At 63.7% G+C, this 115,343-nt stretch carries 95 protein-coding genes, 1 tRNA gene and 5 pseudogenes (2 of these 101 running past the window's edge); 40 read left to right on the top strand and 61 right to left on the bottom strand.

Annotated elements, in window-relative coordinates:
* The 3 genes and pseudogenes from ACYQML_RS04290 to ACYQML_RS04280 all read right to left on the bottom strand — a co-directional run.
* Positions 1-1,717, bottom strand: the 5' portion of a protein-coding gene (locus ACYQML_RS04290; RefSeq protein ID WP_461234832.1) for a GmrSD restriction endonuclease domain-containing protein. 200 nt of this gene lie to the left of the window's left edge; the window shows 1,717 of its 1,917 coding nt (coding positions 1-1,717); its start codon is at positions 1,715-1,717; its stop codon lies beyond the left edge, outside the window.
* A gap of 300 nt (positions 1,718-2,017) precedes the next feature.
* Positions 2,018-2,438 (bottom strand): annotated as a pseudogene (locus ACYQML_RS04285) (hypothetical protein).
* 5 nt (positions 2,439-2,443) lie between these two features.
* Positions 2,444-3,037 carry a recombinase family protein gene (locus tag ACYQML_RS04280; RefSeq protein WP_461235663.1) on the bottom strand — a complete coding sequence of 198 codons (594 nt, stop codon included), beginning with the start codon at positions 3,035-3,037 and terminating at the stop codon, positions 2,444-2,446.
* A gap of 472 nt (positions 3,038-3,509) precedes the next feature.
* Between ACYQML_RS04280 and ACYQML_RS04275 the strand changes: the two genes are divergently transcribed.
* On the top strand, positions 3,510-3,644 hold the full coding sequence (locus ACYQML_RS04275; protein ID WP_461234831.1) for a hypothetical protein: 135 nt from the start codon (positions 3,510-3,512) through the stop codon (positions 3,642-3,644).
* A gap of 214 nt (positions 3,645-3,858) precedes the next feature.
* Here ACYQML_RS04275 and ACYQML_RS04270 read toward each other — a convergent pair whose 3' ends face one another.
* A complete protein-coding gene (locus tag ACYQML_RS04270; protein ID WP_461234830.1) occupies positions 3,859-4,197 on the bottom strand; it encodes a helix-turn-helix domain-containing protein in 339 nt (112 codons plus the stop codon).
* A gap of 11 nt (positions 4,198-4,208) precedes the next feature.
* Positions 4,209-4,583 carry a type II toxin-antitoxin system RelE/ParE family toxin gene (locus tag ACYQML_RS04265; RefSeq protein ID WP_461234829.1) on the bottom strand — a complete coding sequence of 125 codons (375 nt, stop codon included), beginning with the start codon at positions 4,581-4,583 and terminating at the stop codon, positions 4,209-4,211.
* A gap of 168 nt (positions 4,584-4,751) precedes the next feature.
* Between ACYQML_RS04265 and ACYQML_RS04260 the strand changes: the two genes are divergently transcribed.
* Positions 4,752-4,976 (top strand): hypothetical protein, encoded by a 225-nt coding sequence (locus ACYQML_RS04260; protein ID WP_461234828.1) that lies wholly within the window; start codon positions 4,752-4,754, stop codon positions 4,974-4,976.
* Positions 4,977-5,219: 243 nt separating this feature from the next.
* On the opposite strand, the gene ACYQML_RS04255 is transcribed toward ACYQML_RS04260, so the two are convergent.
* Positions 5,220-6,176 carry a tyrosine-type recombinase/integrase gene (locus ACYQML_RS04255; protein WP_461234827.1) on the bottom strand — a complete coding sequence of 319 codons (957 nt, stop codon included), beginning with the start codon at positions 6,174-6,176 and terminating at the stop codon, positions 5,220-5,222.
* Between the two features lie 5 nt (positions 6,177-6,181).
* Positions 6,182-6,787, bottom strand: coding sequence for a hypothetical protein (locus ACYQML_RS04250; protein ID WP_461234826.1), 606 nt, complete (start codon positions 6,785-6,787; stop codon positions 6,182-6,184).
* A gap of 138 nt (positions 6,788-6,925) precedes the next feature.
* On the opposite strand from ACYQML_RS04250, the gene ACYQML_RS04245 reads away from it, so the two are divergent.
* Entirely contained in the window at positions 6,926-7,354 is a 429-nt protein-coding gene (locus ACYQML_RS04245) for a toxin-antitoxin system HicB family antitoxin (protein ID WP_461234825.1), read from the top strand.
* A 212-nt stretch (positions 7,355-7,566) separates the two neighbouring features.
* Here ACYQML_RS04245 and ACYQML_RS04240 read toward each other — a convergent pair whose 3' ends face one another.
* The 3 genes from ACYQML_RS04240 to ACYQML_RS04230 form a co-directional block, all read right to left on the bottom strand.
* On the bottom strand, positions 7,567-7,740 hold the full coding sequence (locus tag ACYQML_RS04240) for a hypothetical protein (RefSeq protein WP_461234824.1): 174 nt from the start codon (positions 7,738-7,740) through the stop codon (positions 7,567-7,569).
* Positions 7,741-7,803: 63 nt separating this feature from the next.
* The gene (locus tag ACYQML_RS04235) at positions 7,804-7,977 is read right to left on the bottom strand and encodes a hypothetical protein (protein ID WP_461234823.1); all 174 of its coding nucleotides are present in this window, start codon (positions 7,975-7,977) and stop codon (positions 7,804-7,806) included.
* Positions 7,978-8,031: 54 nt separating this feature from the next.
* On the bottom strand, positions 8,032-8,208 hold the full coding sequence (locus ACYQML_RS04230) for a hypothetical protein (RefSeq protein ID WP_461234822.1): 177 nt from the start codon (positions 8,206-8,208) through the stop codon (positions 8,032-8,034).
* Between the two features lie 317 nt (positions 8,209-8,525).
* Here ACYQML_RS04230 and ACYQML_RS04225 point away from each other — a divergent pair, with 317 nt between their 5' ends.
* The gene (locus tag ACYQML_RS04225) at positions 8,526-9,368 is read left to right on the top strand and encodes a helix-turn-helix domain-containing protein (RefSeq protein ID WP_461234821.1); all 843 of its coding nucleotides are present in this window, start codon (positions 8,526-8,528) and stop codon (positions 9,366-9,368) included.
* Position 9,369: 1 nt separating this feature from the next.
* On the opposite strand, the gene ACYQML_RS04220 is transcribed toward ACYQML_RS04225, so the two are convergent.
* Entirely contained in the window at positions 9,370-10,629 is a 1,260-nt protein-coding gene (locus ACYQML_RS04220) for a Y-family DNA polymerase (protein WP_461234820.1), read from the bottom strand.
* A 3-nt stretch (positions 10,630-10,632) separates the two neighbouring features.
* Positions 10,633-11,121, bottom strand: coding sequence for a LexA family protein (locus ACYQML_RS04215; protein ID WP_461234819.1), 489 nt, complete (start codon positions 11,119-11,121; stop codon positions 10,633-10,635).
* Positions 11,122-11,861: 740 nt separating this feature from the next.
* On the opposite strand from ACYQML_RS04215, the gene ACYQML_RS04210 reads away from it, so the two are divergent.
* A complete protein-coding gene (locus ACYQML_RS04210; protein WP_461234818.1) occupies positions 11,862-12,365 on the top strand; it encodes a hypothetical protein in 504 nt (167 codons plus the stop codon).
* 28 nt (positions 12,366-12,393) lie between these two features.
* On the opposite strand, the gene ACYQML_RS04205 is transcribed toward ACYQML_RS04210, so the two are convergent.
* From ACYQML_RS04205 to ACYQML_RS04185, 5 genes are all read right to left on the bottom strand, one after another.
* Positions 12,394-13,293: a 3'-5' exonuclease gene (locus tag ACYQML_RS04205; protein ID WP_461234817.1), complete on the bottom strand. Its 900-nt coding sequence runs from the start codon at positions 13,291-13,293 to the stop codon at positions 12,394-12,396.
* Positions 13,294-13,420: 127 nt separating this feature from the next.
* A complete protein-coding gene (locus tag ACYQML_RS04200) occupies positions 13,421-13,714 on the bottom strand; it encodes a type II toxin-antitoxin system RelE/ParE family toxin (RefSeq protein WP_461235662.1) in 294 nt (97 codons plus the stop codon).
* Positions 13,715-13,722: 8 nt separating this feature from the next.
* The gene (locus tag ACYQML_RS04195) at positions 13,723-14,013 is read right to left on the bottom strand and encodes a type II toxin-antitoxin system ParD family antitoxin (RefSeq protein WP_156652631.1); all 291 of its coding nucleotides are present in this window, start codon (positions 14,011-14,013) and stop codon (positions 13,723-13,725) included.
* Between the two features lie 327 nt (positions 14,014-14,340).
* A complete protein-coding gene (locus ACYQML_RS04190; protein WP_461234816.1) occupies positions 14,341-15,006 on the bottom strand; it encodes a hypothetical protein in 666 nt (221 codons plus the stop codon).
* 182 nt (positions 15,007-15,188) lie between these two features.
* On the bottom strand, positions 15,189-15,941 hold the full coding sequence (locus ACYQML_RS04185) for an IS6 family transposase (RefSeq protein ID WP_461235661.1): 753 nt from the start codon (positions 15,939-15,941) through the stop codon (positions 15,189-15,191).
* A 154-nt stretch (positions 15,942-16,095) separates the two neighbouring features.
* Here ACYQML_RS04185 and ACYQML_RS04180 point away from each other — a divergent pair.
* Positions 16,096-16,428: pseudogene (locus ACYQML_RS04180) on the top strand (transposase); the annotation flags it as partial.
* A 254-nt stretch (positions 16,429-16,682) separates the two neighbouring features.
* Here the strand turns inward: ACYQML_RS04180 and ACYQML_RS04175 are convergent.
* On the bottom strand, positions 16,683-17,711 hold the full coding sequence (locus ACYQML_RS04175) for an IS110 family RNA-guided transposase (RefSeq protein ID WP_461234815.1): 1,029 nt from the start codon (positions 17,709-17,711) through the stop codon (positions 16,683-16,685).
* Positions 17,712-17,790: 79 nt separating this feature from the next.
* On the opposite strand from ACYQML_RS04175, the pseudogene ACYQML_RS04170 reads away from it, so the two are divergent.
* Together ACYQML_RS04170 and ACYQML_RS04165 are read left to right on the top strand one after the other, a co-directional pair.
* Positions 17,791-18,258, top strand: a pseudogene (locus ACYQML_RS04170) (IS5 family transposase); the annotation flags it as partial.
* Positions 18,259-18,619: 361 nt separating this feature from the next.
* Positions 18,620-20,668: an AIM24 family protein gene (locus ACYQML_RS04165; protein WP_461234814.1), complete on the top strand. Its 2,049-nt coding sequence runs from the start codon at positions 18,620-18,622 to the stop codon at positions 20,666-20,668.
* Between the two features lie 104 nt (positions 20,669-20,772).
* On the opposite strand, the pseudogene ACYQML_RS04160 reads toward ACYQML_RS04165, so the two are convergent.
* Positions 20,773-21,192 (bottom strand): annotated as a pseudogene (locus ACYQML_RS04160) (IS701 family transposase); the annotation flags it as partial.
* A 563-nt stretch (positions 21,193-21,755) separates the two neighbouring features.
* Here ACYQML_RS04160 and ACYQML_RS04155 point away from each other — a divergent pair.
* Entirely contained in the window at positions 21,756-22,241 is a 486-nt protein-coding gene (locus tag ACYQML_RS04155; protein WP_461234813.1) for a hypothetical protein, read from the top strand.
* Between the two features lie 71 nt (positions 22,242-22,312).
* Here the strand turns inward: ACYQML_RS04155 and ACYQML_RS04150 are convergent, their stop codons facing one another.
* Together ACYQML_RS04150 and ACYQML_RS04145 are read right to left on the bottom strand one after the other, a co-directional pair.
* Positions 22,313-24,052, bottom strand: a complete 1,740-nt coding sequence (locus tag ACYQML_RS04150; protein ID WP_461235660.1) for a hypothetical protein — start codon at positions 24,050-24,052, stop codon at positions 22,313-22,315.
* 182 nt (positions 24,053-24,234) lie between these two features.
* The gene (locus ACYQML_RS04145; RefSeq protein ID WP_461235791.1) at positions 24,235-24,591 is read right to left on the bottom strand and encodes a hypothetical protein; all 357 of its coding nucleotides are present in this window, start codon (positions 24,589-24,591) and stop codon (positions 24,235-24,237) included.
* Here ACYQML_RS04145 and ACYQML_RS04140 point away from each other — a divergent pair.
* Positions 24,590-24,745: a hypothetical protein gene (locus ACYQML_RS04140; RefSeq protein ID WP_461235790.1), complete on the top strand. Its 156-nt coding sequence runs from the start codon at positions 24,590-24,592 to the stop codon at positions 24,743-24,745. The two genes, ACYQML_RS04145 and ACYQML_RS04140, sit on opposite strands and share 2 nt — an antisense overlap.
* Here ACYQML_RS04140 and ACYQML_RS04135 read toward each other — a convergent pair.
* Both ACYQML_RS04135 and ACYQML_RS04130 read right to left on the bottom strand, forming a co-directional pair.
* Positions 24,707-24,934: pseudogene (locus tag ACYQML_RS04135) on the bottom strand (relaxase/mobilization nuclease domain-containing protein); the annotation flags it as partial. The gene ACYQML_RS04140 and the pseudogene ACYQML_RS04135 overlap by 39 nt on opposite strands.
* Positions 24,935-25,116: 182 nt before the next feature.
* Positions 25,117-25,428: a plasmid mobilization protein gene (locus ACYQML_RS04130; protein ID WP_461234812.1), complete on the bottom strand. Its 312-nt coding sequence runs from the start codon at positions 25,426-25,428 to the stop codon at positions 25,117-25,119.
* A gap of 611 nt (positions 25,429-26,039) precedes the next feature.
* Between ACYQML_RS04130 and ACYQML_RS04125 the strand changes: the two genes are divergently transcribed.
* The 3 genes from ACYQML_RS04125 to ACYQML_RS04115 all read left to right on the top strand — a co-directional run bounded on the left by ACYQML_RS04125 (position 26,040) and on the right by ACYQML_RS04115 (position 28,006).
* Positions 26,040-26,615 carry a hypothetical protein gene (locus tag ACYQML_RS04125; RefSeq protein WP_461234811.1) on the top strand — a complete coding sequence of 192 codons (576 nt, stop codon included), beginning with the start codon at positions 26,040-26,042 and terminating at the stop codon, positions 26,613-26,615.
* A gap of 106 nt (positions 26,616-26,721) precedes the next feature.
* A complete protein-coding gene (locus tag ACYQML_RS04120; protein WP_461234810.1) occupies positions 26,722-27,561 on the top strand; it encodes a nucleotide-binding protein in 840 nt (279 codons plus the stop codon).
* Positions 27,548-28,006 carry a hypothetical protein gene (locus tag ACYQML_RS04115; protein ID WP_461234809.1) on the top strand — a complete coding sequence of 153 codons (459 nt, stop codon included), beginning with the start codon at positions 27,548-27,550 and terminating at the stop codon, positions 28,004-28,006. Before ACYQML_RS04120 ends, ACYQML_RS04115 begins: the two co-directional genes overlap by 14 nt.
* A gap of 226 nt (positions 28,007-28,232) precedes the next feature.
* Here ACYQML_RS04115 and ACYQML_RS04110 read toward each other — a convergent pair whose 3' ends face one another.
* The 6 genes from ACYQML_RS04110 to ACYQML_RS04085 form a co-directional block, all read right to left on the bottom strand.
* Entirely contained in the window at positions 28,233-28,487 is a 255-nt protein-coding gene (locus ACYQML_RS04110; protein WP_461234808.1) for a hypothetical protein, read from the bottom strand.
* Positions 28,444-30,327 carry a UvrD-helicase domain-containing protein gene (locus tag ACYQML_RS04105; protein ID WP_461234807.1) on the bottom strand — a complete coding sequence of 628 codons (1,884 nt, stop codon included), beginning with the start codon at positions 30,325-30,327 and terminating at the stop codon, positions 28,444-28,446. The genes ACYQML_RS04110 and ACYQML_RS04105 overlap by 44 nt, the downstream gene beginning before the upstream one ends.
* A 3-nt stretch (positions 30,328-30,330) precedes the next feature.
* Positions 30,331-32,295: an ATP-dependent nuclease gene (locus tag ACYQML_RS04100; protein ID WP_461234806.1), complete on the bottom strand. Its 1,965-nt coding sequence runs from the start codon at positions 32,293-32,295 to the stop codon at positions 30,331-30,333.
* 866 nt (positions 32,296-33,161) lie between these two features.
* Positions 33,162-34,439, bottom strand: coding sequence for a hypothetical protein (locus tag ACYQML_RS04095; protein WP_461234805.1), 1,278 nt, complete (start codon positions 34,437-34,439; stop codon positions 33,162-33,164).
* A complete protein-coding gene (locus ACYQML_RS04090) occupies positions 34,436-34,786 on the bottom strand; it encodes a hypothetical protein (protein ID WP_461234804.1) in 351 nt (116 codons plus the stop codon). The genes ACYQML_RS04095 and ACYQML_RS04090 overlap by 4 nt, the downstream gene beginning before the upstream one ends.
* Complete coding sequence (locus ACYQML_RS04085) at positions 34,786-35,346, bottom strand: hypothetical protein (RefSeq protein ID WP_461234803.1); 561 nt, start codon at positions 35,344-35,346, stop codon at positions 34,786-34,788. The genes ACYQML_RS04090 and ACYQML_RS04085 overlap by 1 nt, the downstream gene beginning before the upstream one ends.
* A gap of 469 nt (positions 35,347-35,815) precedes the next feature.
* Here ACYQML_RS04085 and ACYQML_RS04080 point away from each other — a divergent pair.
* Both ACYQML_RS04080 and ACYQML_RS04075 read left to right on the top strand, forming a co-directional pair.
* Positions 35,816-36,918, top strand: a protein-coding gene (locus ACYQML_RS04080; RefSeq protein ID WP_461234802.1) for an IS3 family transposase whose coding sequence is annotated in 2 segments (ribosomal slippage) — positions 35,816-36,077 and positions 36,077-36,918 — 1,104 coding nt in all. Because the reading frame shifts where the segments join, the coding sequence is not laid out codon by codon here.
* Between the two features lie 148 nt (positions 36,919-37,066).
* The gene (locus ACYQML_RS04075; RefSeq protein WP_461234801.1) at positions 37,067-41,923 is read left to right on the top strand and encodes a protein NO VEIN domain-containing protein; all 4,857 of its coding nucleotides are present in this window, start codon (positions 37,067-37,069) and stop codon (positions 41,921-41,923) included.
* A 357-nt stretch (positions 41,924-42,280) separates the two neighbouring features.
* Here the strand turns inward: ACYQML_RS04075 and ACYQML_RS04070 are convergent, their stop codons facing one another.
* Positions 42,281-42,613, bottom strand: a complete 333-nt coding sequence (locus tag ACYQML_RS04070) for a hypothetical protein (RefSeq protein ID WP_461234800.1) — start codon at positions 42,611-42,613, stop codon at positions 42,281-42,283.
* Between the two features lie 1,018 nt (positions 42,614-43,631).
* Here ACYQML_RS04070 and ACYQML_RS04065 point away from each other — a divergent pair.
* From ACYQML_RS04065 to rmf, 4 genes are all read left to right on the top strand, one after another.
* Positions 43,632-43,880, top strand: coding sequence for a hypothetical protein (locus ACYQML_RS04065; RefSeq protein ID WP_419953149.1), 249 nt, complete (start codon positions 43,632-43,634; stop codon positions 43,878-43,880).
* 95 nt (positions 43,881-43,975) lie between these two features.
* Positions 43,976-44,263, top strand: a complete 288-nt coding sequence (locus ACYQML_RS04060; RefSeq protein WP_311276875.1) for a hypothetical protein — start codon at positions 43,976-43,978, stop codon at positions 44,261-44,263.
* Positions 44,264-44,339: 76 nt separating this feature from the next.
* Positions 44,340-44,675, top strand: a complete 336-nt coding sequence (locus ACYQML_RS04055; protein WP_311276876.1) for a hypothetical protein — start codon at positions 44,340-44,342, stop codon at positions 44,673-44,675.
* A 77-nt stretch (positions 44,676-44,752) separates the two neighbouring features.
* Positions 44,753-44,941, top strand: a complete 189-nt coding sequence (gene rmf, locus ACYQML_RS04050) for a ribosome modulation factor (protein ID WP_082470600.1) — start codon at positions 44,753-44,755, stop codon at positions 44,939-44,941.
* Between the two features lie 31 nt (positions 44,942-44,972).
* Here rmf and ACYQML_RS04045 read toward each other — a convergent pair whose 3' ends face one another.
* The gene (locus tag ACYQML_RS04045; RefSeq protein WP_311276877.1) at positions 44,973-45,224 is read right to left on the bottom strand and encodes a hypothetical protein; all 252 of its coding nucleotides are present in this window, start codon (positions 45,222-45,224) and stop codon (positions 44,973-44,975) included.
* A gap of 236 nt (positions 45,225-45,460) precedes the next feature.
* On the opposite strand from ACYQML_RS04045, the gene ACYQML_RS04040 reads away from it, so the two are divergent.
* From ACYQML_RS04040 to ACYQML_RS04025, 4 genes are all read left to right on the top strand, one after another.
* Complete coding sequence (locus ACYQML_RS04040; RefSeq protein WP_311276878.1) at positions 45,461-46,123, top strand: HAD family hydrolase; 663 nt, start codon at positions 45,461-45,463, stop codon at positions 46,121-46,123.
* Between the two features lie 140 nt (positions 46,124-46,263).
* Positions 46,264-46,716, top strand: a complete 453-nt coding sequence (locus tag ACYQML_RS04035) for a cupredoxin domain-containing protein (RefSeq protein WP_156467635.1) — start codon at positions 46,264-46,266, stop codon at positions 46,714-46,716.
* A gap of 231 nt (positions 46,717-46,947) precedes the next feature.
* Positions 46,948-48,762: a M10 family metallopeptidase gene (locus ACYQML_RS04030; protein ID WP_461234799.1), complete on the top strand. Its 1,815-nt coding sequence runs from the start codon at positions 46,948-46,950 to the stop codon at positions 48,760-48,762.
* 558 nt (positions 48,763-49,320) lie between these two features.
* Positions 49,321-51,234 carry a methyl-accepting chemotaxis protein gene (locus ACYQML_RS04025; RefSeq protein ID WP_461234798.1) on the top strand — a complete coding sequence of 638 codons (1,914 nt, stop codon included), beginning with the start codon at positions 49,321-49,323 and terminating at the stop codon, positions 51,232-51,234.
* A gap of 122 nt (positions 51,235-51,356) precedes the next feature.
* Here the strand turns inward: ACYQML_RS04025 and ACYQML_RS04020 are convergent, their stop codons facing one another.
* Positions 51,357-55,112, bottom strand: a complete 3,756-nt coding sequence (locus ACYQML_RS04020) for an AAA family ATPase (RefSeq protein ID WP_461234797.1) — start codon at positions 55,110-55,112, stop codon at positions 51,357-51,359.
* A gap of 846 nt (positions 55,113-55,958) precedes the next feature.
* Here ACYQML_RS04020 and ACYQML_RS04015 point away from each other — a divergent pair.
* The 3 genes from ACYQML_RS04015 to ACYQML_RS04005 all read left to right on the top strand — a co-directional run bounded on the left by ACYQML_RS04015 (position 55,959) and on the right by ACYQML_RS04005 (position 64,248).
* Complete coding sequence (locus tag ACYQML_RS04015; RefSeq protein ID WP_461234796.1) at positions 55,959-58,925, top strand: hypothetical protein; 2,967 nt, start codon at positions 55,959-55,961, stop codon at positions 58,923-58,925.
* Between the two features lie 775 nt (positions 58,926-59,700).
* Positions 59,701-63,231: a hybrid sensor histidine kinase/response regulator gene (locus tag ACYQML_RS04010; RefSeq protein WP_461234795.1), complete on the top strand. Its 3,531-nt coding sequence runs from the start codon at positions 59,701-59,703 to the stop codon at positions 63,229-63,231.
* Positions 63,232-63,459: 228 nt separating this feature from the next.
* A complete protein-coding gene (locus tag ACYQML_RS04005) occupies positions 63,460-64,248 on the top strand; it encodes a calcium-binding protein (protein ID WP_461234794.1) in 789 nt (262 codons plus the stop codon).
* A 72-nt stretch (positions 64,249-64,320) separates the two neighbouring features.
* On the opposite strand, the gene ACYQML_RS04000 is transcribed toward ACYQML_RS04005, so the two are convergent.
* From ACYQML_RS04000 to ACYQML_RS03990, 3 genes are all read right to left on the bottom strand, one after another.
* Positions 64,321-65,301 carry a catalase family peroxidase gene (locus ACYQML_RS04000; protein WP_461234793.1) on the bottom strand — a complete coding sequence of 327 codons (981 nt, stop codon included), beginning with the start codon at positions 65,299-65,301 and terminating at the stop codon, positions 64,321-64,323.
* 121 nt (positions 65,302-65,422) lie between these two features.
* Positions 65,423-66,649: an exonuclease SbcCD subunit D gene (locus ACYQML_RS03995; RefSeq protein WP_461234792.1), complete on the bottom strand. Its 1,227-nt coding sequence runs from the start codon at positions 66,647-66,649 to the stop codon at positions 65,423-65,425.
* Positions 66,650-66,758: 109 nt separating this feature from the next.
* The gene (locus ACYQML_RS03990) at positions 66,759-67,151 is read right to left on the bottom strand and encodes a hypothetical protein (RefSeq protein WP_461234791.1); all 393 of its coding nucleotides are present in this window, start codon (positions 67,149-67,151) and stop codon (positions 66,759-66,761) included.
* A gap of 297 nt (positions 67,152-67,448) precedes the next feature.
* Here ACYQML_RS03990 and ACYQML_RS03985 point away from each other — a divergent pair, with 297 nt between their 5' ends.
* Both ACYQML_RS03985 and ACYQML_RS03980 read left to right on the top strand, forming a co-directional pair.
* Complete coding sequence (locus tag ACYQML_RS03985; protein WP_056422644.1) at positions 67,449-68,384, top strand: L,D-transpeptidase; 936 nt, start codon at positions 67,449-67,451, stop codon at positions 68,382-68,384.
* 201 nt (positions 68,385-68,585) lie between these two features.
* Positions 68,586-69,122: a Dps family protein gene (locus ACYQML_RS03980; protein ID WP_056422641.1), complete on the top strand. Its 537-nt coding sequence runs from the start codon at positions 68,586-68,588 to the stop codon at positions 69,120-69,122.
* A gap of 102 nt (positions 69,123-69,224) precedes the next feature.
* Here the strand turns inward: ACYQML_RS03980 and ACYQML_RS03975 are convergent, their stop codons facing one another.
* The 8 genes from ACYQML_RS03975 to ACYQML_RS03940 form a co-directional block, all read right to left on the bottom strand.
* A complete protein-coding gene (locus tag ACYQML_RS03975) occupies positions 69,225-69,422 on the bottom strand; it encodes a hypothetical protein (RefSeq protein WP_056422637.1) in 198 nt (65 codons plus the stop codon).
* A 357-nt stretch (positions 69,423-69,779) separates the two neighbouring features.
* Complete coding sequence (locus tag ACYQML_RS03970; protein WP_280136526.1) at positions 69,780-70,142, bottom strand: DUF6481 family protein; 363 nt, start codon at positions 70,140-70,142, stop codon at positions 69,780-69,782.
* Between the two features lie 176 nt (positions 70,143-70,318).
* Positions 70,319-70,528: a cold-shock protein gene (locus ACYQML_RS03965; protein WP_056423281.1), complete on the bottom strand. Its 210-nt coding sequence runs from the start codon at positions 70,526-70,528 to the stop codon at positions 70,319-70,321.
* Between the two features lie 276 nt (positions 70,529-70,804).
* Positions 70,805-72,088, bottom strand: a complete 1,284-nt coding sequence (locus ACYQML_RS03960) for a cation:proton antiporter (protein ID WP_207411058.1) — start codon at positions 72,086-72,088, stop codon at positions 70,805-70,807.
* 123 nt (positions 72,089-72,211) lie between these two features.
* Positions 72,212-73,432, bottom strand: coding sequence for a Gfo/Idh/MocA family protein (locus ACYQML_RS03955; protein WP_461234790.1), 1,221 nt, complete (start codon positions 73,430-73,432; stop codon positions 72,212-72,214).
* Positions 73,433-73,633: 201 nt separating this feature from the next.
* Positions 73,634-74,809: an ABC transporter permease gene (locus tag ACYQML_RS03950; RefSeq protein WP_461234789.1), complete on the bottom strand. Its 1,176-nt coding sequence runs from the start codon at positions 74,807-74,809 to the stop codon at positions 73,634-73,636.
* Positions 74,810-74,834: 25 nt separating this feature from the next.
* Positions 74,835-75,320 (bottom strand): DUF4112 domain-containing protein, encoded by a 486-nt coding sequence (locus ACYQML_RS03945; RefSeq protein ID WP_461234788.1) that lies wholly within the window; start codon positions 75,318-75,320, stop codon positions 74,835-74,837.
* A 99-nt stretch (positions 75,321-75,419) separates the two neighbouring features.
* Entirely contained in the window at positions 75,420-76,586 is a 1,167-nt protein-coding gene (locus ACYQML_RS03940) for an aminotransferase (RefSeq protein ID WP_461234787.1), read from the bottom strand.
* 388 nt (positions 76,587-76,974) lie between these two features.
* Here ACYQML_RS03940 and ACYQML_RS03935 point away from each other — a divergent pair, with 388 nt between their 5' ends.
* The 6 genes from ACYQML_RS03935 (at position 76,975) to ACYQML_RS03910 (ending at position 87,621) form a co-directional block, all read left to right on the top strand.
* On the top strand, positions 76,975-77,115 hold the full coding sequence (locus tag ACYQML_RS03935) for a hypothetical protein (protein WP_200919012.1): 141 nt from the start codon (positions 76,975-76,977) through the stop codon (positions 77,113-77,115).
* A 272-nt stretch (positions 77,116-77,387) separates the two neighbouring features.
* Positions 77,388-78,794: an MdtA/MuxA family multidrug efflux RND transporter periplasmic adaptor subunit gene (locus ACYQML_RS03930; RefSeq protein ID WP_461234786.1), complete on the top strand. Its 1,407-nt coding sequence runs from the start codon at positions 77,388-77,390 to the stop codon at positions 78,792-78,794.
* A gap of 181 nt (positions 78,795-78,975) precedes the next feature.
* The gene (locus ACYQML_RS03925; protein ID WP_461234785.1) at positions 78,976-82,089 is read left to right on the top strand and encodes an MdtB/MuxB family multidrug efflux RND transporter permease subunit; all 3,114 of its coding nucleotides are present in this window, start codon (positions 78,976-78,978) and stop codon (positions 82,087-82,089) included.
* A gap of 140 nt (positions 82,090-82,229) precedes the next feature.
* Entirely contained in the window at positions 82,230-82,676 is a 447-nt protein-coding gene (locus ACYQML_RS03920; protein WP_461234784.1) for an endonuclease domain-containing protein, read from the top strand.
* Entirely contained in the window at positions 82,673-85,945 is a 3,273-nt protein-coding gene (locus ACYQML_RS03915; RefSeq protein WP_461234783.1) for an efflux RND transporter permease subunit, read from the top strand. Before ACYQML_RS03920 ends, ACYQML_RS03915 begins: the two co-directional genes overlap by 4 nt.
* A gap of 188 nt (positions 85,946-86,133) precedes the next feature.
* Positions 86,134-87,621, top strand: coding sequence for an efflux transporter outer membrane subunit (locus tag ACYQML_RS03910; protein WP_461234782.1), 1,488 nt, complete (start codon positions 86,134-86,136; stop codon positions 87,619-87,621).
* Positions 87,622-87,707: 86 nt separating this feature from the next.
* Here ACYQML_RS03910 and ACYQML_RS03905 read toward each other — a convergent pair whose 3' ends face one another.
* Entirely contained in the window at positions 87,708-89,204 is a 1,497-nt protein-coding gene (locus tag ACYQML_RS03905) for an endo alpha-1,4 polygalactosaminidase (RefSeq protein ID WP_461234781.1), read from the bottom strand.
* Between the two features lie 274 nt (positions 89,205-89,478).
* Between ACYQML_RS03905 and zwf the strand changes: the two genes are divergently transcribed.
* On the top strand, positions 89,479-91,002 hold the full coding sequence (gene zwf, locus ACYQML_RS03900; protein WP_461234780.1) for a glucose-6-phosphate dehydrogenase: 1,524 nt from the start codon (positions 89,479-89,481) through the stop codon (positions 91,000-91,002).
* A gap of 238 nt (positions 91,003-91,240) precedes the next feature.
* Here the strand turns inward: zwf and ACYQML_RS03895 are convergent, their stop codons facing one another.
* The 3 genes from ACYQML_RS03895 to ACYQML_RS03885 all read right to left on the bottom strand — a co-directional run bounded on the left by ACYQML_RS03895 (position 91,241) and on the right by ACYQML_RS03885 (position 94,545).
* The gene (locus ACYQML_RS03895) at positions 91,241-92,020 is read right to left on the bottom strand and encodes a restriction endonuclease (protein ID WP_461234779.1); all 780 of its coding nucleotides are present in this window, start codon (positions 92,018-92,020) and stop codon (positions 91,241-91,243) included.
* A gap of 804 nt (positions 92,021-92,824) precedes the next feature.
* The gene (locus ACYQML_RS03890; RefSeq protein ID WP_461221907.1) at positions 92,825-93,319 is read right to left on the bottom strand and encodes a Ros/MucR family transcriptional regulator; all 495 of its coding nucleotides are present in this window, start codon (positions 93,317-93,319) and stop codon (positions 92,825-92,827) included.
* Positions 93,320-93,882: 563 nt separating this feature from the next.
* Entirely contained in the window at positions 93,883-94,545 is a 663-nt protein-coding gene (locus ACYQML_RS03885; RefSeq protein WP_056422585.1) for a class II aldolase/adducin family protein, read from the bottom strand.
* Positions 94,546-94,644: 99 nt separating this feature from the next.
* On the opposite strand from ACYQML_RS03885, the gene ACYQML_RS03880 reads away from it, so the two are divergent.
* Positions 94,645-97,257, top strand: coding sequence for a bifunctional acetate--CoA ligase family protein/GNAT family N-acetyltransferase (locus ACYQML_RS03880; protein ID WP_461234778.1), 2,613 nt, complete (start codon positions 94,645-94,647; stop codon positions 97,255-97,257).
* Positions 97,258-97,273: 16 nt separating this feature from the next.
* Here the strand turns inward: ACYQML_RS03880 and ACYQML_RS03875 are convergent, their stop codons facing one another.
* From ACYQML_RS03875 to ACYQML_RS03860, 4 genes are all read right to left on the bottom strand, one after another.
* Positions 97,274-98,071 carry an ABC transporter permease gene (locus ACYQML_RS03875; protein WP_461234777.1) on the bottom strand — a complete coding sequence of 266 codons (798 nt, stop codon included), beginning with the start codon at positions 98,069-98,071 and terminating at the stop codon, positions 97,274-97,276.
* Positions 98,072-98,221: 150 nt separating this feature from the next.
* A complete protein-coding gene (locus ACYQML_RS03870) occupies positions 98,222-99,577 on the bottom strand; it encodes a hypothetical protein (protein WP_461234776.1) in 1,356 nt (451 codons plus the stop codon).
* 344 nt (positions 99,578-99,921) lie between these two features.
* Positions 99,922-100,278: a hypothetical protein gene (locus ACYQML_RS03865; protein WP_207411045.1), complete on the bottom strand. Its 357-nt coding sequence runs from the start codon at positions 100,276-100,278 to the stop codon at positions 99,922-99,924.
* 169 nt (positions 100,279-100,447) lie between these two features.
* A complete protein-coding gene (locus tag ACYQML_RS03860) occupies positions 100,448-100,933 on the bottom strand; it encodes an SRPBCC family protein (RefSeq protein WP_056422573.1) in 486 nt (161 codons plus the stop codon).
* 511 nt (positions 100,934-101,444) lie between these two features.
* Between ACYQML_RS03860 and ACYQML_RS03855 the strand changes: the two genes are divergently transcribed.
* The 3 genes from ACYQML_RS03855 (at position 101,445) to ACYQML_RS03845 (ending at position 104,005) form a co-directional block, all read left to right on the top strand.
* Complete coding sequence (locus ACYQML_RS03855) at positions 101,445-103,019, top strand: 2-isopropylmalate synthase (protein WP_461234775.1); 1,575 nt, start codon at positions 101,445-101,447, stop codon at positions 103,017-103,019.
* A gap of 103 nt (positions 103,020-103,122) precedes the next feature.
* A tRNA-Lys gene (locus ACYQML_RS03850) sits at positions 103,123-103,198 on the top strand.
* A gap of 240 nt (positions 103,199-103,438) precedes the next feature.
* Positions 103,439-104,005 carry a metallophosphoesterase gene (locus tag ACYQML_RS03845; protein ID WP_461235659.1) on the top strand — a complete coding sequence of 189 codons (567 nt, stop codon included), beginning with the start codon at positions 103,439-103,441 and terminating at the stop codon, positions 104,003-104,005.
* Between the two features lie 90 nt (positions 104,006-104,095).
* Here the strand turns inward: ACYQML_RS03845 and ACYQML_RS03840 are convergent, their stop codons facing one another.
* A complete protein-coding gene (locus tag ACYQML_RS03840; protein ID WP_461234774.1) occupies positions 104,096-104,440 on the bottom strand; it encodes a hypothetical protein in 345 nt (114 codons plus the stop codon).
* Positions 104,441-104,585: 145 nt separating this feature from the next.
* On the opposite strand from ACYQML_RS03840, the gene ACYQML_RS03835 reads away from it, so the two are divergent.
* The gene (locus tag ACYQML_RS03835) at positions 104,586-105,032 is read left to right on the top strand and encodes a hypothetical protein (RefSeq protein WP_246747809.1); all 447 of its coding nucleotides are present in this window, start codon (positions 104,586-104,588) and stop codon (positions 105,030-105,032) included.
* A gap of 550 nt (positions 105,033-105,582) precedes the next feature.
* Here ACYQML_RS03835 and ACYQML_RS03830 read toward each other — a convergent pair.
* From ACYQML_RS03830 to ACYQML_RS03790, 9 genes are all read right to left on the bottom strand, one after another.
* Positions 105,583-106,470, bottom strand: a complete 888-nt coding sequence (locus tag ACYQML_RS03830) for a CatB-related O-acetyltransferase (RefSeq protein WP_461234773.1) — start codon at positions 106,468-106,470, stop codon at positions 105,583-105,585.
* A gap of 794 nt (positions 106,471-107,264) precedes the next feature.
* Entirely contained in the window at positions 107,265-107,501 is a 237-nt protein-coding gene (locus ACYQML_RS03825) for a DUF2171 domain-containing protein (RefSeq protein WP_056422565.1), read from the bottom strand.
* Positions 107,502-107,513: 12 nt separating this feature from the next.
* Positions 107,514-108,068: a YciE/YciF ferroxidase family protein gene (locus tag ACYQML_RS03820; protein WP_461234772.1), complete on the bottom strand. Its 555-nt coding sequence runs from the start codon at positions 108,066-108,068 to the stop codon at positions 107,514-107,516.
* A gap of 213 nt (positions 108,069-108,281) precedes the next feature.
* Positions 108,282-109,184, bottom strand: a complete 903-nt coding sequence (locus ACYQML_RS03815; protein ID WP_461234771.1) for an NAD(P)H-hydrate dehydratase — start codon at positions 109,182-109,184, stop codon at positions 108,282-108,284.
* Positions 109,184-109,948 carry a histidine phosphatase family protein gene (locus ACYQML_RS03810; RefSeq protein WP_461234770.1) on the bottom strand — a complete coding sequence of 255 codons (765 nt, stop codon included), beginning with the start codon at positions 109,946-109,948 and terminating at the stop codon, positions 109,184-109,186. The genes ACYQML_RS03815 and ACYQML_RS03810 overlap by 1 nt, the downstream gene beginning before the upstream one ends.
* Before the next feature lie 289 nt (positions 109,949-110,237).
* On the bottom strand, positions 110,238-110,450 hold the full coding sequence (locus ACYQML_RS03805; protein WP_056422550.1) for a hypothetical protein: 213 nt from the start codon (positions 110,448-110,450) through the stop codon (positions 110,238-110,240).
* A gap of 454 nt (positions 110,451-110,904) precedes the next feature.
* Complete coding sequence (locus ACYQML_RS03800; RefSeq protein WP_461234769.1) at positions 110,905-113,259, bottom strand: calcium-binding protein; 2,355 nt, start codon at positions 113,257-113,259, stop codon at positions 110,905-110,907.
* 856 nt (positions 113,260-114,115) lie between these two features.
* Entirely contained in the window at positions 114,116-114,592 is a 477-nt protein-coding gene (locus ACYQML_RS03795) for a RidA family protein (RefSeq protein ID WP_056422544.1), read from the bottom strand.
* Positions 114,593-114,608: 16 nt separating this feature from the next.
* On the bottom strand, positions 114,609-115,343 hold the 3' portion of the coding sequence (locus ACYQML_RS03790; protein ID WP_461234768.1) for an NAD(P)/FAD-dependent oxidoreductase. The gene runs 336 nt beyond the window's last position; 735 of the gene's 1,071 nt are visible here — the last part of the coding sequence; its start codon lies off the right edge, out of view — the gene reads right to left on this strand; it ends in the stop codon at positions 114,609-114,611.

Below are 115,343 nucleotides of genomic sequence, written 5' to 3'. Positions count from 1 at the left end.
GATGGGAGCACAGATGACCGTCGAGCGTTGCGTCCTCGATCGATGGGGCTGTGCTGCTGCCCTTCTCAAGTTTGGCCAAATACTCGGATGGCGCCGCACCGCCGATGATTCGGTTGGTGCGGTCCGACAGCGGCGTCTTGTTGATGATCGAGTCGTAGACGGTCGGACTGATGCCGTTGCCCTTGCACCAGGCCTGCGGAAAGACGTGGTGGATGTCGACATTCTCGCCGAAGAACACGGTGTGATCGAATTTCTGGCCGGAGCGAAAATCCTTGGCGCCTTTCTGCATCAGGAGCGCGTTCACGCCCTTGTAGGCGGCTGAGAGGCGCATCCGCATGGTCTTCAGGCGGTCGGCGCGGAAGATCGTCTCGCGGACCGTCGATGGCGCCTTGCCACCCCTCAGCCAATCCGGCACCTCGACGAAGTCGCGGGCGATCCGGGACTCGACAGTCGAGCCGTACAGCTCGCCGAAGACGCCGTTCCAGTACCACTGGAACAGCTTTGCCCGGTTGGCCTCGTGCTCCCAGGCGTCGCCGATATCTGCGAGGATCGTCGCCAGCGGCACGATCTGCGACTGATAGGGCAGGTCGAAGATGCGGTAGATGTTCAGCATGTGCAGGAACTTGGCCGCCCGGACGAAGCCGGCTTCCACCTGCGTCTCGTAGCGGATGTAGGCCTCCAGAGGCAGATCGAGCAGGGCCTGGCGATTGCCGGAGACCGCGGGCAGCTCCTTGCCTTCCTTGCCGGCTTCGACCGCCGCCCGACGTCTGTCGCGCGTGTAGAAGAGCGACACGGCCTGCAGGAAATCGGTGTTCGATACCCCGGCCAGGATGCCTTTTTCGGTGTCTGCCAAACGCAGTGTATCTACCAGGCGGCGGTGCCGCCCCTTGGTCTTCTCGTCGCCGTACCAGTCCTTGCGCAGCTCATGGCCGGAGGCCGCGTACATGGCTGTCACCAGCTCGAAGGCATCGAGTGCCTTGCCGCCGGTGTTCACTTTCTCGAAGACGACGCAGACCGCCTCCTTCGAGGTCGAGCGATCGAGGGCGATTACCGGCACGCGGTAGTGTTTGAAGTTCTCGAGCACTTCCTTCTTGAAGGTGCGGAAGGCGGCTCTGACGGCCTTGTGCTCGTCACCGGCCCAATACTCATCGAAGCCGTCCTGCCAGCTGTCCCAGTCGAACACCTGGCATACCGGGTACATCAGATGGGCGTATTCCTGCTCCGCCGAGGAGAGATCCAGCTCGCCCGCGCGACCGAAATCGCCGCGCTCAATCCGGTTCTCGGGCATGCCGACGATGGCTTCCTCGCGGTCCGTGCCAGCGTTGAGCGCCTTGCGGATGTCGATGTAGAACCAGCGTTTGACCCGCTTTTTCTTGGGGGTGACGGTCTCCACCACTTTGCCGCGCAGCGTCACCTGGTAGAGCGATGTCATGCGCTGCTGGCCGTCGAGCAGGAGCGATTGCGGAACGACGTCACGCGCTTCCGTTGGAGCGCCCTCGACAGGGCGCGGCTTGAAGTTCACCGGCCCGCCCGTGTCGAGCGACATCAAGGCGCCGATCGGAAACGCTCGGGAGATCGAGGCGATCACGCTCTTGATACGGTCTTCGTCCCACACCCAGCTACGCTGAAAATCCGGGAGCTGGATGACGCCCCGGTGGCAGTCGTCGAGGACCTTCAGTAGGTCCACCGGATTGGTTTGAAACGTCGATCCCGGCATGTCGTCTCCACACTTGATTGAAACGAGTTTTCCCCAGCGGCACCTCACACTCAAGCAAAAAGGCTGGAGGCCGGTTTCGTGTGGGCCGACGTGCGCCCCCTCGGCGACTGGCTGTCGCCGAGGGCCGAACCACCATACGGCTGTCGCTTCTAACCATATTTGCCAGAGGGTTGGGGAGCGGCGGCTTTCGAGAAGCGGAGACAGCGGTCCTGGCGGCCGGGTTGGGTCGGAAGCGGGCCCAGCGGCTATGTCCGCTCCGATGCATCTGCTGCCCAGAAGCGGACCGGCTGAAAACCACCACTAATACGGACCGCGAAACAGATCGCCAGAGGCCTTGCGCCTGAAAAGGGTTCGCCACCGGCCGTCGATGCTCTGGGCGGTCATGGTTCATATGGCAGCGCTGACAGAAAGCGGCGAGGTTCCTGTCCGTGTTGTTGCCAGTGTCGTGGTCCCGATGCGCGGTCGCGAGCACCACCCTGGTCGGGCGCAGGCGTCCAAGGTCCTCGAAGCTCGGCAGGCTCTGGAGAGTGTGCCCTCTCCCGTCACGCCAACAGCCGGTCGAGGCATCCCACCAGCGTCCGTCGCCCAAAAGGTAGATCGTCTGCCCATGCGGTCGTCCGCATCCCTCACAGGCGCCTCCTGCCCGTCGGAAGCGGATCACGGCGGAGAGTTGCGGCCAGTCGATCGGGTAATAGAAGCGGTGCTCACGCCGGATTGGCATTGGGGTCAGACCCTTCTGCCTATGGGGGCGGCCTGGCTACGTGCCCGAGCCTGAGGGAAGTAGCTGTAGAAGGTGTCCCGACTGACCCCGAGCCGCTTGGCGATGGCAGCGATCGAGATCGTGCCGGACTGGAGTAGAGCGCGGCCAACTTCGAGATCGGCATCGGTGAGCTTCTTCGGTCTGCCACCCTTTCGGCCGCGAGCCAGTGCCGCTTTCAACCCTTCCATCGTCCGTTCGCGGTTGAGATCGAGGAAGTACTCGGCCATGGCCCCGTGCATCTGCAGGGCGAAGCGACCGTGAGCCGTGTCGCTATCGAATTGCTCGGTGAGGCTGCGGAAGTGGATCTCTTTTGTGCGGAGGCTGTCGATCGTCCGCATCATCTCGACAAGCGAGCGACCGAGCCGATCGAGCTTCCACACCACCAGCACGTCGGTGGGCCGCAGGTAGGCGAGAGCGGCCTCGAACTCGGGACGCTTCGTGCCAGCTTTCCCAGACTTTTTCTCCTCGAACAGCCTTTCACAACCAGCGTTTGTCAGCGCGTCGCGCTGCAGATCCAGGTTTTGGTCAATGGTAGAGACACGGGCATATCCGACAAGCATGTCGGGATAGTGATTCAAGAGCGTTTATCTGGCAATAGAAAACCAGTCATATTTTCCCGACAGAAACGGAGCCTTTCTAGGCCGCGTAGCGAACATCTCCCGATCATGTCGGGAAAACGGTCGTTTTCTAATCGCTGAATAATGTTGTGCTTCCTTACCTTTGATGTTGCCGCTCCTCTTGCGTTGACGCGCGCGTCCTACGATAAAGGAGGTCGGTTCGCCCGCAGCCCCCTAACCGGCAGCCTCAGCGAAACGCCCCTGAAATAGTGGGGAAAGGCCGACCGCAGGCCTAAGCAGATTATATTTGCAAGCGGAACCCTGAAGCTGGGGGGTGTCGGTCCGGCAACATCGATTTCTGAGGGGCAGTTGACAAACCTGCCCCTAGGCGAGGTGGTTTAGGGACCTCGCTAGCAGAGATCGCCACGGCGTAGCAACGCCGGGCGATCTTGCACGCCCGGCAGGGAGATTATCCATGACCGGAACCACTTTCCTTGATATTGGCATTTTCAGCTTCCACGCTCACGCTATGGGCGATGTCTCCATTTACTGCCTGACAGCAATCACACTGGCCTATCTGATGCTGCGTGATCTGCGACGGAATTTCTAAGTCTCTGTCCTAGCGACAGACGTCTCTCACAACCCTAATTTTGCATATGATGCAGCCCGCCCAGTCCACTGCGACGGGCTGCATCATCGGGGCTGCAGTAAACGCCTCGGCCAGCCAGCCACGGGTGCGTTAGGAGGCCTTGCGCTGTTCCGTTTCTACGCATGAAGAAAGGGCCGCCCAATCGGTGCGGCCCTCTCATTTGTGGATCATCGCCTTAAGCGATGGCTGGGGTGAACGTGATCCGGCCGCCCTCTCCTGCCTTGGCATGAGGTCGGACGATGATCTCGATGTCCTGGTCAAACGCAGTCAGCATCCGCATCAGAAGTTCCACTGAGTGGCCACGCAGGCTGCCCCGGAGCAGCTTGGAGAGGTCAGCTTGTCCAATGCCAGCGATCTGCGCCGCCTTGGTCTGAGTAAGTCTGCGGTCAGCAATGAGCCGTCGCAGCGCAGCAGTCAGATTAGCCTTGAGCTGCAACTCCTCTGCATCAGGCAAATTGAGGTCGGCAAAGACGTTTCCGCTTCCTTCAAAGACTCCGGTTTCTAGTTTGCTCATGATATTCGCCCTTATTCTCCGGCACGCGTTGCATAATCTGTTTCTGCCATCTGCAAGCGCGATTTAATGAGATCGATCTCGCGTTGCGGAGTAGCAATTCCCTTCGTTGATTTCTTTTGAAAGCAATGGAGGACGTAGATTACGTCAGTGAAACGCACCGTATAAACGGCCCGATAGGTGTCTCCGTCGTGGTTCTCGACTATCTCAAGGATACCACGTCCGCTAAAACCTTTCAGTGCTTTTGCGGATAGAGGTTCTTCACCTAACTGCACAAGGTCCAGTGCATACCCGACATCAGCCCTTACGGCTGGCGGGAAGGCGCACAGGTCTTTCAGGGCCGAGCCGAGAAAGCGACAGGGCTTACGGGCAGGGGCTACGGTTTTCACTCCCCATATTATGGGTGTTTAGCCATAATTTTGTCAACGGGAAACTGACAGGCCGCCTCGGAATAAGTAAAAAATTTATAGCGGAGCCCCCTTGCAAAAACCGTGAACAAATTTCACTTTCGGTTCTGCCGCTCATTCCCACAGGCGCAAACCGCACGGACTACCTCAATGTCTCTTTCAACTAAAATTGATGAAATTCGCCAAGAAGTAGAAGGAGTAGAAGTTGCATATAATGAGCTGCGTGATTTGATGTTTACCAATGAACGAAATCTTTCTGAAGGAGGCAAAGGCCTAATAAAAGAAATAAAACGTAGAAGTATGCGTCAAAAAGATGCCGTCAGAATACTCGGAATTAGTCCGTCTGCCGCCTATAATCACTGGCATGACGTCTAATTGAATTATTTGTATCGCACGCAGGAGATAGCTATGGGCAAAATTAAATACACAGTTCGCAAAACCAAAAGCGGCATAAGTAGAACAGCTAGGAGTACGTCAGGTAATATAACGACAACAAGAACAATTACAGCGAAGGGAAAATTGAGAGTCACAATATCCCGACGCATCGGCAATACAACTTACACGACGACTTATTGAATGACCGATCCTATGCAAAGGCCGCCCTTCAAGGCGGCCTTTTTAGATCAGGATGCGCTCGATCTCGTCCAGGTTCACCTCATCCGACCGGCGGTCGTAGAGCTGGGTGGTGCGGGTCGAGGCATGATTGGCGATGGCGGCGGCCCGTTCCAGCGTGCCGCCATTCTTGAGGTAGGCGGTGATGCCGGTGGCCCGAAAGGTATGGTTGCCGATCCTGGTCGCAATCTTCGCGGCGGCGGCCCGGCGCTGGACCATCGCAAGGGCATCACGTGCCATCAGGGGCGTGCGCGTGAGGAGCGCGGTGCCGCGCCCTATGGGGCGGAACAGGGGGCCGTCCTTGTCGTCCTGGATGCCGGTCCCATCCAGGTAGGCATGCAGGTAGGCTTCCAAGTTGTGGTGGCAGGGGAGGGCCGCAGCTCTGCCGCCCTTCTCATGCAGCCGCACCCGCAGGCGGCGGTTCTGAACGAACACATCCTCGACCCGCATGGCTGTGGCCGCGCCGATCCGGGCGAAGGTGTAGACCATCAGGCCAATCAGGGCGCGGTCGCGCAGGCCGATGGCTGTCCCGATATCGATGCTGTCCAGCAGCTCGCGGGCCTCCTCGGGGGCTAGCACGGGCGTCTTGCCTGACTTCACCGAATGTCGGGGGCCACGGACGGCGCTGGCCGGGTTGAACGGCAGCACGCCACCGGTCGCCAGCCAGTCGAACATCATGCGGACCGCCGCCAGACGCTGCTTGACGGTCGGGGCGCTATGGCTGCGCCCAAGCTCCTCGACATAGGCGGCGATGTGGATCGATCCCACGGCGGCGATTGAGGGCAGGCCCCGCGCCTCCATCCATGCGCAAAAGTCGCCCACGGCCTTGGCGTAAGCGCGGCGGGTGTTGGGGTTTCTGATCTGCGCGGTGAAGAATTCGAGGAAACGGTAGGCGGCGTGCTCGCCTGCCGCCGTCACAAGGGCCGGGCCGGGGTAGCTACTCAGGGCGGCAAGCTGGTTCATTTGAGCTAGTTTTTTGTACAAAAATAGAGCGCGACATACGGAGGTAAAATATCAATAGGTTCTGGCTTTTCTTTACCAGCATAAGCTGTCATTACCGAGACGGCAGGTCCTTCCTTTGTGCCATAAACAGTTTGTTTTTGGGTTCCGTCTATCGGGAATCTATTTCCCAGCGTAGTGCCAGGACCTACTCCGATTGCACTGTCATGATTATGTTTCGGCATTTGTTCAATATTAATTTCATGACTTTGTCGACCTCCAGACTTACCAAATCCTCGTTGAGAAATTCTATTTCCAGATTTATCAACGGTAAAATCGCCTGGTATGTTGTCTATTTCAACTTCGCCAGCTGCACCAATTATAAAACGACCTGCGCCCTTGTAGTATGGCTGCCAGCCCGAAGGACATCCACCTTTTAGATCAAAGGCCATGACAGCCCCGGCCGGCGTAAGTCCAACCTTACCTGGCAACGTTGCCACCAACGCCCAAGCTGCAAGCGATGCCGCTACGACACCTCCCGCGATACCTGAGGCTGCTGCAGCAATGAGATTGGAACGAACCGCTGTCTTGACTTCGTTCGCAACCGAAACATGATTTTCACCAGCACTCGTCATATCTGCTCCTATCACCGATAAAGGACATTATCGGTGATAGGGATCGCGCGCAAGAATATAGGTGACGGCGAGTGTTGACAGGTGACGGCAACTGACATAGTTTTGGTCAGGTGACGGCAACTGATTGGATGAAATGGTATGAACAACAAGTGCAAAAGAATCATCGATGGCAAAACATATAATACAGAAACAGCAACTTTAATTGAAGGCCGCGACGAGGTCGACAATGCCTGGATCCAAGGAAACTATTTATATCAAACAAGATTTGGGGCATTTTTTAATTATAGATATCTCAGCGGCGCGGATGAGCACGATCATGAGACAATAGAGCCCTTTACGCCAGATCAAGCCAACGCGTGGCTAGAGAAGAACTATAGCTATCAACCGGAGCTAATTGAAAAACTATTTGGCGAGATGCCTGAGGCTGGATCTGGTGAAGTAAAATATACCCTTCGCATGCCAGAAAGCCTACGTAATAAACTATCAGACAAAGCGTCCACAAACAAACAGTCTTTAAATGCCTGGATTATTCGTTGTCTGGAACGCTGTGCAACTGATGGAGAATGATCATGAGTAAATTACAGATTGATGCATCAACGTCTAGTCTACATGTTTCCGCAGAAGGCGCCGCCGCTCTGATCATAGGATTTACTATTGCGTTTGTGTGTTTAGTTGTCTGTTTCAAATATGTATCTTGGTAATTCTAACAAGAAATTCCGCTAAATATTAAAACCTCCCGTAGGAGGTTTTTGTTGGTATGTCTTCTTTCTATAGATGTCTCAGTTCATGCCGCAGATCGGGCCGTAGGGGCCAGGCCCGCAGCTGTAGGTGGGCACGTAGATCGGCGCGAAGTACGGGCCGTTGGGGTTCGGCATCCAGTAGCCAGCGAAGGCCGAGGAGCTTCCGACGACGAGGGCGGTGGTGGCGAGAGCCGAGAGGATGAACTTGCGCATGATGAGTCTCCTTGAATGATGGGTGAGATGAGTGGGTGGGGTGTCGGTGGTCGGATCGATGTCTCAGTTCATGCCGCAGATCGGGCCGTAGGCGCCGGGCATGCAGCTGTAGGTGGGCACGTAGATCGGCGCGAAGTACGGGCCGTTGGGGTTCGGCATCCAGTAGCCAGCGAAGGCCGAGGAGCTTCCGACGACGAGGGCGGTGGTGGCGAGAGCCGAGAGGATGAACTTGCGCATGATGAGTCTCCTTGAATGATGGGTGAGATGAGTGGGTGGGGGCGTCGTGTATTCTTATTGAAATGAACCGAGAAGATTATCTATCGAGTCACTTTCTTCAATCGACAACACCGGAACCAAGACGGTCTGGTTCATCTGTCCGATTGGAGAGATATTGCCTGCAAAAGTTTGCGATGAAGCCGTTGCGATCAATGAGAGCGCGACTGCAAATTCGATAAATGATTTGCTCATGACCATACGATCCAATCGTTGCTGGATATAAATCTTTATCCGACTGCTACCTAGCAACGTAAAGATTTATTGGGTGAGTATTTCTAGATCATGGTAGTTTTTCTGGATCTAGTCTTGCTCGCCCTTGCTGATGACAATGATATAAGTCCGAGACTGGGCGGAAGATGCACCGTCACTTCGGTTTTTGGTGGAACATTGCGGAATTTTTCTACGGCTCCGCTCCCTGGCCAGGGAAAACTGTCAACTAAAAATTAACACTTGGAGATTCCCTCCGTTTCTGGGAGATTGCTTCCCGAAATTCCCGGTTGGAGGGGGCAATGAACAATCCAATCCTATCAGAACAGGAAAGAGAGCAGGAGAGATGGAGGCGACTTGGTGAGCGCATTGGTGCGGCACGCAAGAGCAAGGCGCTCACTCTGGTCCAACTGGCAAATCGCGCAAAGCTCGACGAAAAAACCGTTCGAACTGCAATCGACGGTGGACATGTTCGGTTGGACTCGCTGCATAAAATATGCAAAGCCCTTGAATTAGACATAGAAGAAGAAGAAGACACCGTAGATATTGCAGACGATAGATTTGGTGCATATAATTTAGAACATTATGAGGAGCATGTCGGGCATTTTTATTCTTACAGACGCAGCTTTACGTATCCAACTAATATATTGAGATCTGTTTTTGAGATCACATGGTCAGATGACAAGGGCAATGAAGGCTTTAAGTTTCGAGAAGTACAGAAATATCACTCCAAAACTTCCAAAAAGAAGATAGATTTTAGCCAATCTGGCGATGTCTATATTTCGCACAAAACAGGAATGATTCAGCTTCTTACATCAAATAAAGGTGCCCTGCGCCTTATAACTCTCACAAAGCTCACAGATGACGTAATGAGTGGCATTGTTTTAACCCAAGCAGAACAGCGTCTATTTCACCAACCGTCAACATCAGCGATTTTTCTGCAAAAAATAGCCGACGTTTTAACAGAAGAAGACCTTTCTCAATCTGTGGGGTCTCTCACTCCATCAGACGATGGCTATGATACTGCCAGTGAAATTCTTTTAGAGATTGAACGTAATATCGGCGTTTTTGCACTTACTCCGACAGGAGCAAAAGATAACGAGGTAAAAAACGCTACTTTCCATAGTATAAAAATAGCTTCTTAATTCACACCAGCAACAAATCGTCCCAACTAGTCGTGTATTTTTGCGAGAGGTGCTCGGCCCGCAGCTTCCACGGCCGATCCTGTCCGCTGCACGCGAACCGCACCCGGTCCCTACCATAGCGGGCGTTGAGGCCGTCGATCATGTCCATGAGACGCGCTCGCTCGGGCGTATCTGGCCGGATGAACAGCGAGCGTTGCACCTGGTTGGCCGGATGCAGGTCGAGCAGGAGCACACCGCACTTTTTGTACAGGAATCCTCCCCGGTAGATGCTCCGCAGGCCCCACAGGGCCGCGCGGATCAGCCGGGCGGTGTCGCTGGTCCCGATCGTCAGCCGCACCGGCCTGGTGGCGTAGTACTGGGCATCCTCGGGCTTGTGGCGGTTGGTGGTGAGCATCACCACCACCGAGGCCGTCGCCAAGCCCTGCTTGCGCATCTTCTGCGCGGCATAGGAGGTGTAGGCGGTCAACGCCTCGGCCAGCTCCTCGAACGTCTCCACGGACCGCCCAAAGCTCCGCGAGCAGCAGATCGTTTTGCTGTCCGGGCTGTCCTGTTCGAGGTCGAGGCAGGGCGTGCCCTGTAGCTCCATGACCGTCCGTTGCAGCACCACATTGAACCGCTGCCGGATGTGCGTCGGATCGGCGTCCCGGAGGTGCAGGGGGGTGTGGATGCCCAGCTCGGCCAGGCGCGGCACCAGGCGGCGGCCGATGCCCCACACGTCCCCGAGGTCCATCTTTGCCAGGGCGGCGGTCTGGCTGGGCTCATCGCGCAGGTAGCAGACCCCGCCGCTGGCCGGGTCTTTCTTGGCGGTACGGTTGGCGACCTTGGCGAGCGTTTTCGTGCCCGAAATGCCCACGCAAACTGGGATGCCGGTGCTGCGACCTACGGTTTCCCGGAGGGTCCGGGCGTGCGCCTCCGGATCGGCGAACCCGGACAGGCCCAGGAACGCCTCATCGATGCTGTACACCTCCAGATCGGGGGTGAAGTCGGACAGCACGCGCATCACCCGCGCGGAGAGATCGCCATAGAGCGTGTAGTTCGAGCTGCGGACCTGGACGCCCCACCGCTCGAACTCGGCGCGGCGCAGGTGCCAGGCATCGCCCATGGCGATCCCGAGGGCCTTGGCCTCGTTGGACCGCGCTATGACGCATCCATCATTATTGGACAGCACGACAACCGGCTTACCGCGGAGCCCCGGCTGAAACAGCCGCTCGCAAGAGGCATAGAAGTTGTTGCAGTCCACCAGGGCGACCGGACCGCCCATGGCCTAGAACCGCCGGAACGAATGGGTGATGACGCCCCATACCTCGAACTCGGCCTCGTCGGGCACCTCGATGTCGGGGAAGGCGGGGTTTTCCGGGTGCAACACGATCCGGCCGCGCTTCTTGAGGAAGCGCTTCATCGTGAACTCGCCGTTGAGGCAGGCGACGACGATGCAGCCGTGTGAGGGCGTTTTCGCCTTGTCCACCACGGCTACGTCGCCGGGAAACAGTCCGGCGCCGATCATGCTCTCTCCGGCGACGCGCACCGCGAACACGGACGGCAGGCGGGCGCCGACGAGCTCGTTGAAGTCGAGTGGGTTTTCCAGGCTGTCCTCGGCCGGGGAGGGGAATCCGCAGGCCACAGAGGCCGTCACATACGGCACTTCGGCCGTCGAGGTGCCATCCACCTTCAAAAAGGCACCGATGCCGCCGGAGGTGCCGCCACGCGCCGCGATTCGGCGCGCCAGGTCGGCGATCTCCACCGGCAGGCGCACGACCTTTGTCGGCACGCCCTTGGGTTTGCCGGCGCCCTCACGCGGGCCGCCCCAGCCGGTCCTTCTACTCTCCCGCATGGCGCTACCCTCCGTCTTGATATTCGTAACATGTATCAAGACGCTGCTGCCGTCCAGCTTGTTCCGGCGTCAACGCCAAAATGACCTACTGCAGCATTACATTGTGGATAAGAGAATATCGAACAGTGTCGGCTATCCACTCAAAAGCAACGTGTTACACTTCTGGGTAAATCGCTACGGTCAAGCTTACTTAGGGGAAATCAGACCTTGGAAAACAAGCATCGCAACGGATCGATTAACTCGCCCTCCGACCCCACATTTGCCAATGATGGCCTAACATCGCAGGTACTACAGAAGGGTTTGACGTCTGCAAATCTTCAAACAGCCCTTCGTCCAGCCGCCAGTTCAACGACAGCAGCACCAGCAACTGCGCCACAGTCTGACAATACTCCAGCACCACCCGCAGAAAAGAAATAGTGAGGCAATACGTTGAACAGACCTCGTTTTCCCATTGATCTGGATGGTCTTGGCGATCTCCACACCTGGCATGGAAAAATTCAGGGTGGTCCAACTTCCGCAATCCTTAGGCAAGGTTTGGAACGAAAGTTGTTGCAAGCTGCGGCCCAAAGACTGACGTCAGCTGAAGAGAAAAAGCCATCCGCATCCCCCGTAGTGAAAGCTACGCCGCTAACGTCAGAAAAGAAATCTTGAACACAGTCGAGATGCTCGATCTCCTGTCAGAAAAGCAATGGGCTGCGGTTTCTGCCGTTGGCACTGCGGCCCAGGCAATCATTGCGTTTCTAGGTTTGGCATTCATTGGATACCAGATTTTGCAAGCACGCAAAACGGGAGACCTACAGTCGCTACAGGAGTTTCTTCGGTCAACTAAAGAACATGAGAATGCTCTTTTCAATACTGCTAATGAAGATGAGCAAAACAAGGCATTTTATGAGTTCGCCAACTTTCTAGAACTTCAGGCTGCAGCCTTACATGGCAAACTTTTTTCAAAAGTAACGCACAAGATAGCACGCGAAAAAATTCGCGACTCAATAGCCACCATTGAACTAATTGAGCCCTGGAAGAAGAAACTTGAAGCAGGCATATCTAGCACGACGACATTTGAGCACCTTCGCAAATTTTGCAAATCAGAGCGTCAAAACATCAATAACGTCAAAGCAGGACAAGAGATGATGAAGGCTGAAGAGGTCACGGAAAATCCCGGGTGAGCCGCGGCATATGCCTCGAGGAAGCTGGTTACTCAGCTGCAGCTTCGGGGTTTGTCCGGGCTGAAAATCGGTCCCGCGCGGTGATCCGATCGACCGGCAGATGGGCGACCGGAGGCTGAAACACCTCCTGCTGCAGGAAGGTGCGCTCGCCCTCCAACTGCTCCTCCTCGCAGTCCATGTACCAGCAGCGCCGCGAACCGCTCCAGCGGAAGCCGCGTGCTTTCAGGGCATCCTTGGTTTCAAAGGCAGCCCCCTGCGCCCACAGGCGCACAGTCGGCTTGCGGGCGGTCTCCAGCAGGGATGACAGGGCTAAGCGCCCTGAAGCCCGCAGCGGACGCGACAGGAGGGCCATAAGGGCATGGCAGTCATCGATCGCCCGGTGGCCCTTGTGGAAGAACCCGTAGTCGATCAGCAGGTAGCCAAGCTTCATGCCCTCGTGGCCTTCGGTGCGCCAGGGAATCTGATGGCAGGAGCAGGCCCAGTTCTTCTCGGCGAACACCGGCCAGCGGCCCTCGCACATCTGCCGGTCGAAACTGGCGTTGTGGGCGATCACCACGCCCACGTCGGCGGCGAGCGCCTGCACCGCGGCGTCATCAATGCGCTTCCCGGCCACGTCGGCGTCAGTGATGCCCGTGATCCGGGTGATCTCGGCCGGGATCGGTTTGCGCGGCTGATGCAGCTGGTTGAACGTCTCCAGCACCCGGTAAATGCGCCCGCTGGCGCCATACTCGAACTTGAGAATGCCAAGCTCGATCACCTCGTCGGTGGCGTAGTCGGTGCCGGTCGTTTCGGTATCGAGGATCAGGCCGATGAAGGTCGGCTCATTGGGCGCATCCGGAAAGTCCGTCAGGGGTTCCAGCCGGCGCAGCACGCGATAATCACCCGTGCTTTCGAGCACGGCGGCGATGCTGTCGAGGGGCTGGCTCACGGTCTGGTGCGTCCTGCTTGGTTCTCCGGGGCAGACGTCACTGAAGCCGGCCGTCATCGGGCCAAGCTTAGGCTCAGGCCACGCGATCTGGCCAGCGTGATCATGGGAATCCACAACGGGTGGCCGGTCACCCTGCTGGAAAGAGAATGGCGTCGTAGTCCTGCGCCCCGTTGAGCACGTGCAGCACCTCGACCAACGCCTCGGCGTCACTGAGCCGGTAGAAGATCAGGTAGTTGCCGTGGGATCGGCGACGAATGCCGGCCTGCTCCCGGCCGGGCAGCAGCGGAAAGGCCCGCGCCATACCAGCAAGCCCCTGACAGCGCTGCTCCAGCTCCTCCACAAACGTCACGGCGCGTGCGGGGTTATCCTCCTGGATGAACCGGCCGATGCGGATCAGATCCGCGATCGCCTTTTCGGTCAGGACGACCCTTACGGGCGCTTGCTCTCATCGACCATCCCGAGGGCGGCGCGGATCCGCGCGAACGCGTCCTGCACCGGCACAACCCGACCAGCCTCGGCGTCGGCGATGCCAGCGGCCAAGGCGCTGTCCAGGGCCCGCAGCTTGGCCTCATGGTCCTGCTCGGCGAGGTAACGCTCGCGCACCAGGTCGCGGATGTACTCGCTGGGGGTGGCGAAGGCGCCGGCGCGCACCTTATCGCGCACGTACTGCTCCAGTTCGCGGGTGAGGGTGACGGTCATCTGACCATTGGGCGTTGCCATGATCGGGCCTCCTGCTTGCAACTTTATAACACACAGTGATAATCACTGTCTAACAGTGTAAGGCGCTGGTCCTCCTGTTGTGGCACAGGCCCGAAATCACAATGGTTACGCTTCGTTACCCATGTTTCGGCACCTAGACGACGAGTGGGCGACCCCCGCCTCTCGGCATTGGGAAACCCTGGTTAAGCCTGGGGCTGGGCAAGGTTTTTCCGTTTAGGGCACAACTGCTGACCCCCGCTTATCGAGGGGCGTCGCCGTCACAGTGAGAGCAAGGATTTGCTTCCCGAAGGCCAGTGCTCGGCCAATCCGGCAATGGTGGCCGACAGCTTAATCATACTCCCTGCGTAGCGCCGCGCGCTCGTGGATCAAAGCCTCATACATCTGCCGGAACCGTTGCTCCTCATCACTCCGAAGCGGGGTTCGCTGGACTGAGAAGGTCCGTCCCCTGATGACATCCAGAATGCGGATCTCGTGCAGCGGCGCATCCGGCAAAGCTTGTCCGAGTAGCCAAAGGCCCATCCGTGCCGCGTCCTCATTGAGCTCGGGCTCAGGAGCAAAGTACGGATAGATGTAGCGGTTGGTACCCGCGCCGTCCGTGGCAGATAGAATGCTGTCGACCTTCACCGTTGCCGCCAACCCAGCGACGTTGAAACGGGCTCTCAAAACCGGCCCGGCCTGAATTGGTAGATTGGTCAGGCGCCGACGATCACCCCACCATCGCAAAAACCCGTCTCTAAGCTGGTGATAGAGATTGGTACGTCTCCAATTTGCGGTGATCCGTTCATCAACGGCCTGACGGAGATCCAGCGTGCCGAATACGTGCGCCTTCGCATCCGCCCAAAACGGCGCGTAGAAATCGCCACCGCCTTCGTCATCACCGGCTTCCCGGGCAATTTCCTCACGGATGTCCGTGCGCAGGGCGGTTCGGCGAGCGCTCGCATCGGAAAACCCGATCTTGAGAAGCTTGCGGAGAGAGATGTCCTGGAGTGGCAAAGTTGCCTCCAAATAAGCAAGGCAACCCAGAGTAAGGAGGATCTAGGGATAGAGAATCCCCGAAGCGACGTGCGGCTGTAATTCCTGTTGAAAAGCTCCGTCACGTTTGGCTGACCCCCTAGGGCGCGGGGCGTGTCGCAATCTCGGACGTGAGGCGCAGACGAGCCTCTACCGTCGCGCTTTCACGCTTTGTTCGCCTTTGGAAGTCCGAAGCAGAGCGCGAGCAGCCCATTCTGCTCACACACGGTCCACGTGCCGGCAAAGCCGATGCCCTTGCGCAGCCACAGCACGGCTTCGAAGCCCTGGATGATGCGCCGAGCCGTATGGAAGGACTGGAAGCCGCCGATCCGGGGCATGTTCTTCTCGACCCGGAAATAACCGCTCTCAATGCCCTGTTGCAAGTGCTTGGTGACGTAGTGAGCCGGCACGCGAGGCAGCAGGCCCTCCTTGTGGCTCTCCGTGATGGCCGGCGGGTAGGTGCCGGCGCCATCGGTACCAACGCGGTCCGGAGCAAAGAGGGGCTCGGCTGAGAGCATCTTGCGGAAGAAGCGTTTGGCAGCGTCGAGATCCCGGTTGGCGATGATAAGGGAGTCGACCGGATTGCCGTGCTTGTCGACGGCTCGGTACAGGTAGCGCCACTCGCCGCGCACCCTGATGTAGGTTTCGTCGATCCGGACCGAACCGCAGTGCGGCTTGCGGAACTGGCTCAGCCGGTTCTCGATCAGGGGAGCATAGGCCAGAACCCAGCGGTTCAGGGTGCTGTAATCGACCTCGATGCCGCGTTCCAGGAACAGCTCCTCGATATCACGGTAGCTCAGCGGATAGCGCAGGTACCAGGAGACCGCCTGCACAATGAGCGCCGCCTCGTAATGCCGACCCATGAAGTCGCTCTTGACACGCTGCGTAAGCTTGGCGGCGATGGCGGACAAGATTATGGGTGGCCTCCGAGAACGGAAGCGCCATGCAGGCCGTTTTGCGACAGGCCCTTTTTAACGGTCTCACCCTTGCCGGAGTGGGGCCGTTTCGCGTTGGGGGCTTAAGAGCGCCTAACAGAACGGCACCGTGAGCGTGGCCGTGCGTTGGTATGGCATGGCCCGCGCCCTTCTTCCCGACGATCTCTGGCGTGAGATCGCGCCGCTGCTTCCGCCTCCCCGGCCGCGTCCGAAGGGTGGCCGACGACCGATCGAGAACCGAGCGGCGCTCACCGGCATCCTGTTTGTGCTGCGCTCTGGATTGCCCTGGGAGATGCTGCCGGCCGAGATGGGCTGTGGCTCGGGCATGACCTGTTGGCGCCGCCTGCGCGACTGGCAGGCGGCGGGCGTCTGGAGCCGCCTGCATCAGGTGCTGCTGGGGCGACTTCACGACGCCGGTCAGCTCGACTGGAGCCGGGCCAGCCTGGACAGCGCGTCTGTCCCGGCGAAAAACGTATGGCCCGCCCCGTCCGCAAGTGGCTGATGATCCGCTGGTCTGAGCAGTCTGCATAAACGTATCCGGCCTTTCGGCGGTGCCGTTGGCCAAGATGGAGATCCGCGCGTTCTGGTCCTCATAAAGGGGTCGGCGTCGAGCGCCATTTTTCGCCGGAGGCTTCCAGAACACCGATCGACTGTCAGGCCATCTTCCTCTCACCGCTCGCAGACATCGGAAGGCCGACGAAAGCTTCGCCGACCAAGCTCGGTTCAGGCAGCCACCGCCGCCGGCTCGTAGACGCGTTCGTGCCGCAGCAGCGCCCAGACGGTCCGGGCCATCTTGGCTGCCAGCGCCACGACGGCAGTGTTGGCGTGCGCCCGCGCCAGCAGGCCTCGTAGCCACTGGCCGATCAGCGTCTCGCTCTTGCGGAGGGTCGGCATCGCGGCCCGTGCGCCCTGGATCAGCATTTTGCGCAGGTACTTGCTGCCGCGCTTGGTGATCCCGAGGAGGCGTGGTCGTCCGCCGGTGGTGACCTGACGCGGGACGAGGCCGAGCCAGGCCGCCAGATCACGTCCGCGAGCGAAAGTGCCGACATCGCCGATCGCCGCGACCAGCGCTGTGGCATTGAGTGCGCCGATGCCCGGGATGGTGGTGAGCCGGCGAGCGCTCTCGTCGGTCCGAGCCTGTTCGGCGAACTCTGCATCGAGTGCTGCGATGCGCCTATCGAGGGACTGCCAGCGTTCCCGGACATCCGCCACCAGGCTACGCATCCGTGGTGTGAGGTCTGAGACCGCCTCGGTATCGAGCAGACTTTCCAAGCTGGCGGCGAGCTTGGCGCGTCCCTGTGGGACGATGTGACCGCGCTCCAGAAGGACGGCTCGGATCTGGTTCATCAGGGCGGTGCGTTCGCCGACGAGCTGGTCCCGCACCCGGTGCAGGGTCTGCATGTCGAGCTGCGCTTCCGACTTCAGTGTGACGAACCGCATGGTCGGACGAGTCGCAGCCTCCGCGATCGCTTCGGCGTCGCGGTCGTCGTTCTTCTGTGCCTTGACGTAGGGCCGCACATATTCCGGCGACATCAACCGGATGGTGTGGCCTTGAGCGGCGAGCGCCCGGCCCATGTGATGCGCGCCACAGCACGCCTCCATCGCGATGATGCAGGCTGGAAGCGTCGCACCGAAGGTCATCACCGTCTCGCGCCGCATCCGCCGTCGCAGGACGACCCGACCGGTCGCATCCTGCCCGACAAGGCTGCAGCTGTTCTTGCCCAGATCGATCCCGAGTATCGCAATGGCCATCGGTCCGCTCCATCACTGGTGTGAGCCACACTGCAAACCTAGCAGTGAAGCCCGGTGAGGGGCGGGCCATCCATAAAGGGGCTCTGCCACCGGCCCGAACCCGACGGATCGCGGCAAACCGGGGACCAAGCGTCACCTCGTCGTCGATGCCCGCGGCACGCCCCTCGGCGTGACCTTCACAGGAGCCAAACGCCACGACAGCGTGATGATGACCCCGACCCTCGATGCGATCCCGCCCGTGCGAAACGGCCGGCGCGGTCGCCCACGCCGTCGTCCCCATAAGCTTCATGCCGACAAGGCCTACGACGCCCGTGCCCGTCGCCAGGAGTGCCGCGCCCGTGGAATCGTGCCGCGTATCGCCCGACGGGGGATCGAGAGCAGCGAGAAACTCGGGCGGCACCGCTGGGTCGTCGAGCGCACCCATGCCTGGTTCAACCGCTTCCGACGCCTGCCCGTCCGTTACGAGCGCCGCCCCGATATCTACGAGGCCTTCACCAGATTCGCGGCCAGCCTCATCACCCTCAACCAAATCAGGCGGTTCTGTTAGGCGCTCTAAATCTTTCTCGCGGCTGTCATCCTCAACGGTGGTCGGCTCACGACTTGCTTGGTCCGACAGGCGGGTACGGTGCCATGTCGTCCGGATGGGTCGGTTAAGTCAACGCTAACCCTCGTTGCTCACGGCATTCGATCCCTTAATGAGGGCCTCAGACGTTTCCGACCCTCTGTGCCTACGTGCTATGACAACCCCGGACGCAAAGCTCTAGCTTCTTCCGGCCGAGTCCAAAGCCAATGCATTGAGCTAGCGATAACCGTCAGCTGATTGCACCTTCCATGCTTCATTTTTAGTCTCGCGGACTGCCTCCAAGCGTGGTTAAGCTCAATCAGAAATACCGCTCGGAGCGTCCTAAATGAATACGTCCCTTACGGCAGTACATCCTCAGACAGCTGACGATTCATACCTTGGTCCGATAAAGTACCGGAGAATCGCCTTCGTACTGTGTGCTCTTGCGTTGACCTTTAACATTTCTGACTTCCTAACCATCCATCCGCCTAAGGTTAGTAGCAAGGAAATCTATCATTTTATTGCTCCCCTAGCGGTAGCATTTTTTATACTTGCAGTATCGGGCCAGGTTCGAAAAGCACCTTGGGCAAGTCTCGTTCCTGCCGCAGCACTGTTCATATCTTCGTTGCTCCCAGATCTTTCAGCAGTCCCCTTCGACCTACATATAGGTGTTATGGGAGCAGCGCTTCTCATGATGGTGACTTATCTCCGGGTTGGTGTCCCCTTCTATGGATCGTTAGCAATTGCTAGCGGCATATTGATTGCTTGGCGTACAGGCGACCCACTTGTAGGCTTAGTCGGTGCTTTGAGCTTTGGCGCACTTCTCTTCTGTGCCAACTATCCGATCCAAATGGTGCTCGACCACCGTAATGAGCGGGAGCGTTTGCAAAAAATTTGGAGGAGCATTGGCCTGGGCGGTATCTTGCTCCGCTCAGTAGTTTACTGGCTTCCTTCAGCATTGCTCGTAGCAGGTGGCGTTTGGATCAACAGTGAAATTCAGACAATAATCATCCGTGCTTCCTACGACTCCGGTATGGTTGAGAAAATACCAGAATCTATCAAATCAGAAAGTTCTCGCACTGAATTTGAGCAGGATGTATACTACACAATTAATAAACGTGAAATCGAAGCAAGATCTCGGTACGAAAAGTCTATTAAAGAGCGTATAAATAGAGGGGGTGTAACGCTAGAGCAAGTTCCTCAGGTAGTAAAAGAGACCCTTGATTTATTCAAGCCGTCTCCAGTGAATGTTGACGCAGCTTGTTCAGGAGCGGTCTTGAAAGTAAGAGGTTTTAGGATCGGTTCGGCGCATGGGTTCTGTGGCGGCATCGTCCGCGGAATTGAAGCATCCATAGTCAATATCTACGAGCGCGTGAGGTCATCGGCTATAGGATTTACTAATCGTCAAGTCGATCAAGCAATTGCGGCTAAGAAGTCTACTGAGACGGCGCTCTTGGAAGGTGGATCTGAAGGTATAAAACGATTTTTTGATGATATACGCACAGGAACGGCAGCAACATTTTTAATTCTTCTTGTAATTTCTTATGTCTCATACGCCCTTCTTGCAAGTGCACTCATCGGCGGATACTTACTTGTGGTCGGCCGACTGTTATTTAATTTTAAACGTGAGAAAGACGGTACTCCTGTTATAAATCCAGTAACATTCCGCCTTGATCGAAATGCAAAAGCAGCGACAGCACTATCTTATGCGACATACGATCAAGTGAACTTAAAAGCAGTCGCATCCGTCACTGGCAACATGAACACTTGGTACGTGAGCTTTGGGGTTACGCGCATTGGTGATGGAACCCACATGCGACTAATTGTCCCTCAAATACTCGAACTTACAGTACAAAGGATGATAAATAATTTATTTTTTATGACAAAGATTGAACTAAAATATTCTGATAGTGATGCAACAGCTTCTAATCATGGGCCGCGGATTTCACTCCCAGGTGATCTAAAACTTGTTTGTATTTATCTGGATGGCACCCAAGATGTAGTTTTTCAAGTTAAGGAGATGGCTGCTTTTTCAAATGGGGTAAATCTCAGCTCGGTCTACACAACGCATGTTGCAGCCCATTTCTTTGGTCTGGGTTCTTTTTATGCGATTGCGTCAGGCCGTGGAGTTCTTATCCTACGGTCTGACGGCTCACAAGTAAGTAACGTAGAACCTAATCTGTCGGTCACCCCTCCCACACTCATTGCGTGGGATCGACGTGCTGAATTTAGCTTAGCTCAGCAAGTAAGTTTTAGTGGTATATGGTTTAATGACCCATCAATTGTTACTACTTCGACGGCCGGTTCGGCGATAGCTGATGAAGGGCATACTAGTGGAACGGGCCTATTGCATCGAATTGGTCGATTGACCCGCTATCTGTTTATGCCCTTCTAACTCATCCCATTTGGAATTTTTGGAAGGATCAAGGCTGGTGGGCGAGGGACAGCCCACCGCCCTAGCACTACCTGGGCACTTTGGTATCGGAGGGCAGCGTGAAGCGCCTTCGGCAGTGGGGGCACAGGACGGGTGGAACGAGCTTGGCGAACAGCCGTCCGAGGATGGCCTGCCGCACGGCGGGCAGGCTGGGCGACGGCGGCGGGCTCGGCAGGCGGGTCGTCATTTTTCCCCCGCCCCGTCCGATGATGTTCGGCGAGGCGGAGGTGCTGCAGGTAAGCGCAGGCGATGCACGTCATCAGCGCGTGGCGATGCAGCCCGGTCCAGGACCGTCCCTCGAAGTGATCCAGGCCGAGTTCTTCCTTGAGCTGCTGGTGAGCCTGCTCGCAGACCCAGCGCGCCTTGATCGTGCCGGCCAGCGCGCGTCGTGACGTGCCGGGCGGGAGGTTGGACAGGTAGTACTTGCGCTCGCCCGAGGAGCGCCACTCGCCCACGAGCCAGGCCTCTTCGCCCGGCAGGTGCCGGTTGTTGCCCCCGAGCCGAAGTTGCCGGACAGCCTACCAATGACCGCTTATGGGACGCGCCCACGGCGATCCGGGCGACTGGGTTGGGTCGCATGCGGAACGTCTGCTCTTGGGCAGGCGGCGAACTTCCGCTTATGGTGCAATGCTGACGCTCGTCACCGAACCTCCGGACAGCCAACTTCCACCCAGTTGTCTCATGGGGACGCCTTATGCGTTATTTTTAAGAACCTCAGATCTAGGCGTGGGGCAGTTCGCAACCCAGTCTCATTCTTTTGAACCTGCTGAGCCTCGGTTCATTCGCCGGTTCTCCACCGGGTTGTGCCGGTAGTACAACCCGCATCGGCGATTGGTGGAAACTAATTTTTTAGGGAAGAATAATTTATCGACCCTCTATTCCCATGCGAGATAAGGATGAATTCTGTATCCCAGCTTAACTTATTGGAATTCGTATGCCGGGGGGACGACCAAGAAACTTCGATACCAGTCACGCGCTTTCAGCTGCGATGCTAGTTTTTTGGGAGCTTGGCTATGAAGGGGCATCTCTTGAGCGACTTCGGACGTCCATGGGTATCGCCCATATGCCAAGCCTGTTCAAAGCGTTCGGGGACAAAGAGCGATTGTTCAAGGCTGCCACCGATTTCTACTGGGAAAAGTATTACGTTCCCCTGCTCGCTGATTTGGAAACCACGCTGAACGTCGAGGAAGCGTTCGAGTTTTTGCTCAAAAGCCTAATCCATCTTTACACGGACCATGCCCCGATGCGCGGTTGCCTGATCATCACAGGGGCTACGAACTGCACGCCACAGAACGCTGCTGTGGTCACCTGGACGGCGCAGTATCGTGATCGCATTCAGAGTGCGATCCACAGGAGGCTCGCACGCACAGTTTCAGAGGAGCAGATCGCGTCGTCCCATCTCTTGAGCATGTTTGCTGAGTTTTACGGAACCATCATTGTCGGCATGGCAACGCGGGCTCGCGACGATGCCACGACCGATATGCTTCTTTCGACAGTGAGCTTGGCAATTGAACCGTTGGAGATCGACATCTAATAATTAGCGTGGGCTACAAATCCAGAGATTCACAGGCTGCACCACCAGACCTCGCGGCACGCAAAGCCGAATCACCTCTCATAGCCACCACCGCGCCCCTCTGCGGCGCCTTGGCCTGCTGGTGCGGCACGCCTCGCTTTGCCCGTCTCTTTCTCGCCTCCAGGCCACGGCGGGATGACGACGTCAATTGGCGGCGGTGAAGCGATTTTCCTGGCTACTGCTCGCGCTTTCACGTCCTCCTCCAATTCGCGCCACCGCATTGTGGGACACCGGTCGAAGGCCCAGCATGTGTCCTCGGTATCGTGAAAAGCGTGGGCTGCCGCCCGTAGGCCGTAGGCGCTCCAGTCGTATCGCCGTAGCCGATCGACAGCCGGAGCACATGCCGTGATCACATTGGCGACAGCCGCTTCGGTATGCCCGTTGGTCTGCATGCGCCGGGCAATCAGGCTGTCGACGCGGGAGGCATCGGGCCAGCGTCCCTCCCAATGCGCAAGGATGTCAGCGCGATGCGCCCAATACACCGGTGCATTCTCCGGTTCAGGCACTCCATCGGAGGGCCATCCGCGCCCTAGGCGCGAGCCAGCGCCTAGTCCAAGGCGGTTGATGAACGTTATGATCCATTTTTTGATCATGGATTTCAGGCGGCTGCAGAGGGTGCCGGCACCGTCCACGATCTGAGCGTAGGCAGGAGACGGCTCAGCCTCCCGTTCGCGTCCTTCCCGTCGCACCCCATCTTTCCGGATTCGCAAACCGTAGCGTCCGCGCTCTGCGCCATAAAACTCACGAAGCTGTTTTGCGGCGGCTGCTACGGCTGCTGCCTCATAGGGCAATCCGAGCTTTTCAGTGGTCAGGACGACCTCATAGCGATTGTCGGCATTTTTGAGCACGAGCGCCGGTGCGTGGCCTGTGCGAATATGAGTAAGATCGTCATGGGCCAGACCTGATAGGACAACGTGGTGTCTCGTGGTCGAGACCGGCTGCAGGAAGACGGAGCATGGCGCACCGGTAGCTGTCTCAAGTGCGGGCCACGCCGCCGCGACGCCGGTCATCGGTCTCGGTGTGATCTGGAAGAGACGATCCGGGCCGATAGCCGCCCCTACGATATCGCGATGGGAGGACGGGGCGCCAGATCGTTCAGCGACGATCCGGTAGCAGTCGGCCTGCAAAGCAGTGTCATAGTGCGTGAGCAAGCTTTTGGGGTGAAGGCCGGGAGCAGACGCGCGAGCGACAGGAGTGCGTTTCGGTTTAGGTCGTCCCAGTTCTTTGGCGATGTCACGTGCGCTCGGTGCGGATTGAGGCGCTCCACCCGCTACCGCGGCCATCAACATTGGCGCAAAGGCAAACGGCGCATAGATCGTCTGATACGCGTGGTGTGCGATAACGGCTGCCTGTTTTCTCTCGCGAGAAACCGCGAACGAATTCGCGTCGATCCCTGGTGCAGGACGCACAGAATCTTCGTTTCCGACATTTGCATTCCCATTGTTCGCAGGGGTGCTGAAGGCCCGCTCAAATGGTCCGAAGCGTTTTTCGAGTTTGCTGCGGCCTGCCTCGCGGAATGTCGAGGCTTTGACCACGACACCGTCCAGTACCAGCACAGCGCCTGAACCTTTTGCCTGATAGAAGATGTGCTGACGGGCGAGTTCCGTATGCAACTCGCTCCAGGATTTGACGCGTTTAACGATGGGGCCAGCGACCTCGATGGCCCTGCGTGTGGCACTCTCTACACCACCCCGGATCTCGACGACGGCAGCACCTGCCGTAAGCGCATCACCGAATCCAATATTATGAACGAGAGCGTGGCCGCTGAGCATTGTGCGATGGGCCCGTCGCATTCGGACCGCGGCAAGAAGGCGAGCGCAGCGTGCTGCCTGCGTGTTTGCATTAGCAGGATAAGATGCCGAGCTCGCATGCATGCCCACGTCAACCGTTGGGACGATTCGATCCTCGTGCGGTGACGTCTGCGAAGCGCGGCTTTGGTTGCACGCTCGCAGATTTATTGCGGCGACCCTGCGCCGGAGGCGGGCCGCACGATTACGTTGGCCAGCTTGCCGTAGACGACGTTGAGCTGCGTACGCAGCGTCTGAATGTCCGCCACCATCACGTCCGATTTGGCCCTCAGCTGCGCCACGTCTCCCTGAAGTTCGATCAACATTCTTATGATCAGCTCGAGACGCTCCGCGCCCCGGTCCTGGCTGTCGATGATCGCCCCGATCGGATCGGCCTCCTCTCCCCCCTCCATTAGTAGTTTGAGGATCTGCCCCGTGTCGATATGCGCCCCCTGTGCCTCGGTCGCCGCGATGCGGATTAAATCCGGATGTGTTGTGGGGGCGCCCCCCATACTGTTTGACATGATGTTCTCCTTCCCATTCTTCGAGAACTTCAAAATGCGCGCCTGGTTCGTGGTGCCAGCCCTGTGCGTGCTCAATGCGGGCGACGGCGCGCCCGATGCTGCGATGAAAGAAAGCGACCTTGGTCGTCTTCTGGGCGTCGGGTGCGACGCGTGAGATCAGGGCATGGAGGTGCAGGTTGTTGCTGCCGCCGTGCAGCGTCCACAGCATCCCGTGCCCACGTAAACCGGTCTCCTCCTGCAGGATCACGAGAGCCTGCTCGATCTGGCGGATGCTGGGTTGTTCACCGGCCCGCCATGACAACACCACGTGCTCGACCGGGGAGTGCGCGCGCGGCGCGCCCATTACCGTCGCGATCATTTCCGCGATCTGCCCTGAACGCGTCCCGGCGATCAGGTTGAGCTGACCGAAGGCAAGCACGTCGGCCCGGTCAGCCCCGCGATCACGACGGTCTATGTAGACGGCGAGATCCAGGATCTGCCGTCCGATCAGCGCGCCGTCGCGACGCTTTGGCATCTGCTTGCCGATCATGACGCCGGTCCCGAAAGCGCGTCGATGGCGCGACGGATGTCATGCAGGACAGGGCGACCGGTTTCGCGCAGGCTTGGGGTCCGAATGGCGAGCTTGGCCAAGCCGCCGAGCCGGCGCAGTTCGCGGATCAATTCGGCATCGACCTGTGCCGTGATGTGCAGTCCTAGCAGGCGGCGCCTGGTGAGCGCTGCCAGCGTCAGGCCTGCCGCTTTGGCTTCGCACAGCAGACGATCGTATTCTTCGGGGGTGAGACGAATGCCGACCTGTTTGGTGAGGCGGCGGCATTCGGATCCACTCTGGCCGGACATCGGCTGCGTCCTTCCAGGTGGCTTCAGGGATGGGGGATTGGGGGGGCGCCCCGACAGGCTGAGGGAGTTGTGAGAAGCGTGAGCGCCGAACGGCTCCCGCCTCGATGCGGTCTGCGCCCGGCTTGGCCGGCGCGGATAGCAAAGAGCATCCTGCCCCGTCGCTCCTTCCGAGAAACACGGCGTCCGGCCGTGATCGCCCCTGCCGAACAATCTGCATTTTGTCCTGTCATCTTGGTTGACCTTTTCCTGCGCTGTTCCTGGTATCGCGGAAGACGTGTTTCCTGCGTCACCGCCGCATCACATCACCGACGGCGAAAAACCAGATTACCTCATGATCGGATGCTTGACTCCCCAAGCGCGTCCCTGCGCTTCATAGCAACGGCGTGCGCATACGGCTGTGAGTCGCCAAGCACCGCGCTGTTAAGCGTATGGATATTGAGAAAAATGGACCTGTCGAGCGATTCGACACTTCTCAGCAAAAAATCTTGCCTCGATCTTACCCTTGTGTGAATCGCTAAACTTGATCAGCCTGTCTCAAGGTGGCGAGCACAGGGTTAACGCCGCCCCACCGCCGGTGACGGGATCGTCGGCGACATCAGGAGATGGAAACTATGACGCGAGACAAAATTCCGATCGACGAAACGCATGTGTCGAACGTGGAGGCGCAGCTTGCACGTCTGCACGCCGCCGGACCGGCACCACGTAAAACATGGACGCGACAAGCCCTGGTTGAGCGGATGGATGCGAAGGTGACGGCCCTGCGGGCAGCAGGCTTCAGTCTCGACGAGATTGCCGACGCCCTGTCGTACAACGGCGTCACGTTTTCAGCCGAGATGCTGTCGAGCTACCTGTCGCGGCTCAGGCATGGCACCGCCAGCAACGGCGTCGCTTCGAGAACGCAAGCTAAGAAGGCGTCGAGGAAACCGTCCGTTACGTCGGCACCCACGACGAACCGCACGACATTACCGCCACAGGATACGACAGGGGATGCCGATCACGGTCGCAACGATGTAATCCGCCTCGTCGCACCTGACCCGCCGACGACCATCGCTCAGGTGAGCCACAATCCGGAACATCCGGAAACTAACGATCAGGACCCGGCGCCGCTGAAGACTGTGGGCCTGGGGACGACGAAGCCCAGGAATGCCTGGCTGAACACCATAGCTGATCGTCGCGCTCCGGGCTGAGCCAAAGACGACGCCAACATCGCCTAACCGATTAAGCCGCTTCAAGGCAGCGCGTCACTCCGCGCGTGCCCCCTCTGCTCACGCCTGCATCACAAGGAACACGACGATGACACAACAGCCCGACAACGGCCCACCTCCGCTCTACACACCACAGAAGATCGAAGAATTGCGCGTGAGACTACTCGGCTCGACGGTCAAGCGCGCCCTGATCATCGTTCTCGGCGGCAAGGGTGGCGTCGGCAAAACGAACAGCGCCATGCAGATTGCGGATTTCCTGGCTTCGCTCGGGCAAGTCCTGGTGATCGATGCGGATCTGGCAAACGGGCACTTCCACAGAGCCTTCACGCAAGACGGTCCGGGCGGTAAGCGCGAACCGAGCCGGGCTGGGATCCGGCCGATCCAACACCGCGTGCGTGCGGAGGATCATGCCGGCCGCATCGATCCCACAGCGTGCCAAGACATGATGGCCGCGATCGGCGAGGCGCCGGAGCCCTTCGTAGTTATCGACTTTCCGGCGGGCGACACCGATACGACGCAACGCTGCGCCGAGATCATCGTCGGGGAATGCCACGAGAACGACATCCGGCTCATTGTGGTCGTCATCGTCGGCCCGGTCGACCCGACGCCGCTCAAAGTCCTGCCCAGCCTTTTGCCGCTGCTGCGCGAATGCGATCGCCCGATCCTAGCGAAGAACACGCACACCGGCGTCAACTTCGAGTACCTTGAAGGATCGGAGATTTTTCAGGTGCTGCAGGCGTTGCCAAGCATCCACATCACGGAGATTGAACCTATCGGCGAACGGATCACCGAGGCGCTCCGCGTTCACAACGTGCCCTGGGACGTCCTCGCCACCGCGACGCCGATGCGCATCCGCGTCGAGGCACGTCGTCTTCGCCGCAAATTCCACGAGATGTGGCTGGAGGCGATCGCGCATGACGCCGTTTGAGAAGTTCATGCTTCAAGCCCAGGGGCGGGACCCTGATCTGGAAGAAAAGCTCCAAGCGGAGAAATTCCGCAATCTCGATCGATATTACCATATCGTCTTCGGCCGAGGCCTTCGGCCGAACGAACGCCGGCTGGTTGAGAGCATCGCTGCGGGGCTCAACACCACCGTGGACGACGAGTACGTCATGCAAATCTTCGTGGCAGGGCGCGGCTTGGTGGCGAGCCACAAACTCGCCGAGGAGGTCTCTGCGGCAAAAGAGGTCCTCGTCCAAGCTAACGACCAGCAGGCGAAGCTCTATGCCAAGCAATCAGCTCGGGACTCTTATCTGATCTGGGCGTGCGTTGTTCTCGTGTTTGCGTGCCTCGCATCGAACGCCTGGACCGCGCATAATTTGCGGCTTGTCTCTGACCGGGTGGACGTTATCGGCAGCGCGACCAAGCGCTGAGCGCGCAAGGCGACGCGATTGATTGCAAGGGAGAGGTGCCAAGTTCCAACGGGCGCCTCTCCTTCGACGCCGATCATCCCTCCTGAAGCAGGTGCGAAATGGGCGACCAAGTCCGGCGAGCCTTGCGGTCAGCGTCGTGATGCACGAGCGGCGACGACCTCACGCGAAGCCCGTTCCGATCGGAAGCCCGTCATGCGGGACGGGTCTTGGGCATCGGGCAAACACCTCACGCGAAAGCGGTCTCGGTATCCACCAAACCGGGGCAATCCCAATCCCAATCCCAGGTGAACCGGACGCGCCCGAACAGGCTAAATCGCACGCCGCCGCGCATCAGGATCATGATGGTCCCGGCGAAATCCGGCAGATCGACCCAGGCATGACTGCCAACAGGCGCGAGCGGATCGACGATCTGGGTGGCAACGGCCAGTCCGCCGCCATCAACAGGCCACCTCCGGCACGCCCGCTGCGGTGAGTAATGCATAAAGGTCGGCCACGCGCGTCCGCTGGCCACGTTCGCGACAGAAGGTGAAGATCGCGCGCTGCTTGGCGCGTGAGAGCGCCACGAAGAATGTGGCGACGCCTTCGGGGTTACCGGCGCTATGGCTCCACCACATAGCGTCGTCGAGACCGACGAAGATAATCGTGTCGTATTCCAGTCCCTTGCTCTTATGCACGGTCATCAGCGGCACCTGATCGACGCCGGCGAAGCGATCAAGACATGTCGGCCAGTCGGCAGCGCCATCAGTGCTGGCAATGAGGTGCAATCGAAACGCCTCGATCGCGATAGCGAGCGCGTCCCCGGTGGTGTACTCGGGAAAAGATTGGGCAAGCGCCCGGGTGTCGACAAAGGCCAGCACTTGGTCGGCAAGCGCGCCCGCCGAGGCGGCCGATGGCGGCGACGCCGTCATGGTTGTGCGCAGCGACCGCAGAAAGGAAGACAGCGCTTCCTCCGCACGGAGACAACTCAGCTCGTCGTCCGGATCGGCGTCGCGCAGACGCAGCACAGCATCCGAAGCAATTTGCCAAGCGGCTGGCGCGCGTCTGACGGCGCCAAGGCGCAGCAGGGCCAGCGCGATCTCGGCGTAGGCATCAACCAGCAGATCCTGGAGCGTTGTTCGGCCGAGAGCGCGGCTCTCATTGCGAATCCGAAGATCGGCAGCGGCCAAGGCCGGTGCGAGTTGCTCCTCGAATCGATCCGCCGTCTGCCGCACGAGGATCGCATAGCTGCGGGGTCGCGTTCCGCGAGCGCCCATGTCTTGAGCCAGCCATCGCGCCAAATGCTGGGCTTCACCGGCAGACGTCGGGCAGGTCCAGACCTGAGCGACATCGCCGTCAACTTGGCGAACCGATTGCGCTACCGTTTCGATCGCACCAATGTCGAGCGCTTGCGCAACAACGTGCTGAATACGGACAAGGTCGGGAGTGGATCGGAAGTTGAAAAGGAGTGGCACGCGATCGGCAATGAATTCTCGTTCGAAACGCTCGAAAGCATCCGTGCGCGCGCCGGCCCAAATCATGATGCGCTGCTTGTTGTCGCCAACGGCGGTTACCGTGATGCGCGGATCACCGAAAGCGGAGAGCAGGAAGTCATACTGCGCGTGAGTTGTGTCCTGAAATTCGTCTACGAAGACGAAGGGATAGGTTGCGTGTAAGGCACGTCCAATCTGAAGTCGAGCGCGTAGCAAGAGCTCAGCCAGGCGATTGAGCATGGTGAATGTGAGGAAGGAGCGCCCGGGGCGCCTCAGGAGCTCGCCCCACCAGCGTTCAACTGCGAACTCTGTTGCTGTAGCCGGCGCTAAAGCCTGGAACGGCAGGCGAAAGCCGCCGATGATCTTGGACTCGAAGTCGGCCGGACGGAACGCGGCGATCTCCACCTGCCAAGGTTGCGGGGCCGCTAAGCGCGTGCGGATCAAAAAGTCTTCGATATCGCGACGCTTGGGAAAGCCAATCTCGTAGGGTGTTGTTGGCCGCCAACTCGCCGGAAGTGCGGGCAAGAAGCGATCGACGAGGCTCTTGGTGAAAGCGTCGAACGTCAGCGACGTGAAGCGGTCAGCCTGCCCACGCTCGCAGCGCTCACGCACGCGGGCCGCAAGGTTCTCTGCGGCGTCGGTCTTGAAGGAGATGGCCAGCACACGATGAGGCGCAGAGCACGCCCCAGTCTCGAGCAGGTAGGCGGCGCGCTGGGCCAGGAACTCGGTCTTGCCGGCCCCTGGTCCAGCGACCACGCAGGTATTTCCCTGCCGGCGCAGCACGTGCCAAGCGTTGGGTTCCAAATCGGCGATGCCACGTGGCCGCCAAGCGTCGGGTGCGACGAGCGGCATGGATCAGCGCGCCCCTTCCAGCGGTACGATGGCAATCGCGGTGATCACATGATCGAGGAGTGCCCTGAGTTCTTCTGGAATCCCGCCCTTCAGGGCCTCCGCATCGAGCCGTGCCAGCACACGCACATGCGTGCTTGGCTTCCCGCGGCCTAGGAAGAGATAGCGATACCAAAGGAATGCCGTGTCGAAGGTCGCATCGTAGAGTTCGGGCTTCCCCTCATCGCCGAGCACCGCGGTGCGAGCATCACCAGGGCGAGGCCCACGCATTCCAGGCTCCAGTCGCTGGTAGGAGGCCATGAACGCCGTAAGCATAGAATAGTCGAGATCGAGAGGCGTGGAGAAGAAGACGCCGAACCTGCGTAGGGCAGTTATCCATGCCCGCAAACCATCGGTGTCGTGCGGATCGCCAGCGCCAAGCGCCGTCAGGCGCGCTTCGATTTCGGCCGGGTCAAGCTCGGCGCCGAATATCTCCATCGACGACCGTCCAACGGCCACCAGTTGCTCGCATGTCGTCTTGATTCGACCCCAATCCCCACCATCGCGGCCCCAATCGAGGTCCAGCAACGTCGCGTAGGGAATGGCAAGATCGCTGAGGAGACGCCAGAGATGGTTTACGTGACGGCCGCCGAGCGGCACCATCGCCACGAAGGATCGATCGATCGGAAGATCGAGCGCCTCCGCCAAGCGAGGCAACACCACTTCTTCGGTGGCGCCTTCACCAAGAATGACGAACCGCGCGAAGTAGAGTTCAGGATAGGTTCGGACCGCCTCACGGACGAACTTTGCGGCATCCTCGTCATCCGTAGGTAGGCGAATACCCTTCACCCGAGCCGTGCGGTCGGCTGCTTCGAGGCGGAAGTGCCGGACCTGCTGAGGGTCCACACGCGCGAAGATGCTGGCGGAGTGGCTCGAGACAAAGGCCTGCGCTCGCCCGCCTGCGGTCAACTCCTCGATCTGACGCACGATCCGTGAAAGGTAGAAGGGCGCGAGGTTGTTCTCGGGCTCTTCGATCGCGATGAGTGTCAGGGCCGGAAGCGGAACGCCGCCAGCCTGAAACGCGGCCCCGGCGGAGCCGTCGGCAATCCGGCCCTCTACGTCGAGGGCTGCGGCGGTCATGGCCAAGTGGAACAGCGAGCGCTGACCGTCGCTCAGATCTTCGAGGCTGCGATCGCGCCCTTCCTCATCGGGATGGAACACCACCTCGACCTTGCGGATGAACTCTTGGAAGCGGAGATCGACCGGTCGAAAGACCGGCTTGGTGTCGGTGCCGGCGCTATGCACCTGCTGCCAGCGGCGCTCGACGGCCTTCGCAACGAGATCGACGGCCGCCTCGCCGCCGAAGGCGCCGTTCAGGCGTCCGCCGGCGTCGAGGAACACCTCCTTCATTGCTTGCGACCAGGTGATGGCACGCCAGAGTCTGCCGCGCAGAAACGCGGTCACTTGCGAGGTGCCGTCGCGGCTGGCAGGCACATAGATCAACTGGATGCGCGCGCGGTCGGTCGGCCGCAGGTCCGATCGATCACTATCCTCGAAGGCGCCAAGTGCGCGTATCGCTTGGTACTTCTGCTCAATCACCCCCTCGAGCGAGCCGTCGTCCGTCCAGCGACCTTCAAGCCGCAGTCGACATTTCAGCTGACCATCTTGCTCACAGGCCATTTGGTGGAAGAACTCGGGAACGGACTCGTGGCCATCAGCGCCGTCCAGCTCAGGAAAGGACAAGATCGCCTCGATGACGAACTCACGCTCGGCGGGCGCCCCCGCCTCGGCGCTTGGAACGTGAAAATCCTGGCGGCGGACACGTCGGTGGTCCTGCGTCACGCCGAAGAGCCGCAGCAGCGCCTGCATCACCGCTGTTTTGCCGGAGCCATTCACGCCGACGAAGGCAGTCAGGCCCGGTATCATGTCGATTATCGTGGTCTGAGGACCGAAGCACCGGAAGCCTGTCAATAGAAGTCGCTCAAGATGCATTAGATATCCAAAATGTATGAGGGGGACGAACTTCCCAGTCGACGTGGGACATCTCGCTTAAAGAGTGGCGAACACCGGCGGCCGACCTGCTATGAGGAGGTTTTCGGACCAAGAGCCCGGCGCACCTCATGGTTCGCCGACGGCTGCCGCGGCCGGTCCGGGGGGGGGGGATGGAACAGGGAGCCGAAAATCCTGGGCAGACGCTTGTGGGCGACTTCGATGCGGCTGACGAGCTGTTGTTCTTGGCCGCCGCTGGCGATCTGGCCGGTCTTGGTCCGTTGCGTGTCCAGCGCTCTGGGCTGATCGGGCCATTGATCGAGCTGGTACGCGGACGACAACGTTACCGGAGCGCCTTCGCCACTGTAACGCTCGAAGCCCCGTTCGTCGTCTCCATCGAGGCGGCGCTTGAACGTGACGCGGTCAGTGGAACCGACAGGGACGCACGCGCCGGCGTCTTTCCGCTGAGAAGACTGGGCTCGGACGGCGAACGGTCCGACCTCTGGGAGCTTTGGGCAAGCCGCGCCGACCAGGCGGCGCTCGCTGCCGGCTTGCCGCGCCGGGTCGCGGCCGAGATCATCGGGGCGTTGGGCGAACTGCAGGACAACGTCTTCCGCCACAGCGAAGCGTCGACGACTGGGCTCGTCGCCTTCGCCGCGCGACGAAGCGCGTTTGAGCTTGTCGTAAGCGACTGCGGCATCGGCGTGCTCGCTAGCCTTCGCTCCCATCCCGACTATCAGCGCATCGAGGATGCCGGCGCAGCTTTGTCGGTCGCGGTGGCCAATGGAGAGTCTCGTTTCGGCCGCGAAAGCGGCTGCGGCTTCGGCATGGGACAGATGTTCCGCGCGCTGGCCAATCACGACGGCGACCTACGCTTTCGCAGCGACGACCACGCGCTGGAGGTCCGCGGGCACAGCCCGAGCCTGCAGGGTCGCGTCCAACTGCGTCAGAAAGCTGCCTTGCCCGGTTTCACGGTCAGCGTGCTGTGCCGGCCGGCGAGCGTGCCGGGCCGAACGCTCTGATTGCGTCGGCGGCGCGAAATCGGTCAGCAGCAGCGCAGCGCGCTTGGTGGCGATGTTGTGGGCGAGCAACTCGTCGATTGGGGCGCCTATTGGAGTCGAGATCCTCGGCCAGCGCAGGCGGCCCCCTTCGGTCAACTCAGCCCGACGGCGCTTGAGAGTGCGCGCGAAGGCGTCGGTTTCGATCAGGACGACATGCGCGAAATGCTGTCTGAGGCGCTGGAGAGCCTGCGCGCCCCCGCGAACCACAAGGGTCAGCGGGCGACCCGCGGCGTCGGTCAGGCGGCAAAGGCGATCGACATGCCAATCGATGCGATTCGGCGCGCCGGCACCCGTCCCGAACTCGAAGGCGACGATTTCGACCTCCGGGCGCTCACGGACGAAACGTATCCAACGCGCATAGTCGCGGTCGGTACGGGCGTTGAGATGCAGCGCTGAGGGAATGCCGGCAGCCATCAACTCCGCCCAGCCGAGCGCGATCCGCTTCATGCTGTGCAAATTGTCGGGGCGCGGCACGTTGAGGAAAAGGCTGAAGTTGGGGACTGTAACCAGCGCGATCTCTAGGTCACGGAGCGTCGCGTGGATCAAGTCTCGATCGGCGAATGCCCACCAGGCTTCGAGCTTTATATCGCGGTCGACGCCAGAGGCGATCACGACCGCCCTCTCGGGAATGCGGAAGCGCGCAGCAAGTTCTGCACGGGTGCGCACCAACGGCTGGCCGGAGCCCATGTGGAACAGCTCATAGAGCGGAACCGCAACCACGGGCTCGTTCAACACGGCCTGACGGCTATATTTGTGGCCGATCAAGGGTACGACCGGCGGCAAACGCGGTGATGGAAGGGCAACGACCTGCGGCGTTGTCTTCAAATCGAAGCCGCCGATCTCAAGATAGCGCTCGAAGAAGGTATCGGGCTTGTTGCGGCAGACCATGTCGCACACAGTGGGATCGGCGCATGAGCAGAAGTCGTTGCAGTCGAACACGCCGGCGTCCGTGTGGAGACCCCCGCAAGTCTCGAGGTCGGGACAACCGTTGCAGCCGAGCGAAGGCGCATAGACCGCGGCGTTGTCGCGAAGCCGATACGAAGGTTCGAAGCGACGCGTGGGTTCCTGCGGGGCGCGGCGGGTCACTTGAGCTTGATCTCCGCCGTAGCACCAAGGATGCCGATGCGCTCTACCACCGCCGGCGCCATTCCTTGGTGCGCCTCGATCGCGGCTCGAACGCTCGCCGGAGGGTTGGCTATGCTGGCCACTTGGCGCAGCCCATCAAGGACGATGAGATCAGGGCCTCTCGACTGTATCAGAACCGTCGCGCCCTGGCGCGCCGCTCCCTTTGCGGCCAGCTTAGCGGTGAAGGTTCGAACCTCCTCCGACAGGCTGACATCCATTAAGGTTGGCGACTTAGTGCGATCGAGGCCTTTCGCCCACCGCTTGGTGTAGGGCTTGCCGCTAGCGTTACGGATGAACTCTATACCCATCAGGCGATCTCCAAAACGGGGGCAAAGGTCTTGGTCTTTCCTGACCGCCGCTCGATCAGCAGACCGCGCGTTGCGAGACTGGACAGGCGGTTGTTCCAAGCCGTCGGCGCTATCCCCTCTTTGCTTTGTGCTGCGAGTCCTGGCGCGCTCGCGCTCTTGAGACGTGCGACGAGATTAAAGGTGGACTGGTGAGCCTCATCGAGTTCGCCGAGAATTTTGGGATCAAGTGGTTCGCCAGAAGACGCCAGTTCGCAGGCCCACAGTGCGTCCCGCCGATGTCGCAGGAAAAACTCCAACTCCTCAGTCACAGCCGGAGACGCGTTGGCGATCACTGGGTAGAGCGCTGGCAGAGTTGATCGGGCGTGATCGCGAAAGGCGATGACGCCCTCGCGCAGGAAAGATGCGGTGGCGACCTCTACCCCATTGAAGTCAAGGTATACGGGCTCCGGATCCGCCGGCGGTTGCGCGGCGGCGACCAGCTTTCCCAAGAGCTGGCGGCCAGCCTGAACTCCGCTGAGAACCTTCTGACCGCCTGCCAAGTCGATGATCGACAATTTCACTCTTTAAACCTCACTGAGTTCAGTGAAGATGGCGAGGCCGCTGATCATTGTCAAGCGGCGCCTTCGCTACGCCACAGCCCTTAAGACAAGGCGCTGCGATCGTAGGGTGTCAGAAGCGTCCTCGGTTCAGACCGGATGGACAACCTCCTGAAAGCTCACACTTAGGCGCGATCCGCCTCTCGCACTCGATGGCCATGCGACCGAGGTAACGACGTGCGAGCGGGACTCGGCATCAGCGCCATGCAGGCCCCGATCGGCCTCGCCGATCCCGATCTTGTTCCGGTGCTCCCGATCTCCTGATCCACCCGCTCGACACCTGGATCGTGACGCATGAAGATCTGCGCCGTACGCCGCGAATCGCAGTCGTGTTCGAGCAACCAAGCTGTCACAGTGACCTTGACCCAGCAAAGTGGTCCGCGCTGAGCGCAAGTTTTTCGGGCATCCTGAACCCTGAAGGAGGGAGGATGCCATGCCTCGCAAACGCTTCACGAACGAACAGATCGCCTTTGCCCTGCGGCAGGCGGAGAATGGTGCGACGGTGGACGAGGTCTGCCGGAAGATGGGTGTATCCGAGCCGACGTTTTACCGTTGGAAGAAGCAGTTCGTCGGCATGGGCGTGCCTGAGATTCGGCGGTTGAAGCAGCTGGAGGACGAGAATGGTAAACTCAAGCGGTTGGTTGCAGACCTGACGCTGGACCGCTCGATGCTGCAGGACGTGCTCAAGCGAAAGTGGTGAGGCCCGCCGTTCGCCGTGAGATCGCCGGTCACCTGCAGGTGGCCTACGACATCAGCGAGCGTCGGGCCTGTCTGGCCACCAGCTTCGGCCGTTCGTCCCAGCGCTATACCAAGCGCTCTGATCCGCAGGTCGCGCTGCGGATGCGACTGAAGGAGCTGGCTGCCGCACGGGTCCGCTACGGCTACCGGCGGCTGCACATCCTGTTGCGACGGGAGGGCTGGAAGGTGAACCACAAGCGCACTTACCGGATCTACCGCGACGAGGGACTGTCGATCAGGTCCAAGCTGCCCAAGCGCAAGCGGGCCTGGCGATATCGCCAAGGACAGCCAGCGATTGGTGGGCCCAACGAGGTCTGGGCGATGGACTCCGTATCCGACCGCATCTTCGACGGGCGTCCGTTCCGGATCCTGACGGTCGTCGATTGCCACACGCGAGAGGCGCTCTCACTCACGCCGAGAGCCAACTTCCGCGCCTTCCAAGTGACCGAGGCTCTCGATGCCTTGGTCCGGCTGAGGGGGCGGCCCAAGAGCCTGCGGGTCGACAATGGGCCGGAGTTCGCCGGCCGCATGCTCGACCAGTGGGTTTACCTGAACGGGGTCGAGATCGACTTCTCCCGACCGGGCAAGCCGACCGACAACGCTTACATCGAGTCGTTCAACGGCTGTCTGCGAGCGGAATGCCTGAACGCCTCGTGGTTCCTGTTGCTGGCCGATGCCCGTGAGCGCATCGAGGACTGGAGGTGCCACTACAACGACGATCGACCCCATATGGCTCTGGGCGGCTTGACGCCCCGAGCCTTCGCCAACCAAGCTGTCACAGCCCAAGACCTTGCATAGGCCGTGGACCACAAACGGGGTCAACTCCAATTGGCTCAGAGCCATACCCCCGGGAGGACCACTTTTCAGGGGGCAGACCAGATCGAGGACGAGATCTAAATATGGCCAAGGCACTCCGCGCAGCCATCCCCGCCATGGGAACCTGCCGATGAGCACGCTCGCCCAGGCGACCAGCCCGAGCGTGCCCGCGCCCGTGATGCAGCGCTACGAGGCCGATCTGCTAGGAAACATCCAGCAGGCGCTCGCGGGCCTTCAAGGCTTCGACATCATGGCGCTGGAGCTCGTCCAGAACGCCGACGACGCGGGCGCGACAGCGATGCGCTTCGACGTCCGCGAGGACGGCCTGCACGTCTGGAACAGCGAGCATTTTTCGAGCTGCGGCTTGACCGAGACGACTTGCCCCCACCTCGCCACGGGCAACGCAGAGGGGATCACACGACCGTGCAACTTCCACGCGATCTCGCGCATGGGGAGCCGTAGCAAGATCAATGTGGGCCACCAGATTGGCCGCTTCGGCATCGGTTTCGTCTCAGTCTATCAGGTCACCGATTCGCCGGTCATCAGGTCACGCGACCTCCAGATGCGCCTCGACCCGTTGAACTCCGAGAGCCCGACCCACCGGATTCCCGAGGTCGACGGCACCGAGTTCGAGCTGGCATGGGCCTCCAGCCAGTCGGCAACGCGCAATGCTCTCAATGCCTCGCCGACCCCCGAAGACGTGTGCGAGCGGGTCGCCGCCCAGATCCGCGACATCATGGACCGCGGGCTGTTCTTCCTGCGAAGGCTCAAGCGCATCGAACTGCTCGTCGACGGGACCCTGGTCCACGCGGTGTCCATCGGACGCGACGGCGACGTGCTCAAGCTGACCAAGGAGCCGGACGGTAGTGAGGAGAGCTGGCTCGTTCTGAAGACGGACGCCGCGGTCCGCGCGGAGGAGCTGGACCTCAGGTCCCGCTTCCCCATGCTCGTGGAACTCAACCGCTCGGCGGCAGTGACCGTGGCCATCCCGCTCGACGACCGGCCGTGCGAGGGCCTGCTCTACGCGTATCTGCCCACCGAACAGTCCTCGCGCCTGCCCATGCACGTCAACGCGGACTTCTTCCCGCATCCAAACCGCCGCGCAATCGTGCTGACAGGGGAGCAGCACGACCGATACTGGAACGAGCTGCTATTAGAGGCTGCGGCGACCGCCATCGCCGAAAACTTCGTGATGCTAAGCGGCCAGATTGGCGCGAGGCGGCTGTGGGAGATCGGCAGCTCGGCACTGGCGCTGAAGGGCGAAGGCGCGTTCGCCATCTTCTGGAACCGCTTCGCGGCGGCCGCCCAGGGCTACGACTGCTCTTGGTCCGTCGAGGACGAGTGGTGCCCCATCGCGAGCAGCCACCTTCCGCCGGAGCCGATGCCGGCCGAACAGCAGGCGGAGTTCGCGGCCATCGGCCTCGACATACTCCATCCTGACCTACGGCCGCACTGGACCGCACTCTATACCCTGGGAGCCAAGCCGCTGCGCCTCAACGCGACGATCGACGCGCTGGCGCAAGCCTACGGCGCCGCGGATCCGGCGCCTCCGCCGCCCACGCCGACGCTGCTGGGCGCGATCGATAGTATCGTCGAAGCAGGAATCAAAACGCCGGGCGCCGAGTCCGCCCTGGCACGGCTGCGTGCGGTTAGGTTCGCGCCAGGGCAGGACGGACGACTGCACAGCCTTGCGGAGCTGCGAATTCCGCCCGCCGGCGCGACGGCGGAGCAGGTCAACGCCATCGTCCCCGAGGTCGTGTTCGCGCACGCTGCCCTCGCCGGACGGGCATCGCTCCTTCCGCTGATCCCGCGATACGGATTCGCCGAGTTCGCAGACCACTTGGCGGAGCGGATCGAGACCGAGGCAGACGCCATGGATGTCATCGGCGCGTCCGCGCACCGCGTGCGGGCGTTCTACGAACTGCTTGTGGCGACCGCGGGCGGCGATGGCGACGTCGACGGGAGGGCAATCGTCGACACCCCTATTCTGCGGACACGCTCGGGCTTCACCTCGCCCGGCCGGGGCCTACTGCCGGGCGGCTTCGACGATCCGATCGGACACCTAGCCGTGGTCGACGTGGCGGCGATGCCGGCGCCGATGCTCGCCCTCGCTCAGTCGGCGCTCGGCGTGGAGACGCTGTCGTTCTGCGACTACGTGCGCAAGCACTTGGCGGACATCCTCGCCGCCGGACCCACCCAGTTCCAATACCGTAGCCTGATGCGGGAGGTGGCACAGCACTGGCGGGAGCTAGCTGCCGGCGGCGCGCTCGCCACGCTCGGACAGATGCGCTTCGTGCGCAACCGGGCAGGTGGCTACTCGCGCGCGCCGGACGTCTACTTCTTCTCGGCGGCCCTAGAGGCCGCGCTTGATCCGGAGCCTGAGCGCTGGGTGGACGAGAACTGGCTGCCGGCAGACGACTCCCGGGCCCGACTGCGCGATCTGCTCGAATCCGAACTGGGACTGCCGCGGCGCGCCACGGTCGACCACCTCGTCGACCGCATCGAGCTGCTCGCTGGAGGCGAGCCCGACGATGAGTCCGCCAAGAGGCTCAACAGGGTGACGCGCCACCTGGTCGAGCGGCTACCGTCAATGAGCGACGCCGAGCGGTCGGACCTCGAACGCCTGCGCGACCTCGAATGGCTGCCCGCCTCCCTTGACGGCCAGCGGGAAGAGGCGTGGTATGCCCCCAACGAGGTCTACCGCCCATTCCGTGCCGCTGGCTTCGCCTCCCAGGCCTGCGTACCTGACCTCCAGGTCCTCCGCTCGACCCAGGTGCGCGGCCTCACCGACTTCCTCGACTTCCTCGAGATGCCGGACGAGCCGCCGACCTCTGTCGCCGTGGCGCACCTGCGCCATTGCATGGCCAACGACATCCAGCCCTCGGACATTGCCTACCAGATACTCTCGGAGCGGGTGGAGGGCAGCGCGGTGTCGCTGGAGCCGCTGCGCGGTTCGGCCTTCATCTACGTCGCCGCCGAAAATCGATGGCTGACCGCAGATGAGGTGTTCTGGGAAGCGCCGCCGTTCCGCGGGCGCTGGCACGCGGCATCGCAGAACATGCACCTGCGCTCGCCACTCTACCGCCACCTCGGGGTCTCGGACAGGCCCGAGCCCCGGCACTACGCGAGGATGCTGGTGCAACTCGCCGACGAGGGCGACCTCGACGCCGACGATCTCGTCGTCCAGGACCGCTGCCTCGCCGCCATCGCCGAGGCAGTCGAATCCGGCGCACTGACGCAGCAGGCACTCCGCGACGAGGTCGGATCCCACCCGATCCTCGCGAACCTCCACGGAGAGGGCATCCTCCCCGAGGATGCGGTATGGTCGGACGCGGAATGGCTCGCGTCGCCATTCGGCGGCGCCCTCGACGACCAGCTCGTGTCCACCCCGACCTGCCCACGCGGTTCGGCGGCGCGGCTCTTCCGGGCGCTCGGCGTCCCTCGCCTGTCGACCGTAGCCCGCCTCCGCCTCGCCACAGACCCGGACAACCGCGAGTCGAAGGTCGTGACCGAGCGCGTGGCCGAACGCGCCGACCTGCTGCTGTGGCTGGCACCCACCGCAAGCGGACGCGAGCGGCTGCTCCACGCCCTGCTGGACCTCGAGGTGCGCCTCACCGACACGCTGCACGTGCAGGCCGAGTTGCTCACGTCCGATCCGCCGACCCGTTCGGCCGCCGCGCCGGTGACGGCGTTCTACGAGGCCGACGACAACGTACTTCACATGCGAGAGGCCGCCGGCGTACCGCTCGACTGGAGCGCCGCGTTTCGCGACCTGTTCGCCCAACTCGACACCGTGCCGTACGACGCTGATGTGCGGCCCGTCATAATGGCGGCCGTTTACGTCATCGGTGCGGCCTCCGCAGCGGAGGCGGAGCAGTCCCTGCGGACCGCCGACTACAGCCCGCCCCCGCTCCACGAGGGCCGTGAGGGTGAGCGCGGCGAGGCGATCGATGACCTCGAGGCCCTCGGCGAGAACGAGGGGGCGGAGGAGCCAGCCGACATCGTAGACGAGGAACCGGATGCCCGGGACATCCCCGAGGACGCGGTCGCCGCCGACTATGCCGATCACGACGGCGAAGTCCACGTCGAAGACGACGAGGAAGACCCCAACGACGGTGAGGAAGACCGTCGCGACGACGGCGACGCCGACCGGCGCGGCTGGACCGGCGGATCCGGACAGTCAGGAGCCGGTGGCGGCGGGGGCTACGGACGCCATGGCGGCGGCCCAACCAAGTCCGGCAGCCGGACGGGTTCTGGATTAGGATCGAGGACCGGCTCGGGGGCGGGCAGCCCCGGATCGGGGAGGACGGGCACCAGTCGGGTCGGCTCCGGGACTGACAGCCAGCAGGAAGGCCAGACCAGGCGCAGCCGCCTCCTCGCCTACGTGGTGTCCACCAAGAACCCGACGCAAGACAGCGGCGGCGGCAACGACCGCGCGCGCGCCGAAGCGGCGAAGATCGACATCGCCGCCATCGAAGCGGTCCTGAAGTATGAGCGAAACGCAAACCGCATCCCGGTCGAGCAGTCGCACTCGAACCCCGGCTTCGACATCCGCTCCGCGCACGAGGATGGCGCCGGCACCCGCCTCATTGAGGTGAAGGGCTTGGGGTCGGCCTGGAACGAGCGCGGCATCAAGCTCACCGGCGTGCAATACGAGATGGCCCGCGAGCACCCGGAGCAGTTCTGGATCTATGTCGTCGAGAACGCCTGCGACCTCCAGACCCAGAAGGTCCACGCGATCGCGAACCCCTTCTCGAAGGTAGCCGAATACTGGTTTGACCACGGCTGGAGGGGCATGGCCGAGGAGACCGGCGGGGCGAGGCAGCTGAACCTCGTAGCAGGCGTGAAACTCAGGCACCGGGTCTGGGGCTTAGGGACCGTGCTATCGGTCGAGCGCCGCGGGGCCGGCGACTTCGTCCTGATCGAGTTCCCTATAGAAGGCCGGAAGAGCATCCCGTTCAACTCAATGCTCACATTTGTGGAGTGATGTTTCAAGCAACCCCGCTGTGGGCATCCAGAGGCCTGGTACTTCGTCTGCAATGCCGACGAGGACAGGTTTCACCCGTTCGCCTACTAGCATCCGTTCTGGAACGATGGACTAACGAGCGCCGCGCTCTACCAGGTGTGGTTTAGCGTTGAACCATGATCCATCCCACAAATCTGCTTATGCCGTTGTATCATCGAATGAAATGAACTGAAACTCTAGGTCAAGATCGGTGTCGATTGTTGAATCGCTCGAAGATATGAATTATTTAGACTGTTGGATATATGGCAATGGTTGGGTGGATCTGCAATCCAACGGTGATTCGCCAGTATACCATACATAGCAACGGGTGTGCTCAATTTAGTTGGTCGCAATTCGCAATCGATAAGTCTCCCTCCATTCCCAGTAGCCGATCTGCTCCCACCTCTCGGCCTCATCGAATCGCATTTTTTGTCGATTGAGCTTTGGCCCCATCGCAGCAATGAGAAGTGCTTCGAGGTCGCCGATGGTCGTTGATGTGTCGTCCGTCACGTCCCGCCGTGGTTGACTCAATGACAGCACGCCCTCGCTGTCTGGCGTAGCACCTACCGGGTTGAAACCGAACCAGGAAAACCGATCCCACTTTCCGTCAAGATGGTCCTTGTGATGGTCGCGCAGGCGAGCTCCAAGACGATCGCCTTTGGCCAGTCCCACATAAGCTGGTCCATATTGGTCAAAAAGGATGTAAATACCCTGTTGACACCGAAAATCTGCCACTCTTACAGTAGGGCGATTTACCCCTATTCTACCCAACAGGCGAAATTCATTGCGATTTCCCTGGCCAGGAAACCATTCTATCTCATCGGCTCTCCAAAAGAGCCCGTAGCTTGTCACTTGCATTGGCGCGACACTCTCTGCTCGTGTGCAATTACTGCCGCACGACGACTGGTAGGTATTTATGCTGCGGATAGTTGCTAAACAGAGTGTAAGAGGAAAACTCAATGCCGATTCATCCTCTCATGGAACCCACGCAACATACTTATACAGAACATAGATGCTCTTACTTCGAACGCTGACGCGGCCACAACGCTAGCGTGCTGCCGACACTCTGGCATCATTCGCCGCTGTGGAGTGCGTCAAATCCAGCGTTGACCAGGGTCCACTCTGATGATCCATTTCCCAGGTCCGATGCCACTTGAGACGGGTGATCGAGGGTCTAACCCCTTGATGTCGTACCCCGTCGGTTTTGGCTGCGAATCCTGGCGTCGCACCCAGTTTTTCCTATTTTTGATTGATCTGAAGCTCGACGCTTCGTTGGCTCACATATTCGAAGCGGCACCTCCTCATAGTTCAAGCCTTGTCTGCTTACTGCCGGCTGAAGGATCAATCCTAGCAGCCACTAAAATTATCTTTGCAAAACAATCACATAAGCGTTCGCAGTTTCATGCTGTCCGGCGCGCCAACACTTAGCTAGGTTTCCAGTCTAGCTGAAACTGCCAGGAGCCATGCCACGGGTAACACCGCGAGCGCCCTGGGGAATTCACCCTACCCTATCTCATTCTTATCCTGCTTCATCGTTCAAGCGACTGACTCGCTGTCTGATCGATTCGGGCGTGCCTTTCCGTGCTGCGCCGTTCGGGACGGATGAAACCAAGGCTATTCTGACGCTTTGATCGATTGCGATCCGCCACCGGTAGGCGATCGTTGGCGAACGAAGCCGAAGGAGGGAAGGGTGCCGAGACGTGTCGCGGAGCTGAGGGGAGATCCGGCATTCGGTCAGGCCGTGCATGCGGTGCGGGGAGCCGCGAGTGTCTTAAGCGGACGTGCCGTTACGCAGCAGGAAGCGGAGCTGCTGGTGAGCTTCGCACTTGCCGCCTATGCGAATGCGGGCGGTCTGACCGAGCCCAGCCTGAGCCGCCTTTCGCAATTCTCGAACACGCTGCCGTCCGAGGAGAAGTTCGAGACCCTGCTGAAACACTGATGTGGTTTCGAGACTTGTCGAGCCAAGCGACAGAGGCCGGCTCTCGTCAAAGAGCCACCTCGCAAGATCCGATCTCCAACATCAGGACGCTTTCCGTGCAGGATACACCCGAAGCCGATAAGGCCGCGCGCGACATCGCGGAGAACGTTCTGGCTGCCTATGTCAGGCAGGTGAATTCGCGGATTCACCCGGGCGTCGAGCAGACCCTCGTCACGCGTCTGGCCGAGGCCATCCGTCCCCGGCTGGATGCTTCGGCGGAAGACCTTGTTGCGATCGCCAATGCGGTACTCGACGATGTCGAGTTGACCGCCCCCGAGATGCGCGGACCCAGGATGACATCCCTGAACCCGATCGACAGATCCTTCACTGCGGCTTTGCGCTGACGGTCGGCGAAGCCGGCGAGAAGCGTCCCGCGCGTGGGGGCATGGTCCGAGCACCTGACGGGGGAGACCATCTGCCATGAACCGGAGCCGGGATACCTCCTCCACCGCTCTGGATGTGGTTGGCCGGCTGTCGGAGGTCTCGCGGCTCGCGGGCCAGCTGGCAGACCGTGTCCTCGGCGCCCAGATCGCCAGTCAACCCATTCCCGAAGCGCAGATCCATGCGCTGCTCGATGCCGCCATCATCCTCGATGCCTCTGCGATGAAGCTGCCACCGCTGCTCGAGCAGATGATCGGCAAGGTCGAGGATGACGAGAGGGACAATCCGGCGGCGGGTTGCAAGGCCGATGGTGCGGGGGTGGACGCCGAGCGCCAGGCTTGGCCGTCGCCCCACTCCGAGGGGACAAAGGGCTGAGAGAACCCTTTGGTCGCGGGATCATCGACCGGTTTGTCCGAGTTGACCGATCACACCCATAGCACGGAGGCAGTTCCATGGCCGACATCCGTCATTCGCGCCCCGACCCTATCGAGCAGGGCGCGCAGGCCCGCATCCATGGCCATCCCAAGGATGCATGTCCCTATCCTCGCGATAGCGAGGAGCGTTTATCCTGGATGGAAGGGTATGACGGCACGCCGCGCGAGGAAGAGTCGGCCCGACCATCGTACGAAAGGCGTCTTTGAGCGGAAGCCAGTAACAAAGCGCGACGGACGGTCAGGCTGCCGTCCGCGCCTCGTAATAGAACGCGGCAATTTCATCGATCAAATCGCGCTTCTGCTCATCGATCAAATCCGAAAGGATGTCGTCACCTTCCCGGTCGATGGCCGATAACAGGCGGATGTCGGGGAAAACTCCCTCGAACGTCACCAGCACTTCCGCCTGGGCGTAGGGATCATGGGGGTCGAGACAGTGATGGCTCATCATTGGGCAAACGGCGCTCACTTCGGTCAAGAACGAAAATGCCATACACGCGGTCCGCCCAGGATAATATATAGCATGATAATGCTTATTCGCGCATCGGGGCGGCACGCCGCCACGCTCTGACCCATTTTGGAGGGGAGCGGCGGCGCGTCGGATACCGCAACGCTGCCCCCGTTTCGACCGCAACGCGACCCCCCCTTCGACCGCCATCCATCGGTCCTTGGCCTCGGTCCGGCGGAACGGCGCATCCTCCCGATGGTTGTCGGCGCGGAGGGCCACCAATGCGCGCAGTGATTTTCGATATCGACGGGACGCTGCTCGACAGTGTCGACCTGCATGCCCAGGCCTGGGTCGATGCCTTCGCCCATTTCGGGGTGGAGACCGATCCCGCTCTGGTCCGGCGCCAGATCGGCAAGGGCGGCGACGAGCTGATGCCGGTCTTCCTGCCGCCGGATCGCGTCGCTCGCGAGGGCGAGACGATCGAGGCTTACCGCTCCGACCTGTTCAAGCGCGAGTACCTGGATCGGGTGCGGCCGTTTCCCGGGGTGAGAGCTCTGTTCGAGCGGATCAGGGCAGCGGATCTACGGATCGCCCTGGGGTCTTCGGGCAAGCAGGACGAAGTCGAGCATTATCAGGAGTTGCTTGGCATCGCCGACCTCGTCGACGTCGTTACGTCTTCGGATGATGTGGAGCGCTCCAAGCCCCATCCCGACATCTTCGAATCGGCCCTCAAGAAACTCGCGCCCCTCGAACCTCGATCGATCGTCGTGGTCGGCGATACGCCCTACGATGCGGAGGCCGCGGCCAAAGCCGGTCTCTCGACGATCGGCGTCCTCTGTGGCGGCTTCCCCGCTGCGGACCTGTCGAAGGCCGGCTGCATCGCGATCTATCGAGACCCGCAGGATCTGCTCGCCGGTTTCGATCGCTCTCCCCTCGTCGCCTGACATCGCCCCATCGGTCCGACACTCCGTCGGAGCGCAGGTCAGGGGCTCGCTTCGTCGCAGCCTGGAACAGGGGCGAGTGGTCGTTCTTATCAGAATGACGCTGCGCACCGCCTGGATGCGAAGTAACGGAGCCAATAAAGATGATGACGATTCGTCGAAGCCTTGCCGTAGCGGCGGCCGTACTCATTGCGGGTCCGGCTTATTCCCAAAGCAAGCCTCTGGCGCCACCGGCAACCGATGCGATGCCGCCGGTCGAGCTGACGGTTGCACTCGAGAATGGAAAGCCCGTCTGCAGTCCGGCCGAGTTGCGGCTGCCCGCCGACACGAATGTGGAGCTTCATATCGTCAGCACGGCGAATGCTCCCGTGACGATCACCGCCGAGGGACAGTTCGAGAATGCGAAGGTGCTGCACGCGGATGGCGACCTCGTCCACGTCATGAGCGAGAAGGGCTACACCGTGAAGCAGAACGGCAAGGGCGTGCTGCGGTTGCGGACCATGAAGGCGGGCGAGACCGCCTATGGCTGCACCAGCACCCGCAATGCCGACGCCCCCTTCGTCGGCAAGCTGATCCTGACGCCACCCGCCGGATGACCAGATGGCGCTCCGGCTCAAAGCCGGGCGCCGTCATCTTCTTGGCCGGCTGCCCTGCCCCTGGCAACTCTTCGGAGATCCGCCTGTCCGGCCACCATTCTCAGTGTCGTTAAGCTATGTCTTAACCGGAAAGCCTCAAGAACCCAGTCTTGAGCGCTGTCGATGCGAGCCATCGCCCTGACCGGCCATCACGGCGCGAACAATCATGCTCGATTGTGAAGGCGCGAGACAATGGCCGTACCGGGTTCAGCACCAGTCAGCCGCAGCGACGGCAAGACCGCCCTGCTGTATCAATTCCAAGATCGCGACGGGACGTACCATTTCGCCGGGGAGGACCATATCGACGGGGTCCTGATCGGCGCGAAATGGACGATCGGCACGCTGACCTACAGCTTTCCCGCGAGCGGGAGCTTCTACGAAGGGTCCGGTTACGAGGAAAATCCGGGTCAGTTCGGAGACCCCCTCTACCACCAGGCCTTCAATCCGCAGCAGCAGGAGGCGACGCGCTACACCCTCGACCTCGTGGCTTCCTACACCAACCTGAATTTCCAGGAGATCACCGAGACCGCCACGACCCATGCCGAGCTGCGCTTCAGCCAGACCTTCTGGAAAGAGGAGGGCTCGGCCCATGCCAACTTCCCGTCGAGCAATCTCCAAGCCGGGGATGTCTGGTTCGGAACCTACTCCGACCAGCCGTTCTACAGCGTTCCGGCGATCGGAAACTGGGGCCAGGCAACGAACATGCACGAGATCGGGCATGCGCTCGGCCTGAAGCATGGCCATCAGGATTATACCTACGTCCCCCTGAATGGCGACCTCGGTCTCGCCGGTAGCCCGCCCCGCTACGGCACCGCGGCGCTTCCCCTGGAGAAGGACGGGCAGGATTGGTCGCTGATGACCTACCGGTCCGACCCGACCAATTTCGATCATCCGTTCGAAGGCGAGGGGTTCAACCAGCCTCAGACCTACATGCAGGACGACATCGCCGCCCTGCAATTCCTCTACGGCGCCAATTTCCAGACCCAGAGTGGCAACACGACCTATCGCTGGGACACCAAGACCGGCGAGCTATCCATCGACGGCATCGGCCAGGGTGCTCCCACCGCCAACAAGATCTCCATGACCGTCTGGGACGGCAACGGCCGGGACACCTACGACCTCTCGAATTATGCGACCGCCCTCGACGTGGATCTCCGCCCGGGGGCTTTCTCGACCTTCTCCACCGCGCAGCTCGTCAACCATCAGGCCTATAGCGGCGGCGACGCGATCGCGGTCGGCAACGTCGCCAACGCGCTCCTGCACCAGGGCGATCTCCGCTCCCTGATCGAGAACGCCATCGGCGGCCGGGGGCATGACCGGATCGTCGGCAACACGGCCGATAACCGCCTCGACGGTGGTCTCTCGTCCGACAAGATGTTCGGCCTGACCGGGAACGACACCTACCTCGTCGATGACGGGCGCGACGTGGTGGTGGAGTGGGCCGGCCAGGGAACCGACTACGTGCGGAGCAGCGTCTCCTACGCGCTCGGCGAGAATGTCGAGCACCTGATCCTCATTGGCAATGCCGCGACGAAGGCCACCGGCAACGATGGGGCGAATGCGTTGCGCGGCAATGCGGGCGACAATGCCCTCAATGGCGGGGCCGGACACGACCGGCTCTACGGCAATGACGGCGCTGACACGCTCCTCGGCGGCCTGGGCAACGACCGGCTCGAAGGCGGCGCCGGCAACGACAGGCTCTATGGCGGTTGGGGCAACGACGTTCTCATCGGCGACAGGGGCGACAACGTCCTGATCGGCGGGCGCGGAGACGACCAGTTCTTCCTCGGCGCGGGAGCCAACCGCTCGGTTTTCGACATCCATTCGGGACACGACACGCTGTTCGATTTCAGCGCCTCGAGCGGTGACCGGATCGATCTCTCCGGGCAGAGCTATGTCGTCGGGCGATCCTCCGACGGCTATGCCCTGCTCACCCTGTCGGGCGGCGGTACGGTCGAGCTCGACCATATCCGAGTCTCGCAGGTCGATTCGGGTTTCTTCGTCTGAGAACAGACCTCGCTGAGTCTGACTCATCGAGGCCTGCCCGCGCGACGGCGCGGGGGCGGTCGTGCGCCGGATCTCACTCATCCTGACCTATGGGTCAGGGTCGGTGAGACCGGGTATGAGGCCGTTCATGCCGCATGGTCCGCTTGCAAACCCCATCTCGCCATCGCGGCCGATTGCCCTCCAGCCCGGTCACTCGGCCGCCGACGCTTGTCCAAGGGGCTCTCAGGGAAAGGCGCCCGATTCATCGCTGCTCTTCCACAACGATCGACAAAAGCCCCACAATGCCGGGTGAGACCTGTTCGCTCTCTTCAGTCTGCAAACAAGCCGATGACTATTGCTGAATGTTAGCCGCCACATAAAGTAAGAATTAATTAATACTTAAGCTTCGTGGGCGATATCGCGCTTGCACATGCAAATGGAGGGCGCAGTCTTCCAAGGGTAAGACGGCAACGAATAGGCTATATAATGCTACTTAACAGGGCCGTGAAAGCAGCGACCTCTCGCAATACTCTCTTCGGAGGATTTTCCGGCGTCGCTTCCAAAGCGACGGCGTCGATCGTGATCTCCCTGTTCCTGCTCCTGATCTGCCTGTCGCTATACTTGTTCACGAGCCAGTCTCAAGAAGTCGAGAGGGCGGTCAGGCTGAGCGCGACCAATCTCGGAAACGCCGCGTCCCGGAACGTCAGCAATTGGCTGATCGGCAAATCCGACTTGGCGGAAATGGCCACCCAGCAGATCGTCAAGGGAATGGACGACCGTCAGATCGACAAGGTTCTGGGATCGCCGGCCATGACCAAGTCGTTCATTCTCAGTTCCTTCGGGGACGTCCGGGGGAATTACACGAAGATCCCGAAGGGCCCCATCCGGCCAGGATACGATGCACGCGAGCGTCCTTGGTTCAAGGCTGCGGTCGAAGCCGGGGGCGTCGCCATGACGGACCCCTATATTGCCGCCAGCACCCAGGAAATGACCATCACGATTTCAGCGCCGGTCTATGACGAGACGAAGGAGCTGTTCGGCGTGATCGGCAACGACTTCAGTGTCGATGTTCTTTCGAAGATGATCAACGAGGTCGATATCGGTGGTTTCGGCTACGCTTACCTGGTCTCGAAGACCGGAAAGATCCTCGTCCATTCAAAGGCCGAGCTCCTCGGAAAGCCGCTTTCCGACTTGGTCTCCGGACCCCTTCCGCCGATCGGACCGGCTTTCACGGAGGTGACGGAGGAGGGCCGTTCTACGCTCATGACCTTCGTTCGCGTGCCCAACCTGCCGCCCGCGATGGAATGGTACGTCGCCTTGTCGATCGATCAGGCCAAGGCGTTCGCCCCCGTCCAGCGCCTCAAGTTCGTGATGATCGTCGCAACGCTCTCGGCCCTGGTCATCATGGCCCTCGTCGTCAGCCAGCTCCTGTCACGCACGGTCGCCCGTCCGCTGGGAAGTCTCGTGAAGGTTCTGGAGCACATGTCCGCCGGTCACATCGACACCGAGATCAAGGCCGCCGCCCGGAAGGACGAGATCGGCGCGGTCGGGAGAGCGGTGGAGGGCATCAAGACGATGGTCGCCCAGAAAGCCGCCGATGTGGCCGACCGTGATCGGATCGCAAAGGAAGCCGCTCTCCGCGAGCGCCAGAGCACGATGATGGCGATGGCCGACGATTTCGAGGCGTCCTTCAGCAGTGTCATCGGGCTCGTCGCCTCGTCGGCCACGGAGCTTCAGGCCACGGCCCAGACGATGACATCGGCCGCCAGGCAGACGGCCGGTCGGTCGACCACCGTGGCGGCGGCGGCCGAGGAGGCGGCGACCAACGTCAACACCGTCGCGGCCGCGGCCGAGGAACTGGGATCGTCCGTGCAGGAGATCGGGCGTCAGGTCGATGGCTCCGCCAATCTCGCGCAATCCGCCGTGTCCGAGGCCAGCGAGACACGCCGTCTCGTGGAGGAACTGAGCGGCAGCGTCGCGCGCATCGACGCGGTGGTCGAGATGATCTCGACGATCGCGAGCCAAACGAACTTGCTCGCCCTCAACGCCACCATCGAAGCGGCGCGGGCCGGGGAAGCGGGACGCGGATTTGCCGTCGTCGCCGCCGAGGTCAAGGAACTCGCCAACCAGACGGCCCAGGCCACCAAGGAGATCTCCGGTCAGATCGCGCGTGTCCAGGGCTCCACCGAGCAGACGGTCCACGCGATCGGCGAGATCGCAGGCCGCCTCCAGGAGATCAATGGTGTCGCGACCGCCATCGCTTCCGCGGTGGAAGAGCAGGGGGCGGCGACCCAGGAGATCGTGCGGAACGTGGCCGAAGCGGCCGCCGGAACGAAGGAGGTGACCTACAACATCTCCGGCGTGGCAGGCGCCGCCGAGGAAACGGAAGCCGCCGCCGCCCAGGTGCTCGTCTCGGCGTCCGAACTCTCGCGTCACTCCGAGTATCTCTCGAGCGAGGTCGGCCGCTTCCTGGCGACCGTGCGGGCCGCCTGACCCCGAGGGGAACACGTCGTCGGGTTTGGACGGACGAAAATGGAAGGGGTGGGACGCCACTGGGCGGCGTCCCACCCCTCGTGCCCTTGGAGGAAGCCGGACGGCGCCGGCCAGACCCGGCCTCACCCCGCCCCCGCCTCCACGACCCTGACCACGCTGCGGCCGTTGCCGCGCTTCTCCACCCGGACCTGCACGGCGATGCGCTCGATCATCGCCGCCACATGGGTGATGACGCCGACCTTGCGGCCACGGCCCTGGAGCGTCTCCAGGGCGTCCACGGCGAGGTCGAGGGTCTCGGCGTCGAGGGAGCCGAAGCCTTCGTCGATGAAGAGCGTGTCGACGAAGGAATCGCGGCCCTCCAGACCGGACAAGGCAAGGGCGAGGGCGAGGGAGACGAGGAAGCGCTCGCCGCCCGACAGGCTGCGGGTGGCGCGCACCTCCTCGCCCATGTCCCGGTCGACCACGTGGAGGGAGAGGTTGGCCGGGTCGCCGCGCACCAGCCGGTAGCGCGGGCTCAGGGCCAGCAGGTGCTCGTTGGCGAGCCGGACCAGGTGCTCCAGCGTCACCCCTTGCGCGAAGAGGCGGAACTTGATGCCGCTGGCCGAGCCCACGGCGTCGTTCACCGCCTCCCAGACAGAGAAGTCGGCGCGTGCCTCGGCGATCGCCGCCTCCAGCCCCGCCGCGCGCAGGCGCGCCGCGTCGTCCCGTTCGAGATCGGCCGTGATGGCGCCGAGACCCTGTTGATGGGCGGTGATCGTCTCGCCGAGGCCGGACGCCGCCGCTTGCGTGGCCGGACCGTCGATCTCGGGCGCGTCGAGCAGATTTGCGAGGTCGGCCCGCCGCGTGGCGAGGGCGGTCTCCGCTTCGCGGGCTTCCGCCATGCGGGCTTCCACGGCAAGGCGCAGGGAGGAGCGGATCTCCGGGGGCAGGGCGAGGGCCTCCCGCACCGCCTCGACGCCGCGCGGGGCGCAGGCGGCCGTGAAGACGGCATCGGCCTCCTCGCGCAGCCGACGGGCCGCGTCGCGGGAAGAGGTCCCGTGCTCGGCCGCCGTCACCGCCGAGGCGAGGGCGGCGAGGGCGGCGGCGCGGGCCTCCTCCGCCCGTTTCAGCGCATCGCGGGCGAGCTTGCGCGCGTCGTTGGTCCGGGTCCGATGCAGGCCGGTCTCCTCGCCGCCGAGGAGGGGCGCCCGTTCGGCCCGCAGCTCGGCGAGCTTTTCGGAACGGGCCAGCGCCTGGCGTCCGGCCGCGTCCGCGGCGGCACGGGTGAAGCCCAGGGCCTCGGCCGCGCCGGCACGACGCGACGCGAGGGCCTGGACTTCCCGGTCGAGCTCTTCGCGCTGGCGGTCGAGGGCGCGGTGCACGGCGGCGATCTCGGCCACGCGCCTGGCCGCGCCGGCCCCGTCCCGGTCGAGATCGGCCAGCGACAGGCCGGCGCAAGCGAGATAGGGGGTGATCTCGCGGGCGAGGGAGTCCAGCCGCTCCGTATGGCTCGAGACGCGGACCGTCCCGCCGTTGGCGGTGAGTTCGGCGAGGCGCAGGGCCTCGCGTTCGGCCGCGCAGGCCAATTCCGCCGCCTCGATCTCCCGGCCCCCGGCCTCGATCCGCGTCGCGACGGCGTCGATCTCGCCGCGCAATGTCCCGGCCCGCTCCAGCGCGGCCAGCAGCGGCTCGCGTGCGACCTTGAGGGCGTCGATCAGGCCCGTGAGCATGGACACCGCCTCGGCATCGAGCCTTGTCGGGACATGTCCGCCGACCGCCGCATCGCCATGGGTGGCGAGGAGGTGCGGGCGGAGAAGCGCATAGGCGGCGTTGGCGCGGTCCAGCGTCTCGATGGCGGCTGCCGCTGCCTCCTCGGTATTGCTCAACCTCGCACCGGCGGCGGCACGTGCCGACGCTGCCTCCGCCTGGGATTGTCCGGCGGCGGCGATGGCCGCATCCTGCTCGGCACGTTGGGCCTTCAGCGCCGCCGCCACCCGCCCGAGCCCATCCTGATCCTGGTCCCGGGCATGCGGATGATCGGTGGCGCCGCAGACCGGGCAGGGCTGATCCTCGATCAGCAGGCTGCGCAGATGCGCGGCCTGCTGCGAGACGGCCTCCTCGGCGAGCTCCGCCAGAGGGGCGACGGCCTTTCGCAGCTCGACCGCGCGGGCCTGCCGGGCGGCGGCCTCTTCGCTGGCCAACCTCGCGGCCTCCAAGGCCGACCTCGCGGATTCCGCCTCGGTCCTGGCCCGTTCGAGGGCGAGGGACGCCTCCGCGTGGCTGCGCGCGAGGGGCAGCGCCTCGCGCAGCTGCTCGGCGAGCCGGTCGATCGTGCCCGAGCGCGCCCGTGCCGAGGCCTCGCCGACCTGTTCGAGCTCGGTGCTCAGCGCTGCCCGGCGCTCGGCCGCTTGCGTCCGCGCCGCCTTTGCCTGTGTGATCGCCCGGTCCCCCGTGGCGATCGATGCCGAGAGGCGGGAGGCTTCGCCCGTGGCCTTGCGGAGATCGGCCTTGGCCTGGGCCAGTTCTGCGCCGAGGCTCGCGCGCTTGGCGAAGAGCTGCTCGGCCTCGTTCGTCCGATGGGCGAGAAAAGCCCCGCCCGTATCGGCCGCGAACCGGGCGGCGACGTCGCTGCGCGCGGACGCCGCCGCCGCGTGACTGGCATCCAGATGGGCCAGCGCCGTCTGTGCCTCCAGAGCCTTCGCCTTGGCGGCGTCGGCCGCCTCGGCGGCAAGGGCGGATTCGGTGGCGGCCTCGCCGATCCGGGTGTCGAGTTCGGCCGCCCGCGTCCAGACCGGCCCGAGCGCCTTGAACCCGGCTTCCGACGCCTCGTCCGCCTTGGCGGCCTCGTCATGAGCCACCCGCGCGGCTTCGGCCCGCGCTTCGGCCTCGCCGTGCGTCGTCAGGGCCAGTGCCAGGGCGGCTTCGGCGGCGGCGAGATCCCGCTCTGCCCGCGCCGCATTTCTCGCCGGCTCGCGAAGGGGCTCGACCGCGTCGAGCTCAGCCAAGCGAAGGCTGTCGGGCCGATGGATGTCCAGGGCCTCGCGCGCCAGGGCGAGGCGGGCTTCGGCCGCCGCCACCTGACCCCGTGTGTCGGCGATGCGCCGCGCATGGGCCAGCGCCGCGTTCAGCTCCGCCAGACGGCCGGACAACTCCGCCACCTCGGCGAGGAGCCGCGCCCGTTCAGCGTGTTTCTCCGCCCGCGCCGCCTCGTCGAGGAGGCCGACGGCGTCGCGATGAGCCTCCAGCTCCTTCACCTTGGCGCGCTCCGCCTCGGTGCCGGCATGAACCCGTTTCGAGATCTCGGAATAGATCGCCGTGCCGGTGATCTTCTCCAAGAGTTCCGCGCGCTCGCCCTCGGCAGCCAGGAGGAAGGCGTCGAACTCGCCCTGGGCCAGCAGGACGGTGCGGCGGAACTGGTCGAAGGTGAGGTCGGTGAGGTCGCAGATCGCCGCGTCGACGAGGCCGGCCTTGCTGTCGCCGACGGAGCTCCCATCCGCCAGCCGGGTGAGGGAGCGCGTCTTGTTCTGGAGACGGCCATTGGCCTTGCCGCGCGCTCGGTAGACCGACCATCGCGCGCAGTAGCTCTGCCCGTCCCGGCCGATGAAATCGACCTCGGCGAAACCCTCCGTCGCCCCCCGCCTCAGGATCGCCCGCTCGTCGCCGATGGTGATGGGATCGCCGCCGGGATCGGGCGCGCGCTCGCGGCCGCTCGTGGCGACACGCGGATAGCGCCCGTAGAGCGCGAGGCAGAGGGCGTCGAGGATGGTCGACTTGCCCGCCCCCGTCTCGCCGGTGATGGCGAAGATCCCGGTGGCGCCGATGGGGCCGCCGGACAGGTCGACGGAGAAGGGAGCCGCCAGGCTCGCGAGATTTTCGCCGCGTATCGCCAGGATGCGCAAGGGTCGTGGCCTCGTTTCGAAGAAGTCAGGGGGATGCGGGGAAGGGTGTCATAGCCCAGGATGACGAGCGGACGAGGGTGATGCAGACGCCGCGCAACGATGTCCACACGCGGCGGGATGGCGGCAGGGCTTCGAACTCGGGTGAACGGGATGTGGCATGACACTGAACAAGCCACGTCGTCATTCCGGGGCCGCATCGCGGAGCCCGGAATCGAGAGCCGCTCCGTGGGCTCGATAGGGCACGCCCGGCGGATCTGGCTCGCACGCCTCTGGCGCGGCCCTCCGGGGCCGGGCTCGCCTTCGGCGCTCCGGAATGACGGCGCGGGTGCCAAAATCGGTGTGAACGGTCCCGCAGACCGGATGGCATCGACCCGAATTCGGAGCTCTTGGGATGGCGGACGCCCATAGTCGTTCATCTTGAATTCGCCCCCTCGGAGAACGCCGGAAGGAAACGAGCGGTCTCTTCGGAGGAGGAAACGAGATCGAAGAGTGCGGCATCTGCCTCGTGCCGCGCTTGGAAGCTCTTCGGCGCCTGTCATGAGGCCACATCTCACGACCTTATCGCCGACGACCCATCCGCAATCCACCCAAGCCAGCCGTAGAACGGACAGACAGGTCCCGCCCCAACACCGCCGTGAGAAGCAGTTTTTGTCGGGCTCGAAAGCCGACATAGGAACATGGCTCCACCAATCCTAAGGGAGGCTGGAGTGTGACATCGCGCCACAAACGATGCGATGAGACGCTACGCCAAGACTTCCGAGCGCAACAGTAGAATCCCTTCATATGCGTCTGTCGCGCATCGTGCTAATGCCTCTCGAAATATTTAATTAAGAGGGGGAAAATACAATGGCTAACTCGGTAAGCAAAGGGCTGAAGTTCGAATATTTCGACGCGGCCTTGAACGTTGCAAATCTAGCCGTCAACTTGGTCTCGCTGATTCCTGGTGTCGAACTCCCTAAAGAATTGACCCAGATCTTCGGTGGCGCAGACACGGATCCGACCGTGGAACGCCTGGATGAAATGAGCGAGCAGCTCGATCAGATCGTCGAGCTGAACAAAAAGGTACTTGCGGCAGTCGATGAAGTTAGGAACGATATCGATCGAAATATTCTATCAAATATCAAGTCCGACGTAAGCGATGCTAAAACTTACGTCCATCAGTACCTAACAACAAGCGATCCTGAACTGGCAAACAGCTACCTGTTTGAGGCGGAAAGACTCTCGACATCTGCGGTCACACGGGCAAAGAACTATCTTTTGGATAGCAATGCCGATGCCGCCATTGCCGTTCCGGCGCTGCTATCCGCAATTACCACTCGAATTGCCGTCATTCGCGAGATCGGCGATGGGGCAACGTCCAGCGCACAATATAAAGAGACATTGCAGACGGCAATTGAATCGCTGTCCACGGGTATCGAAAAGTTCGAAGAGTCCGCTCAGAACAATATGCCGGCGAAGCTCGATGTGTATGAGAGGCAATCCGGTGATTTCACGCAAGTATGGATCAGGGTTTCCTACGAGCCGGCGTCCGGATCGATTTTTCAGGCCGAAATATTCGCAGGGGACAAGGGGACTGCATCGGTACAGCAGATGCTCGATGCGACAACCCTCATTTACGCCAATGGATCTCAATCCCTAAGAGAAGTGACTGATTATAGTGCCATCAAGGATCTATACATAAGGCGCGCACCTGTAGAGCAAACAACAAAACCGAACTTTCTGACTGATTTCAATAAATTAGAAGAAGATACCTTCAACAATTATTTCAGAGAAGCAAGAGGCATTGAAAAGCTCGAAAAAGCTGCCGCTGCCCTGCTGAGCTTGACGCAAGGTCAGCATATCAAGGGTACGAACAACGACGACACCAATCTTCGGGCTGATTCGAGCCTCGATGTGATCACCACCAAATGGGGTGAGAAGTTGCTCGCCCCTCACACGCTTGAGGGCCTGAAAGGCAACGACACCCTCTTCGGCGGCCAAGGCGGCGACACGCTCCGGGGCGGCGGCGGCGGGATCGTCTACAGCGCAGAGGGCGACGGCAACGATACCCTTCACGGCAACGGCGGCGACGACATCCTGATCGGCGGCACGGGCAACGACCGGCTCGACGGCGGCGTCGGCGACGACCGTATGGACGGCGGCGACGGCGTCGACATCGCGAGCTACAAATCGGCGAAGGCCGGCGTGATCGTGTCCCTCGATGAGCAGGACTGGCAGGCGGTCGTCCCAGAAAAGACGATCGTGTTTCAACCAGACCCTTTCCCCTCCGAGGGGGGAGTCATCATCACCCCCCCTCCCATCATAACAACGATCCCGGCGGAAAAGGACCGCCTCCTGAACATCGAGAACCTCGAAGGCAGCGAGTTCAGCGATCGGCTCACGGGTGACGAAGGGAAAAACGTCATCCTCGGTTTGGCCGGCAACGACATCGTCAACGGCGGTAGGGGCGCGGACCGGATGGCGGGCGGCGTCGGCAACGACACCTACGTGGTCGACAACGCCGGGGATGTCGTCGTCGAGGCGGCCAATGCCGGCACAGACACTGTCCGCTCGTCCGTCAGCGTCACGTTAGCGGCCAATGTCGAGAACCTGACACTCACCGGCACCGCCGCCATCAACGGCACCGGTAACGCGCTGGCCAACACGATCCTGGGCAATGGCGGCGCCAACATCCTCGACGGCAAGGCTGGAGCCGACACGCTTCAGGGGCTCGGCGGCAACGATATCTACTATGTCGACACTGCCGACGACCGCGTGTTCGAGGTGGCGGGTGGGGGTACCGACCGGGTGTTGACGAGCATCAGCTACGCGCTCGGAGCCGGTCAGGAGATCGAGCGGCTCGACACGACGAGTGCGGCCGGCACCACCGCGATCAAGCTCAGCGGCAACGAACTTGCCAACACCCTGGTGGGCAATGCGGGTGCCAACACCCTCGACGGTGGCGCTGGCGCTGACCTGCTCTATGGCCGCGCCGGCAACGACACCTACCTCGTCGACACTGCGGGCGACCGCGTGTTCGAGGTGGCGGATGGCGGCATCGACCGGGTGTTGACGAGCATCAGCTACGTGCTCGGAGCCGGTCAGGAGATCGAGCGGCTCGGCACGACGAGTGAGGCCGGCACCACCGCGATCAAGCTCAGTGGCAACGAACTTGCCAACACCCTGGTGGGCAATGCGGGTGCCAACACCCTCGACGGTGGCGCTGGCGCTGACCTGCTCTATGGCCGCGCCGGCAACGACACCTACCTCGTCGACACTGCGGGCGACCGTGTGTTCGAGGTGGCGGATGGCGGCACCGACCGGGTGTTGACGAACATCAGCTACGTGCTCGGAGCCGGTCAGGAGATCGAGCGGCTCGACACGACGAGTGCGGCCGGCACCACCGCGATCAATCTCAGTGGCAACGAACTTGCCAACACCCTGGTGGGCAATGCGGGTGCCAACACCCTCAACGGTGGCGCTGGCGCTGATCTACTCTATGGCCGCGCCGGCAACGACACCTTCGTGTTCTCGACGGCCTTAGGTTCGAGCAACATCGACCGCCTCACCGATTTCGCGGTGGCGGATGACACGATCCAGTTGGCGCGGGGCGTGTTCTCCGCCCTCTCGGCGGGTGGCCTCGCGTCGAGCGCCTTCAAGGATCTCGGCAATACCGGCGCCGTGGTCGATTCCAACGACCGCATCCTCTACAACCACGACACCGGTGCGCTCTCCTACGACGCCGATGGTAGCGGCACGGCCAAGACGGCCATCCAGTTCGCCGTCATCGACACCAAGGTCACGCTGACCCACGCCGACTTCCTGGTGGCGTAAGCCCGTGACACGCCCTGGCCGGACACTTTGCGTTCGGCCAGGGCTTCTTGATACTCAGGGCTCTGGGCCACCTACGCAACATATCGCCGTGGGTGGCCTGCCAGCACGTCGCATGCCCCTCATAGGAACGGGTCGCCGTCGGCCGGGATGGGTTCTCCGCTCTCGGGCCCTCATAAGCACTTGGCCGTCTTGTCACGGCACCTCACCTCAGGCGTGGTGTAGCAAGCGGCGCGAGCCCTAGCGGATCGGCGGACAGGGGACGGTGCAGAACGTCTGGACGTAGCTGGGCGAGACGTGAGGACCTCATCGGGGTCGGCTCCTCAGATCGGTGCCGGCGTCTCCCGCTCATTGATCTATGCTTTCAAGTGGGAGTCCGACGAAGCCTTGGATGATGCCCGCCAAGGGCGTTCCTCGCCCAAAGCAGACTGGCAAAAGTCCACCCTTCCCGGACGTTGAGCGATGGGGACCAAGCGTCGGATTTCCACCACCAGGAATCGGAACGGGAGCCTGGGGGCGATCTTTCAGGACGACCTTTCAAACGGAGATATTGACCGGCAGGCGCCGCGACTTTGACATCGGACACCGGCTCGTGTCATCGGGCCGCGATGACGATGCGAGACCTTCCCCCCGGTGAAGGCCCCCTTGGCACGGGCTCCGGCGGGGAACGGCGGGTCGACCTTGGCCGTTGGCAAAGGCATCGCTTCTGTGCGGGCGCGCGATCCGATCCCGCATCGGGCCATCCTGCATCGAGCATGGCGACGAAGAGAGGGTGGCAGTGAGTGTCCTCGTGAACGGCGGCGAGTGCGGCGCGCTGATCGAGGCCGCGGATTGGTCTGCGACGCCCCTCGGACCCTTCGAGTCCTGGCCTGTTTCCCTCCGCACGCTGACGGCGATGATGGTCGCCTCGCGCCAGCCCATGTTCATCACCTGGGGGCCGTCGCGGATCGTCCTCTACAACGACGCCTATGCGCTGCTGCTCGGCCACAAGCACCCGGACGCGATGGGGCGTCCCATCGCGGAGGTCTGGTCGGAGATCTGGAGCGACCTCGCGCCCATCGTCGCCGATGCCTATGCGGGACTCTCTATCCAGATGGACGATGTCTCCTTCGTCATGGAACGCAACGGCTTTCCGGAGGAGACGCATTTCGCCTTCTCCTACACGCCGGTGCGAGAAGAGGACGGCTCCGTCGCGGGTTTCTTCTGCGCCTGCACCGAGACGACCGGCCGGGTCGGCGCCGAGACCCGGCTGCGCGAGAGCGAGGCCGAGGTGCGGGGCGTCCTCGACGGGATGGGCGAGGGCTTCCTCCTGCTCGACCGCGATTTCCGTGTCCGCCGCATCAACGCCGAGGGCCTGCGCCTCGACGGCCGCCCCTCCGAGGCGATCCTCGGCCGTCACCTCCTCGACGTGTGGCCGGATGCCGAGCGGATGCCGACCTGGCCGCTCTACCGCCGCGCCATGGCCGAGCGGGCCTCGGCCGAACTCACCTACCGCCATACCTCGACTCAGCAGGACATCTGGATCGAGGTGCGGGTCTACCCGTCGGGAAGCGGCCTCTCGGTCTTCTACCGCGACATCAGCGAGCGCAGGGCGTCCGAAGAGGCCCTGCGCGAACGTGAGGAGCGCCTGCGCCTCGTGATGGAGGGCGCGCGCGACCACGTCGTCTTCACCATGAACCCGCAGGGCGTCATCACGAGCTGGTCGGCGGGTGCCGTCGAGGTTCTCGGCTGGAGCGTCGCCGATGCGCTCGGCCGTCACGGTTCGATGATCTTCACGCAGGAGGACCGGGCGAAGGGGATCGATGCCGGGGAGATCTCCAGGGCCGTCGAGACCGGCCGCGCCGATGCCGAGCGCTGGCACCAGCGTTCGGACGGGACGCGCGTGTTCCTCGCCGGCTCCCTCCACCGGCTGCCGCCGGACCTGCAGGGCCGCTCGCCCGGCTTCCTTCGGATCGCCCGGGACGAGACCCAGCGCAGGGCGCAGGCCGAAGCGCTGACGGAGAGCGAGGCGCGGTTCCGCAACATGGCGGACCACGCCCCCGTGATGATGTGGGTCACGATTCCCGACGGGTCCTGCATCTACCTCAACCGGCGCTGGTACGAGTTCACCGGGCAGACCGAGGCGGAGGCCCTCGGCCTCGGCTGGACCAAGGCGACGCATCCCGACGACGAGGGGCTGGCGGCGGACACCTTCCTGTCCGCCAATGCTTCGCATGAGCCCTTCCGGGTCGAGTATCGCCTGCGCCGGGCCGACGGCACCTATCGCTGGGCCATCGATGCGGCGACCCCGCGCTTCGGCACGGAGGGCGAATTCCTCGGCTATGTCGGCTCGGTCATCGACATCGACGAGCGCCGGGAGGCGGAGGAGCGCCTGCGCCAGAGCGAAGGGCGGTTCCAGGCCATCGCCGATTCCATCGACCATATGGTGTGGTCGACCCTGCCGGACGGGCACCACGATTACTTCAATCAACGCTGGTACGACTATACCGGCGTCCCGGCGGGCTCCACCGACGGCGCGGGCTGGAACGGCCTCTTCCACCCCGACGACCAGGACAAGGCCTGGACGGTGTGGCGCCATAGCCTGGAGACGGGCGAGCCCTACCATATCGAGTATCGCCTGCGGCACCGGTCGGGCCAGTACCGCTGGGTGCTGGGGCGGGCGCAGCCCGTGCGCGACGGCGGCGGCCGGATCGTGCGCTGGTTCGGCACCTGCACCGAGATCCAGGACATCGTCGAGGCGCGCGACGTGCTGGCCCGCTCGCGGGCGGAGCTCGAACGCGAGATCGCCGAGCGCATCCAGGAACGCGTGCGGATCTGGACGCTGATCCCCGACCTGCTGATGTCGGGCACCCTGGGCGGCCAGTTCCTCAGCGTGAACCCGGCCTGGAGCGAGATGCTCGGCTACGACGAGGCGACCCTGCTGGCGACGCCGTTCTGGCAGATCATCCACCCGGATTTCCTCGATGTCAGCGCCGGGATCGTCGAGGCGATGCGCCAGGGCCGCACCATGCGGCACCAGAACCAGATCCGCACGGCGGCCGGCGAGTATCGCTGGTTCGATTGGGTCAGCGCGCCGGTGGGCGACGTCTTCTACGCGGTGGCCCGCGACATCACCGAGGAGAAGGCCCGCGAGGCCGCTCTCGCCCAGACCCAGGAGGCCCTGCGCCAGTCCCAGAAGATGGAGGCGGTGGGCCAGCTCACCGGCGGCATCGCCCACGACTTCAACAACCTGCTCACCGGCATTTCGGGCAGTCTCGAATTGCTGCAGACCCGCATGGCGCAGGGGCGCCTGACCGAACTCGACCGCTACATCAACGCCGCGCAGGGCGCCTCGCGCCGGGCGGCGGCCCTGACCCATCGGCTGCTGGCCTTCTCGCGTCGCCAGACGCTGGACCCGAAGCCCACCAACGTGAACGCCCTGGTCTCGGGGATGGAGGAACTGATCCGCCGCACGGTCGGGCCGGCGGTGACGATCGAGGTGGTCGGCGCAGCGGGCCTGTGGCCGGCTTTGGTGGACCCCAACCAGCTCGAGAACGCGCTGCTGAACCTCTGCATCAACGCGCGCGACGCCATGCCGGATGGCGGCCGCCTCACCATCGAGACCGCCAACAAATGGCTCGACGGGCATGCCGCCCGCGAACGCAACCTCGAACCGGGCCAGTATCTCTCCCTCTGCGTCAGCGACAACGGCACCGGCATGACGCCGGAGGTGATCGCCCGCGCCTTCGATCCGTTCTTCACGACGAAGCCGCTGGGCGAGGGCACCGGCCTCGGCCTGTCGATGATCTACGGCTTCGTGCGGCAATCGGGCGGCGAGGTGCGGATCTATTCCGAACTCGGCGAGGGCACGACCATGTGCCTCTACCTGCCGCGCCATTACGGCGAAGCCTCCGAGGTGGACGAGGCCGGCGCCTTCGCCGCCGCGCCGCGCGCGCAACGGGGCGAGACCGTGCTCATCGTCGATGACGAGCCCACCGTGCGCATGCTCGTGACCGAGGTGCTCGAAGAGCTCGGCTACACCGCCATCGAGGCGGCCGACGGCGCCTCCGGCCTCAAGGTGCTGCAATCGGACGTGCGCATCGACCTCCTCGTCACCGATGTCGGCCTGCCCGGCGGCATGAACGGCCGCCAGATGGCCGACGCGGCGCGGGTGGCGCGGCCCGACCTCAAGATCCTGTTCATCACCGGCTATGCCGAGAACGCCGTGGTCGGCAACGGGCATCTCGAGCCCGGCATGCAGGTGCTGACCAAGCCCTTCGTGATGGAAGCGCTGGCCGGCCGGATCAAGGACATGATCGCCTCCGGGTAGGGGTGAATTCGGCACCCGAACCCTCGTCTCCCTTCTGTGCGGCCCGACGCGAGGGTGGCGTTCTTCACCCGCCCGCGGGAGACCGGCTTCTCGCTCGGGAGCGGTTTATCCAGAGGAATCCGGACCGAGCTATAACTGTATTATAAATTATGCAAATCATATCAATCTATAAAATTTTCAGATTGAATCTGTCCTTCGGATATTGAGATAGCAGAACTTCATTATACGTTGGATTGCGACTTCGATCCTAATGATTCTACGTCTGGGTATCAGCAATCCGTCAACACGGAAGCCAGGACGCTCGATTTCGGCCCTGGCGCGCTGATTGATGGATATGAGGAGTTCGAGAACATCCTCGGCAGTGCGTCCGACGATGTCCTTTACGGAACCGTCGGCGCCAATACGCTGAACGGCAATGGCGGTTCCGACGAATTGTACGGTCGGGATGGCAATGATCGCCTCGTCATCAGCAGTTCGCCCGTGATGGTGGATGGTGGCGAGGGGACGGACCTGCTCTTCGTAAACAAAGGCAGTGCCGTCGCCCTGACCGACGCTTCGTTCACCGGCTTGGCCAGCATCGAGAGGGTCTATGTCCGCGATGGGGCGGCCCTCAGCATGACGGGCGTCGATATCGGTGCGAAGATCTATTCGCAGAGCTTGGCCGTTGGCGGCTCCACGATCACCGGCACGGACGGAGCCGACCGCATCGTGGCTGGAAAGGGCAGCGACGACATCACCGGCGGCAAGGGCGGCGATTCCCTCTTCGACGGCGCGGGCGCCGACACCTTCGAGTTCGTCTCGGGCGATGGCCGCGATGTCATCCGCAAGTTCGATGTGACCGAGGATGTGCTTCACATCGGTGTCATCACGGGCAGCATGGATGACGTGAAGATCGGATCGTTCCACGGCGAGGCCAACACGATCATCACCTTCACGGGTGACACCGGAGCCTCGAACAAGATCATCCTGCCTTCCGTCACGGCCGATTCCGTGACGGAAGGCAGCTTCATCTTCTGACGCCTGCGCCGTCCTCCGGCCTGCCCGGTCGCGTGATCCCCTCGCGATCGGGCAGGCGGGTCGAGCGTGCCCCTACTGCGAGCGGCGCGACAGCGACACGGCATAGGCCGGTGAGCGAATCGCGAACATCGGGTCGTCGGCCGGGCCGGCGATGCCGGCGGGGAGGTCCACCACCGGATCGAACGTGGCCGCGTCGCAGGTGGCGGCGGGCTCGAGAGCCGTGATCGCGAGGGTGCCGAGCGTCGTGCTCTTGCGGCTGTCTTCGGGCCACAAAGCGGTCGGGTCGGCGGTGGGGTCGCCGGCCTCGCCGTGGATCGCCACCAGGGAGAAGGTAGCCGGCCCCTTGGCGAGGCGGTCCTTCAACTCATCGGCATAGAAGCTGTCGGGCTTGGCCTTGAGGTCGTCTTCGCTCAGGCCGAGCTGTCCCGCATCCGCGACGGTCTTCAGCTTCACCACCCGCGCCTCGCCCTTGGCGTTCGTCAGCGTATAGGCATGGACGCCCCAGTAATCGACGCCGGCATAGCTCGCCGGAACCGGGCGGGCGTTGAGCCAGGCCGCCTGTTTCGTGGTCTCCGGATTGGCGGCGGCGAAAGCCTTGACCTTCTCGGCATCGGGTTTGCCGTCGGGCCCGGGCGCGCGGACGGAGACGAAATCGAACAGCTGCTGGGGCGTGCGCGCCGAGAAGACCGGCGCGGAAATGATGACGAGGACGAGGTCGCCCGCCGGGTCGCGCAGGCGCATGGCGAAGCCCCGCGTCACCGGCTTGGCCTTGTCCGACACGTTCGGATTGCTGCCGCCCATCGAGAATCGCGCCGTCACCGGCACGGTCTTGGCGAAATGCGGTGCCTTGGACAGCCCCGCCGCCTCGGCCGAGGGCGTGAACTGCCCGGTGAGGCAGACGCCTTTGGCGCCGCTGGCCCGCACTCCGGGCTTGTTGCCGCCGGCTACGAACTGGCCGTTGACGATGGCGGCGGCATCCGCCTCCTCGGCTTGAACCGGAGAGGCGAGGGCGAGCGCCATGGCGCAGCCGGTGGCGACGATCGTAGATTTCATGGCGCTGTTTCCCCCGTCGCCCGGCTCGCATCGGCATGGGCCGGCAAAACTCGATGGCGCACAATCGAATTATAATATGTACAGGGTAACGGCGGCGTGACAAGCGCCAGCGTGGCGGATTTCAGGCCTCGGCCTCGGCCCGGACCCGGTGGAACACCTCCAGATGCGCCGGCTCCGGCGGGGTGCCCCGCACGCGCGCGAAGGCGAGGCGGAAGAGGTCTTCCGGGTCGCGCTCGGACAGGCGCACCAGCGGCGCCGCGTCGACGGCCTCCGCCACCGGATCGGCCGCCGCCGTCACGCGGGTATCGACGATGCGGACGGGGAAGCCTTCGGCGATCCGGTCCACCTCCGCGCGGTGGCCCGGCCCCAGCCCCTCGCGGGCGAGGCGGACCTGGATATAGGGCCGCTCCTCCATCGGCAGGGCCGGGTCGAGGCCCAGCGCCTTGAGATGGTCGCCGAGTTCGGAGAGCCGCATGTCTCCGCGCGGCGGCAGGCGCAGGAACGGAACCGGGCGCGGGATCGGGATGTGTTCCACCCGGGCCGGTCCATCGCCGAGGGTGACGAGGCTCACCCCATGCGCGTAGGGCTGCTCGGTGGCCGAGAGCGGGATCAGCGAGCCGGAATACCGCACCATCCCGCCACCGATGGTCTGGGCCTTGTGGAGATGGCCCAGCGCCACGTAATCGGCCTCCACCGGGAACACGTCGGGCGGCACGGCATGTTCGCCTCCGACCAGGATGCGGCGCTCGGCCCCCTCAGATTCGGTCCCCCCGGCCACGTGCAGATGCCCGGTGAGGAGAAGCGGCAGGCCGGAGAGATGCGGCGTCGCCGCCTCCATCACCTGGGCGTAGAGGGCCCGCACGGCCCGGACGATGGGCGAACCCTCCTCCCGGCGTAGGGGCGGCAGGCAGGCGGCGGTGGGATAGGACACGGCCAGGATCTGCGCCGCCACATCGCCGTTCCTGAAGATCGGCACGAGATGACGCTCGATGGACAGGGCGCCGTCGCGGCGGCGGACATTGCCGATGACCCGAACCCCGATGGCCTCGAGGATCGGGCTCGGCGCTTCGAGGCGCCCGGCCGCATCGTGATTGCCGGCGGTGAGGACGATGGTCATGGAAGGGCGCGCCCGGTGCAGGCGCACCAGCACCTCGTAGAGCAGCGCCTGCGCCTCGCCCGACGGGTTCTGACTGTCGTAGACGTCGCCCGCCACCACGAGGGCGTCGACCTCGTGGCCGACGACGATGGCTTCGAGATGGGCCAGCGCCCTCGCATGCTCGTGGGTGCGCGAATAGCCGCGCAGTGACTGCCCGATATGCCAGTCGCCCGTATGCAGCACGCGGATCACGTCATCGCCTCCAACTCGCCCGGACATCGTCTGTGCGGCGAGGAGGCTTGTAGCGCGCCGCCGCCACCGGTCCTACCCGGCGGCCCGCCTCCGCTTGTCGGAAAGACGCTTAACGGCAGACCGTCACGTTCTTGACCACCCAGCCTTCGCCCGCCTGCCACAGTTTGCGGCGGCTGCGACCGCAGCGGAGTTCGTCCGGCTCGGCCGATGTCCAGGTGACGCCGGGCGCTTCCGTCGAGGTGGTTTCGGCGGCCTCCTTGGCGAGGGATCCGGTGGCGACGGGCGCAGGCTTCGTCTTCACCGTGTTGGCCTTCACCGTCCGCGACCTTTTGGCGGTTTTCGTCCGGGAGGCTCCGGCTTTGGCGGAGTCGACGGCCTTGGCCGCCGGCGACGAGAGAGCGGGCTTCGGACCCGCGAAAGCGGGGTTCTCCCCCGCGAGTGTCAGCCCAAGGGCGAGCGTCAGGACCGACGCGCCGAGGCGTGCGAAAGAAGAGATCGGCACAGGATTCGTCCGTCTTCCAAAGATGTGATGGTGTTGAAATGCAGCGCCTTATGTCGATGCGGACGGATATTTTTGCAATCGCAAGGATCGATGAAATCGGACATCTCCCGCATATTCTCGCGGCATGATGAAAGGTCGGTGGATTCTCCCTTCCCAGACCGTGCCGCCGGTCCGATCGTACCGCAATGCTGATGAGCGACGGCCCGGCGTGACGGCGGCCCCTGGTCTTGCTAAGTCACCGCCCAATCTTGGCTTTAGTCCTCGCGCCCTGGCGAGCGGCCCATCTTTGAGTACCTCATGTCCGAACGCCCCCTCATCGAGCGCCCCACTCTTCCCTTCAGCCGGCGGACCCTGCTGAGCGGCGCCGGCGCGACCCTGGTCCTGGCCGGTTCACCGCTCGCCGCTCTGGCCCAGGTCCGTGGCCGCCTCGCCATCGAATCCGACGACGGATACGGCCCCTATGACGACGACCGTCTCTACCGGGACGAGGCCGGACGGCTCTATCGCCGCCGTGGCGGTCGCTACGAGCCCTATCGTGAGCGCGCCACCGCTCCGCGTTTCGAGGACGACCCCGATTCGGATCCCTATGCCGATCCGAATGCCCGCCGCCGTGCCGAGCAGCCGCCGGCGAACCAGGGCAACCCCGTCTCGCGTCCGGTGGATAATGGGCCGATCGACTACGCCCGGGCCTATGCGGCGATCACCGACGAGCCTTTCCCGGTGCATGCCTTCAACTGGCGCAAGGCGAACCCGAACTTCCTGCGCCAGGAGATCGCCTATACGGGCGCGGAGCCTCCGGGCACCATCGTGGTCGATCCGCGCGCGCACCACCTCACCCTGGTTCAGCCCAACGGGCGGGCGCGACGCTACGGCGTCGGCGTCGGCAAGCAGGGCTTCTCCTGGTCCGGCGTCTCGACGGTGAATTCCAAGCAGATGTGGCCGGATTGGTATCCGCCCAAGGAGATGATCGCCCGGACGCCCAAGCTCGCCCGGTCGGTGACCCAGCTCCAGAGCGGCCTCGGCGTGCCCGGCGGCTCCCGCAACCCGCTCGGTGCGCGGGCGCATTACCTCTGGCAGGACAACAAGGACACGCTCTACCGCATCCACGGCACCCTGGAGCCCGAATCCATCGGTCTCAGCGTCTCGTCCGGCTGCATCCGCATGATCAACCAGGACGTGATCGACCTCTACGGCCGCGTCGAGATCGGCACGCGGGTCGTCGTGCTGACCTGAGGTCGCTTGGCCCCGGCGGGCATGGCCCGCCGGATTCCACCGCGGCGCCGGCATTCGGGGCCGTGTGAGTGTCACGACAGCGCGAGCGTCACCGTGCCGGGCTCGGGAATCGGAACTTCCCTCGCCTCTCTGGCTTCTTCCCGTCACAGGGTGTGCGCTGAGCGCCGCCCACGATCGGAATTCAACCGGAGTTATGACGTCATGGCAAAGAGTTTGAGCGGGCGTACGCGTGTCGATGGGGATCGCCTGAACACCCCGACCGATCTCGCCCCCGAGGCGACGAAGAAGATCGCCGAGGGCCTGACCGTGCTGCTGTCGGACCTCTTCGCCTTGTACGTGAAGACGAAGAACTTCCACTGGCACGTGAGCGGCCCTAACTTTCGCGACTATCACCTGATGCTCGACGAGCAGTCGCAGCAGATCTTCGCCATCATCGACGATGTCGGCGAGCGCGCCCGCAAGATCGGCGGCACGACCCTGCGGTCGCTGGGTCAGGCCTCGCGGCTGTCCCGCGTCGAGGACAACGACGCCGAGTATGTCAGCCCGCTCGAAATGCTGGCCGAGCTGCGCGACGACAACAAGACTCTCACCGCCAACATGCGTGAGCTTCACGAGGTGACGGACGAGGCCAAGGACGTTTCCACCACCAGCCTGCTGGAAGAGTGGATCAACCAGTCCGAAGAGCGGACATGGTTCCTCTACGAGGCGACCCGCAATGCCACCGAGGGCGGCCACTAATCTTCACCGTCTCCGTATCGAGACATGAAAAAAGGCCCCGCATCGAAGGATGCGGGGCCTTTTTCCGATTGTCTCCAGCAGGTGGCCGGAGCGGCGACAGCCTCACAAGGCGAGGGTGATCTCGCCTTCGCGGACGGCGCGCTCGGCTCCGCCGGCCTTGATCCGGTAGAACGGCTCGCCGGTCTGGTCCTCGGGAACGAGGCGGACGATCTCGAAGACGTCGGTCGGATCGGCCTTGAGGTCGGCATAGCCGATGCGCTCGCGGCGCACGCGCTGCCCGAGCTTGAATTTATGGGCCATGAGATATGCCTTTCTGAGCGGACGCAAACGGTTCTGCGTCCTCGGACGGGTATTCGTGGTCGCGCGTCGCCTTGCCGGAAGGCACAGGACCGAACATCGGCCTGCCTTGCGGAAAAGGACGAGATGGGCGGCAACCCCGTCCGGAGATGCCACCCTGCGCTCGAACCCACACGAAGGACCGAGCCAACCCATTGACCGTCGCTGCCCCGATCATGCCGGAGCGGCCACGACATCGAAGCCGGATAGCGCCATCATCGAACGCCATGTTCGGTAAAGCCGTCCGGTAGTTCGTTCCGAAACATCGGCTCTCGCAGGGCGGAATCCGCCGCGAGGCCGGAGACTTCGGAGGAGAATGCCTTACTTGCGCGCCTTCGCCTTGCGGGCGGCGTAGCGGGCATCGCGCTGCTGCTTCTGCTCGATGCGAGCGGCGGCTGCGAGGGCGATCTTCTCTTCGGCGACGCGGGCCGCTTCGATGGCCTGGCGCTCACGCTCGGCCTCGGCCTCGGCGACGGCCTGGGCGGCGGCGGCGGCGCGCTCGGCCTCGCGGGCGGCGACGCGGATCTCGCGCTCACGGGCAATGGCCTCACGCTCGGCCTTGCGGGCGAGAACCGTCGGATCGTCAGCGGCCGGCCGGTCGCGGAAACGCGCCAGGGCGGCCTGACGGGCTTCTTGCGAAGCCTTGAGGCGGTCGGTCATGGAGTTTTCGTTGAATTGGCTCACACAGAATCCTGGTCTGGGAAGCGGCCGGAAACGACCGCGGGACAGTGGACGAGGCTCCGAACCGAACCGGTCGGGAGATGGATAAAAACGCAGGAAGCCGCTCTCCAATGGAGAGCGGCTTCCTGTCCAATGTCAGGCTCTCGTAGGAGCCTCACATGGCCCATATGCGATATGGTTCAGGCGGCCTGGAGATTGCCGGCGGACTGCTTGCCGCTGCGCTTGTCGGTTTCCATTTCGTAGGAGACCTTCTGGCCTTCGGCGAGACCACGCATTCCTGCGCGCTCGACAGCGGAGATGTGCACGAACACATCGTTGCCGCCATTATCCGGCTGGATGAAGCCGAAGCCCTTTTGCTCGTTGAACCACTTAACAGTACCGACAGCCATCATAATCCTTCGCCCTTGCGGGCATCATAGTTCGGAGGTCCGCACGAAGATGTACGGCCTTCTCCGTTGTCTCGATTCGCACCCGACTTCCGCTCTGCGAAAGCTCTTTGGCTCACACAGATGAAAATCTGATCACGCTTCGATCTCTGTTATGTACTCTCAATGGCGGGATTTAGCAAATGCCATGAAAAACTTGGGTTTTATTTTCGAGCACGGAGGGAAATTTCCGCCGGTGGCCAGTCAATACGGGCGCTGATTTCGCTCTGCCGAGAGGTCTCATTCGGCCGGGGAGGAGCCCAGCGGCAGGTCCATCTGGGCGCTCTCGGTATCGCGCCCGCTGCGGCGGTCGAGAAAGCCGAGGATCGGCGAGACGCTTACCCCGTGCAGGACGATGGATAGCAGGATGGTCAATCCCGCCGTGCTCCAGAGCAGGCTCGCCCCCTCGAAGGCCGCATGGCCGGAGGCGTAGGCGAGATAGTAGATCGTGCCGAGCCCCCTGATCCCGAAGATGCTGATCACCGCGCGTTCGGCGGCGGGCTGATCGTGCCCGAGGAGGCTGATCCAGCCGCAGAGCGGCCGAACCACGAAGATGACCAGAAGCGCGAAGGCAACGCCGGCCCAGGTGAGGTCGCGCAGGAGTCCGCCGCCGATGGCGAGTCCGAAGCCGACGAGAAGGATCATCATCGTCAGGCGCTCGAACGCTTCGGCCGACCCGTGCAGCGCGTGATGGTAATCGTGGCCGTGGTCGGACCAGCGCATGGCCAGCGCCGCGACGAAGACGCCGATGAAGCCGTAGCCATGCACGGCCTCCACGGCCGCATAGGTCAGGCAGGTGATGCCGAGAGCGACGAAACCGTCGCCCGTCCGCGAGAGCCGTGCCCGGTTCGGCAGGTGGAAGGTCAGCCAGCCGAAGCCCCGTCCGATCGCGGCACCCAGCGCGACGCCGGCCAGGATCTTCCACACCAGCGAGACGCCGACCCATTCGGTCCACCCGGCGGCGCTCAGGCCGTTCGCGGCCACGAGGGCGATGGCGAGGTGGACGAAGGGGAAGGCGAGCCCGTCATTGAGCCCGGCCTCCGAGGTGAGGCCGAACCGCATATCGTCCTCGACGCCCTGTGACGGCGGGCCGACCTGGACCTCGGAGGCGAGGACCGGGTCGGTCGGCGCGAGGGCGGCGGCGATCAGGAGGGACGAGGCGAGGCCGAGGGCGAGGAGATGAGAGGCCAGGAACCCGAGGATCAGGATCGTCAGCGGCATGGCGAAGGCGAGGAGACGCCATGTCACCATCCAGCTTTTCCAGCCGACCCTGCGGTCGAGCTTCAGCCCGGCCCCCATCAGCGAGATGATGACGACGAATTCGCTGACCTTCTCGATCAGGCGCAGATGCTGCTGAGGCCGGGGTGAGAAGTCGGCGATTCCGGGGATCAGCGAGAGGCCGGCCCCGATCGCGACGCAGCAGATCGGCAGCGACAGCGGCAGCTGCCGAAGCACCATCGGCAGCCAGGCGGTGAGGAGCACGAGGGCGCCAAAGCCCCCGAGCATGATGACATAGGCGTCCATAACCCGCGATTCGTCCCTGTACGCTCTTCGCCGGAATCACCACGACCCATACGCAAGACCGATTGTTCACCGTCAGCATGTCGTATGGGAGCGACGCCGTTGCGGGCCGCTCCCGATCCATCCTCAGCGCGTGCCCGACCGCATCGTCATGTCGGGGTTGAGATCGACCCATTGGCGCGTCTCCGCCGCCCGGTAGAGCGCCTCGATCAGGCGGACGTCGCGCAGGCCCATCTCGCCCGGCGTCCGCAGCTCTCCGCCCTCGGCGATGATCTGCGAGAGGTGGTCGATCTCGCCGGTGAACTGCACAGCATCGCCTTCGGCCGTCAGGACCTCGTCGGCCCGCTTGGCGTCGCTGACGACGAGCCGGTTGCCCTGGTAGGCGGTGCCGGGATCGAGGGTCGCCACGCCCTTCTCGCCCCAGATGTCGATCCGCTTCTTGTCGGAGCTGTAGCCCGACGAGACCGTGGCGCGCCGGCCCGAGGGAAAGACCAGCTGCGCCGTGAACACGTCCTCGACCTGCCCGAAACGCGGATCGCCTTCCGGCGAGTGCATCGAGGCCGAGACCGAGGACGGGCTCTCGCCGAAAAACCATTGCAGGCCGTTGAGGCCGTAGATGCCGATATCCACGAGCGATCCGCCGCCGGCCACGGCCTTCAACATGCGCCACTGGTCGCGCGGCCGCGACGGCTCCAGGGGGCGGTGGTGGTCGGAGGAGGCGAAGCGGACGTCGCCGAACTCGCCCTTGTCCATCATCGCCTTGGCGCGCAGGTTATGCGGCTCCCAATGGACCCGGTAGGCGATCATCAGGCGGCGGTCGGCGGCCTTGGCAGCGTCGATCATCCGCTGGCAATCGGCGGAATTGGTAGCCATCGGCTTTTCGCAGAGAACGTGCTTGCCCGCCTCCAGCGCCTTGATGGTCAGGTCGGCATGGGTGGAGTTCGGCGTCACGATGTAGACGGCCGCAATGTCCTTGTTGTCGGCCATCTTCCCCATCGTGCCGTAATCGTAGATCCCCCCGGCCTCGACTCCGTAGCGGGCCGCGACGGCTTTGGCCTTGTCGGGATTGCCCGAGACGAGGGCCACGGTCTTCGAGCGGCGGGCCCGTTCCAGAGCGGGCAGAACCTGGGCCTGGGTGAAATCGCCGAGGCCGACCACGGCCCAGCCAAGATGCTTGTCGCGCGGCAGGGGCGGCGGCTGGTCGAGCTTGGGCTCGGGCCGGCCGGTGGGGGTGGTGGGGATCGCCTGCGAGGCGGCGCGCTCGGAAGCCAGTACACCGCCGATTCCGGCGAGGCTGCCGGCCATGAAGAGGCGGCGGGACGGCGTCGTATGCGAGGCGTCGGACATCGTATCTCCGGATCCAGGAGGGTTAAATCTCGCGGCCGGATCGAGGATGCCGCCCCCTGACAACGCATGACGCTCCAATCGGATTCCATCGGAACCTGCGGTGGAGGCGCGCGGGGCGGATTAAAACACGAGACCCATCTCGGTGGGTCTCGCGCGACAGGCGGTTTTTACTGGGACGTGGTTTTTACTGGGACGTGGTTGTTACTTGAACGTCTTGCGGGGGTCGAAAGCGTCACGGACGGCTTCGCCGGCGAAGATGAGCAGGCTCAGCATCACCGCCACCACGAAGAAGCCGGTCAGCCCGAGCCAGGGGGCCTGGATGTTGTCCTTGCCCTGCGCCAGCAACTCGCCGAGGGAGGCCGAGCCGGGAGGCAGGCCGAAGCCGAGGAAGTCGAGGGAGGTCAGCGTGCCGATCGAGCCGTTGAGGATGAACGGCATGAAGGTCAGCGTCGCCACCATGGCGTTGGGCAGGAGGTGCCGGCTCATGATGCGGATGTTGGAGAGGCCGAGCGCACGGGCGGCGCGGACATATTCGAAATTGCGCGCCCGCAGGAACTCGGCGCGCACCACGCCGACCAGGGCCACCCAGGAGAACAGCAGCAGGATGCCCAGCAGCACGAAGAAGCCCGGCGCGATGAAGGCCGAGATGATGATGATGAGGTAAAGGGTCGGGATGCCGCTCCAGACCTCGATGAAGCGTTGCAGGGACAGATCGACCCAGCCGCCGAAATAGCCCTGCACCGCCCCGGCGATCACGCCGATCACCGAGGAGACGATGGCCAGGATCAGCCCGAACAGCACCGAGATGCGAAAGCCATAGATCACGCGGGCCAGCACGTCGCGGGTGGTGTTGTCGGTGCCGAGCCAGTGCATCTCCAGGCCCTTGCACCCCTCCCGGCCCGTGGTCTCCGCGCCGTTCTGCTTCGCCGCCGCCTGGCATTGCTCGTCCGTGAGCATCCAGGTGGGCGGCGAGGGCGAGGGGGTCGGCAGCCCGTCGATGATCGTGTCGTAGGAATAGGGGATCGGCGGCCAGACCGCCCAGCCGTGATCGGCGATCTCTTTCCGCGTCTCCGCCGAGCGGTAGTTCGGCCGCGCATAGAACCCGCCGAACTTCTCGTCCGGATAATCGATCAGGACGGGAAACAGGATCTCGCCCTTGTACGAGACCACCAGGGGCCGGTCGTTGGCGATGAATTCGGCGAACAGGCTCAGGCTGAACAGGCCGACGAAGATCACGAACGACCAGAAGCCGAGCCGGTTGCGCCGGAAATTCGAGAGCCGCCGCCGGTTCAGCGGCGACAGCCCCCGTGCCGTCGGCACGAGGGGAGGCGGGGCGGCAACGGGGACGGCTTCCGCGGGGCGGGCGATCTCGTTCATGAGACCGCCCCTATTGGATTGTGCGTCAGCCGTCGAGACGGACGGCCGTTCCCTCGATCTCGTTGGGGCGCAGGCCGCCGGTCTTCTCGAGGTGGCGGCGCAGCAGGCGCACGTTGCGACGATTGGCCTTGAACGCGGCATCGAAGATGTCGCCGGCCAGTGGGACGGCGCCGATCACCCCGTCGAAGGCCACGTTCATGGCCATCCGGGCGAGCAGCCATTTCGGCGCGCCGAGGCGGCGTGCCTCGTAGACGATGTAGGAGGCGAGCAGCATGCCCGCCGCATCGCCGATGATCGGAACGAGGCCGACCACGGCGTCGAGCCCCACCCGCCGGTTGATGCCGGGGATCACGAACGCCGAGTCCATGATGTGGGCGAACTGCTCCAGCCGCAGCAGCGAGGCCTCCCGGCTGTCGGGCTCGGCGCGGAAGCGTGTGGCGGTCCCATCGCCCCGGCCGAAGGCGCCGTTGGGCAATTCGCGAGTGGCGAAGACGGCGTCGTTGAAGGCCATGGCGGGGCTCCGGGGGATGCGCGTCGTGGTCATGATGCAGGATGTGGCCCTGCCCGGGGCAAGCTGCAAGCACCGGGCCCGCACGGCCGTGCCGCTTCATCAAAAGGTGCTCCGCATCAGGCCGGAGAGCCGCTCTAGGGCCGCGTCGAGGGTCGCATCCTGCTTGGCGAAACACAGCCTGACGAGGTTGCGCACGGCCCCCTGCGCATAGAAAGCACTGATGGGAATCGCCGCCACCCCGTGCTCCCGCACGAGATGCTGGCAGAAGGCGACGTCGTCCGCGCAGCCGAGGCGCGGGCCCAGCTCGCCGATGTCGATGGTGAGGAAGTAGGTCGCCTGCGACGGCAGCACGGAGAAGCCGAGGCCGGTGAGTCCGGCGCTCAGCCGGTCGCGCGAGCGGGCGAACCGGGCGCGCATCTCGATGAAATAGGCTTCGTCCTTGGAAAGCCCGTACGCCACTGCCTCCTGCAGGTTCGGCGGCGTGGTGAAGGTGAGGAACTGGTGCGCCTTCGAGACCACCTTGAGCAGGGCCGGTGCCGCCATGACGAAGCCGACCTTCCAGCCGGTGAGGCTGAAGATCTTGCCGGCCGAGCCGATCTTCACGGTGCGGTCCCGCATGCCGTCGAACCCGATCAGCGGGCGATGGGGCCGCCCATCGAAGGTCACGTGCTCCCACACCTCGTCGCAGATGGCGGTCACGTCGAATCGCTGGCAGAACCTCGCCAGCAATGCGAGATCCTGTTCCTCGAACATCGTCGCGGTCGGGTTGAGCGGGTTGTTGAGAACGACGACGCGGGTGCGCTCGGAAAAAGCTTCCGCCAGCGCCTCTTCGTCGAGGCGGAAATGCGGAGGCCGCAGGGTGACGAAGCGCGGGATGCCGCCGGCCTGCCGGATGATCGGCAGGTAGGCGTCGTACATCGGCTCGAACAGCACGACCTCGTCGCCGGGCGAGACCAGGGCGAGCAGGCTCGCGGCCAGGGCCTCGGTGGCGCCCGACGTCACCATCACCTCGGTGTCGGGATCGAGAGCGAGTGCCTGATGGCGCTCGTAATGGGCGGCGATGGCGCGGCGAAGCACCGGCAAACCCATCATCGGCGGGTATTGGTTGTAGCCGTCGCGCAGGGCATCGGCGGCCTTCTCGCGCACATCCGCCGGCCCGGGATCGTCCGGGAAACCCTGTCCGAGATTGATCGCCCCGAGCTCGCGCGCCAGCACCGACATCACGTCGAACACGGTATTGGGGAGGTCGGCGAAAACAGGGTTCATCCGGGAAACGCTCGTGGGCGATAAACTGAAGCTGACGTCGTCCGCCCCCTCGGTAGCATGGGCGTTTCGGGCCGGAAATCGCGCTTTTGGGAACGTGCGCGATCGCACGCCCCTCCGCCCGTAATCCCGGACCGCGCCTGACGATTGTTGACATTCATCAGGCGTAACGTAGGTTCTGGCCATGGCCGGAGCGGTCGCCGCTCAACAGGAACACCGCCCCCTCGTTTCGGTTGGGCGACGTACCGCTCCGGTCCTTCCCAAGAAGCCGATCCCCCCAAGGATTGAAGTCGTCGCTCCGGCTCGGGGCGGCGGCTTTTTCCGCGTTCCGCTTGTGCTTCGATGGTCCTCCGGGGTAGCGACCTCGTATCGGATCACGAGGACGACCGCGTTGAGTACCCGCGCCTGCTGCGCCCTTGCCTTCCTCATCGCCCTGGCGGGAGCGGGATTGCGCCTCGCCATGCCGGTGACGCCGCCGGACGCGGCCTACCACGCGGTGGTCGAGGCCTACCCGTCGAAGCCACTCCCCTGAAGGCTTCCGCCGATCCGCCGCCGGAACGTCGGAAACAACCCGGAAACTTCCGCGCCGCACTGGCGTCGCAATAATCCGGCATATTCGGCCGCGATGCTGAGCGATCGATCGACGGGCAAGACCCACCGGCAACCCAGCGCGGCTCCCGGCACTGTCCCGGATCGTCGCCCCGCTGCGCGGTGGTCGCGCCCCCTGTTCCCTCGGGACTCACGTCGCCATTTCGTCCAGACTGCGCGGTGCCGTTCGGGAGCGATCGGCTGGATTGTCGAGGCATGAACGAACAATCGCCCATCCGGACCGAAACGGCCCGGGAATTCAGACCGGACACCCCGGCGCCGACGCGCCGGCGAAGCCGTGTGGGAACATGGTTGATCCTGCTCCTCCTCCTCGCGGGGGCGGGAGCGGCCGGCTACAGATTCTATCTCGCGCCCAAGCTCGCGCCCAAGACGGAGAGCACGGCCGACGGCGCGCCCGCCCGCGGCAAGGGCGCCCGTGGACGTCCGGGCGACATGCCACAGGCGGTCGGGGTCGCCACGGTCTCCACCGGCGAGATCCCGGTGGTGCTGTCGGGCCTCGGCACGGTGACGCCGCTCGCCACCGTGACGATCCAGTCGCAGATCAGCGGCTATCTCACGGAGATCGGCTTTCGCGAGGGGCAGACCGTGAAGAAGGGCGATTTCCTCGCCCAGATCGATCCGCGCATCTACGAGGCGCAACTCGCCCAGTACCAGGGCCAGCTCGCCCGCGATCAGGCCCTGCTGCAGAATTCGAAGCTCGACCTCGCCCGTTTCCAGCGCCTCAGCCTGCAGGATTCGATCTCCAAGCAGAACGTGGACACGCAAGCGTCCCTGGTGAAGCAGAACGAGGGCACGGTCGCCATCGACCAGGCCCAGGTCGACCAGCAGAAGCTCAACATCGCCTATACGCGCATCGTCTCGCCCGTGGAGGGCCGCGTCGGCCTGCGCCAGATCGACCAGGGCAATTACGTCACTGCCGCCTCCACCAACATCGTGGTGGTGACGCAGCTGCATCCGATCTCGGTGGTGTTCACCCTGCCCGAGGACGACGTGGCGCGCGTCATGCGCCGCCTGCGCTCGGGCGCGAAGCTCACGGTGACCGCCTATGACCGGGGCGATGCCAACGTGCTCGCCACCGGCACCCTCGATACGGTGGACAACCAGATCGACACCACCACCGGCACGGTGAAGTTGCGCGCGCTGTTCGACAACAAGGACGAGAGCCTGTTCCCGAACCAGTTCGTGAACGCCAAGCTCACCGTGGACACGGTGCGGGACACGCCCATCGTCCCCACCGCCGCGATCCTGCGCGGCACGCCCGGCGCCTATGTCTACCTGCTCGACAGCGACGACAAGGTCGTGGTCCGGCCGATCACCGTCGGCGAGGCCGATGGCACGCGCAGTGCCGTCACCAAGGGGCTGGCGGTCGGCGACCGGGTGGTGGTCGATGGGACCGACCGCCTGCGCGACGGCGCCAAGGTCCGCGTCACCGAGGGCGGCAAGGGGCAGGCGCCACCTCCCGGCGAACCTGCGGCGCCCGGCCAAGCCGCGCCTGCAACCGACGCCCCGGCCACGACATCGACGCCCGCCGCCGGGACGCCTCCCGAAAACCCGCCGCAGAAGCGCGAGCGCCGCAGAGAGCGGCCGGCGGCGCAGCCGTGATGATCACTCTCGACGCCGTTTCTCCCTCCCCCCTCTGCGGGGGAGGGTGCCTGCGGAGCAGGCGGGAGAGGGGACGACCTCTCCGGACAGCGCGCTCCCCTCTCCCGACCCACTGCGTGGGCCACCCTCCCCCGCAGCGGGGGGAGGGGAGGGGCGGCGCGCCCGTCATGGCCTTTACCCCATGAACCCGTCCCGCATCTTCATCCTGCGTCCCGTCGCCACCACGCTGTTCATGCTGGCGATCCTGCTCGTGGGCATGGTGTCGTACCTGAACCTGCCGGTCTCGGCCCTGCCGTCGGTGGAGTACCCGACGATCCAGGTGCAGACCTTCTATCCCGGCGCCAGCCCCGAGGTGATGACCTCGGCGGTGACGGCGCCGCTGGAGCGGCAATTCGGCCAGCTCGCCAACCTCAACCAGATGACCTCGCAGAGTTCTGCGGGCGCGTCGGTGATCACGCTCCAGTTCAGCCTGGATCTCGGCCTCGACATCGCGGAGCAGCAGGTCCAGGCGGCCATCAATGCGGCGGGCAACCTGCTGCCCTCCGACCTGCCGGCGCCACCCATCTACGCCAAGGTCAACCCGGCCGACGCGCCGATCCTGACCCTGGCGCTCACCTCCACGACGATGCCGCTCACCGAGGTGCGCGATCTGGCCGAGACGCGGCTCGCCCAGAAGATCAGCCAGGTCTCCGGCGTCGGCCTCGTCAGCATGGGCGGCGGCCAGCGCCCCGCCGTGCGCGTGCGCTTCAATTCGCGTGCGCTGGCTGCCTACGGCCTCAACATCGACGACCTTCGCACCACCATCACCAACCTCAACGTCAACACGCCGAAGGGCACGATCGACGGTCCGACCCAATCCTACGCCATCAACGCCAACGACCAGATCCGCGATCCGAAGGCCTACGAGCAGGCGATCATCGCCTACAAGAACGGCTCGGCGGTGCGGCTCTCGGACGTCGCCGACGTGGTCAACGGCCCGGAGAACACCAAGCTCGGCGCCTGGATGGACGAGACGCCCGCCGTCATCCTCAACATCCAGCGCCAGCCCGGCGCGAACGTCATCGCCACCGTCGACAAGATCAAGGCGCTGCTGCCCCAGCTGCAGGGGACGCTGCCCGCCGCGATCACGGTGACGCCGCTCACCGACCGCACCACCACCATCCGCGCCTCGGTCCACGACGTGCAGGTGGAACTGGCGCTCGCCATCGGCCTCGTGGTGCTGGTGATCTTCCTGTTTTTGCGCAGCCTGTCCGCGACCCTGATCCCGAGCCTGTCGGTGCCGCTCTCGCTCATTGGCGCGCTCTCGATCATGGATCTCTACGGGTTCTCCCTCGACAACCTGTCCCTGATGGCGCTGACCATCGCCACCGGCTTCGTCGTCGACGACGCCATCGTGGTCATCGAGAACATCGCCCGCCACGTGGAGGAGGGCGATTCGCCGATGGAGGCGGCCCTGAAGGGCAGCCGCGAGATCGGCTTCACCATCATCTCGCTCACGGTCTCCCTCATCGCGGTGCTGATCCCGCTCCTTTTCATGGGCGACGTGGTGGGCCGCCTGTTCCACGAATTCGCGATCACGCTCGCCGCCACCATCGTGATCTCGGCGGTGGTCTCGCTCACCCTCGTGCCGATGCTGTGCGCCCGCCTGCTCAAGCACGCGCCGGAGGCCAAGCGCCGCGAAGGATTCATCGGGCGGGCCGGGCGTAGGGCCATGGACGGGGTGATCGCCGGCTACGGGCGGATGCTGCGCATCGTCCTCAACCACCAGGGCCTGACCCTGGTGGTCACCCTCGGCACCATCGCGCTCACCGCCTACCTGTTCGTGGTCATCCCCAAGGGGTTCTTCCCGGTCCAGGATACCGGCGTGATCCAGGGCGTGACCCAGGCCGACCAGACGGTCTCCTATGCCGAGATGGCTGACCGCCAGCAGCAGCTCGCCCGGATCGTCCTGCAGGACCCGGATGTGGCGAGCCTGTCCTCGTTCATCGGTGTCGACGGCCAAAACGTCACGCTGAATTCCGGACGGTTCCTCATCAACCTGAAGCCGCATGAGGGCCGCGCCACCGATGCCAGCGCGATCATCCGCCGCCTGAAGGAAGCGACGCGCGGGGTCGCCGGCATCCGGCTCTACATGCAGCCGGTGCAGGACCTCACCATCGATACGGCGGTGAGCGCGACGCAGTACCAGGTGATCCTCGAGAACCCGAACCTCTCGGAATTCGAGACCTGGGTGCCGCGCTTCGTCCAGGCGCTGCAGCGCTCGCCGCTGCTGTCGGACGTGGCGAGCGACCTCCAGGGCAACGGGTTGGCGGCCTACATCACCATCGACCGGCCCACCGCGGGCCGCTACGGCATCACCCCCGCCACCGTGGACAACGCGCTCTACGACGCCTTCGGCCAGCGCATCGTCTCGACGATCTTCACCCAGTCGAACCAGTACCGGGTGATCCTCGAGGCCGACCCGGACCTGCACAAGACTCTCGACAGCCTCAACGGCATCTTCCTGCCCTCCTCCACGGCGGCCTCGGGCCAGGTGCCGCTTTTGGCGGTGGCGCGGATCAGCGAACGCCGGGCGCCGCTCCTCATCAGCCATCTCGGCCAGTTCCCGGCCACCACCGTCTCGTTCAACCTCGCCGAAGGCGCGGCGCTGGGCGATGCGGTGCAGACGATCGAGGCGGCGCGGAAGGAGATCGACCTGCCGCCGAGCTTCCGCGTGGTGCCGCAGGGCTCGGTCTTCGCCTTCCAATCGGCGCTCTCGAACCAGCTCTTCCTGGTGATCGCCGCCATCGTCACCGTCTACATCGTGCTCGGCGTGCTCTACGAGAGCTTCGTCCACCCGATCACGATCCTCTCGACCCTGCCCTCGGCGGGGATCGGCGCCCTGGTCGGGCTGATGCTCTACGGCATGCCGCTGGACATCATCGGCGTCATCGGCATCGTGCTGCTCATCGGCATCGTGAAGAAGAACGCGATCATGATGATCGACTTCGCGCTCCAGGCCGAGCGCGAGGAGGGCATGGCCCCGCGCGACGCGATCTACGAGGCCTGCCTGCTGCGCTTCCGCCCGATCCTGATGACGACGCTGGCCGCTTTGTTCGCGGCGGTGCCCCTCATCCTCGGCACCGGCGTCGGTTCCGAACTGCGCCAGCCGCTCGGCATCGTCATCGCCGGCGGCCTCATCGTTTCCCAGGTGCTGACCCTGTTCACCACCCCGGTGATCTACCTCGCCTTCGACCGGCTGGAGCGCCGGTTCAAGCGCGGCGGCGGCGCGAAGGCGGCGGGGGTGACGCCGTGATCCGGGACCTTGCCGTCACTCTCCCTCCCCCCTCTGCGGGGGAGGGAGGCCCACGCAGTGGGTCGGGAGAGGGGAACCCGGTTTCCGGATCGGACGCGCAGAGCGACGATGGGCGCACCCTCGTCAGACCGACTCCCCATTTGCGTGCGTTCGCCCGCGAGCAACGTCAGCTCCGTACGCTTGCCGAGGATGCGTTCTGGCAGCAGGTGCGCGGTAGCCGCTTCCGTGGGCTCAAATTCAGACGCCAGGTTCCCCTGCCGCCCTACATCGCCGATTTCCTCTGCGCCTCCGCCCGTCTGATCGTCGAACTCGACGGAGCCCCGCATGACGAGGCCGAACGCCGTGATCGCGACGCCGCGCGCGATGTCTGGCTGCGGGAGCAGGGGTTCGAGATTCTGCGCTTCCCGAATGACCGTGTCCTGAGCGATCTCGCTTCGGTCCTCGACACGGTCGGCGCGACCGTCGAGGCGCGGCTGGCTCGCGCCGTGTCCGGCCGCGTCGCTCCCCTCTCCCGACCCGGCCTGACGGCCGGGCCACCCTCCCCCGCAGAGGGGGGAGGGAGTATGCGCCCGGCTCCCCGCCCATGAACGTCTCCGAGCCGTTCATCCGCCGTCCGGTCGCCACGACGCTGCTCACCATCGGGGTGTTGCTGGCGGGCATCTTTGCGTTCTTCAAGCTGCCGGTGGCGCCGCTGCCGCAGGTGGATTTCCCCGTCATCCTGGTCCAGGCGCAGATGGCCGGGGCCTCGCCCGAGACCATGGCGACGACGGTGGCGGCCCCCTTGGAGCGGCGCCTCGGCATCATCGCCGATGTGGGCGAGATGACCTCTACCAGTTCCGTCGGGACGGTGCGGATCGTCCTGATGTTCAATCTCAACCGCGACATCGACGGGGCCGCCCGCGACGTGCAGGCGGCGATCAACGCCGCACGGGCCGACCTGCCCACCGCCCTGCGCTCGAACCCGACCTATCGCAAGTTCAACCCGGCCGATGCGCCGATCCTGATCCTCGGCCTGACCTCGAATACCCTGTCGCCGGGCCAGCTCTACGATTCCGCCGCCACGGTGGTGCAGCAGAAGATGTCCCAGCTCCCCGGGGTGGGGAATGTCGATATCGGCGGCTCGTCGCTCCCGGCGGTGCGGGTCGAACTCGATCCCACCGCCCTCTACAATTACGGGATCGGGCTCGAAGGGGTGCGCGCCGCGATCGCCTCGGCCAATGCCAATTCCCCGAAAGGCGCAATCGAGACCGACACCCGCCATTACCAGCTCTACGCCAACGACCAGGGCCGGGTGGCGGCGGATTATCGCGACATCGTCGTGGCCTACCGCAACGGGGCGGGCGTGCGCCTCACCGATGTGGGCAAGGTCGAGGATTCGGTGGAGGACAAGCGCAACCTCGGCCTCGTGAACGGCCGGCCGGGCGTGATCCTGTTCATCTACAAGCAGCCCGGCTCCAACGTGGTCGACACCATCAAGGCGGTGAAGGCGGCGCTGCCGCAGGTCCAGGCCGCGCTGCCGGGAGATATCGACCTCACCGTCACGGGCGACCGCAGCGCCACGATCCGCGCCTCCCTCGCCGAGACCGAGGAGACCCTGATCATCGCGGTCGTCCTCGTCATCGGCGTGGTCTTCGCCTTCCTGCGCTCCGGCCGGGCGACCCTGATCCCGGCCGTGGCCGTGCCGATCTCGATCATCGGCACCTTCTCGGCCATGTACCTGCTGGATTACAGCCTCGACATCCTGTCGCTGATGGCCCTCATCATCGCGACGGGCTTCGTGGTGGACGACGCCATCGTCGTCCTGGAGAACATCCAGCGCCATATCGAGCTCGGCAAGCCGAGGGTGGAGGCCGCCCTCACCGGGTCGAAGGAGGTCGGCTTCACCGTCATCTCCATGACCCTGTCGTTGATCGCGGTGTTCATCCCGATCCTGCTGATGGGCGGCATCGTCGGGCGGCTGTTCGAGGAATTCGCCGTCACCCTGTCCCTGGCGATCCTGATCTCCCTGGTCCTCTCGCTCACCACCACGCCGATGATGTGCGCGCTCCTGCTCAAGCGCGAAAGCGTGCCGGAGGGAGAGGCGCCGCGTCGCCCCAACCTCCTGATCCGGGGTCTGGAAGGCGCCTTCGAGGGAACGCTGCGCGCTTATGAGCGGACCCTGCGGATCGCCCTCGCTCATCGCCGCCTGGTGCTGCTCACGCTGTTCGCGACGATCGGGCTCAACGTCTATCTCTACATCATCGTCCCGAAGGGCTTCTTCCCCGAGCAGGATACGGGTCAGATGATGGGCGGCATCCAGGCCGACCAGCGCATCTCGTTTCAGGCGATGAAGCAGAAGCTGGAACAGGCCACCGCCATCGTGCAGGCCGATCCGGCGGTGGACAGCGTCGTCGGCTTCACCGGCGGGCGCGCCACCAACTCGGCCAATGTCTTCGTCGGCCTCAAGCCGCGGGGCGAGCGCGCCTCGATCACCGAGGTGATGACCCGGCTGCGCCCCAAGCTGGCGCAGGTGGCGGGCGCCCGGCTGTTCCTGTTCCCGCGCCAGGACCTGCGCATGGGCGGGCGCCAGAGCTTCGCGCAGTACCAGTACACCCTCCAGGGCGACACGGCCGACGAGCTCTATGCGGCGGCGCCCCGGCTCGTGGAGGCGCTGCAGAAGAATCCGGTCTTCGCCGATGTCACCTCCGACCAGCAGGAGGGCGGGCTGGAAAGCCGCCTCGTCATCGACCGGGCCACAGCCTATCGCTACGGCATCACGCCCGACAAGATCGACAACACGCTCTACGACGCCTTCGGCCAGCGGCAGGTCTCGACGATCTACAATCCGCTCAACCAGTACCACGTCGTGATGGAGATCGCGCCGCGCTACCTGCAGAGCCCGGAGACGTTGAAGACCGTCTTCGTCTCGACATCGGGCGGCAAGGCGCGAGGCTCGGCCATCACCAACGCCGTGGCCGGGACGGTGGCCGGCGCCGCGACGACGGGGACGACGGCCTCCACCATCGCCGCCGATTCCGCCCGCAACGCCGCCTCCAACGCCATCGCGGGCGGGGCGGGGGCCTCGTCCAGCGCACCCGTTTCGAGCGCCAAGGAGACGATGATCCCGCTCTCCGCCTTCGCACGGGTCGAGACCGCGAACGCGCCCGTGCAGGTGAGCCACCAGGGCCTGTTCGTCGCGACCACGCTCTCGTTCAACCTGGCGCCGGGCAAGAGCCTCTCGGACGCCACCGCCGCCATCGAGGAGGCCGAGGCGGCCTTACGCCTGCCGGCGACGATCCACGGCGAGTTCGCGGGCGCCGCCAAGACCTTCCAGGCCTCGTCCTCGCGCCAGCCGCTGCTGATCCTGGCCGCGCTGCTGGCCGTCTACACCATCCTGGGAATCCTCTACGAGAGCTTCGTCCATCCGGTGACGATCCTCTCGACGCTGCCCTCGGCCGGCATCGGCGCGCTGCTGGCGCTCCTCGTCTCGGGCACGGAATTCACCATCATCGCGCTGATCGCGGTGTTCCTGCTCATCGGGATCGTGAAGAAGAACGCGATCATGATGATCGACGTGGCGCTCGATGCCGAGCGCACGCGTGGGGCCACACCGAAGGATGCGATCTTCGAGGCCTGCCTCTTGCGCTTCCGGCCGATCATGATGACAACGCTGGCGGCCCTGCTCGGCGCCCTGCCGCTCATCCTCGCCGGGGGCGAAGGGTCGGAGATGCGCCGCCCCCTGGGCATCGCCATCGCCGGCGGCCTGATCGTGAGCCAGCTCCTGACCCTCTACACCACACCCGTCGTCTACCTCTATCTCGACCGCCTCCGCCGGCGTCGCCCGGCCTTGGGCGTGGTTCCGGGCGCGGCCGAATGAGCGTGGGCGGTTTGACGGACGGTCGCCTGCGCGGGCTCGTGGCTTCCCTTTCGAGGGGAAGCGCACCGCTTCCAGACGACGGCGCAGGTTCCCTCTCCTGGAAGGAGAGGGACAGGGTGAGGTGTGCGACCTTTTCGGAGGTGTCACACACCTCACCCCAACCCTCTCCTTCCAGGAGAGGGAGCACGTTGTGCTTGCCCCTCGCCCTTCTCTCTCTCTCTGCAACCCTTTCCGGCTGCATGGTCGGGCCCGATTACTCGCGGCCCTCCGTGGAAACGCCGCTGGCGTTCAAGCAGGGCGGAATGCGCGAGGACAGCGTGGCCCATGTCGCCACGCGGAAGGGCTGGCGCGCGGTGCAGCCCAATGACGGGGCCGAGCGCGGCGATTGGTGGCGCGTGTTCCGCGATCCCGCCCTCGACCGGCTGATCCGCCTCGTCGACGTGGACAACCAGAACCTGCGCGTCTCCCTGGCCTCCTACGACCAGGCGCGCGGCCTCGTCGCCCAGGCGCGCTCGGCGCTCTACCCCACGGTCATCGGCGCGCCGACGATCACGCGCTCGCGGACGCTCGGCACCGAGCGCACCTCGGTCTCGCTCCAGGCCCAGGCCTCGTGGGAGCTCGACCTGTTCGGCCGCATCCGGCGCAACATCGAGAGCGAGGTCGCCAATGCCCAGGCGAGCGCGGCGGATCTGGCGGCCGTGCGCCTGGCGATCCAGTCCGAGGTCGCCACCAACTATTACAGCCTGCGCTACCAGGATTCCCTGCAGCGCCTGCTGAACGAGACGGTGGAGGCCTATAAGAAGAGCCTCGCCATCACCGAGAACCAGTACAATGCCGGCGTGGCGGCCCGCTCCGACGTGATCACGGCGCAGACGCAGGTGCAGTCGACCCAGGCCCAGGCCATCGCGGTGGGGCTGCAGCGTGCGACCTTCGAACACGCCATCGCGACGCTGATCGGGCGTCCGCCCTCCGAATTGTCCCTGCCGAAGGGAAGCCTGCCGAAGACGCCGCCCGCGGTTCCGGTGGGCATCCCCTCCGCCCTGCTGGAGCGGCGCCCGGACATCGCGCAGGCCGAGCGCAGCGTCCAGTCCCAGAGCGAGCAGATCGGCGTCGCCGTGGCGGCCTTCTACCCGACCCTGGTCCTCTCGGGCTCGGGCGGCGTCTCGGGGCTGACCAGCAACGGCGTCTTCTCGGCGGCGAACCAGGTCTGGTCGGTGGCTGCGGCCGGCAGCGAGGCCCTGCTCGATGGCGGCGCCCGCACCGCCGCCGTGCAGATCGCGAGAGCCGCCTACGACGCCACGGTGGCGACCTACCGCCAGACCGTGCTCACCGCCTTCGCCGAGGTGGAGAACGGCTTGGCCGGGGTGCGCATCCTCGCCCGGCAGCAGGCGGCGCAGGAGGAGGCGGTGGCCTCCGCCCGCCGCGCCGTGGAGATCACCCTCAACGAATACCGGGCGGGTACCCAGAACTTCACCACCGTCATCACCGCCCAGGCGTTGGAACTGAACAACGAAGTGACCGCCCTGCAGGTGCGGCTCAACCGCTTCACCACGGCGGTGAGCCTCATCCGGGCGCTGGGCGGCGGCTGGGACGTGCGCAGCCTTCCGACACCCGACGAACTCAAGGGCGACCGCCTGCCGATCGACCGGGGCCAAGCCGTCCGCACGGACGAGTAAGCCGTCCGCACGGACGAGTGAGCCGTCCGCTGCGGGCGGATGGCGAGGGATTGCACGGGCGGTGACGGTGCGCGGCGCCGCGCGGATCAGCCGATGATGAGGAAATCGGAAGCGGCGAGGGCCGTCTCCTTGGTGAGATGCGCGAACAGGACGGGTTTGTAGGTCGCCGCCGAACCGTCCCGGTCGAAGAAGAGATCGCCCGTCGCCGTGTCGTGGAGGATGCGGTCATCCGCATCCGAGGCCCGGGTGCCGATGGCGAAGGCGCCCTTGGCGAGCCGCCCGGTGGCGAGCCCCAGGAAGACGTCGTCGTCCAGCTTGACGGTGTCGTCGGCCTGCGAAAAGTCGGTGATCCGGTCGACGTTCCTCCGGGCATCGAGGGCGGTGGCGAACACGAAGACGTCGTCGCCCGCCCCGCCCTTCAGGCGATCCTTCCCGGCGCCACCGAACAGCGTGTCGTTGCCGTCGCCCCCGAACAGCGTGTCGTTTCCCGCCCCGCCGAGGAGTCGGTCCGCGCCCGCCCTCCCGTCGACCCTGTCATTGCCGGCGAGCCCGTCGATCCGGTCGGCGAGGACGCTGCCCCGCAGGATGTCGGCCTTGCCCGTCGGCAGGATGTAGGCCGGGTCGCCGTCATGGGTGCCGACCAGTCGGTCGAGGCCGCGCGTCGGCGCGGCGAAGGGGATGAAGCCGTCGGCGAGGGCCAGGGCATCGAACTCCGCCACGCGCGCGGCACCGTTGACGTAATCGACGGAGAAGACCGGTTTTCCGTTGCTGAGGAAGTCCTGCTTCAGGATCTCGATCGTCTCGGCATCGGGCCTGAGCGGATTGTTCTCGTCGCGTGCGCCGCGATAATAGAGGTCTTCCACCGCGATCCCGCCGATGACGTCGAGATAGGCTTCCCTGCGCGCGGTGTCGTTGCCGAGATCGTTGAGGATCCAGGCGCCGTTCTGCGGGATGACGAAGAAGTCGGGGTTGGTCTCGCGGGCATGTTCCGTGAGCGCGACGACGAAATCGACCATGCGCTGTGCCGCCTGCTTGACGGAGACGGGGTCGCCGGCCTGCCGGTCCTTGGCGGCGACTTCCGTGCCCCAGAAATAATAGCCGTCGACGATGTCGAGATAGGCGGCGTCGAAACCCGCCGCGACGATGGCGTCGACATCGCCCGTCCGCGCGTCGTTGAAGAGGATGTCCTGCCACTCCTCGTCCCAGAAGCGCACCTTGCGCGATTCCGGCCAGTCGGGATTGAGCGGCCCGAGCCAATCGGGCGCCCGCGCGTCGAGGTCGCCCTCTGCCAGTCCCGTCTCGGTCCAGCCGGGCTGCCAGTAATCGCGAAAGTCGGACGCCTCGCCGATGGAGATGTACGAGACGACCACGGAACGGCCGCCCATCCCATCCTTCATGCGCGTGACGTCATCGGCCGAGAACCGGAGGGCGTTGGTGCCGTCGCGGGAGGAATCGATGACGAGGAGGTCATGGGTCGCCGAGGCGAGCAGATCCCGGTCGAGGGGCGCGCCATCGCGTCCTTGCAGTTCGTATCCCCAGGTCTCGACGGCGACGGTCCCGGTGGAGGTTCTGAAGGTGACCATGGGTCGATCGGTCCTCGCATTCGGCCGCGTCGCGGCGAGCGTCCCGCTGGGCGTGGCGGACGTTCGGCCTCTCTATGGGGTCGCGAGCCCTTAACGGAGGCTTCGATCGGTCCGGCGTTTTCGATGCAAGCGATGCGTCCGATGTCGGGCGCCGGGCACGGGCCATGTTCCGCCACCACGGCAGCGTGATCGCTGCTATGCACCATGGATCGGAACGGCACGGCGCAAATCCGGTTTGACCCGCGTCGCCGATCCATCCCGGAGTATCCGTCCCATGAGCCGATCCGACGTCCCAGCGAGCGACGGCAAGCAGAAGCTCGCCAGTTCCGAGGTCGAGACCGCCCCGCCCTGCACCCTGGTGATCTTCGGGGCGGCCGGCGACCTGACGAAGCGCCTGCTGATGCCGGCCCTCTACAATCTCGCCGCCGGCGGGCTGCTCTCCGAGGGGCTGAAGATCGTTGGTATCGACCATAACGACCGGACGAGCGAGGGTTGGCGCGACGACCTCTCGCAGACGATGCAGTCCTTCACCCAGGACCGAACCTCCGAATTCCACCCGGATTCCATCGACCCCCATCACTGGGGCTTCATCCGTGAGCGCCTGACCTTCACGAAGGGGGATTTCGAGGCGGCGGAGACCTATTGGCGGCTCGCCCAGGACATCGGCGGCAACGCGATCTTCTACCTGGCCGTGTCCGCGCGCTTCTTCGGCCCGGTGGTGGACCATCTCGGTGCTGCGGGACTGCTGAAGGAGGGGGAGGGCGCCTTCCGCCGCGTGGTGATCGAGAAGCCCTTCGGCACCGATCTCGCCTCGGCGCGCGCCCTCAACGCCCGCATCCTGGACCAGGCCGCCGAGAGTCAGGTGTTCCGCATCGATCACTTCCTCGGCAAGGAGACGGTGCAGAGCATCCTGGCGCTGCGCTTCGCCAATGCCATGCTGGAGCCGATCTGGAACGCCCACCACATCGACCATGTGCAGATCACCGCCGCCGAGACCATCGGCGTCGAGCAGCGCGGCGGCTTCTACGAGCCGACCGGCGCGCTGCGCGACATGGTGCCGAACCACCTCTTCCAGCTTCTGTCCATGGTGGCGATGGAGCCGCCCGCCAGTTTCGATGCGGAGGAGATCCGCAACGAGAAGGCGCGAATCGAGGAAGCTGTGCGGCCGGTGACGCCGGATCAGGCGGTGCGCGGCCAGTACGCCTCCGGTGAGGAGCACGGTCATGCCGTGCGGGGCTACCGCGAGGAGGCCGATGTCTCAGCCGATTCCCGCACCGAGACCTACGCGGCCCTGAGGCTCTCCATCGATAACCCGCGCTGGTCCGGCGTGCCGTTCTACCTGCGTACGGGCAAGCGTCTGGCCGGGCGCCTCACCGAGATCGCCGTGCATTTCAAGCCGCCGAGCCACGGCCTGTTCGCCGGCACCGATCTCGCACCGAACGTCATGCGCGTGCATATCGACCCGGACCAGGGCTTGAGCACCCAGTGGAACACCAAGCGGCCTGGGCCGGACATGCATCTCGGCGCGGTCACCTCGTCCGTGCGGTTCGGCGATTTCTTCACCGAAGCGCCGAGCGTCGGCTACGAGACCCTGATCTACGATTGCATGATCGGCGACCCGACCCTGTTCCAACGGGCCGACGCCATCGAGGCGGGCTGGGCCGCCGTCGACCCCCTCATCCAGGCCTGGGGCGACGCCCCGGTGGAGCTCTATGCGGCGGGCAGCAACGGACCGGCGGGGGCGGATGCTCTGCTTGCCCGCGACGGGCGGGCTTGGCTGCCTCTCGTGGAGGGGTGAGGCTCGCGCGTCAGGGCCTGTTTGAGGTATTTTTCCCAAGGCTTCCCCTCATCCTGAGGTGTCGCGTAGCGGCCTCGAAGGTGGCTTCCAGGGATCGCGCGACCACTGGAAGTCTCCCTCAAAGCCCCTTGCTGAAGCAAAAGGCACCTCAGGAAGAGGTGGTCGGCTTGGGAAAATGGACCTTGGCGGATGGCCGACTTTGGCATGCGCCGCCGCTGAGAAGTCCGATGAACGGCTCTCAGGCCGGCTCGGCGTCGAGCCGCCGGGATCTGCGGATGGGCGCGAGCGTGCGCAGGGCGTCGTGGTGGAGGAGAAGGACGCCGGTGGCGCCCGACAGCCTGCGCGCGGCGGGGGTGAAGCCGGCATTGGAGACGACGGCCGCCATATCCGCCTGCCAGTAGCGCGCCGCCGCCGAGGCCTCCTGCACCGCCGCGTTGCCCACGGGCTTGGTGTAGCGCTTGCACTGGAGGACGAGGCGGATGCCTGAGCGCTCGGCGACCACGTCCGCCCCCTGGTCGCCGCTGGCCTTCGTCGGGCGCGCCGACCAGCCCGCCTCGCGCAGGGCCTCGGCGCAGAAGCGCTCGTAGGCGATGCCGTCTTCCGGGGCCTCGTCCTCGTCCGGCAGAGCGACGGACAGGGCAACGTCGTCGATGATGTCGAGGACGATCGGCCAGCGGGTGTCGGCGAGGTCGGTGAAGCCCTTGGCATCGAGATGCGGCAGGATCGTCCGCTCGGCGAAGTAATCCCGCTCGCGCAGCCAGCCATCGTCGATCCGGTTGCCGTAGGCGTCCTCGAAACATTCCTGGCGGCGGCGGAGGGCGAGGGTCTCGGCATGGGCGCGCGCGAGCCGGCGTACCGTCCGCCTGAAGCGCCGGGGCCTGTCGAGGCGATGCAGCAGGATCACGCAGAGACAGAGGCCGGTCGCCGCCAGGGCGGGGAGTCCGAACCAGAAGGCAAGGCCCCCACCCAGGAGAGTGGTCCAGAACAGGCGCGCGACAAGGCTCGATCGACCGGACATGCGCACCCTTTCCCGCTGCCAACGCGCCCGCATCGGCCGCGCCTTCTTTCGCAGAATGCCGGGAGGGTCTTGCGACGGGCCTAACGCCGGCTCGTGCCAGAAAAACCGCCTGCTCCGATAGTGCCGTGCGGCGCGAGACGAAATCGGATGTCGTCAATCGACATCAGGCAAAAATGATTGGATTCATCCCCCTGGATTGGATCGAATTCATTCACATTGAAGCGTATTTGCAGAGGAAACGCACAAGGTGGATGATGTTACCGTGCGAACGGGGGAATTATTTATTATTTTGCATGCAGATTGGCCCCAGAGAGTCTCGAGACAGGAAAGCGCAAGCGTTCCATCGGAGATGTGTTCGGTCGCTCCGTGATCGCGACCGCTGACATCTGTGTAGTTTTCTTGTGGATGAGGATGCCATTGGGCCGTGTGCCGGCCCCGACCGCGCCGAGCACATCCGTTTGGCGTCCCGAACGAGTAATCCGCTCACCGCGGCCCCATCGATGCGGCACACCTATCGTCCGCGCGTGAGAGAGCGGGGTACCACTCGCCTTCTCAAACGAGAGAGCCTCTGATTCCGCGACGAAGCTCGATGAAGCGTTCGCACGCCTGAAACGGTAGATCAAAAACGCGTAGAGCTACATCCGACATGACTGAGTCAAATCGAATGCAGCTCTCCGTGTTCGTCCTACCGTGCATGCTTTAGACGAGGCGATTGTCCGCGTCGTCTCATCCTGCCTCAGCTCCAGGCCTTCGTTGTGTCACGCTCTTTCTAGCCGAAGCGGCATCCGCTTCGGCGGAGAGGCTTTAGGAGGCCAGAGCCGCGCGGGGGCGACGGCCGCGCGGTGCGGGAGAGGTCGGGGCTTCGGCGGCGGGGGGCTTTACGCGGGTCTTCCGGCGCTGCTGGCCCAGACCCATGTTCTTCGCCAGTTCCGACCGTGCGGCTGCGTAGTTCGGGGCAACCATCGGATAGTCGCTCGGAAGGCTCCATTTCGCCCGATACTCGTCAGGCGTCATGGAATAGCGGGTCCGAAGGTGACGCTTCAGCGATTTGAACTTCTTGCCGTCTTCGAGACAGATGACGAAGTCCGGCGTGATCGAACGCTTGATGGATACGGCCGGCGTCAACGGCTCGAATTTCTCCGGCGAAGCGGCCGCCGTCAGGTTGCTCAGGGTCGCATGGATCGATGCGATCAGCGCTGCGATATCCGAAACAGGTACGGAATTGTTGCTCACGAATGCCGAGACGATGTCGGCGGTAAGCTCAATGTAATCCGTTACAACGTCGTTCTCGAGTTCCACGCTCACCCCCGGAAGTAGGACAGTTTTAGACCGGCCCAAGGCACCGATCGATGCGGGCGGAAGGGTCTTGTCATCAACATGAGTTGACTAGGCAGTTCGTAGGGCAGCCATTAACAAAGCGCAAGAGGCTATGGCAAGACCACATCCTTAATGAAAACTGGAATGAAGCTTCGGGTCTGTTGGGGGAGCTTCAAGCACCGCAGAATTGGCTGATGTTACCGGGAGGGAGAGGATTTTTTTATCCCCTCAGCTCTGAAAAAAATTGCAGGCGACCATAGAAACGGCAATTTATTTGTTGAATTGGAACCTTGCTGCCCAGGTCTGAGCTATTTTAGGTCAGTTTCGCAACTTTGAATGTAGGCTTCCGAAATAAACTACACGCTTTGTAAGAATGTCTAAGCGTCCGTCGAATCGGCTGCCGAAACAGCCTCCCGTTGCGCAGGAGAAGAAAAGTTTTTCTGGGAATCTGCTGCCGAAAGACCGTTCAAGCCGTAGATGAGGGGCGATGCAGTCGGTTCTACGTAATCATCGCACCCGGTTCCGTCCGACAGAGTCGGATGTTCTCACGGCGCTACGTCCCGGCTTCGCGGTCCATAGCTTTCGAACCGCCTGACGGTTCGGGCGATCTCGGCATCCGACAGTATGATTGGTTTGCCCACCTGCAGCGCGGCTGCATATTGTCGGCATAGTGCTTCCATCTCTACCGCCAGCCACAACGCTTTCGTGACGTTGCTGCCGATGGCGATCATGCCATGGTTGGCCAGCAGGCAACCAAGGCGATCCTCCAGGGCCGCGACGGCCGCGACAGAGAGCTCTTCCGTACCGTAGGGCGCGTAGGGTGCGCAGCGTATAGTCGGGCCGCCCGCCGCCGCGATCATGTAATGGACGGCGGGAATCTCTTGTCCGCACATGGCAAAGGCGGTGCAATAGGTCGGGTGGGCATGCACGACGGCGCCGATCTCGGGTCGCCGCTGCAGGATATCGCGATGAAAGCGCCATTCGGAAGAAGGGGCGAGGGCATGGTCATGACCGCCCGCCATGGTCATCGGCACGATGTCCTCCGGCCGCAGGTCGTCGGCCGGGATGCCGGAGGGCGTCATGAGAAAGCCGTCGCGATAGCGTACGGAGACGTTTCCGGCGGTGCCCTGGCTCAGTCCCAGTGAGATCAGGGACCGCATCGCCTCGACGATGGCGCAGGAAATCTCGTAAGCTTCTGGTTCTGACATGTGGTTCCCCGAGTCGCGAGAGACCCATGCCCTATACCGTGCCGGTCGGCGTGATGTCGCATTCCGCCGCGCCGGCCTGATCGAAGGTCACGCCAGTTCATGAGCACCTATCGCTTCGAGGCGTTGCTGGCGCCACGGGCGATCGCGGTCGTCGGCCTCGGCCGGGGCGCGCTCGGCCAAGCCGTGGTCGGCAATCTGGAGAAGGCCGGGTTCGCCGGCCCGGTTCATCTCGTCGGCGAAGCGGGCCTTCCCACCCTCGACGACCTGGATGACACGCCGGATCTCGTCGTGATCGTCGCGGAGACCGCGTCGGTGGAAGGCTGGGTCGAGAAGGCGGGCCTGCGGGGTGTCGCCGTGGCCGCCATTCTCACGTCCGGCCTGTCGCAGGACCTCTGCGAGGCGGTGCGCAACCGTGCGAGGCAATGGGGCATGCGCCTCCTCGGCCCCAACAGCATGGGGCTGATCGTGCCGCGTGCCCAACTGGACGCCAGTCTGTTCGCGGCGGCGCCGAAAGCCGGCGATCTCGCCCTCATCTCGCAATCGGGCACGGTGGCCGCCGGCATCGTCGCTTGGGCGGCGCATCGCGATGTCGGGTTCTCGGCCGTCCTGTCCCTCGGCGCCGCCTGCGACATCGACATCGCCGATTGCCTCGACCATTTCGCCGCGGACATCCACACCCGCGCGATCCTGCTGTCGCTGAACGTGATTCCCAATGCGCGCAAGTTCATGTCGGCCGCCCGCGCGGCGGCGCGCGCCAAACCCGTCCTGGTGCTGCGCACCGGGCGCCACGAGGCGCCCCTGCGCCACACGGTGACCCATACCGGCGCCCTCGCCCGGCCGGATGCCGTCTACGAGGCGGCGTTCCGGCGGGCGGGGTTGCTGAGCGTCGACGGGCTCGACGCCATGTTCTCGGCGGTGGAGACGCTGGGCCGGCAGCGCCCCTTCCCCGGCCAGCGCCTCGCCATCCTGGGGAATGGCGAGGGCATCGGCGCGCTCGCCGCCGACAGGCTCGCGGACCGGGGCGGCACCCTGGCCGCGGCGGGGCTCGGCGGCAATCCCGCCGATCTCGGCGTCGAGGCGGATGCGCAAGCCTATGCCGACGCCCTTGGGCCCCTTCTCGCCGACCCGGCCAACGACGCCGTGCTGGCGATCCACGTGCCGACGGCCCGCTCCGACAGCGCCGGTGTCGCCTCGGCCATCGCCGACACGGTCAGTGCCGCCCGGCGCAAGGGCGGGCGGCGCAAGCCCGTCTTCGCTGTGACGGTGGGCGACGATGGGGAGGCCGGGGCCGTACTCGCCGCCGCCGGCATCCCGCGTTTCGCCACCGATGCCGATGCCGTGGAAGGCTTCATGCATCTGGTCCGCTACCGCGAAGCGCAGGACGACCTGATGCGCACGCCGGATTCTCTGCCGCGGGAATTCTCGCCCGATGTCGAGGCCGCCCGCGCCATCGTGGCGGCCGCCATTGAGGCGGGGGAGATCTGGCTCGATCCCCTCGCCGTGGCGGGCCTCCTGGCGGCCTACCGGATCGACAGCGTGCCGCTCACGCTCGCTCCCGATGTCGATGCCGCCGCGGCGGCTGCCTGGCCCATCATCGCCGAGGGCGGCGCGGTGGCGCTGAAGGTGGTCTCACCGGACATCGTCCACAAATCCGATGTCGGCGGGGTGCGCCTGGATCTCACCAGCGAGGCGGATGTGCGCATCGCCGCCGCCGACATCCTCACCCGGGCCCGGCGGCAGCGGCCGGATGCGCGGATCATGGGGTTCGCGGTTCAGCCCATGGTGCGCAAGGGTAAGCGCCGCGAGCTCATCGCCGGCCTCGCCGAGGATCCCGTCTTCGGCCCCGTCGTGGTGTTCGGGCGGGGCGGCGTCGCCGTGGAGGTCATCGACGACCGGGCGCTCAGCCTGCCTCCCCTCGATCTCCGGCTCGCCAGCGAACTCATCGACCGTACGCGGGTGGCGCGGCGGCTTGCTGCCTATCGCGACGTGCCCGCAGTGGACCGGAGGGCGCTCGGCCTCGTCCTGGTCAAGCTCGCCCAACTCTCGGCCGACCTGCCGGAGGTGCGCGAACTCGACATCAATCCCCTGCTCGCCGATGCCAATGGCGTGCTGGCCCTGGATGCCCGCGTGATGATCGGCCCCGCCCCGGAACGGCGCGGCGGCACCCGGAACCCGCGCTTCGCCATCCGCCCCTATCCGGTGGAATGGGAGCGCAATCTCGTGCTGAAGGGCGAGCGGGTCACCGTGCGCCCGGTGCGGCCAGAAGATGAGGGGCTGTTCAAGAGCTTCTTCGAGCAGGTCAGCGCCGAAGATCTGCGCCTGCGCTTCTTCATGCCCGTGCGCGATTTCAACCATGCCTTCCTGGCCCGGCTGACACAGCTCGACTATGCCCGCGCCATCGCCTTCGTCGCCATCGACGCGGAGACGGCGTCGATGCTCGGCGCGGTCCGCCTGCACGCGGATGCGAACCATGAGAGCGGCGAATACGCCATCCTGGTCCGCAGCGATCGCAAGGGCACCGGCCTCGGCTTCGCGCTGATGCAGTTGATGATCGACTGGGCGAGGGCGGAGGGCCTGAAGCGCATCGAGGGCACGGTCCTTCGGGAGAACCGCCCCATGCTGGCCGTGTGCCGCAACCTCGGCTTCTCGGCCCATCCGGACAAGGATGACGGCACTGTGATGAAGGTGAGCCTAGCGCTCGATGTGCCGTAGCCAAAGACTAATCGAATCAGTCTTTGGCTTTATTGGTGTAGAACAGGATTCCGACGAAGATCATGCCGGCGCACCATTTGGTGAGATAGACGGCATCGAAGCTGGCATGAGGATAGTTCGGGTAGAATCCGACGCGGAACAGCTCGATCACATGCGAGAGCGGATTCCAGGAATAGATCGTCCGCACGGGCTCCGGTGTCAGGTCGACGGTCTTGAACGCGCCGCTGAACATCATCATCGGACGGCTCAGGAAGCCATAGATTCTGCCCCAGCCCGGAAAATACGACTGGATGGTCGAATTGACGAGCGCCATTCCGAAGGCCAGAAAGCCGACTGCGGTCAGGCTCAGGAGGCAGTTTTCGGGAGCCCAGGGCATGGCCTCTCGTATCCCGTATACATAGAGCGACGAGAAGAACAGGGCCATTAGCATGAAGTTTTGAATCTGATGGATGAAGAATCTCGATAGTAGAAAATCGAACGGCTTGACGAAGTAATACTCTTTCGCTCGCGACTTCTGTGCGCGAATACCGCGCGCGCAACGGCGAAAGATGTAGAACGGGAAGACGCCGGTCCCCATAAACAGAAGCACCGAAGGTCCGAAGGGAGGCTCCTTTCCGAAGAGATAGATTCGCAATCCCGCAATCATCACAACGAGGATGACTGGCTCGATGAAGAGGATGACGCCCAGAGCCGGGTGATAATTGCGGAAGCGAACCCAGAAATCACGGACGATCAACGCCGTCATGATCGTCAGCCATGGCCGTGCCCTCTGCTTGGAGGGGGCGGCCGGAAGGACGATCGAGGAATTTGCCATCGTTCAGTCGTGATCCAGGGATGCCGGGAGACGTGGAGTGGCGGGTTGCGGGTCCGGCCCCCGAGCACCCCATGCCGGGGGGCGCGTCACGAGGCCGAAATTGTGTCCGAGACCGAGCCGGCGGCCATGACGATCGAAGGTCGACCTTGCTCAGGCGCGGCCGTTCACGACCGAGCGCACGGCGAGCAGGCCGATGAACCAGATCGCTGCCAGGATGAAGGCTCCCAGCGCCATCGACAGGAATACCCGTGGTCCGCCGGCGCTTTCGGGCATGGCCGGGCGAACGTAGGGCGTGAGATAGAGATGCTGGGCGGCTGCGCTGGCCCGTGCGCGGTCGAGGGATTGCAGCGAGGTAAGCAGGATCGCCTGAGCATATTGCCGGTCCATGTCGAGGGCCTCGAACCGGGCGACGACGCCGGCCAGGACGTTGCGGCCGGAGCGGCTACCCGAGACCTCACGCTCGACGGAGGCCAGCTGCTCGCGCGCCGCCTGGACGCGGGATTTGAGGGCCACGACGGAGGGCGCCGTCTCGCTGAGATTCTGCCTTCGGATCGTATCGTAATCGGCTTCCAGCTGTGACACCGATCCGCGCAGGGTACCGATGAGCTGGGTGTTGCCCGAGACGACACTGGGAATCGGATCGATCACCCCCTCCTTCTCACGGAATTCGGCCATGGCGGCGCGGGCCTTGTCGAGGCCGGCCTTGGCCCGCACGACCTCCTGCTCGGCGAACTTGACGGCATCCTCCTCGGCACGCTTGGCGATCTTGTTGACGAGGTTCTCCGACAGCGTGACGAGCTGGTTGGCGATGGTGAGGGCATCGTCGGGCCGGAACGCCTTGATTTCGACGGAGGCGAGCCCGGTGAGCGGATCGAAATTCGCCCAGACCATCTTGTTCCAATATCGTACCAAGTGCTCTGCCGACCGGCTCTTGTCGAACCGGTTCGGCCAATCGATCTCGGGACGGCTGTAGATCTCGCGGATGTCGACGTTCTGAGACAGCTCGTCGACCACCTGACGGCTCTTGAGATAGTCGATCACGACGAAGTTTTGCGCGGTGCCGCCGCTGGCAGGCCCACCGTGGCCGCCCATGGCGCTGGCGACCGCAGCTGCGGTCGTACCCCCGCTGCCGCCGCCGCCGAGGGGGCCGGCCGACGGGGTTACCTCGGTCACGGAGAACCGGAACTCGGCGAAGTATTGAGGCGTCGCGAGGAACAGAAAATACAGTCCGAGCAGGCACAGCGGCAGAAGCACGACGATGCCAAAGCTGATCAGCGTATGGCTCCAGCTGTGATCGGGCTGCGGCATGGGGACGAGGGAAAACGTCTCGTCTTCCCCGCCGTCGAGCGCCAGTTCGCCGTCTCGCCGGGGAACCATCTCGCGGTCGTCGTTCACCGCCAGTTCGTTGGCCCGGGCCCGCTCTTCCTTGGCCAGCGCGTCTTTAGTCTCGATCGCGGTCACGTTCGCGGTCGGCAAGCGCGTGATGTTGTTGGGCGCTGAGCTCATGCGTCGCGGGGCCTGTCACCAAAATTTGTCGTCCCTGACAGTAGGTCATTTCCCGGCCCTTTTATGGCGGCGCAGCAGGGAAGTGGCACGTGTGGCTTTCAAGTCGCCGGACGAGAGCTTGCAAGTGATCGCCGGGAAAGGCAGGTATTTCCAGCAGTATTCTGCTGGATAGAGCGGCTCTGGCGCATGTCCTGAGCACGTCTCCCATCGCGCCGCGCCATTTTCCGGTGGGGCGCCGTCACGCCTTCGTGATGAGGTCCGGGCGCCCCGCGGCCAGCGGTCACGTTAGATCAGGACATGCACATCCCAAGGGCGAAGCGCAACGAACGACGACCCGCTTCGGTTTACGGGTAGCCGTAACGCGCCTTGGCGGCGGCAAGCAGTCCGATGGCCTCACGGTCCTGCCCGGCATTGCAGGCCTCGGAAGCGCGGGCGAGGTCGGCCGAGAAGCGCGCGCCCACCGGCGGGTTGAGGTTGCCGGTCGCGACATCGCTGTCGACCACGGCCTGGGTGCGGGCGATGCTGGGACCGCAGCCCGAGCCCGTCGGCGAGGGGGCTGGGGCGGCAGCGACCGTGGCGGCAATGGGTGCCACTGCCGCTTTGGGGGAAGGACCGGATGCACTGCAGGCGCCGAGCGCAGCGGCAAGGAAGGTGACCAGCGTCAGGCCGGCGCGTCGTGGTAGCACCAGGTTCTCGGTCACGGAGCTATTCCTTCACGTTCCGGCGCGACGGGCCGGCGCAGCGTGGCCGCTGCGCCGGAATCTCGCTCTTCGGGCAAGTTCTTGCCCTCACGCAACCCGCTGGTCAATCGCCGGGCCTGGGCTCCGGCGACGATCCCATGTCGTCATATTCCAGTCTCGTGTCAGCGGGTCATTTTGCCTTCTCGGCGATCGCCGCGAGACCGGATTCGTAGATTCCCGTGATGGCATCGGCCGCGACCGTATCCGGGACGCCCTTCGCCTTGAAGGTTCCCGTCCACGTCACCGTCGAGCCGGACCCTTTCGGGCTCACCGCGAGGGTGGAGGAGTAATCGGAGACCGGCAGGGGGCTCTCGACGATGGCGTATGTGTAGCGCATCGCCGTGTCGTCGCGTGCCGTCTGCGATTCGACGATGGCGCCGCCACCCTTGAGGCTGAGGGTGCGCAGCATCGTGCTTCCCTTGGAGGAGGGCTCGCATTTGGCGATGGCCGGGTGCCAGGTGCCGATGCCGCAGAAATCGCCGATCGTCGACCAGACCTTGGCCGGCGGAGCCGCGATGTCGATGCTCTTGGTGAGGTCGATGGCGAAGCCCGGAGCAGTGCCGGCGATGAGGACCAGACCCGGCAGAGCGAGGCGACGCATGAAGGTGCGCGACATGAGAGAGGGGTTTCCTTCCGGTTGATTTATAAGCGCGGATGGGTCCGCGCCTTGCCACCGTGCAAAGAGCAGCGAGCGGATAGGGGTAAGGCTGGTCGCGAACCGGGCCGGGGCAATGGCTCCGAGTCAAGCCCACGAAGATTTGACACCGGTCGGGGCGGTCGCAGTGCGATCCTTGTCAACGGAAGCGCCGGGGTTTACGTAGCCGCCTGACCGCGTGCTTCGCGCGCCTGTCACGCCATTCGGGAGAGACGAGCCTTGGCCACCGCCGGCTCCACGCAGGACATCGCCGACGCTGCCTTCACGGCCGCGCGCGGTTCTGCGCGCCCTGGTGCTCTTTCCTCCGGCCTTCTCCTCCTTATCCGCCCCTGAGGGCCGGCCGGGCGCCTGCGCCTGGGCACTCAGGGGATCGTTTCGCGGCCGTGACTCCGAAAAGTCCGGTCGAGCCGATCGATGGGTTTAAAAGGCGCCGCGTCCCGAAGCGACCGCGCCTCCGACAGGACGACACGCCATGACCGACATCATCGCCCCAACCGCGGCCTCTCCGAAGGACAGGGTCCTCATCTTCGACACCACCCTGCGCGACGGCGAGCAATGCCCCGGCGCCACCATGACCCTGGACGAGAAGCTCGCCGTCGCCGAACTCCTCGACGCGATGGGGGTCGACATCATCGAGGCGGGCTTCCCCATCGCCTCGATCGGCGATTTCGAGGCCGTCTCCGAGATCGCCCGCCGCTCGAAGCGCGCCACCATCGCCGGCCTCGCCCGCGCCATTCCGGCCGATATCGCGCGGGCCGGCGAAGCCGTCCGCCTCGCCCGGCGCGGCCGCATCCATACCTTCGTCTCGACCTCGCCGATCCACCTCGCCCACCAGATGCGCAAATCCCAGGACGAGGTGGTCGAGATCATCCTCAAGACCGTGGCGCAGGCCCGCGACCTCGTCGAGGACGTGGAATGGTCGGCCATGGACGCGACGCGTACGCCGATCGACTACCTGTGCCGCTGCGTCGAGGCGGCGATCCGCTCGGGCGCGACCACGATCAACCTGCCCGACACCGTGGGCTACGCGACCCCGGACGAGTACCGCAGCATGTTCCGCCAGGTGCGCGAGCGCGTGCCGAATTCCGACAAGGCGATCTTCTCGGTGCATTGCCACGACGATCTCGGCCTCGCCATCGCCAATTCGCTGGCCGGTGTCGAGGGCGGCGCCCGGCAGGTGGAGTGCACGGTGAACGGCATCGGCGAGCGTGCCGGCAACGCCGCGCTCGAGGAGATCGTCATGGCGATCCGCACCCGTGGCGATGTGATGCCCTACGAGACCGGCATCGAGACCACGATGCTCACCCGCGCCTCGAAGCTCGTCTCCCACGCGACGAACTTCCCCGTGCAGTACAACAAGGCCATCGTCGGCCGGAACGCCTTCGCGCATGAAAGCGGCATCCACCAGGACGGCATGCTCAAGCATACCGAGACCTACGAGATCATGACCCCGGCCTCCGTCGGCGTCGCCAAGACCTCCCTGGTCATGGGCAAGCATTCGGGCCGCGCGGCCTTCCGCTCGAAGCTGGAGGAGCTCGGCCTGCATCTCGCCGACAATCAGCTGCAGGACGTGTTCGACCGGTTCAAGGCGCTCGCCGACCGCAAGAAGCATGTCTACGACGAGGATATCGAGGCCCTGGTCGATCAGAATCTTGCCACGGCCCATGACCGCATCCGCCTGGTCTCGCTCTCGGTCATCGCCGGGACGCGAGGCCCCCAGCGCGCGACGATGAAGCTCGCCATCGACGACCGCATCGTCACCGAGGAGGCCGACGGCAATGGCCCTGTGGACGCGGTGTTCAACGCGATCCAGGCCCTGGTCCCGCACGAGGCGCAGCTCGAACTCTACAAGGTCGACGCCGTGACCGAGGGCACCGACGCCCAGGCCGAGGTTTCCGTCCGGCTCAAGGCCGGCGATCGTAGTGTCACGGCGCGGGGCGCCGATCCCGATACGCTCGTGGCCTCGGCCCGCGCCTATCTCTCGGCCCTGAACAAGCTCTCGGCGACGGCGGTCCGCCTCCACGCCCAGCACGCCGCATCGGTTTAGCCGGGAAAATGAAGCCCCGGGGGTGGACACCCTCCGGGGCCTTTGCTATCAGCCCCCTCGTCGCAGCGGGTTTTGGTGGCCGCCGCGATTGCCGCAAGGCAATGGGTGCATAGCTCAGTTGGTAGAGCAGCTGACTCTTAATCAGCGGGTCCAAGGTTCGAACCCTTGTGCACCCACCAAATATCTCAATGACGTAGCTGCTGGTTGCTGGCTTCCTGAAAAGCCATGGCAACCACATGGCTACTAGTTCATTGTAGCGACCCCCCTGTGTTTCGAAGCTGGTGTTGAGCGAACGGAAACGCGTAAGCGCGGTGAGTTCGTACCACCCTACAATTTTTCGAGTCGGGTCGATCCAAGCCGAGTCGGATGAGTTTGAATGGCAGATCGCTGCCTAAAGCATGCGGCGCCGTCGGATCCGCATGGCTACTTTCTTCACCTCAGACACCCATTTCGGGGATGCTCACATCCTGCGTCAGCGTGGAGTGGCGTTCGGATCACTCGATGATCACGACGCGGCTCTGATCGAGGGTTGGAACGACGTTGTCGGCGCGGACGACGACGTCTGGCATCTCGGCGATTTCGCTGCCGGAGCGAGCCGGGGGCGCTGCGTGGAGATCTTCGAGGCCCTGAGAGGCCGAAAGCGGCTGATCCGTGGCAATCACGACACCAATCGGGTTCTTGAATTGCCGTGGGTGAAACCGCCGCAGGAAACTGCGCGGATCACTGTCAGCGATGCCGATGGCACGGAATGGCGGTTGTTTCTCGCACATTACGCGCATCGCGCCTGGCCCGGCCTGTGGCGCGGGACGCGGCACCTGTATGGCCACACACATGGATCCCTGCCCGACACCCGCTTCTCATGCGATGTCGGCGTCGATGCTTGGGGCTACCGACCCGTCGGTGTCGACGAACTCATAACCCGCCAGAATAAGGCCCACGCTGTCCCGGAAGAGCTTCAACGGCGGAACGAATCTCGGACCGTATGATCAGCGCCGACGCTGACGTCTCGGCACGAAAAATACACCTGTGCCTCCGTACGGAGGCACCGCGTTTGCAGATGTGGCAGCCGCCGAGGGTCAGGCCGTCGGCGTAAGGTCGTCGGTCGACCACGTTTCGCGAACGCCGCCGACATCGACCTCGTAGGCTTCACCGAGGTTCCAGACGCCGACGATGGCTCCGACCCGACCGTCAGGCAGTCGGACGAGGTCGAGCTTTATGAATGGGGAAAGGGTCATGGCACGGCTCCTCTCTCTATCAAACGGCGCGCAGGCGTATTTGATCCGGACCAAGCTCCACGACAGCGGCGGAACGGCACTCGCCTGCTCCGCCGATACCATGACGGCAAGCGTGAGTGATTTCGCCCCAACCCGTTTCGGCCAATCGGGATCGGGACCTTCAACCTCTTTCAGCGTGGCGTTCATCGATGGCGACCTCGTCGTACATCCACGACCGACCGGTGCCCCTTCGTAAGCAAGCATTAACGCTGAGCGGGCATTCTCTCTTACTCAATCGATCAGCCGTTCGGACCATTGGGGTCCGCCCAGTTGAGATGGGAGTCAAACGGCCATGCCTCGCATGCTCGAACTGCTACGCTGGAAACTCCAGCTGCTTTTTGCTTGGACGCCGACACGTACTGTCGCGCTTAATCTGATCCTGGGAGTTTACGCTCTGGCAGGATGGGGTGCATTCGCGAATAAAGCTTCGCTCAACCGCGATCTGACGAATCAGGTCAGCCTCTTGCAGACAGAGCGAAACGGGTTGGTCGACCGGCAAAAAGAGCTGGAGCAGGCAAACGGCGACCTCTTGCGTGAATGGCAAGGTAAGCTCGCCTCTGCTCGAGAGGAACTCAGCCAAGCTGTGTCGGCTCGCGACGCAGCCAAAGGCCAGCTTGCCAGCTCTCAGCGCGCAGCTGCCGCTTCCAGGAAGCGCGTCGAGCAGGCTCGGGATCGGGTATCGGAGACAGGCAGCATCAAACCGGCGGAGCCGTCGAAGAAGGCTGCGGTCAAGCCGTAGGATCGCCTGGCCTCCCACCACCATGGGGGGCATCGGCGCACTCAATGCGGCGGCGTCGCGAGCTGGTGCCTGAACCGAGCCCGGTGGACGAAGCGCTCGTCGGCCTTTCGATGGCCGCGAGTGGCGGGAAAGTAGACGGGCGGACCATCGATCGGTGATCTGTAACCGTGCGGCGAGAAATGGCGTTCGACGCGGACACTTGGAAGAGAGCCGGGACGCGCGGATCTCCGTCTTGGCCTATGGCGCAGCCGGAAGGCTGGATACGTTTCCGTAGTCTGCTCGGACCATATGCCATGTGCGGGCGGAGCGCGGGCCATACGCCCTGGCCAGCGTCGTCGAGGTTCAAGGCGGGATGACGCACCGGCATGTTATCGTTGGCGCGATACCTCGATCCGGCTATGGCTCGGACAGGATGTGGAAGGAACTCATGCCGGTAGTGCCTGCATCGACACTTTCTGTATCCAAACTTGGTGCCGCCACAGAAGGGCGGCACCTGCCGGCATCGGGTCCCATCGCTTTCCCGATATGTTTCAAGGGTTTTACAGCCCTGCTAGGACCGATCGGAGTGTTGTTTTATTAGATCCCAGAATTTCGATTTCGGTGGATTGTATGGGCGAAAATTGTTTTTATTCCTTTCAAATCGTTCGATAAATTTCTCGGGATTTGATAAAGGCAGTCTATGAAGATCGCTCAATTCAAATTCCCACCAGCGAATTCTCTGCAGGCCTTCGCGTATTTCTTGTTCGAAGCGAAATTTAATGTGCTTTGCAGGATTGCCGCCAACGATGCTGTATGGGGCAACATCTTTTGTAACTACGGAGTTTGCTGCAACGACTGCACCATCACCAATTTTGATGCCCCGGTTTATCGAAACTCCTGACCCAATCCAAACATCGTGCCCAACATCTACTCCCGGTTTCTTTTGGGGGAATGGGACGGCATTGAATGCGAAAGGTTTTTTCCCGCTGCTTTCTTGCTCATTGTCCTTGACGTAAGCTGAGACAAACTCCCGATTGGCATTAAATACAGCAGAAGACATTGAAACGGCATCGATAGGATGTCGAAATCCTCCCGTCGTAACCCCTTTTGCAACGGAGCAGTATCGACCAAATTTGGATCCATGCTCGAATGGAGACATGATCGAAGAAAAAGAGCCAACGCTAAAAATTTTGTTGCCATCTCCAATTGTGGAGTATGGCTCCGTAAATGCGTTTCTATCTATGTAGATCACGCTGCCATTTTCCCAGCGCGTCGAGTATTTCGATGAGGCGCTTGATTTATTTGCATTATATCTGTTCTGGTAAAGCCTTAATTCTTCTAATATTGATGTTAAATCGGCATCGATTTCAAGCCCCACATGTCGATTAGTTTCAGCAACTATTTTCACCATCAGAATAATAACCTTTGAAGCATCATTTGCATCATCGTTTTGGCTCACGTGCTGGGTCTTGTCGAGTTCTATCCATTTGAGCTGCTCTCAGCCCCGTTAGGGCGGGCGCGGATCTGAATCGTCGTTATAGCGAAGGTCTTTGTTTGCCGAGATCCGCCTTCGTCGACGGGGAGCGTTTCGGCGTAATGTGATATCTTGGATATCGCTCAGCAAAGTTTGCGAAGGGCGAACACATTTGCTGTATCCTGATGTTAGGACAAGTATGCTCTAAATTTGGCAAATAAATCTATAGCTCAACAGCCCACGGCCCATCGAACTGCTCGGGGCGAGCGGATATTTTCCACCATCCCGACCTTTGCAGTAGGGTGTTACAATGCTCGAGGAGCGTTCCCACCAGAAGCATCCAGTCCGGTTACGCGCCCCATCCGGGGAGTGATGCCGTGAACTCGCCATTGCACGGCACGGATCGACTTTTCCCATCATCGTAAAGTTTCGGTCAGGGAGAGGGAGGGATCGGCAGGTTCACCCTGTTCAGTCGGGCCGTACAGGAGGCGCGCGCCGGCCTTTCCTCTGCTCTGGTGCCACATCCCCCTCGCTGCGTGGTTCGTACGGACCGCCGGAGAGCCGTAAGATCGATCCGGCGACCGGTGGCGTTTCGTTCGCTCCGTCACCGATGCTTCGCTGCCGCGGGCGTCCCGTTGCGAGGGCCGATCGCCGCCCGGAGCGGCAGTCGCGGTAGGTGGAGGATGATTGCTACCGTCCGGTGCGGCGTCTTCCCCGCCTGTAACGAAAAGGGGTTGCCGTGATGGCAACCCCTTCGAACGTTTGTCGGAGACCCGGCCTTATTCCGCCGTGCCCCATTCGTCCTTGGCTTGGGCGGTGGTTCTGTTCAGCTTCACCGTGCCGTCCTCCACCGTGTCGATGGAGTCGACATGGATGAAGTGGTGCTGACCCTTGGCCTCGGGATCGGTCCGGGTGAGCTTGATGCGCTGCCCATCGAGATGATCCACCGTGCCCACATGCCCGCCATCCGAACCGATGACCGGCATATGGTCCTGGATCTTGCTGGGATCGACCATGATCGGAACTCCTTATTCGGCCTTGGCCTTGGCGCTCTTCTTCCGGGGGGCCGCCTCGTCCTCGGCCGGAGCTTCCTCCGACCCTTCGACATTGATGCTCTGTGCGATCTGCGTCAGGAGCTCGTCGGTCTTCTTCTCCTCCTGAAGGGTCTCGTCGAGGAGCTTGGCGGCGTCCTCGTAGCCGAGCTGGCTCGCCCAGGTCTTCAAGGTGCCGTAGCGCGCGATCTCGTAGTGCTCGACGGCCTGGGCGCAGCCGATCAGGACCGCATCCGCCGCCGGGCTGCCGCCGAAATCCTCGAGATCCTCTTCCATCTCGGCGGTCAGGCCCTGCATCGCCTCGCAGGTCTTCGAGCGCGCGGACTTGCCGATGATCTCGAACACCTGCTGGAGGCGCTCGACCTGCACGGCGCTCTCCTCGGCATGGGTCTCGAACGCCTGACGCAACTCGTCGTGCTCGGCGGCCTTGGCCGACTTCTTCAGAGCGCGAACGGATTGCCTCTCAGCGTAATAGACGTCCTTGAGCGTCTCGTAGAACGCATCGTGCAAGGTTTTCTGCTTGGCAGCCATAGATACCATCCCACTTTGTCGAATGTCTTATTTGATACCGACGCGTCGCAGCGCTGTCCGTCTCCTATGAACGCTCGCGTTGCCTTGCGGGTCCCAAAAAAGAAACGTCGGGATTTCGTGGAAAACTACGAAGAGCGCTGCCGTGCGGGGAACCTTTCGCCGCCAGCCTGGCTCCCCCGCCGACGCCCGGTCGAGCCACGCCGGTGGTTGGCTTCAAGGCGCCGTGGCAGAATCGTCCGCTGCCTCCTGAAGCAGTCCGGGGGCGAGGCCGGAGATCTCCCGCGCGAGGAAACCCAGCGGGCCGATATCGGCGGCAAGGCGATGTCCCGCTTCGCCGTGCAGATAGACCCCCCAGAGGGCCGCGGTGAGGGGAGCGGCCCCTCGGGCGAGGAGCCCGAGCACGAGGCCCGCCAGGGCATCGCCGGAACCGGACGTCGCCAAGCCGATGCCGCCGCCCTTGTAGAACCAGTGCGCGCCCTGCGGATCCACGATCCAGGTCTTGGCGCCCTTCATCACCACGACGACCTGTAGCGAAGCCGCTGCGTCGACGGCCGCGCGCAACGGATCGGCCTCGATCTCTTCACGGCTGCGATCCAGCAACTGGGCCATCTCACCGGCATGGGGCGTGATGACGGCCCGGCTTCCGAAAGCGCGGATATCGGCCGCGTGGGCACCGAGCCCACAGAGGGCAGCGGCATCGAGGATGAAGGCGGCGGACGAGTGCTGCTTCAGCAAAGCCATCGTCAGAACGGTCGTTTCCTGGTCCTCGACCATGCCGGGTCCGATCAGGATGGCATCGCAGCCCTTCGTCACCGCCAGCAGCCGATCGAGGGCGCCCTGGGCCTCGACGCCGCCCGATGGCGTTTCCGGCAGGCCGACGACCATGGCTTCGGGAATCGCGAGGGCCAGGGGGATGGCCACGCTGCGGACGGTGGCGATCTTCAGCTTGCCCGCGCCGGCCCTGAGAGCCGCGACCCCTGCCAGGAGGGCGGCCCCGGGCACTTCCATGGAGCCGCCGAGGACGAAGGCGCTGCCGCGTTCGTCCTTGCTGCCCTCATGGGGGATGGGAAGCCGAAGCGTCCGGAGCCGGGCGAGGGTGAGGCTCTGCGTTTCCATTACCGGGCCGCCACGTTCGCGTCGGGTTCGGAGGTGACGGGTGCGCCCGCCTCGAACAGGGGCGCCACGAAATTGTAGCGTTCCAGCCTCAGCTTACCCGTCGTCTTCTCCTCAGGCTGGAAGCTGTATTCCGTGACGGAGCAGTTCACGACGTCGCCAGCGGCATCGATGGCAAGGATCTCCGCCTCGGTCATCTCCTCCAGCAGATAGCGCAGGCATAGAACCACGACCTGATGCGCGACGATGAGGACGCGCTTCTCGCCGTGATGCAGGGACACCGTGTCGAGCGCGCTCCTGAGACGCAGGATGACGTCGCACCAGCTCTCGCCGGATGGTGGCCGGTGATAGAATTTACCCAGGCGCCGGCGCATCTCGGCCTGTTCGGGATGCAGCTGTTCGACGCCCGAGCGGGTCAGGCGGTCGAGGATGCCGAGTTCCTTCTCGCGGAGCCGCTCATCGACGAGATCCTCCGGCGCCTCATGCGCCAAGCCGCTTGCGGCGCGGATGCGGGATGCGGTCTGCCGCGCCCGCCTATAGGGCGAAGTCAGCACCGTCTCCGGCCGCTCATCTGGGGGGAACGTCGCGAACCATCGGCCCAGCGCGTCGGCCTGTTCCTCGCCCCGTCGGCTCAAGGGGACGTCGACGTCGCGCTCGGCGATATCGATCCGCGCGCGATTGGCCCCATGCGCGGCCTCGCTCGCGACGTTGCCGGCGCTCTCGCCGTGGCGAACGATCCAGATACGGTTCGGCCAGCATTGTCCCATTCGCGGATCCTATTCCGATGTCGTTGCCTAACGTCCGCGATATCCTCCGGGTTCGGCAATGCTCGCTCTGTCTCTGTGACGCGACCCCAGGAATTCGGGTGGAATAGACTGCGTCGACTTGTCGGAACCGCTGCCTTGATGACGCTTCATGACGGAAACAGAGACAAGAAAAGCCGCATGGCGCTCGGCCTGCACATGGTCGAAGCTTGTTTGGGCCCGTGATCGCCTCGGGTTCCAAAACGGCAAATCGCGTGCTGGCCCTGCCGTCGAGGGCCCGGGTTCGGAAACCCTATGGTTCTTCATCGGGAAGGGGGATCGACGATCCGGGCACCGTCCGTTCCATGGCGTTCAGGCTGCCGGCGAGGGCGTGAGCGGCATCACGGCACAATCCGACCTGTCGAATGCCGTCCACCATGGCGGGCTCCAGGGTCTTCGTGTCGTAGACCGTCCAGCCGCCGAGTTCAGGGGCGATGGCGTAGACGGCATGTTCGTTGTCGTTCACGGCACGCCTCGCTTCCAGGGAGAGAGGAGGGGGCGCGAAGGCCGGTTTCCCGCCTCCTCGCCGGTGGCGACGGCACCGTGCGCAGGCAGCGCCCTTTCCCGGTTCGCCAACGGCCGAGCGCGTCGCGGGTTGCGGAGCGACGAAAAAACCCGCCTCGGCTCACGCCGGGCGGGTAAAGTTTTGCTCATAGGAAGGCTCCTCACGAGGAGCACTCACACCATGTGCCTTCTGGTATACCAGCGTCAAGCGCAGAATGCCGAAGATTACCGGGATCCGACATCGCTGTGTCTCGGGAGCATGAAGCAGGAACATCTCATGATCGACATCGATGTCGGCGACGATTGTAATCGTACACCTGTTTTCTGGAGCGTGATGACGCTCCAAGATCGTTGAAAAAGGACGGGGAGCCACCGGCCCCTCGCCCTTCCCTGGTCATTCTCGGAGGCTCAGACCGTCAGACGATGAAGGATCCGCTGTCGAGCACATGATGGCCCTGGAGGATGACGGCGAAGTCCGCCCCTCCATCGCCGTTGGTGTCACCCTGTATCAGGGTGTTGCCGCCACCGAACTTCATTCGCAGTTCACCCGCCTCGCCCGAGAAGGCGTCGGTTCCAACGAAGTCGAAGCTCTGGTTTCCGTCCTGCGCGACGTTCGCGTCAATCGCGCTCAGGTCGATGCGGTCGCCGGCGGCGAAATCGAAGTCCTTGATGATGTCGCGTCCGCCGACAGCGACGTCGCTGTCGGTGACGTCCTTGAAGACGAACGTGTCGGCTCCGGTACGGCCATAGAGGAGGTCGCGACCATCGCCACCGTAGATCTCGTTGTCGCCGGCATTGCCGTAGATCTGGTTGTTGCCGGCATTGCCATTGGCGGTGAGATCCGCGGTTCCGCTGAACACCATCTTCTCGATGTTGGCTTCCATCGTGTGACTGACGGTCGAGCGGATCGTGTCGAAACCTTTGCCCGGCTGTTCGATGGCGCGATCCCCGGCATTGTCGATGACGTAGGTATCGTTCCCGGTGCCCCCGCGCATGGTGTCGGCGCCGCTGCCGCCGAGCAGGGTGTCGTTGCCGCCGTTACCTGTCAGCACGTCGTCGCCGGCACCGCCGTTCAGACGGTTGCTGCCGTCGTTGCCGGTGATGTCATTGTCGAGGGCATTGCCAGTGCCGCTGACGTTGCGAGAGCCCGTCAGCACGAGGTTCTCGACATTTCCGGAAAGGCTGTAGGTCACCGAGGAGTAGACCGTGTCGTTGCCTCCGCCCGGGAGCTCCACAATCTTATCGCCGACCCTGTCAACGAAGTAGGTGTCGTCACCGAGACCGCCATGCATCGTGTCGTTGCCGGTTCCACCGTCGAGAATGTCGGCTCCGCCCTTGCCGAACAGGATGTCGTTGCCGCCGCCACCATTGAGCACGTTGTCCCCGCCGGTGCCGAAGATGGCGTTGTTCAGAGTGTTGCCGGTCCCATCGAGATCCCCGGCCCCTGTCAGCACGAGGCGCTCGAGATTGGCCCCAAGGGTGTAGTCGATCGAGGAGCGAACGGTATCGTTGCCTTCTTGGGTCAACTCGATGACTCGATCGCCGGCATCGTCGACCACGTAGGTGTCGCTGCCGGTGCCCCCGCGCATCGTGTCCGCGCCGGCCCCCCCGACAAGGGTGTCGTTGCCCGCGCGTCCGAAGAGCGTGTCGTCGCCGCTGCCCCCGTCGAGACGGTTGTCACCGGTATTGCCGGTCAGGCCGTCGGCGCCGCCGGTTCCGGTAGCGTCGATGGCGCCGGATCCGGTGAGAATGACGTTCTCGACATTGGCGCCGAGGCTGTAGGTCACCGAGGAGCGGACGGTGTCGTTGCCCTCGTCGGCGGCCTCGATGACCTGATCGCCCGTGGAATCCACGACGTAGACGTCGTCACCGGCCCCGCCACGCATGATGTCGTCGCCGGTGCCACCGATGAGGACGTCGTCGCCGCCGCGTGCGGTGAGGCGGTCGTTGCCGCCTGCGCCATCGAGACGGTTGTCCCCGCCATTGCCGACGATGCTGTTGTCGAGGCTGTTGCCCGTCCCGTCGATGGACCCGGTGCCGGTGAGGACGAGGTTCTCGACGTTGTCGGGAAGCGTATAGGTCACCGAGGAGCGAACGGTGTCCTCGCCTTCGTCGGCATCCTCCACCACGGTGTCGCCGGCCGAATCGACGATGTAGGTATCGTCGCCGCGGCCACCGATCATGGTGTCGTTTCCGGCCCCCCCATTGAGGGTATCCCCACCGATGCCGCCTCGCAGCGTGTCGTTGCCGTCGCCGCCCGTCTGGGTGCCGCCGGCATCGATGACGATGTCGATGAGATCGGGCGTGGCGTCGAGGTTGAGCCCGACCAGGGAGACGGTCTCGTCCAGGGTTCCGAGGAGGAGATCCACGGTCTCGCCCACGAGATCCGTGGCGAGGTTCACAACGTTCGAGAGAATGCCGGCATTGGTTTCCGTCCCGAGGTCGACCGGCTGGAATGGCAGGTCGAGCGTCGCCAGGACCGTATCGCCGAGCTTCACCTCGACGCCGTCATAGCCGCCGCTGGCCGATACCGTCCCCGTAGAGAGGCCAGTCGAGGCTTCGATCTCCCAATTGCCGGTATAATTGTACGTGAGTCCGTTCGCTTCGACGGTGAGAACCTCGAACGTATCCGTGCGGTTGCCGCCGAGGAGGAGGTCGCCGACACTGTCGATCAGACCCGTGAACGTGACGCTGTCGGCATCGCCGAGATTGGGCAGGAAGAAATCGCGGACGTCGAAACCGGTATTGGTAAGAATCGATACGGTTGCCATAATATTCTCCAACCCCAGGGACTGTGACCAGCTGGTTAGTTTGAAGACCATGCTCGATCGCTTGGCATGGGCAGGCTTGTCGCCTGGGCAGATAAGCTTCACCTACCCCGATACAGTTCCGCGAAAGACTGGGTTCCGCAATTGATATCTGGGATATGTAGGATAGGGTACTTAATGAAAAATTTAATCAGTCATGATGACTTTGATGGATTGGATGGCATGGTCATCGATTGATGCAACGCAGCATAGATGAGGTGCATAGCGATAAAAGATTGTATCGGCTAACGTATTCGAGCCGACCAATACGTGGTTCGGCTGCGTATGAGCTATTCGATAGCCCGGTCTGGATCGCTCTATGGCCGGGATGGGCGTTTTCCGCTCCAGACCGACTTGAGGCTTGGCCTTGATGACATGCGAGAGGGGCGTGATCGAACAGTCTCACACCCCGCCGCGTTGCGTGCCTATGTCGGCAGATCGGCTTCGTCGCGGACCGCGAAACCCGTGGGCAACCGTCCCTCGACGAGCGCATCGGCAGGATGCCGGTCAGGTCGGGGCACGCACCGTCGGCGACAGAGATTGTCTCGATGGCATCGAAGTTCAGTTTGCCGGCAGACTTGGATGTGTCCTTGCCCTGCAAGAACGGCGTATCGCCCTCCTTGGCACCGACGTCTTCGCCACTCCGTCCATGCGGCCGAGAGCGCTCACCGCCGAAGTGGATGCCGGTTCGGCGAAAATGAGCACGGTAAACAAAAGCGCGGAGCTGCACCCGACCCAAACTGGTCGGGCGCAGCTCCAGCGTTCTCATGAGCTTGATCGAAAGGGTCGACCGCGCCTTACGGCCACCGCCGGAATGTCGTCATTTGGCGATGGGTCGATAGAAGGTGCCGTCGATCTCGGCGATGTCGTTCTGGTCGAGGCGGGGAACCTCGAGCACGGTGCGGGGTGGATATGGACCGTCGCCCCAGATGTCTTTCTGTACTTTGTTGACGATCGGACGCAGCCGGGCGACGTCGGTGACGAACACCGTCAGGCGAACGGCATCGGACTTCGTTGCACCCGCCACCGCGGCGGCGGCGAGCATGTTGTCGAACATGCGGCGGATGCGGGCCTCCTCGCCCTCGATGAGTTCGCCGGTGGTCCGGTCGACACCGCGCATCCCGCCGATGAACACGAAATCTCCCGCCCGTGCGCCGATGCTCCAGGTGCCGCTGGGGGTGATCGTCTCTGCGTTCGGAGCGAGGATCTCGACGCGGCGTGTCTCGTCGGCGCAAGCCGCGACGGGAACGAGCACCGCGAGAAGCGCGGTGAGCAGGGAGCGAAAAACGGGTCTCATGGAATCATCCTCGGATTCAGGGGAAAGCATGCCGGCGGGACCAGAAGGGAGCGTCGGTAAAGCGTCGCTCGGCGGCGTAGAGGGTCCGCTGCCCGGAGAGGTGATGCGCGATGCCTTCGAGAAAGGCGCGCTCGTAGGCGAGTGCCGGAGCCGGATCGTCGGCGATGAGGGCCAGCGCGGCGTCCGCGGCCTGGATGCCGCTCCAGAGCGCCGTCGCGAGACCGTTCGCCCCGAGCGGATCGAGGGAGGCCGCCGCATCGCCCGAGCGCAGGACACGCCCCTCGACCAAGTGGGTCGGCACGATCGAGGCTGCCGGCGCAACTTGGGGAGACAGCGAGGCACAGGCGGTGTCGAGGTCCAGGCTCTCCAGACGGGCGGCGATGGCGATGGTTTCCCTGGCCGCATCCGCCCAGAGTTTGCCATCCTTCGCCGCCCCCGCGGGCAAAAGATCGGAATCGGTGAACAGGCCGATCATCATGCGCCGGCCCGGCATCGGCGCCATGTACCACCAGCCCAACTCCACCGCCTCCACCAGGGTCGCGGCGGCAAGCTCGGCATCATCGGGCACGTCGTGCACCTGATAGGCGCAGACGAGCCGGTCGAGGCGCCGCCGGTGTGCGGTCGGTCCAGCCGAGAGCGCGGCCCGGCCGCTCGCATCGATCACCGCCGCCGCATCCAGCCATTGCCCGTCGGCCAAGCCGATGCGGACGCCGCGGGGAAGATGCTCCAGGCCGACCACGGCCTCCGCCAG

The sequence above is a fragment of the Methylobacterium sp. CM6244 genome (genome assembly GCF_054817885.1).
The sequence above is the reverse complement of the archived record's forward strand: the minus strand, read 5'-3'. Positions and strand labels throughout refer to the sequence as shown.

What these genes read in the sequence shown, in the direction of transcription:
- ACYQML_RS04250 (WP_461234826.1), bottom strand. Translation starts at nt 6,787, where the DNA reads ATGACGAGTGCTGGTGAAAATCATGTTTCGGTTGCGAACGAAGTCAAG.
- ACYQML_RS04220 (WP_461234820.1), bottom strand. Translation starts at nt 10,629, where the DNA reads ATGGGCGGTCCGGTCGCCCTGGTGGACTGCAACAACTTCTATGCCTCT.
- ACYQML_RS04140 (WP_461235790.1), top strand. Translation starts at nt 24,590, where the DNA reads ATGATGTTCTCCTTCCCATTCTTCGAGAACTTCAAAATGCGCGCCTGG.
- ACYQML_RS04150 (WP_461235660.1), bottom strand. Translation starts at nt 24,052, where the DNA reads ATGCTCAGCGGCCACGCTCTCGTTCATAATATTGGATTCGGTGATGCG.
- ACYQML_RS03980 (WP_056422641.1), top strand. Translation starts at nt 68,586, where the DNA reads ATGGCAAAGAGTTTGAGCGGGCGTACGCGTGTCGATGGGGATCGCCTG.
- ACYQML_RS04000 (WP_461234793.1), bottom strand. Translation starts at nt 65,301, where the DNA reads ATGAAATCTACGATCGTCGCCACCGGCTGCGCCATGGCGCTCGCCCTC.
- ACYQML_RS03815 (WP_461234771.1), bottom strand. Translation starts at nt 109,184, where the DNA reads ATGGAAACGCAGAGCCTCACCCTCGCCCGGCTCCGGACGCTTCGGCTT.
- ACYQML_RS04280 (WP_461235663.1), bottom strand. Translation starts at nt 3,037, where the DNA reads ATGCTTGTCGGATATGCCCGTGTCTCTACCATTGACCAAAACCTGGAT.
- ACYQML_RS04130 (WP_461234812.1), bottom strand. Translation starts at nt 25,428, where the DNA reads ATGTCCGGCCAGAGTGGATCCGAATGCCGCCGCCTCACCAAACAGGTC.
- ACYQML_RS04275 (WP_461234831.1), top strand. Translation starts at nt 3,510, where the DNA reads ATGACCGGAACCACTTTCCTTGATATTGGCATTTTCAGCTTCCACGCT.
- ACYQML_RS04055 (WP_311276876.1), top strand. Translation starts at nt 44,340, where the DNA reads ATGAACCGGAGCCGGGATACCTCCTCCACCGCTCTGGATGTGGTTGGC.
- ACYQML_RS04235 (WP_461234823.1), bottom strand. Translation starts at nt 7,977, where the DNA reads ATGCGCAAGTTCATCCTCTCGGCTCTCGCCACCACCGCCCTCGTCGTC.
- ACYQML_RS03795 (WP_056422544.1), bottom strand. Translation starts at nt 114,592, where the DNA reads ATGAGACCCGTTTTTCGCTCCCTGCTCACCGCGCTTCTCGCGGTGCTC.
- ACYQML_RS04015 (WP_461234796.1), top strand. Translation starts at nt 55,959, where the DNA reads ATGGCTAACTCGGTAAGCAAAGGGCTGAAGTTCGAATATTTCGACGCG.
- ACYQML_RS03925 (WP_461234785.1), top strand. Translation starts at nt 78,976, where the DNA reads ATGAACCCGTCCCGCATCTTCATCCTGCGTCCCGTCGCCACCACGCTG.
- ACYQML_RS04230 (WP_461234822.1), bottom strand. Translation starts at nt 8,208, where the DNA reads ATGAGCAAATCATTTATCGAATTTGCAGTCGCGCTCTCATTGATCGCA.
- ACYQML_RS03905 (WP_461234781.1), bottom strand. Translation starts at nt 89,204, where the DNA reads ATGGTCACCTTCAGAACCTCCACCGGGACCGTCGCCGTCGAGACCTGG.
- ACYQML_RS04165 (WP_461234814.1), top strand. Translation starts at nt 18,620, where the DNA reads ATGAATACGTCCCTTACGGCAGTACATCCTCAGACAGCTGACGATTCA.
- ACYQML_RS03835 (WP_246747809.1), top strand. Translation starts at nt 104,586, where the DNA reads ATGCCTCGCATGCTCGAACTGCTACGCTGGAAACTCCAGCTGCTTTTT.
- ACYQML_RS04145 (WP_461235791.1), bottom strand. Translation starts at nt 24,591, where the DNA reads ATGTCAAACAGTATGGGGGGCGCCCCCACAACACATCCGGATTTAATC.
- ACYQML_RS04260 (WP_461234828.1), top strand. Translation starts at nt 4,752, where the DNA reads ATGTCTCTTTCAACTAAAATTGATGAAATTCGCCAAGAAGTAGAAGGA.
- ACYQML_RS03950 (WP_461234789.1), bottom strand. Translation starts at nt 74,809, where the DNA reads ATGAACGAGATCGCCCGCCCCGCGGAAGCCGTCCCCGTTGCCGCCCCG.
- ACYQML_RS04040 (WP_311276878.1), top strand. Translation starts at nt 45,461, where the DNA reads ATGCGCGCAGTGATTTTCGATATCGACGGGACGCTGCTCGACAGTGTC.
- ACYQML_RS03860 (WP_056422573.1), bottom strand. Translation starts at nt 100,933, where the DNA reads ATGTCGCGCACCTTCATGCGTCGCCTCGCTCTGCCGGGTCTGGTCCTC.
- ACYQML_RS04175 (WP_461234815.1), bottom strand. Translation starts at nt 17,711, where the DNA reads ATGGCCATTGCGATACTCGGGATCGATCTGGGCAAGAACAGCTGCAGC.
- ACYQML_RS03820 (WP_461234772.1), bottom strand. Translation starts at nt 108,068, where the DNA reads ATGGCTGCCAAGCAGAAAACCTTGCACGATGCGTTCTACGAGACGCTC.
- ACYQML_RS04240 (WP_461234824.1), bottom strand. Translation starts at nt 7,740, where the DNA reads ATGCGCAAGTTCATCCTCTCGGCTCTCGCCACCACCGCCCTCGTCGTC.
- ACYQML_RS03895 (WP_461234779.1), bottom strand. Translation starts at nt 92,020, where the DNA reads ATGTCCGGTCGATCGAGCCTTGTCGCGCGCCTGTTCTGGACCACTCTC.
- ACYQML_RS03945 (WP_461234788.1), bottom strand. Translation starts at nt 75,320, where the DNA reads ATGGCCTTCAACGACGCCGTCTTCGCCACTCGCGAATTGCCCAACGGC.
- ACYQML_RS03880 (WP_461234778.1), top strand. Translation starts at nt 94,645, where the DNA reads ATGAGCACCTATCGCTTCGAGGCGTTGCTGGCGCCACGGGCGATCGCG.
- ACYQML_RS04030 (WP_461234799.1), top strand. Translation starts at nt 46,948, where the DNA reads ATGGCCGTACCGGGTTCAGCACCAGTCAGCCGCAGCGACGGCAAGACC.
- ACYQML_RS04035 (WP_156467635.1), top strand. Translation starts at nt 46,264, where the DNA reads ATGATGACGATTCGTCGAAGCCTTGCCGTAGCGGCGGCCGTACTCATT.
- ACYQML_RS04155 (WP_461234813.1), top strand. Translation starts at nt 21,756, where the DNA reads ATGGGTATCGCCCATATGCCAAGCCTGTTCAAAGCGTTCGGGGACAAA.
- ACYQML_RS03845 (WP_461235659.1), top strand. Translation starts at nt 103,439, where the DNA reads ATGGCTACTTTCTTCACCTCAGACACCCATTTCGGGGATGCTCACATC.
- ACYQML_RS03955 (WP_461234790.1), bottom strand. Translation starts at nt 73,432, where the DNA reads ATGTCCGACGCCTCGCATACGACGCCGTCCCGCCGCCTCTTCATGGCC.
- ACYQML_RS04100 (WP_461234806.1), bottom strand. Translation starts at nt 32,295, where the DNA reads ATGCATCTTGAGCGACTTCTATTGACAGGCTTCCGGTGCTTCGGTCCT.
- ACYQML_RS04210 (WP_461234818.1), top strand. Translation starts at nt 11,862, where the DNA reads ATGCTCGATCTCCTGTCAGAAAAGCAATGGGCTGCGGTTTCTGCCGTT.
- ACYQML_RS03930 (WP_461234786.1), top strand. Translation starts at nt 77,388, where the DNA reads ATGAACGAACAATCGCCCATCCGGACCGAAACGGCCCGGGAATTCAGA.
- ACYQML_RS03875 (WP_461234777.1), bottom strand. Translation starts at nt 98,071, where the DNA reads ATGGCAAATTCCTCGATCGTCCTTCCGGCCGCCCCCTCCAAGCAGAGG.
- ACYQML_RS03975 (WP_056422637.1), bottom strand. Translation starts at nt 69,422, where the DNA reads ATGGCCCATAAATTCAAGCTCGGGCAGCGCGTGCGCCGCGAGCGCATC.
- ACYQML_RS03800 (WP_461234769.1), bottom strand. Translation starts at nt 113,259, where the DNA reads ATGGCAACCGTATCGATTCTTACCAATACCGGTTTCGACGTCCGCGAT.
- ACYQML_RS03810 (WP_461234770.1), bottom strand. Translation starts at nt 109,948, where the DNA reads ATGGGACAATGCTGGCCGAACCGTATCTGGATCGTTCGCCACGGCGAG.
- ACYQML_RS04090 (WP_461234804.1), bottom strand. Translation starts at nt 34,786, where the DNA reads ATGGGTATAGAGTTCATCCGTAACGCTAGCGGCAAGCCCTACACCAAG.
- ACYQML_RS03870 (WP_461234776.1), bottom strand. Translation starts at nt 99,577, where the DNA reads ATGAGCTCAGCGCCCAACAACATCACGCGCTTGCCGACCGCGAACGTG.
- ACYQML_RS04075 (WP_461234801.1), top strand. Translation starts at nt 37,067, where the DNA reads ATGAGCACGCTCGCCCAGGCGACCAGCCCGAGCGTGCCCGCGCCCGTG.
- ACYQML_RS04270 (WP_461234830.1), bottom strand. Translation starts at nt 4,197, where the DNA reads ATGAGCAAACTAGAAACCGGAGTCTTTGAAGGAAGCGGAAACGTCTTT.
- ACYQML_RS04120 (WP_461234810.1), top strand. Translation starts at nt 26,722, where the DNA reads ATGACACAACAGCCCGACAACGGCCCACCTCCGCTCTACACACCACAG.
- ACYQML_RS03985 (WP_056422644.1), top strand. Translation starts at nt 67,449, where the DNA reads ATGTCCGAACGCCCCCTCATCGAGCGCCCCACTCTTCCCTTCAGCCGG.
- ACYQML_RS03825 (WP_056422565.1), bottom strand. Translation starts at nt 107,501, where the DNA reads ATGGTCGATCCCAGCAAGATCCAGGACCATATGCCGGTCATCGGTTCG.
- ACYQML_RS04110 (WP_461234808.1), bottom strand. Translation starts at nt 28,487, where the DNA reads ATGCATTACTCACCGCAGCGGGCGTGCCGGAGGTGGCCTGTTGATGGC.
- ACYQML_RS04125 (WP_461234811.1), top strand. Translation starts at nt 26,040, where the DNA reads ATGACGCGAGACAAAATTCCGATCGACGAAACGCATGTGTCGAACGTG.
- ACYQML_RS03940 (WP_461234787.1), bottom strand. Translation starts at nt 76,586, where the DNA reads ATGAACCCTGTTTTCGCCGACCTCCCCAATACCGTGTTCGACGTGATG.
- ACYQML_RS04105 (WP_461234807.1), bottom strand. Translation starts at nt 30,327, where the DNA reads ATGCCGCTCGTCGCACCCGACGCTTGGCGGCCACGTGGCATCGCCGAT.
- ACYQML_RS03885 (WP_056422585.1), bottom strand. Translation starts at nt 94,545, where the DNA reads ATGTCAGAACCAGAAGCTTACGAGATTTCCTGCGCCATCGTCGAGGCG.
- ACYQML_RS04225 (WP_461234821.1), top strand. Translation starts at nt 8,526, where the DNA reads ATGAACAATCCAATCCTATCAGAACAGGAAAGAGAGCAGGAGAGATGG.
- ACYQML_RS03960 (WP_207411058.1), bottom strand. Translation starts at nt 72,088, where the DNA reads ATGGACGCCTATGTCATCATGCTCGGGGGCTTTGGCGCCCTCGTGCTC.
- ACYQML_RS04045 (WP_311276877.1), bottom strand. Translation starts at nt 45,224, where the DNA reads ATGGCATTTTCGTTCTTGACCGAAGTGAGCGCCGTTTGCCCAATGATG.
- zwf (WP_461234780.1), top strand. Translation starts at nt 89,479, where the DNA reads ATGAGCCGATCCGACGTCCCAGCGAGCGACGGCAAGCAGAAGCTCGCC.
- rmf (WP_082470600.1), top strand. Translation starts at nt 44,753, where the DNA reads ATGGCCGACATCCGTCATTCGCGCCCCGACCCTATCGAGCAGGGCGCG.
- ACYQML_RS04245 (WP_461234825.1), top strand. Translation starts at nt 6,926, where the DNA reads ATGAACAACAAGTGCAAAAGAATCATCGATGGCAAAACATATAATACA.
- ACYQML_RS04195 (WP_156652631.1), bottom strand. Translation starts at nt 14,013, where the DNA reads ATGGCAACGCCCAATGGTCAGATGACCGTCACCCTCACCCGCGAACTG.
- ACYQML_RS03855 (WP_461234775.1), top strand. Translation starts at nt 101,445, where the DNA reads ATGACCGACATCATCGCCCCAACCGCGGCCTCTCCGAAGGACAGGGTC.
- ACYQML_RS03965 (WP_056423281.1), bottom strand. Translation starts at nt 70,528, where the DNA reads ATGGCTGTCGGTACTGTTAAGTGGTTCAACGAGCAAAAGGGCTTCGGC.
- ACYQML_RS04255 (WP_461234827.1), bottom strand. Translation starts at nt 6,176, where the DNA reads ATGAACCAGCTTGCCGCCCTGAGTAGCTACCCCGGCCCGGCCCTTGTG.
- ACYQML_RS04115 (WP_461234809.1), top strand. Translation starts at nt 27,548, where the DNA reads ATGACGCCGTTTGAGAAGTTCATGCTTCAAGCCCAGGGGCGGGACCCT.
- ACYQML_RS03840 (WP_461234774.1), bottom strand. Translation starts at nt 104,440, where the DNA reads ATGAACGCCACGCTGAAAGAGGTTGAAGGTCCCGATCCCGATTGGCCG.
- ACYQML_RS03915 (WP_461234783.1), top strand. Translation starts at nt 82,673, where the DNA reads ATGAACGTCTCCGAGCCGTTCATCCGCCGTCCGGTCGCCACGACGCTG.